84 protein-coding genes, 3 rRNA genes, 1 other RNA gene and 1 pseudogene (2 of these 89 only partly in view) are annotated in these 115,343 nt (G+C 72.0%); 59 read left to right on the forward strand and 30 right to left on the reverse strand.

Annotation, left to right across the window (positions count from 1 at the left end; genetic code table 11):
- The 4 genes from LRS74_RS20520 to rrf form a co-directional block, all read left to right on the forward strand.
- Nucleotides 1-136, forward strand: partial view of a hypothetical protein gene (locus tag LRS74_RS20520; protein WP_277742361.1) — the final stretch only. 479 nt of this gene lie to the left of the window's left edge; only the last 136 of its 615 coding nucleotides appear in the window; its start codon lies beyond the left edge, outside the window; the stop codon is at nt 134-136.
- A gap of 683 nt (nt 137-819) precedes the next feature.
- A 16S ribosomal RNA gene (locus LRS74_RS20525) occupies nt 820-2,347 on the forward strand.
- A 285-nt stretch (nt 2,348-2,632) separates the two neighbouring features.
- Nucleotides 2,633-5,754: ribosomal RNA gene (locus LRS74_RS20530) — 23S ribosomal RNA — on the forward strand.
- 71 nt (nt 5,755-5,825) lie between these two features.
- Nucleotides 5,826-5,942 (forward strand): 5S ribosomal RNA (gene rrf / locus LRS74_RS20535).
- Together the 16S, 23S and 5S rRNA genes form the textbook arrangement of a ribosomal RNA operon.
- A 78-nt stretch (nt 5,943-6,020) precedes the next feature.
- Here rrf and LRS74_RS20540 read toward each other — a convergent pair.
- Nucleotides 6,021-7,307 carry a glycerophosphoryl diester phosphodiesterase membrane domain-containing protein gene (locus LRS74_RS20540; protein ID WP_277742362.1) on the reverse strand — a complete coding sequence of 429 codons (1,287 nt, stop codon included), beginning with the start codon at nt 7,305-7,307 and terminating at the stop codon, nt 6,021-6,023.
- Between the two features lie 142 nt (nt 7,308-7,449).
- Here LRS74_RS20540 and mtnA point away from each other — a divergent pair, with 142 nt between their 5' ends.
- From mtnA to LRS74_RS20560, 4 genes are all read left to right on the forward strand, one after another.
- Nucleotides 7,450-8,607 carry an S-methyl-5-thioribose-1-phosphate isomerase gene (gene mtnA / locus LRS74_RS20545; RefSeq protein ID WP_277742363.1) on the forward strand — a complete coding sequence of 386 codons (1,158 nt, stop codon included), beginning with the start codon at nt 7,450-7,452 and terminating at the stop codon, nt 8,605-8,607.
- 190 nt (nt 8,608-8,797) lie between these two features.
- Complete coding sequence (gene mtrA / locus LRS74_RS20550; RefSeq protein WP_144386252.1) at nt 8,798-9,475, forward strand: two-component system response regulator MtrA; 678 nt, start codon at nt 8,798-8,800, stop codon at nt 9,473-9,475.
- Between the two features lie 119 nt (nt 9,476-9,594).
- On the forward strand, nt 9,595-11,865 hold the full coding sequence (mtrB, locus tag LRS74_RS20555) for an MtrAB system histidine kinase MtrB (protein ID WP_277744855.1): 2,271 nt from the start codon (nt 9,595-9,597) through the stop codon (nt 11,863-11,865).
- Entirely contained in the window at nt 11,855-13,774 is a 1,920-nt protein-coding gene (locus LRS74_RS20560; protein WP_277742364.1) for an LpqB family beta-propeller domain-containing protein, read from the forward strand. The genes mtrB and LRS74_RS20560 overlap by 11 nt, the downstream gene beginning before the upstream one ends.
- Nucleotides 13,775-13,845: 71 nt before the next feature.
- Here the strand turns inward: LRS74_RS20560 and LRS74_RS20565 are convergent, their stop codons facing one another.
- Nucleotides 13,846-14,766 carry an EamA family transporter gene (locus tag LRS74_RS20565; RefSeq protein ID WP_277742365.1) on the reverse strand — a complete coding sequence of 307 codons (921 nt, stop codon included), beginning with the start codon at nt 14,764-14,766 and terminating at the stop codon, nt 13,846-13,848.
- Between the two features lie 89 nt (nt 14,767-14,855).
- Here LRS74_RS20565 and LRS74_RS20570 point away from each other — a divergent pair, with 89 nt between their 5' ends.
- From LRS74_RS20570 to LRS74_RS20585, 4 genes are all read left to right on the forward strand, one after another.
- Nucleotides 14,856-15,794, forward strand: a complete 939-nt coding sequence (locus LRS74_RS20570; protein WP_277742366.1) for a LysR family transcriptional regulator — start codon at nt 14,856-14,858, stop codon at nt 15,792-15,794.
- A 4-nt stretch (nt 15,795-15,798) separates the two neighbouring features.
- Nucleotides 15,799-16,692 (forward strand): ComF family protein, encoded by an 894-nt coding sequence (locus tag LRS74_RS20575; RefSeq protein ID WP_277742367.1) that lies wholly within the window; start codon nt 15,799-15,801, stop codon nt 16,690-16,692.
- A 320-nt stretch (nt 16,693-17,012) separates the two neighbouring features.
- A complete protein-coding gene (gene raiA / locus LRS74_RS20580) occupies nt 17,013-17,699 on the forward strand; it encodes a ribosome-associated translation inhibitor RaiA (protein ID WP_277742368.1) in 687 nt (228 codons plus the stop codon).
- 279 nt (nt 17,700-17,978) lie between these two features.
- Nucleotides 17,979-18,722: a response regulator transcription factor gene (locus LRS74_RS20585; RefSeq protein ID WP_277742369.1), complete on the forward strand. Its 744-nt coding sequence runs from the start codon at nt 17,979-17,981 to the stop codon at nt 18,720-18,722.
- A gap of 379 nt (nt 18,723-19,101) precedes the next feature.
- On the opposite strand, the gene LRS74_RS20590 is transcribed toward LRS74_RS20585, so the two are convergent.
- Together LRS74_RS20590 and LRS74_RS20595 are read right to left on the reverse strand one after the other, a co-directional pair.
- Nucleotides 19,102-20,292 (reverse strand): crosslink repair DNA glycosylase YcaQ family protein, encoded by a 1,191-nt coding sequence (locus LRS74_RS20590; RefSeq protein WP_277742370.1) that lies wholly within the window; start codon nt 20,290-20,292, stop codon nt 19,102-19,104.
- Nucleotides 20,293-20,481: 189 nt separating this feature from the next.
- On the reverse strand, nt 20,482-21,066 hold the full coding sequence (locus tag LRS74_RS20595) for a GNAT family N-acetyltransferase (RefSeq protein ID WP_277742371.1): 585 nt from the start codon (nt 21,064-21,066) through the stop codon (nt 20,482-20,484).
- Between the two features lie 309 nt (nt 21,067-21,375).
- On the opposite strand from LRS74_RS20595, the gene secA reads away from it, so the two are divergent.
- A complete protein-coding gene (secA, locus tag LRS74_RS20600) occupies nt 21,376-24,210 on the forward strand; it encodes a preprotein translocase subunit SecA (protein ID WP_277742372.1) in 2,835 nt (944 codons plus the stop codon).
- Between the two features lie 118 nt (nt 24,211-24,328).
- Here secA and LRS74_RS20605 read toward each other — a convergent pair whose 3' ends face one another.
- Entirely contained in the window at nt 24,329-24,724 is a 396-nt protein-coding gene (locus LRS74_RS20605) for an Rv3235 family protein (RefSeq protein ID WP_277742373.1), read from the reverse strand.
- A gap of 892 nt (nt 24,725-25,616) precedes the next feature.
- Here LRS74_RS20605 and LRS74_RS20610 point away from each other — a divergent pair.
- Both LRS74_RS20610 and LRS74_RS20615 read left to right on the forward strand, forming a co-directional pair.
- Nucleotides 25,617-26,123 (forward strand): hypothetical protein, encoded by a 507-nt coding sequence (locus LRS74_RS20610; RefSeq protein ID WP_277742374.1) that lies wholly within the window; start codon nt 25,617-25,619, stop codon nt 26,121-26,123.
- A gap of 84 nt (nt 26,124-26,207) precedes the next feature.
- The gene (locus tag LRS74_RS20615) at nt 26,208-26,903 is read left to right on the forward strand and encodes an HAD family hydrolase (protein WP_277742375.1); all 696 of its coding nucleotides are present in this window, start codon (nt 26,208-26,210) and stop codon (nt 26,901-26,903) included.
- 174 nt (nt 26,904-27,077) lie between these two features.
- Here LRS74_RS20615 and LRS74_RS20620 read toward each other — a convergent pair whose 3' ends face one another.
- A complete protein-coding gene (locus LRS74_RS20620) occupies nt 27,078-27,668 on the reverse strand; it encodes a DJ-1/PfpI family protein (protein WP_144386263.1) in 591 nt (196 codons plus the stop codon).
- Between the two features lie 612 nt (nt 27,669-28,280).
- Here LRS74_RS20620 and LRS74_RS20625 point away from each other — a divergent pair.
- From LRS74_RS20625 to LRS74_RS20640, 4 genes are all read left to right on the forward strand, one after another.
- On the forward strand, nt 28,281-33,269 hold the full coding sequence (locus LRS74_RS20625; RefSeq protein ID WP_277742376.1) for an NAD-glutamate dehydrogenase: 4,989 nt from the start codon (nt 28,281-28,283) through the stop codon (nt 33,267-33,269).
- Between the two features lie 475 nt (nt 33,270-33,744).
- Nucleotides 33,745-34,260, forward strand: coding sequence for an N-acetyltransferase (locus LRS74_RS20630; protein WP_277742377.1), 516 nt, complete (start codon nt 33,745-33,747; stop codon nt 34,258-34,260).
- Nucleotides 34,261-34,365: 105 nt separating this feature from the next.
- Nucleotides 34,366-35,169, forward strand: coding sequence for an alpha/beta hydrolase (locus tag LRS74_RS20635; protein WP_277742378.1), 804 nt, complete (start codon nt 34,366-34,368; stop codon nt 35,167-35,169).
- Nucleotides 35,170-35,179: 10 nt separating this feature from the next.
- Nucleotides 35,180-36,051, forward strand: a protein-coding gene (locus LRS74_RS20640; RefSeq protein WP_277738995.1) for an IS5 family transposase whose coding sequence is annotated in 2 segments (ribosomal slippage) — nt 35,180-35,540 and nt 35,540-36,051 — 873 coding nt in all. Because the reading frame shifts where the segments join, the coding sequence is not laid out codon by codon here.
- 227 nt (nt 36,052-36,278) lie between these two features.
- On the opposite strand, the gene LRS74_RS20645 is transcribed toward LRS74_RS20640, so the two are convergent.
- Nucleotides 36,279-36,878, reverse strand: coding sequence for a short chain dehydrogenase (locus LRS74_RS20645; protein WP_277744856.1), 600 nt, complete (start codon nt 36,876-36,878; stop codon nt 36,279-36,281).
- A gap of 122 nt (nt 36,879-37,000) precedes the next feature.
- Here LRS74_RS20645 and LRS74_RS20650 point away from each other — a divergent pair, with 122 nt between their 5' ends.
- On the forward strand, nt 37,001-37,867 hold the full coding sequence (locus LRS74_RS20650; protein WP_277742379.1) for a LysR family transcriptional regulator: 867 nt from the start codon (nt 37,001-37,003) through the stop codon (nt 37,865-37,867).
- Nucleotides 37,868-38,016: 149 nt separating this feature from the next.
- On the opposite strand, the gene LRS74_RS20655 is transcribed toward LRS74_RS20650, so the two are convergent.
- A complete protein-coding gene (locus LRS74_RS20655; RefSeq protein ID WP_277742380.1) occupies nt 38,017-39,255 on the reverse strand; it encodes an MFS transporter in 1,239 nt (412 codons plus the stop codon).
- A gap of 69 nt (nt 39,256-39,324) precedes the next feature.
- Here LRS74_RS20655 and LRS74_RS20660 point away from each other — a divergent pair, with 69 nt between their 5' ends.
- From LRS74_RS20660 to LRS74_RS20675, 4 genes are all read left to right on the forward strand, one after another.
- A complete protein-coding gene (locus LRS74_RS20660) occupies nt 39,325-39,834 on the forward strand; it encodes a MarR family transcriptional regulator (protein ID WP_277742381.1) in 510 nt (169 codons plus the stop codon).
- 111 nt (nt 39,835-39,945) lie between these two features.
- Nucleotides 39,946-40,446 carry a GNAT family N-acetyltransferase gene (locus LRS74_RS20665; protein ID WP_277742382.1) on the forward strand — a complete coding sequence of 167 codons (501 nt, stop codon included), beginning with the start codon at nt 39,946-39,948 and terminating at the stop codon, nt 40,444-40,446.
- An 862-nt stretch (nt 40,447-41,308) separates the two neighbouring features.
- Nucleotides 41,309-42,772: a glycosyltransferase family 39 protein gene (locus LRS74_RS20670; RefSeq protein WP_277742383.1), complete on the forward strand. Its 1,464-nt coding sequence runs from the start codon at nt 41,309-41,311 to the stop codon at nt 42,770-42,772.
- Nucleotides 42,769-43,482: a hypothetical protein gene (locus LRS74_RS20675; RefSeq protein WP_277742384.1), complete on the forward strand. Its 714-nt coding sequence runs from the start codon at nt 42,769-42,771 to the stop codon at nt 43,480-43,482. Before LRS74_RS20670 ends, LRS74_RS20675 begins: the two co-directional genes overlap by 4 nt.
- A 29-nt stretch (nt 43,483-43,511) precedes the next feature.
- On the opposite strand, the gene LRS74_RS20680 is transcribed toward LRS74_RS20675, so the two are convergent.
- From LRS74_RS20680 to LRS74_RS20710, 7 genes are all read right to left on the reverse strand, one after another.
- Nucleotides 43,512-44,051, reverse strand: a complete 540-nt coding sequence (locus tag LRS74_RS20680; protein WP_277742385.1) for a hypothetical protein — start codon at nt 44,049-44,051, stop codon at nt 43,512-43,514.
- Nucleotides 44,052-44,414: 363 nt separating this feature from the next.
- Complete coding sequence (locus LRS74_RS20685; protein WP_277742386.1) at nt 44,415-46,580, reverse strand: bifunctional glycosyltransferase family 2 protein/CDP-glycerol:glycerophosphate glycerophosphotransferase; 2,166 nt, start codon at nt 46,578-46,580, stop codon at nt 44,415-44,417.
- A 78-nt stretch (nt 46,581-46,658) separates the two neighbouring features.
- Complete coding sequence (locus LRS74_RS20690) at nt 46,659-48,947, reverse strand: bifunctional glycosyltransferase family 2 protein/CDP-glycerol:glycerophosphate glycerophosphotransferase (RefSeq protein WP_277742387.1); 2,289 nt, start codon at nt 48,945-48,947, stop codon at nt 46,659-46,661.
- Nucleotides 48,948-49,188: 241 nt separating this feature from the next.
- Entirely contained in the window at nt 49,189-50,070 is an 882-nt protein-coding gene (locus tag LRS74_RS20695) for a carbohydrate ABC transporter permease (protein ID WP_277742388.1), read from the reverse strand.
- Nucleotides 50,067-51,425, reverse strand: a complete 1,359-nt coding sequence (locus LRS74_RS20700; protein ID WP_277742389.1) for a sugar ABC transporter permease — start codon at nt 51,423-51,425, stop codon at nt 50,067-50,069. The genes LRS74_RS20695 and LRS74_RS20700 overlap by 4 nt, the downstream gene beginning before the upstream one ends.
- Before the next feature lie 42 nt (nt 51,426-51,467).
- On the reverse strand, nt 51,468-52,856 hold the full coding sequence (locus LRS74_RS20705; protein WP_277742390.1) for an extracellular solute-binding protein: 1,389 nt from the start codon (nt 52,854-52,856) through the stop codon (nt 51,468-51,470).
- A gap of 232 nt (nt 52,857-53,088) precedes the next feature.
- Complete coding sequence (locus LRS74_RS20710) at nt 53,089-58,005, reverse strand: FHA domain-containing protein (RefSeq protein WP_277742391.1); 4,917 nt, start codon at nt 58,003-58,005, stop codon at nt 53,089-53,091.
- 540 nt (nt 58,006-58,545) lie between these two features.
- Between LRS74_RS20710 and LRS74_RS20715 the strand changes: the two genes are divergently transcribed.
- The 4 genes from LRS74_RS20715 to LRS74_RS20730 all read left to right on the forward strand — a co-directional run bounded on the left by LRS74_RS20715 (nt 58,546) and on the right by LRS74_RS20730 (nt 64,742).
- Nucleotides 58,546-60,363: a serine/threonine-protein kinase gene (locus tag LRS74_RS20715; protein ID WP_277742392.1), complete on the forward strand. Its 1,818-nt coding sequence runs from the start codon at nt 58,546-58,548 to the stop codon at nt 60,361-60,363.
- Between the two features lie 330 nt (nt 60,364-60,693).
- Nucleotides 60,694-62,067 carry a serine/threonine-protein kinase gene (locus LRS74_RS20720; protein ID WP_277742393.1) on the forward strand — a complete coding sequence of 458 codons (1,374 nt, stop codon included), beginning with the start codon at nt 60,694-60,696 and terminating at the stop codon, nt 62,065-62,067.
- Between the two features lie 445 nt (nt 62,068-62,512).
- The gene (gene prfB / locus LRS74_RS20725; protein WP_277742394.1) at nt 62,513-63,619 is read left to right on the forward strand and encodes a peptide chain release factor 2; all 1,107 of its coding nucleotides are present in this window, start codon (nt 62,513-62,515) and stop codon (nt 63,617-63,619) included.
- 286 nt (nt 63,620-63,905) lie between these two features.
- Nucleotides 63,906-64,742 carry a PT domain-containing protein gene (locus tag LRS74_RS20730; RefSeq protein WP_277742395.1) on the forward strand — a complete coding sequence of 279 codons (837 nt, stop codon included), beginning with the start codon at nt 63,906-63,908 and terminating at the stop codon, nt 64,740-64,742.
- A 152-nt stretch (nt 64,743-64,894) separates the two neighbouring features.
- Here the strand turns inward: LRS74_RS20730 and LRS74_RS20735 are convergent, their stop codons facing one another.
- A complete protein-coding gene (locus LRS74_RS20735; protein ID WP_277742396.1) occupies nt 64,895-65,083 on the reverse strand; it encodes a hypothetical protein in 189 nt (62 codons plus the stop codon).
- A gap of 355 nt (nt 65,084-65,438) precedes the next feature.
- Between LRS74_RS20735 and ftsE the strand changes: the two genes are divergently transcribed.
- The 6 genes from ftsE to dacB all read left to right on the forward strand — a co-directional run bounded on the left by ftsE (nt 65,439) and on the right by dacB (nt 71,549).
- Nucleotides 65,439-66,128 (forward strand): cell division ATP-binding protein FtsE, encoded by a 690-nt coding sequence (gene ftsE, locus LRS74_RS20740; protein WP_144386280.1) that lies wholly within the window; start codon nt 65,439-65,441, stop codon nt 66,126-66,128.
- Nucleotides 66,129-66,137: 9 nt separating this feature from the next.
- Nucleotides 66,138-67,049: a permease-like cell division protein FtsX gene (ftsX, locus tag LRS74_RS20745; RefSeq protein ID WP_277742397.1), complete on the forward strand. Its 912-nt coding sequence runs from the start codon at nt 66,138-66,140 to the stop codon at nt 67,047-67,049.
- 66 nt (nt 67,050-67,115) lie between these two features.
- The gene (locus LRS74_RS20750) at nt 67,116-68,426 is read left to right on the forward strand and encodes a S41 family peptidase (protein WP_277742398.1); all 1,311 of its coding nucleotides are present in this window, start codon (nt 67,116-67,118) and stop codon (nt 68,424-68,426) included.
- Between the two features lie 18 nt (nt 68,427-68,444).
- Nucleotides 68,445-68,924: an SsrA-binding protein SmpB gene (smpB, locus tag LRS74_RS20755; protein ID WP_277742399.1), complete on the forward strand. Its 480-nt coding sequence runs from the start codon at nt 68,445-68,447 to the stop codon at nt 68,922-68,924.
- Between the two features lie 133 nt (nt 68,925-69,057).
- Nucleotides 69,058-69,427: a transfer-messenger RNA gene (gene ssrA / locus LRS74_RS20760) on the forward strand.
- 427 nt (nt 69,428-69,854) lie between these two features.
- Nucleotides 69,855-71,549 (forward strand): D-alanyl-D-alanine carboxypeptidase/D-alanyl-D-alanine-endopeptidase, encoded by a 1,695-nt coding sequence (gene dacB / locus LRS74_RS20765; protein WP_277742400.1) that lies wholly within the window; start codon nt 69,855-69,857, stop codon nt 71,547-71,549.
- A gap of 6 nt (nt 71,550-71,555) precedes the next feature.
- On the opposite strand, the gene LRS74_RS20770 is transcribed toward dacB, so the two are convergent.
- On the reverse strand, nt 71,556-71,969 hold the full coding sequence (locus tag LRS74_RS20770) for a hypothetical protein (protein WP_277742401.1): 414 nt from the start codon (nt 71,967-71,969) through the stop codon (nt 71,556-71,558).
- Between the two features lie 103 nt (nt 71,970-72,072).
- Nucleotides 72,073-73,359, reverse strand: coding sequence for an MFS transporter (locus tag LRS74_RS20775; protein ID WP_277742402.1), 1,287 nt, complete (start codon nt 73,357-73,359; stop codon nt 72,073-72,075).
- Between the two features lie 83 nt (nt 73,360-73,442).
- Here LRS74_RS20775 and LRS74_RS20780 point away from each other — a divergent pair, with 83 nt between their 5' ends.
- Entirely contained in the window at nt 73,443-74,420 is a 978-nt protein-coding gene (locus tag LRS74_RS20780) for a LysR family transcriptional regulator (RefSeq protein ID WP_277742403.1), read from the forward strand.
- A 129-nt stretch (nt 74,421-74,549) separates the two neighbouring features.
- Here the strand turns inward: LRS74_RS20780 and LRS74_RS20785 are convergent, their stop codons facing one another.
- The 3 genes from LRS74_RS20785 to LRS74_RS20795 are packed head-to-tail and all read right to left on the reverse strand — an operon-like array spanning nt 74,550 to nt 75,498.
- Nucleotides 74,550-74,816: a hypothetical protein gene (locus LRS74_RS20785; RefSeq protein WP_277742404.1), complete on the reverse strand. Its 267-nt coding sequence runs from the start codon at nt 74,814-74,816 to the stop codon at nt 74,550-74,552.
- Nucleotides 74,813-75,184 carry a hypothetical protein gene (locus LRS74_RS20790; protein WP_277742405.1) on the reverse strand — a complete coding sequence of 124 codons (372 nt, stop codon included), beginning with the start codon at nt 75,182-75,184 and terminating at the stop codon, nt 74,813-74,815. The genes LRS74_RS20785 and LRS74_RS20790 overlap by 4 nt, the downstream gene beginning before the upstream one ends.
- Complete coding sequence (locus tag LRS74_RS20795) at nt 75,181-75,498, reverse strand: hypothetical protein (protein ID WP_277742406.1); 318 nt, start codon at nt 75,496-75,498, stop codon at nt 75,181-75,183. The genes LRS74_RS20790 and LRS74_RS20795 overlap by 4 nt, the downstream gene beginning before the upstream one ends.
- 161 nt (nt 75,499-75,659) lie before the next feature.
- On the opposite strand from LRS74_RS20795, the gene LRS74_RS20800 reads away from it, so the two are divergent.
- The 3 genes from LRS74_RS20800 (at nt 75,660) to LRS74_RS20810 (ending at nt 77,176) form a co-directional block, all read left to right on the forward strand.
- A complete protein-coding gene (locus tag LRS74_RS20800; RefSeq protein WP_277742407.1) occupies nt 75,660-75,914 on the forward strand; it encodes a winged helix-turn-helix domain-containing protein in 255 nt (84 codons plus the stop codon).
- Between the two features lie 609 nt (nt 75,915-76,523).
- Complete coding sequence (locus tag LRS74_RS20805; protein ID WP_277742408.1) at nt 76,524-76,868, forward strand: DUF6247 family protein; 345 nt, start codon at nt 76,524-76,526, stop codon at nt 76,866-76,868.
- Nucleotides 76,865-77,176, forward strand: a complete 312-nt coding sequence (locus tag LRS74_RS20810; protein WP_277742409.1) for a hypothetical protein — start codon at nt 76,865-76,867, stop codon at nt 77,174-77,176. Before LRS74_RS20805 ends, LRS74_RS20810 begins: the two co-directional genes overlap by 4 nt.
- Before the next feature lie 1,102 nt (nt 77,177-78,278).
- Here LRS74_RS20810 and LRS74_RS20815 read toward each other — a convergent pair.
- The 3 genes from LRS74_RS20815 to LRS74_RS20825 are packed head-to-tail and all read right to left on the reverse strand — an operon-like array spanning nt 78,279 to nt 84,006.
- Nucleotides 78,279-82,961 carry a putative T7SS-secreted protein gene (locus tag LRS74_RS20815; RefSeq protein WP_277742410.1) on the reverse strand — a complete coding sequence of 1,561 codons (4,683 nt, stop codon included), beginning with the start codon at nt 82,959-82,961 and terminating at the stop codon, nt 78,279-78,281.
- A complete protein-coding gene (locus tag LRS74_RS20820) occupies nt 82,961-83,530 on the reverse strand; it encodes a hypothetical protein (protein WP_277742411.1) in 570 nt (189 codons plus the stop codon). Before LRS74_RS20820 ends, LRS74_RS20815 begins: the two co-directional genes overlap by 1 nt.
- Nucleotides 83,527-84,006 (reverse strand): SseB family protein, encoded by a 480-nt coding sequence (locus tag LRS74_RS20825; protein ID WP_277742412.1) that lies wholly within the window; start codon nt 84,004-84,006, stop codon nt 83,527-83,529. Before LRS74_RS20825 ends, LRS74_RS20820 begins: the two co-directional genes overlap by 4 nt.
- A 288-nt stretch (nt 84,007-84,294) precedes the next feature.
- Between LRS74_RS20825 and LRS74_RS20830 the strand changes: the two genes are divergently transcribed.
- The 6 genes from LRS74_RS20830 (at nt 84,295) to LRS74_RS20855 (ending at nt 92,480) form a co-directional block, all read left to right on the forward strand.
- Nucleotides 84,295-85,746, forward strand: coding sequence for a nitrate/nitrite transporter (locus tag LRS74_RS20830; protein WP_277742413.1), 1,452 nt, complete (start codon nt 84,295-84,297; stop codon nt 85,744-85,746).
- A gap of 349 nt (nt 85,747-86,095) precedes the next feature.
- Complete coding sequence (locus LRS74_RS20835; RefSeq protein ID WP_277742414.1) at nt 86,096-87,361, forward strand: uroporphyrinogen-III synthase; 1,266 nt, start codon at nt 86,096-86,098, stop codon at nt 87,359-87,361.
- 174 nt (nt 87,362-87,535) lie between these two features.
- Nucleotides 87,536-88,144 carry an ABATE domain-containing protein gene (locus LRS74_RS20840; RefSeq protein ID WP_277742415.1) on the forward strand — a complete coding sequence of 203 codons (609 nt, stop codon included), beginning with the start codon at nt 87,536-87,538 and terminating at the stop codon, nt 88,142-88,144.
- A gap of 411 nt (nt 88,145-88,555) precedes the next feature.
- Nucleotides 88,556-89,044 (forward strand): sigma-70 family RNA polymerase sigma factor, encoded by a 489-nt coding sequence (locus LRS74_RS20845; RefSeq protein ID WP_277744857.1) that lies wholly within the window; start codon nt 88,556-88,558, stop codon nt 89,042-89,044.
- The gene (locus tag LRS74_RS20850) at nt 89,041-89,781 is read left to right on the forward strand and encodes a zf-HC2 domain-containing protein (protein WP_277742416.1); all 741 of its coding nucleotides are present in this window, start codon (nt 89,041-89,043) and stop codon (nt 89,779-89,781) included. Before LRS74_RS20845 ends, LRS74_RS20850 begins: the two co-directional genes overlap by 4 nt.
- 176 nt (nt 89,782-89,957) lie before the next feature.
- Nucleotides 89,958-92,480: a UvrD-helicase domain-containing protein gene (locus LRS74_RS20855; protein ID WP_277744858.1), complete on the forward strand. Its 2,523-nt coding sequence runs from the start codon at nt 89,958-89,960 to the stop codon at nt 92,478-92,480.
- Nucleotides 92,481-92,942: 462 nt separating this feature from the next.
- Here LRS74_RS20855 and LRS74_RS20860 read toward each other — a convergent pair whose 3' ends face one another.
- Nucleotides 92,943-93,149, reverse strand: a complete 207-nt coding sequence (locus LRS74_RS20860) for a cold-shock protein (RefSeq protein WP_277742417.1) — start codon at nt 93,147-93,149, stop codon at nt 92,943-92,945.
- Between the two features lie 353 nt (nt 93,150-93,502).
- Here LRS74_RS20860 and LRS74_RS20865 point away from each other — a divergent pair, with 353 nt between their 5' ends.
- Together LRS74_RS20865 and LRS74_RS20870 are read left to right on the forward strand one after the other, a co-directional pair.
- Entirely contained in the window at nt 93,503-94,942 is a 1,440-nt protein-coding gene (locus tag LRS74_RS20865; RefSeq protein WP_277742418.1) for an NAD-dependent malic enzyme, read from the forward strand.
- A 292-nt stretch (nt 94,943-95,234) separates the two neighbouring features.
- Entirely contained in the window at nt 95,235-95,516 is a 282-nt protein-coding gene (locus LRS74_RS20870) for an HU family DNA-binding protein (RefSeq protein ID WP_007382399.1), read from the forward strand.
- Nucleotides 95,517-95,748: 232 nt separating this feature from the next.
- Here the strand turns inward: LRS74_RS20870 and murA are convergent, their stop codons facing one another.
- Nucleotides 95,749-97,083 (reverse strand): UDP-N-acetylglucosamine 1-carboxyvinyltransferase, encoded by a 1,335-nt coding sequence (murA, locus tag LRS74_RS20875; protein WP_277742419.1) that lies wholly within the window; start codon nt 97,081-97,083, stop codon nt 95,749-95,751.
- A 353-nt stretch (nt 97,084-97,436) separates the two neighbouring features.
- Here murA and LRS74_RS20880 point away from each other — a divergent pair, with 353 nt between their 5' ends.
- The 3 genes from LRS74_RS20880 (at nt 97,437) to LRS74_RS20890 (ending at nt 100,341) form a co-directional block, all read left to right on the forward strand.
- Nucleotides 97,437-98,042, forward strand: a complete 606-nt coding sequence (locus LRS74_RS20880) for a YqgE/AlgH family protein (protein WP_144386302.1) — start codon at nt 97,437-97,439, stop codon at nt 98,040-98,042.
- 649 nt (nt 98,043-98,691) lie between these two features.
- Nucleotides 98,692-98,985 carry a DUF3039 domain-containing protein gene (locus LRS74_RS20885; RefSeq protein ID WP_277742420.1) on the forward strand — a complete coding sequence of 98 codons (294 nt, stop codon included), beginning with the start codon at nt 98,692-98,694 and terminating at the stop codon, nt 98,983-98,985.
- A gap of 273 nt (nt 98,986-99,258) precedes the next feature.
- Entirely contained in the window at nt 99,259-100,341 is a 1,083-nt protein-coding gene (locus tag LRS74_RS20890) for a Rieske 2Fe-2S domain-containing protein (RefSeq protein ID WP_277742421.1), read from the forward strand.
- 27 nt (nt 100,342-100,368) lie between these two features.
- Here LRS74_RS20890 and LRS74_RS20895 read toward each other — a convergent pair whose 3' ends face one another.
- The 4 genes from LRS74_RS20895 to LRS74_RS20910 form a co-directional block, all read right to left on the reverse strand.
- Nucleotides 100,369-101,160: an ABC transporter permease gene (locus LRS74_RS20895; RefSeq protein WP_277742422.1), complete on the reverse strand. Its 792-nt coding sequence runs from the start codon at nt 101,158-101,160 to the stop codon at nt 100,369-100,371.
- Entirely contained in the window at nt 101,157-102,182 is a 1,026-nt protein-coding gene (locus LRS74_RS20900; protein ID WP_277742424.1) for an ATP-binding cassette domain-containing protein, read from the reverse strand. The genes LRS74_RS20895 and LRS74_RS20900 overlap by 4 nt, the downstream gene beginning before the upstream one ends.
- 48 nt (nt 102,183-102,230) lie before the next feature.
- Nucleotides 102,231-103,064, reverse strand: a complete 834-nt coding sequence (locus LRS74_RS20905) for a DUF4097 family beta strand repeat-containing protein (protein WP_277742425.1) — start codon at nt 103,062-103,064, stop codon at nt 102,231-102,233.
- A gap of 94 nt (nt 103,065-103,158) precedes the next feature.
- A complete protein-coding gene (locus LRS74_RS20910; RefSeq protein ID WP_277742426.1) occupies nt 103,159-103,686 on the reverse strand; it encodes a hypothetical protein in 528 nt (175 codons plus the stop codon).
- A gap of 343 nt (nt 103,687-104,029) precedes the next feature.
- On the opposite strand from LRS74_RS20910, the gene LRS74_RS20915 reads away from it, so the two are divergent.
- The 10 genes and pseudogenes from LRS74_RS20915 to LRS74_RS20960 form a co-directional block, all read left to right on the forward strand.
- Nucleotides 104,030-104,257 (forward strand): hypothetical protein, encoded by a 228-nt coding sequence (locus LRS74_RS20915; RefSeq protein WP_277742427.1) that lies wholly within the window; start codon nt 104,030-104,032, stop codon nt 104,255-104,257.
- Nucleotides 104,258-104,495: 238 nt separating this feature from the next.
- The gene (locus tag LRS74_RS20920) at nt 104,496-105,737 is read left to right on the forward strand and encodes a hypothetical protein (protein WP_277742428.1); all 1,242 of its coding nucleotides are present in this window, start codon (nt 104,496-104,498) and stop codon (nt 105,735-105,737) included.
- A 64-nt stretch (nt 105,738-105,801) separates the two neighbouring features.
- Nucleotides 105,802-107,085, forward strand: a complete 1,284-nt coding sequence (locus LRS74_RS20925) for a NucA/NucB deoxyribonuclease domain-containing protein (protein WP_277742429.1) — start codon at nt 105,802-105,804, stop codon at nt 107,083-107,085.
- 23 nt (nt 107,086-107,108) lie between these two features.
- Complete coding sequence (locus LRS74_RS20930) at nt 107,109-107,609, forward strand: hypothetical protein (protein WP_277742430.1); 501 nt, start codon at nt 107,109-107,111, stop codon at nt 107,607-107,609.
- Between the two features lie 379 nt (nt 107,610-107,988).
- The gene (locus LRS74_RS20935; protein ID WP_277742431.1) at nt 107,989-108,837 is read left to right on the forward strand and encodes a helix-turn-helix transcriptional regulator; all 849 of its coding nucleotides are present in this window, start codon (nt 107,989-107,991) and stop codon (nt 108,835-108,837) included.
- Between the two features lie 53 nt (nt 108,838-108,890).
- The gene (locus LRS74_RS33640) at nt 108,891-109,013 is read left to right on the forward strand and encodes a DUF397 domain-containing protein (RefSeq protein ID WP_347178200.1); all 123 of its coding nucleotides are present in this window, start codon (nt 108,891-108,893) and stop codon (nt 109,011-109,013) included.
- A 127-nt stretch (nt 109,014-109,140) separates the two neighbouring features.
- Nucleotides 109,141-110,553: pseudogene (locus tag LRS74_RS20945) on the forward strand (beta-N-acetylhexosaminidase); the annotation flags it as partial.
- 275 nt (nt 110,554-110,828) lie between these two features.
- Complete coding sequence (locus LRS74_RS20950) at nt 110,829-111,746, forward strand: FAD binding domain-containing protein (RefSeq protein WP_277742433.1); 918 nt, start codon at nt 110,829-110,831, stop codon at nt 111,744-111,746.
- Complete coding sequence (locus LRS74_RS20955) at nt 111,743-114,199, forward strand: 2Fe-2S iron-sulfur cluster-binding protein (protein ID WP_277742434.1); 2,457 nt, start codon at nt 111,743-111,745, stop codon at nt 114,197-114,199. The genes LRS74_RS20950 and LRS74_RS20955 overlap by 4 nt, the downstream gene beginning before the upstream one ends.
- Nucleotides 114,196-115,343: the 5' portion of a molybdopterin cofactor-binding domain-containing protein gene (locus LRS74_RS20960; protein ID WP_277742435.1), read on the forward strand. The gene runs 1,198 nt beyond the window's last position; only the first 1,148 of its 2,346 coding nucleotides appear in the window; the start codon lies at nt 114,196-114,198; the stop codon falls past the right edge of the window. The genes LRS74_RS20955 and LRS74_RS20960 overlap by 4 nt, the downstream gene beginning before the upstream one ends.

A 115,343-nucleotide genomic window follows, 5' to 3' on the forward strand; every position in this document is an offset into this window, starting at 1 on the left:
GATGGTGGACGAGTACCAGGTCGGAGAGGTGGACACGGGCGAGGCGCACACCGTCCACATCGCGGGTGACGTGGTGCTCTCCGCCCCCGGCATCGAGCTGGAGGACCTGGACACCCCGCCCTCCACACTCCCCTGACCAGCTCGAACGTGCCCCCGGCCGCTCTCCACGTCGCCCCTCTCGGGCGGCACCGACGCACCCGCGCACGGATCCGCCGGGGGCACGCCGGCCGCGCGATGTGCGTGGACCCCCTCTGACCTGGTACTGTCCTCTTCGCCCCGCGATACCTGTTGACACAGGTGGAGCAGGGAGGTAGATTCAAGCAGTTGCCAGGAACTGGACACCGTCCAGGGGCGGCGGTTAGTATCTACGTCGCTCGGCTGGGAAATTGAATTCCGGCGAGCAGCTTCGAATTTCTTCGGAAGCGCAAGGCCGATTAGATCGGCAGGGCCGGTTCTGATAAAGTCGAAACAGCCGAAAGGCAAAGGCCACTCCAACGGCCACCGGAAACAAATTCGGACCGACTGCGACTTTCGAGAAGCAGGGGGAACGAAAAAGAATCTGGTAAGGTTGGAAACACCGAAGGGAAGCGCCCGGAGGGCCCGGTGAAACGGGACCAAAGGAAGCGTCCGTTCCTTGAGAACTCAACAGCGTGCCAAAAGTCAACGCCAGATATGTTGATACCCCGTCGAAGGGCCATCACGGCCCGATGACGAGGTTCCTTTGAAGAAAAAACACAGCGAGGACGCTGTGAACGGGTGGGACTATTCCTCCTACCTGTTCCGCTCAACGCGAGTGTGCACCCGATTAACGGGAAAACATTCACGGAGAGTTTGATCCTGGCTCAGGACGAACGCTGGCGGCGTGCTTAACACATGCAAGTCGAACGATGAACCCGCTTCGGTGGGGGATTAGTGGCGAACGGGTGAGTAACACGTGGGCAATCTGCCCTGCACTCTGGGACAAGCCCTGGAAACGGGGTCTAATACCGGATACGACCACTGACCGCATGGTTGGTGGTGGAAAGCTCCGGCGGTGCAGGATGAGCCCGCGGCCTATCAGCTTGTTGGTGGGGTGATGGCCTACCAAGGCGACGACGGGTAGCCGGCCTGAGAGGGCGACCGGCCACACTGGGACTGAGACACGGCCCAGACTCCTACGGGAGGCAGCAGTGGGGAATATTGCACAATGGGCGAAAGCCTGATGCAGCGACGCCGCGTGAGGGATGACGGCCTTCGGGTTGTAAACCTCTTTCAGCAGGGAAGAAGCGAAAGTGACGGTACCTGCAGAAGAAGCGCCGGCTAACTACGTGCCAGCAGCCGCGGTAATACGTAGGGCGCGAGCGTTGTCCGGAATTATTGGGCGTAAAGAGCTCGTAGGCGGCTTGTCACGTCGGATGTGAAAGCCCGGGGCTTAACCCCGGGTCTGCATTCGATACGGGCAGGCTAGAGTTCGGTAGGGGAGATCGGAATTCCTGGTGTAGCGGTGAAATGCGCAGATATCAGGAGGAACACCGGTGGCGAAGGCGGATCTCTGGGCCGATACTGACGCTGAGGAGCGAAAGCGTGGGGAGCGAACAGGATTAGATACCCTGGTAGTCCACGCCGTAAACGTTGGGAACTAGGTGTGGGCGACATTCCACGTTGTCCGTGCCGCAGCTAACGCATTAAGTTCCCCGCCTGGGGAGTACGGCCGCAAGGCTAAAACTCAAAGGAATTGACGGGGGCCCGCACAAGCGGCGGAGCATGTGGCTTAATTCGACGCAACGCGAAGAACCTTACCAAGGCTTGACATACACCGGAAAGCTGCAGAGATGTAGCCCCCCTTGTGGTCGGTGTACAGGTGGTGCATGGCTGTCGTCAGCTCGTGTCGTGAGATGTTGGGTTAAGTCCCGCAACGAGCGCAACCCTTGTTCTGTGTTGCCAGCATGCCCTTCGGGGTGATGGGGACTCACAGGAGACTGCCGGGGTCAACTCGGAGGAAGGTGGGGACGACGTCAAGTCATCATGCCCCTTATGTCTTGGGCTGCACACGTGCTACAATGGCCGGTACAATGAGCTGCGATACCGCGAGGTGGAGCGAATCTCAAAAAGCCGGTCTCAGTTCGGATTGGGGTCTGCAACTCGACCCCATGAAGTCGGAGTCGCTAGTAATCGCAGATCAGCATTGCTGCGGTGAATACGTTCCCGGGCCTTGTACACACCGCCCGTCACGTCACGAAAGTCGGTAACACCCGAAGCCGGTGGCCCAACCCCTTGTGGGAGGGAATCGTCGAAGGTGGGACTGGCGATTGGGACGAAGTCGTAACAAGGTAGCCGTACCGGAAGGTGCGGCTGGATCACCTCCTTTCTAAGGAGCACATGGCCGACTGCGAGCGAATGTCTCGCACGGTTAGCTCATGGGTGGAACGTTGACTACTCGGCACACTTGGTCTGCTGTGACTGTTAGTACTGCTTCGGCGTGGAACACGGTGCATGGTGGCTGGGAGTGTCGGGCACGCTGTTGGGTGTCTGAGGGTGCGAGCGTAGAGCTTGTTCCTTCGGGTGCCGGCCCCGGTGAAGCATCATCTTTGAGTGGTGTGTGACGGGTGGCTGGTTGTTGCTTGAGAACTGCACAGTGGACGCGAGCATCTGTGGCCAAGTTTTTAAGGGCGCACGGTGGATGCCTTGGCACCAGGAACCGATGAAGGACGTGGGAGGCCACGATAGGCCCCGGGGAGCTGTCAACCGAGCTTTGATCCGGGGGTGTCCGAATGGGGAAACCCGGCAGTCGTCATGGGCTGTCACCCATACCTGAACACATAGGGTATGTGGAGGGAACGCGGGGAAGTGAAACATCTCAGTACCCGCAGGAAGAGAAAACAACCGTGATTCCGGGAGTAGTGGCGAGCGAAACCGGATGAGGCTAAACCGTATGTGTGTGATACCCGGCAGGGGTTGCGCATGCGGGGTTGTGGGAGTGAGCTTCAGCAGTCTGCCGGCTGTTGGGCGAGTCAGAAACCGCATGGATAGGCGAAGGGCATGCGAAAGGCCCGGCGTAGAGGGTAAGACCCCCGTAGCTGAAATCTTTGCGGCTTGCTTGCTCATTTCCCAAGTAGCACGGGGCCCGAGAAATCCCGTGTGAATCTGGCGGGACCACCCGCTAAGCCTAAATATTCCCTGGTGACCGATAGCGGATAGTACCGTGAGGGAATGGTGAAAAGTACCGCGGGAGCGGAGTGAAATAGTACCTGAAACCGTGTGCCTACAAGCCGTGGGAGCGTCGCCGTGTTCTTCGGAGCACGGTCGTGACTGCGTGCCTTTTGAAGAATGAGCCTGCGAGTTTGCGGTGTGTTGCGAGGTTAACCCGTGTGGGGAAGCCGTAGCGAAAGCGAGTCCGAATAGGGCGATTGAGTAGCGCGCCCAAGACCCGAAGCGGAGTGATCTAGCCATGGGCAGGTTGAAGCGGAGGTAAGACTTCGTGGAGGACCGAACCCACCAGGGTTGAAAACCTGGGGGATGACCTGTGGTTAGGGGTGAAAGGCCAATCAAACTCCGTGATAGCTGGTTCTCCCCGAAATGCATTTAGGTGCAGCGTCGTGTGTTTCTTGCCGGAGGTAGAGCACTGGATAGGCGATGGGCCCTACCGGGTTACTGACCTTAGCCAAACTCCGAATGCCGGTAAGTGAGAGCGCGGCAGTGAGACTGTGGGGGATAAGCTCCATGGTCGAGAGGGAAACAGCCCAGAACATCGACTAAGGCCCCTAAGCGTGCGCTAAGTGGGAAAGGATGTGGAGTCGCAGAGACAACCAGGAGGTTGGCTTAGAAGCAGCCACCCTTGAAAGAGTGCGTAATAGCTCACTGGTCAAGTGATTCCGCGCCGACAATGTAGCGGGGCTCAAGCGTACCGCCGAAGTCATGTCATTCCAGCGTGAGGACCAACGTCTGCTGGGATGGGTAGGGGAGCGTCGTGTGCCGGGTGAAGCAGCCGTGGAAACGAGTTGTGGACGGTTCACGAGTGAGAATGCAGGCATGAGTAGCGATTCACACGTGGGAAACGTGTGCGCCGATTGACTAAGGGTTCCTGGGTCAAGCTGATCTGCCCAGGGTAAGTCGGGACCTAAGGCGAGGCCGACAGGCGTAGTCGATGGACAACCGGTTGATATTCCGGTACCCGCTTTGAAGCGCCAAACATCGAATCAGGCGATGCTAAGTCCGTGAAGCCGTCCTGGATCCTTCGGGTGAAGGGGAGTGGTGGAGCCGACGAACCAGACTTGTAGTAGGTGAGTGATGGGGTGACGCAGGAAGGTAGTCCAGCCCGGGCGGTGGTTGTCCCGGGGTAAGGGTGTAGGCCGTGCGGTAGGTAAATCCGTCGCACATGTAAGGCTGAGACCTGATGCCGAGCCGATTGTGGTGAAGTGGATGATCCTATGCTGTCGAGAAAAGCCTCTAGCGAGTTTCATGGCGGCCCGTACCCTAAACCGACTCAGGTGGTCAGGTAGAGAATACCGAGGCGTTCGGGTGAACTATGGTTAAGGAACTCGGCAAAATGCCCCCGTAACTTCGGGAGAAGGGGGGCCATTGCTGGTGAGGGAACTTGCTTCCTGAGCTGGTGGTGGCCGCAGAGACCAGCGAGAAGCGACTGTTTACTAAAAACACAGGTCCGTGCGAAGCCGTAAGGCGATGTATACGGACTGACGCCTGCCCGGTGCTGGAACGTTAAGGGGACCGGTTAGCTCTGTTTCGACGGGGCGAAGCTGAGAACTTAAGCGCCAGTAAACGGCGGTGGTAACTATAACCATCCTAAGGTAGCGAAATTCCTTGTCGGGTAAGTTCCGACCTGCACGAATGGCGTAACGACTTCTCGACTGTCTCAACCATAGGCCCGGTGAAATTGCATTACGAGTAAAGATGCTCGTTTCGCGCAGCAGGACGGAAAGACCCCGGGACCTTTACTATAGCTTGATATTGGTGTTCGGTTCGGCTTGTGTAGGATAGGTGGGAGACTGTGAAGCGGGCACGCCAGTGTTCGTGGAGTCATCGTTGAAATACCACTCTGGTCGTGCTGGATGTCTAACCTCGGTCCGTGATCCGGATCAGGGACAGTGTCTGGTGGGTAGTTTAACTGGGGCGGTTGCCTCCTAAAGAGTAACGGAGGCGCCCAAAGGTTCCCTCAGCCTGGTTGGCAATCAGGTGTTGAGTGTAAGTGCACAAGGGAGCTTGACTGTGAGACCGACGGGTCGAGCAGGGACGAAAGTCGGGACTAGTGATCCGGCGGTGGCTTGTGGAAGCGCCGTCGCTCAACGGATAAAAGGTACCCCGGGGATAACAGGCTGATCTTCCCCAAGAGTCCATATCGACGGGATGGTTTGGCACCTCGATGTCGGCTCGTCGCATCCTGGGGCTGGAGTCGGTCCCAAGGGTTGGGCTGTTCGCCCATTAAAGCGGTACGCGAGCTGGGTTTAGAACGTCGTGAGACAGTTCGGTCCCTATCCGCTGTGCGCGTAGGAGTCTTGAGAAGGGCTGTCCCTAGTACGAGAGGACCGGGACGGACGAACCTCTGGTGTGCCAGTTGTTCTGCCAAGGGCATGGCTGGTTGGCTACGTTCGGGAGGGATAACCGCTGAAAGCATCTAAGCGGGAAGCCTGCTTCGAGATGAGGACTCCCACCCACTTGATGGGGTAAGGCTCCCAGTAGACGACTGGGTTGATAGGCCGGATATGGAAGCCAGGTAACTGGTGGAGTTGACCGGTACTAATAGGCCGAGGGCTTGTCCTCAGTTGCTCGCGTCCACTGTGTTGGTTCTGAAGCCACAACCAGGTGTATCCGGTTGATGTGTTTCATAGTGTTTCGGTGGTTATAGCGTTAGGGAAACGCCCGGTTACATACCGAACCCGGAAGCTAAGCCTTTCAGCGCCGATGGTACTGCAGGGGGGACCCTGTGGGAGAGTAGGACGCCGCCGAACAAATTTTGAAAGTGGCTCGATCCCCAAGCATCGCTTGAGGATCGAGCCACTTTTTTTGTGTTTTCCCTCGGAGTCGCCTCAGAGTCGGACGCGGGCCGCTCGCGCCAGTTCCAGGTCGAGTGCCTCCCGGCGGATCCGCTGGTCCACATAGAGCAGTGTGGTCACCCCGGCCGTGATCGGAAGGGTCAGCGTCATGCTGAGGGTCCCGCCGATCCCGATGACGACGAGAAACGGCCAGCCGACGGCAACCGACTCGCCGGCGAGCCATTCCATGGCGCTGTCCCCGCCGAGCGTCATACCGACGGCGCTGGCCGGGATCTCGATGACCGCGTTGACGACGAAGACGAACGCGAGCGCCAGCAGTTGGATGCCGAAGACCCGCCACCAGGCGCCCCGTACCAGCTTGCTGGAACGCCGTAACGCGCTCCGCACGCTCTGCTTCTCCAGCACCAGCGCGGGGGCGGCGAGGCTGAGGCGTACCCAGAGCCACATCGCGGCACAGGAGCCCGGCAGGGCGCCCAGCAGGGCCAGGGTCGCCCCCGGCCGGGGGGCTCCGACGGCCACGACCAGCAGGCCCGGCGCCACCCATGCGGCGAAGGCCCCGACGATGAGCAGGGGCACCAGGACGACCAGCCCGCACAGTTGGGGGAGCCGCCCCCGGGTGGCGCGCCAGGTCTCCCGGGTGGACGTGGCCCGCCCCAGTACCGCCGCGCTGACCACGGGGGCCAGCAGCACGGCCCCAGCGAGGGTGCCGAGCATGCCGATGACCATGGTGGCCCCCGTGGTGCCCAGAGAGCCGCCGAAGGCGTCCAGGGTCTCCGCGGCCGTCGGCTCGGGGTCGTCCTCCAGGGCGTCCAGACCCGAGGTGTCCTGGAACCACAGTCCGGTGACGGTGGTGATCAGGGTCTGGCTGACGAGGGCGACGACGAGCGAGACGGTGAGCGCGGTCCGCCAGCGCAGACGCAGCGTCGCCAGCGCGCCGTCGATGATCTCGCCGACGCGGAGCGGCCGCAGCGGAATGGTGCCCGGCTTGGCCGCGGGCGGCGGCTGCGTCCATCCGGCGCCCCCACCCCCGTACCCGGCGGGGCCGGCGGAGCCGTTCCGGTCCGATGGACCGGACGGGTGATCCTCCGGGGTGCCCCAGGGCGCGGACCACTGTCCCCGGGGTGGCTGTCGCTCCGCCCATCTGGCGCCCGGCGCCGATCCGGGACCGGCCCCGGTGGACGGCTGGGTCGGGGGCCGGGAGCCATCGGGAGGTTCGGCGGTCTCCGCGCCCTCCGGAGCGTCGCCCTCGCCGGAAGGGCCCTGATCCGGCTGGTCGGCCGGGGAGGAACCAGACGGTTCCCGACCCGGGGAGTCGTTCATCGTCACTCCTTCCCGATGCCCCGTCGCTGAAGGTGACGGTGGCCGGTCGGCAGCATCGTGTCACGGTGCGCCGGTCCTCGCGCCGTGATCGCCGCCGAGGGCGGCCTTCAATAGTGGGTGCCTTTCCGGGCAGACTGGGCGGATGGCTGTTGAGCACGCAGTCTCTCCGGGCGGCGAAACCCCGCCCATCGCCCGTGCGTTGCGCTGGGAGGAACCACCCGAGGGGCCCGTCCTGGTGCTCCTGGACCAGACGCGGCTCCCCGCCGAAGAGGTCGAGCTGGTCTGCACGGACGTACCGGCGCTGGTGACCGCGATACGTACGCTCGCGGTGCGCGGCGCGCCGCTGTTGGGGGTCGCCGGCGCGTACGGCGTGGCCCTGGCGGCGGCGCGCGGCTTCGACGTGGACGAGGCGGCCGAGCGGCTGGCCTTCGCTCGCCCCCCGGCCGTCAGTCTGGCGCGCGGGGTGCGCCGTGCCCTGGTGGCCTATCGGAGGGCGGTGGGGCGCGGTGATGACGCCGCGCAGGCCGCCGCCGCGGCGCTCGCCGCGGCCCGCGCGCTGCACCGGGAGGACGTGCGGGCCGGCACGATGCTGGCCGCGCGGGGGCTGGCCCTGCTGCGGGAGCTGCTGCCGGGTGGCGGCTACCGCATCCTCACCCATGCCCACACCGGCGCGCTGGCCTCGGTGGGCGAGGGCACCGCGTTCGCGGTCATCGCGGCGGCGCACCGCGCGGGGCGGCTGCAGCGGCTGTGGGTGGACGAGAGCCGGCCGTCCTTCCAGGGGGCGCGGCTGACCGCGCACGAGGCGGCCCGCGCGGGGATGGCGTACACGCTGCTGCCGGACAGCGCGGCGGGCTCGCTGTTCGCCGCGGGCAAGGTCGACGCCGTACTGATCGGTGCCGACCGGATAGCGGCGGACGGGTCGGCGGCGGCCACTGTGGGCGGCTATCCGCTCGCCGTGCTGGCCCGCTACCACCATGTGCCGTTCATCGTCGTGGCCCCGGCCGGCACGGTGGATTCCGGTGCCGTCGACGCGGCGGCCATGGAGATAGAGCACCGGCCCGGACATGAGGTCACGGATCTGACCATTCCGTACGGAGCGACCGCCGGCGTCGAGGCGGGAACCGGTGTGCCGGTGGCCCCCTTAGGCACCCAGGCATATAATCCGGCCTTCGATGTCACGCCACCCGGGTTGCTGACCGCTATCGTCACGGAACACGGGGTGATTTCCCCGGTTTCCGCCGCCGGAATTCGTGATCTGTGCGCCAGTTCACGATCGGGCGAGGGGAAGCCGCCGGGCTGACGTCATGATGTGTGACCACGACCCGCACCGCCCTTGCGAAACCTGGGCGGGAGGGGCGTGACCGGCCTGCCGGAAATCAAGATCCAAATACCGTTACGGGTGCCTACGGGCATAAACACTCGTTGCCCCGTAGCGGTGAGCTGGGTCACCCTCGTCTATTGACCGGATGCGAAAATGGGATGATGTCGATATGAAGGGACGCGTCCTCGTCGTCGACGACGACACCGCACTGGCAGAGATGCTTGGCATCGTGCTGCGCGGAGAAGGCTTTGAACCGTCGTTCGTGTCGGACGGCGACAAGGCTCTCGCCGCCTTCCGCGATGCCAAACCCGACCTGGTGCTGCTCGACCTCATGCTCCCCGGACGGGACGGCATCGAGGTATGCCGGCTCATCCGGGCCGAGTCCGGGGTTCCGATCGTCATGCTGACCGCCAAGAGCGACACGGTCGACGTGGTCGTGGGCCTGGAATCCGGTGCCGACGACTACATCGTCAAGCCGTTCAAGCCCAAGGAACTGGTCGCCCGCATCCGGGCGCGGCTGCGCCGCTCCGAGGAGCCGGCGCCCGAGCAGCTCACCATCGGCGACCTCGTCATCGACGTGGCCGGCCACTCCGTGAAGCGCGACGGCCAGTCGATAGCGCTGACCCCGCTGGAGTTCGACCTGCTGGTCGCGCTGGCCCGTAAGCCCTGGCAGGTCTTCACCCGCGAGGTGCTCCTGGAGCAGGTGTGGGGCTACCGGCACGCGGCCGACACCCGCCTGGTCAACGTGCATGTGCAGCGGCTGCGCTCCAAGGTCGAGAGGGACCCGGAGCGGCCGGAGATCGTCGTGACCGTGCGCGGCGTCGGCTACAAGGCCGGGCCAAGCTGAGCACCCCCCCGCCGATCGGCGCTGCTCCGCAGCCCCGCGGGTCGGAAGGCGCCGCCCAGGACACCACCCGGGCCGGCCGCCCCGTCGACCCCGCGGGCGACATCCCGCTGTTCCGGCGGCTGTGGAGCGGCGGCCACCTGCTGCCCGACGGCGCCCGCAACGGGCCGGCGCACCCCCTGATCAGGCTCTTCGGCCGGTGGGTGCGCCGCCCCCTGCTGCCCGCGCTGCGCCTGTGGCGCCGCAACATCCAGCTCCGCGTCGTGGCCACCACGCTGCTGATGTCCCTCGGCGTGGTGCTGCTCCTCGGCCTGGTCGTCATCGGCCAGGTCCGCAACGGCCTGCTCGACGCCAAGCGGCACGCCGCACAGGGCCAGGCCGCGGGCGGCTTCGACGTCGCCGAGCAGCTCGCCGACGCCCGCGGCGACACCCGCGGCGAGCAGGACGGCGCCCCCGGCAACCGCGGCGCCCAGGACCCCGGCACCTGGCTGACGGCCCTCGTCAACCAGCTCGCCAGCGGCGGCAAGGGCTCGTACTTCGTGGTGGCGCTCAGCTCCGAGGCCGCCACCGCCGTCGAGGAGCCGCCGGTCACCAGCCGCGGCCCGCGCGCCTCCGGGGACATCAACCCCACCCAGAGCGTCCCCGCCGAGCTGCGCCGCAAGGTCGACCAGGGCGACGCCGTCTACGAGCAGTACACCAGGATCCGCCACCAGGGATCCGGCTCCGAGGAGCCCGGCCTGGTCATCGGCAAGCAGCTCATGGGCATCGACGACAAGCCCTACCAGCTGTACTACGTCTTCCCCTTCACCCAGGAGGAGAAGTCCCTCAGCCTGGTCAAGGGCACCCTGGCCACCGCCGGCGTGTTCGTCGTCGTCCTCCTCGGCGCCATCGCCTGGGTCGTGGTGCGCCAGGTCGTCACCCCCGTCCGCATGGCCGCCGGCATCTCCGAGCGGCTGGCCGCCGGCCGCCTCCAGGAGCGGATGAAGGTCACCGGCGAGGACGACATCGCCCGCCTCGGCGAGGCGTTCAACAAGATGGCGCAGAACCTCCAGGTCAAGATCCAGCAGCTGGAAGACCTCTCCCGGATGCAGCGCCGCTTCGTCTCCGACGTCTCCCACGAGCTGCGCACCCCGCTCACCACCGTGCGCATGGCCGCCGACGTCATCCACGACGCCCGCGAGGACTTCGACCCGGTCACCTCCCGCTCCGCCGAACTGCTCATCGGCCAGCTCGACCGCTTCGAGTCGCTCCTCGCCGACCTCCTGGAGATCAGCCGCTTCGACGCCGGCGCGGCCGCTCTGGAAGCCGACGCGATCGACCTGCGCGACGTCGTCCACCGCGTCGTCGACGGCGCCGAGCCGCTCGCCGAGCGCAAGGGCACCAGGATCATCGTCCGCGGCGACGAACGCCCCGTGATCGCCGAGGCCGACGCCCGACGCGTGGAGCGGGTGCTGCGCAACCTCGTCGTCAACGCCGTCGAACACGGCGAAGGCCGCGACGTGGTGGTGCGGCTCGCCGGCTCCCACAGCGCCGTCGCCGTCGCCGTCCGCGACTACGGCATCGGCCTCAAGCCTGGCGAGGCCACCCGCGTTTTCAACCGCTTCTGGCGGGCCGACCCGGCCCGCGCCCGCACCACCGGCGGCACCGGCCTCGGCCTCTCCATCGCGGAGGAGGACGCCCGGCTGCACGGCGGCTGGCTCCAGGCATGGGGCGAGCCCGGCGGCGGCTCCCAGTTCCGGCTGACGCTGCCGCGCGCCGCCGGCGACGCGCTGCGCACCTCGCCGATCCCGCTGGAGCCCGAGGACTCACGTCGTAACCGCGGCCTGGCCGGCGGCAAGGCGACCGGCGGCGCCGCCGGTCGTGCCGCCGCGCACGTGCCCGCCCAGCTGCGCGCCGCCCCACGGCGGCCCGCGCTGCCCGCGCCCGCGGGCCCGCCGCCGGTCGTGGACCCCGCCGCCCTGCCGGGCGACGGCAACCGCGTGGTGGCGCGCGACAGCGCCGCCACGCGCCCCGGCCCCACCGCCGCCACGCGACCGTCAGCCGCCACCACGCCCACGGTGCCGGCCCCCGCGAGGCCGACGACCGCCCCGACGACCGCCCCCGCGTCGGCGGCGACGCCGCCCTCGGCGCCGGCGACCGTCTCCGCGGCACCGGCTGCCCCCGCGGCGCCGGCGACCGTCTCCCCGCGCCGGGAGCCGGCCGAGGGGGCGGGGTCCGTACGACCCGGGCCCGCCCCCGCACCGCCGCCGTCCGCCGCCGTACCGCGGGACCCCGCGGCGGAGCCGGCCTCCGTCCGGCCGGGGACCGCGGCCGGACCGCGGGACGCCGCCGCGACCCCGACGTCCACACAGCCGACCCAGAGCGAACCGGAGGGCCGACCCCGTGGGCGCTGACCGCCGCCACCGCCCCAGCCAACCCGGCGACCCTCGAAGAGACGGCGACCCTCGAAGAGACGACGGCCCGCGCGCCCGACGCCGCACCCCGCTGGCGGCGTCGGCGCTCCTCGTCTGCGGCGCCCTCGTGCTGACGGGCTGTGCCTCCATGCCCGACAGCGGGGACGTCAGCAAGGTCGACTCCTCGCCGCGCGCCGAGATCGACTCGCAGGTGCGGGTCTACGGGGTGCCGCCGGGCAACGGCGAACAGCCCCCGGAGCTGGTCTCCGGCTTCCTGGAGGCCATCACCAGCGACGAACCCGACTTCGACACCGCCAAGCAGTACCTCGCCGACGAGGCCCAGGGTGCCTGGGACCCGTTCGCCTCGATCACCGTGCTCGCGCAGGCCCCCAAGGTCTCGGTCGACCCCACCGCCGGCAAGGACGGAAACGGCATCACCATCCTGCTGACCGGCACTCAGCTCGCCACGGTCGACGACCGGCACGCGTACGAGCCGCGGGAGCGGAAGTACGAGGAGCGCATCCACCTCGCCAAGTTCGGCGCCGAATGGCGGATCGACAGCCTGCCGCCGGGCCTGGTCATGGGCCAGCCCGACTTCCAGCGCATCTACCGCTCCGTCAACAAGTACTACTTCGCCGAACTGGGCCCGGACGCCGGCGCGTCACCCGTCGTCGGCGAGGACGTCCTGGTCGCCGACCCCGTCTACCTGCGCAAGCGCGTCGACTCCGTCACCGCGACGGTCAACGCCCTGCTGGACGGCCCGACCAACTGGCTCGACCCGGTCGTCAGCACCGCCTTCCCCACCGGCACCACCCTCGCGGCGGGCGAGAAGAAGCTCACCCTCGACGACTCCCACACGTTGAACGTCCGGCTCAACAACCGCGCGGCGCGCATCGACGAGGTGCGCTGCCACCGGATGGCGGCTCAGGTCTTCTTCACCGTCCAGGACCAGACCTCCACCGAGCTGAGCAGCATACGGCTGGAGCGCGCCAACGGCTCCGAACTGTGCAGCCTCTCCAGCGAATCCTCGCGCGGCTACGCACCCGACCGGCTCAACGGTCGCATGGACCGCAAGTACCGGCAGTACTTCGTCGACGACAAGCACCGGGTGGTGAGCCTCTCCGACGAGGAGGACGTCGCCAGCCCGGTCGCCGGAGCGTTCGGCCTGGAAGGCGCCCAACTGGGCTCGGTCGCGATCGCCCGCGACGAGCGGTTCGCCGCCGGCGTCTCCCGCGACGGCCGCCTGCTCTACACGAGCGTGCTGGAACCCGGCGCCCAGCGCGGCGTGGCCCGGCTCACCAGCCGCGCCGCCAGCCCCGACAACGGTCTCACCACGCCCAGTTGGGACGCGCTCGGCGGGCTCTGGGTCGCCGACCGCGACCCGCGCCGCCCCCGACTGCTGCGCCTCCAGAACGGCACCGGAACGCCCGAGGAGGTCCGCGTCCCCGGCCTCGGCGGCGGCCGGATCACCTCCCTGCGCATCTCCTCGGACGGTATGCGGCTCGCCCTCCTCGTCGAGCGCGACGGCCATACGACGCTGCAACTCGGCCGCGTCGAGCGCCGCGGCACCGCCAAGGCCCCGGAGATCACCGTCGAGGGGCTGCGCTCCATCGGACTCAAGCTGGAGGACGTCGACGCCGCCTCCTGGGCGGGCGACAGCCGGCTGGTGGTCGCCGGTCACGAGAGCCGCGGCGTACAGAAGTTGCTGATGTACGTGGAGACCGACGGTTCCCCCGCCGACATCCGCACCATTCTCGCCCCCGGCGGCATACAGACCCTCGCCGCCACCGAGGGCCAGAACCGGCCCCTCCTCGCCGGCGCCAAGGAGGACGGCATCGTCCGCCTCACCACCAACGGCGACTGGGAGAGCGTGGCCAAGGCGGGAGCGGGGCCGGTCTATCCGGGCTGACCCTCGCTGACGGGTCAACGGGTTGCGTCTGGTGGGCACCTGCCCGGCATCTGTCGGGCAGGTGCCGGGCGTCACCGCTGGGGGCGGGCGGGTGCGGGAAGCTGTCCCGCCACGATCGCGGCGAGTGCGAGCCCGAAACCCACGAGTTGGAGGGGTCCGAGCGTCTGGCCCAGCACGACGGCGCCGAGGACCGCGGCGACCAGGGGAGAGAGCAGCACGAGGACCGCGACCGAGGTGACGGGCAGCGTGGTGAGTCCGCGGAACCACAGGACGAAGGCGAGCAGACCGCCGAACAGACCCAACCAGAGGTAGCCGAGGACGGCGGGAAGGTCGATCGCGGGAGGCGCCCCCTCGACGAGGACGGTGAGTGGCAGCAGGAACAGGCCCCCTGCGGTGAGTTGCCACCCGGCGAAAGCGGTGGCACCGGCCTCGGCCGGACGTCCCCAGCGCTTGGTGAGCGTCACCCCGAGCGCCATGGACGCCGCGCTGCCGAGGCCCGCCGCGACCCCGACGGCGTCGAGTGCCGCCTTCGGCCCGATCACCACCAGGCCGACGCCGACCACGCCGACCAGTCCCCAGACGAGGCGCCAGACGGACAGGCGTTCATGGAGGACCGCCACGGCCAGGACGGCCACGACGAGCGGCTGGGCCGCCGCCAGGGTGGCGGCGACGCCTCCCGGCAGGCGTTCGGCCGCGATGGCCAGGAGCGGGAAGAGCAGCCCGATGTTCAGCACGCCGAGCACCGCGGCCTTCCCCCACCACCTTCCGCGCGGCAGCGTCCGGGAGATCGCCAGCGCGACCAGACCGGCGGGCAACGCGCGGAGGAGCGCCGCGAACAGGGGGTGCCCCGGCGGGAGCAGCTCGGTGGTGACGACATAGAACGTCCCCCACACCAGGGGAGCGAGCGCCGTCAGGGCGGCACGGGGCAGGCCCCGTGGGGGAACCCCACCGGCGGTTGCGTCGGCAGCCCTCAGCGCTGTTGGACTCGTCATGCCCGCAGTCTCAGATGGGGGAGATCAATGAGTCCAACACATGTTTGTCACTCCATTGATCTCGATTCTCGATGGATCACGATGGATCCATGGAGCTTCAGCAGATGCGTTACGTCGTCGCCGTCGCCGAGACCAACAGCTTCACCCGAGCGGCCGAACGATGTCTCGTCGTCCAGTCGGCCCTCAGCCATCAAATCGCGCGCCTGGAAAAGGAGCTGGGCGCCCGGCTCTTCGAGCGCACGAGCCGCCGGGTGCGGCTGACGCCGGCCGGTGCGGCGTTCCTCCCGGCGGCCCGTCAGTGTCTGGACGCCGCCGAGCGGGCGGCCGCCGAGGTCGCCGCGGCTGTCGGGGAGGTGCGCGGACGGCTCGCGGTGGGCCTGATCCCCAGCGTCGCCGCGGTCGACATCCCAGGCGCCCTCCGTGACTTCCACCGGCAGTACCCCGACGTGCGCATCAGCCTGCGCGTGGGGGCGAGCGAGGAGCTCGTCGAACAGGTCAGGGAAGGAGCCATCGAAGTGGCCTTCCTCGGGCTGCCGACCACAGCGCGGCCCCAGGGTGTCAACGCCCGTGAACTCGCCCGTGATCGACTCGTCGCCGTGGTCGCCCCAGACCACCCCCTCGCCGAAGAGCCGGCTGTCGACCTGCGCAGGCTCTCCTCCGAGGTGTTCGTGGACCTGCCGGCCAAGACAGCCGGACGTGTCCAGTCCGACCAGGCCTTCTCGGCCGCCGGCATCAGCCGCGACGTCGCCTTCGAGGTGACCAACGCCGACTACCTGGCTCGACTGGTCGGACAGGGCCTCGGCGTCGCCATGCTCCCCTCCGCCTACGTGCGTCAGCTCACCGGCGTGACCACCGTCGAGGTCACCGACGCTCCGGCCCGCGTCGAGTACGTCATCTGGAGCCGCGTCAGCCGCACGCCCGCGGCGACCGCCTTCCTCGCCGTTCTCGACATCCCCGCCACGCCCGACCCGGAAGAGGACCCGGTTATCCACAGCAGTGGCGGCCCCCGCCCCCGCCGGTCACAGTAGAGCCATGCGGGGGTGGTGGCCGGAGATCGTCGGCCTGGTGCTGCCGACCGGGTGCGCGGGCTGCGGGCGGCCACGTACCGGGCTGTGCGAGCGGTGCCGCGCGCTGCTGTGCGAGGCGCGGGCGCGGCGCGTCCGACCCCACCCCGCGCCTGCCGGCCTGCCCGCCGTCCATGCGGCGGTTCCGTACGAGGACGAGGCGCGGGCAGTCCTGCTCGCCCACAAGGAGCGCGGGGCCCGCTGGCTGGCCCGACCGCTGGGGGCTGCCCTGGCCGGGGCCGTGCGAGCCGCGCAGCAGGCATCGCGGGGGGTGGGAGGGGTGGGGGGGGGGGGAGGCCCCCGCAAAGGCGTAGAGCCCCTCCTTCTCGTCCCCGTCCCCTCGGCCCCTCGTGCCGTGGCCGCCCGGGGGCATGATCCGGTGCGGCGGATCGCGCTGGCGGCGGCGGGGGTGCTGCGGCGGGAGGGGGTGGCCGCGCGGGTGGTGTCGGTGCTGCGGCAGCGGCGGCCGGTCACGGATCAGTCGGGGCTGGGGGCCGACCAGCGGCGGTGGAATCTGGCGGGGGCGCTGGGGGTGCCCCCGGGCGCCGGGCGGCTGCTCACGGCCGGCCGGGTGGTGTTGGTGGACGACCTGATGACGACGGGGGCCTCGCTGGCCGAGGCGGCGCGTGCGGTCACGGCGGCCGTCGCGGCGGCAGACGACGGGGCGGGGGCCGGGGCGGCCGGGACCGGGAAGGCGAGGGCCGGCGAAGCCGTGGCGGCGGCCGGCGACGGGGGGACCAGGGCCGCCGAAGCCCTGTCGGGGGCCGGGGTGGCGGCGGGGTCGGGCGGGGCCGAACGGGTGGTGCTGGGGGCCGCGGTGATCGCCGCACCAGCGGTTGCGTTCGAAATCAACCGGAACTGAAATGGAACGTAGATCGTTGCAGGTAGTGAAGGAGGCCCAGCAGCCGACCGGAGGTACGGGCCGGTAAGGGGTGCCGACTTCGGCTCAAGAGAGCTATGTTCGGTTGTGAGGAATGGCAGGCGCTATGCCTCTTATCTCCGCTTGGCGTGCTTTGTGATCTTTTTGCGAACGGCGAAAAGGTTGGGGTTGGGATCTTGGTCATGGGGGAGGAGGAGGTGAAAGCCGCCAAGCTGGTGGCTCCGGAAATCTCCGGGGCCTAGTGCAGCAAGGGACGCGCTCCGCCGTTCCGACGTCGGAGCCACCCGGGAACGGAGTTCTGCGTGGACATCGTCGTCAAGGGCCGCAAGACAGAGGTGCCCGAGCGGTTCCGGAAGCACGTGGCCGAGAAGCTGAAGCTGGACAAGATCCAGAAGCTCGACGGCAAGGTGATCAGCCTGGACGTCGAGGTGTCCAAGGAACACAACCCCCGGCAGGCTGACCGCTCCGACCGAGTGGAGATCACCCTGCGCTCCCGTGGACCGGTGATCCGGGCGGAGGCTGCGGCCGCCGATCCGTACGTAGCGCTGGACCTGGCGGCGAGCAAGCTGGAGGCGCGCATGCGAAAGCAGCACGACAAGCGCCATACACGACGTGGCAACGGCCGGATTCCGGCGAGCGACGTGGCCGCCGCGGTTCCGGAAGCGGCCCGGATCAACGGCACCGGCGAGCTTGCCGCCGTCGCCGAGCAGACCGTGCCGACCACCAGGATGGGCCCCCTTGAGGTCAAGGGCGAAGGCCCCCTGGTCGTGCGGGAGAAGACGCACGCGGCGTCCCCGATGCCGCTCGACCAGGCTCTGTACGAGATGGAGTTGGTCGGGCACGACTTCTATCTCTTCGTCGACGCCGACACCAAGCAGCCCAGCGTCGTCTACCGGCGCCACGCCTACGACTACGGCGTGATTCACCTGGAAACCGAGGCGTTCGTCGGCGAGGAGGCCGGCGGAGCGGGCGGTTCGCTCGGCGGCTGACCGAAGGCGACCGGTGCGGCCGGACCGGTGATCCGGTCCGGCCTCGCCGTCCGCCGGTCGCACCGGCCGTCGCGCCGATGCACGAGGGTGGTGCCCCGGGGTGCGTGCGCGCCCCCGGGGCACCACTGCGCGCCGACGGAAGCACCACCCCGCGGCCCGGGCATGAAATCATGGCTGACGGTGGCAACCCGCGTACGGACCGGAAGGGTTGACACCACACGGCACGGTGCACAGCGCATCGTGCGGACCGAAGGGCCATGGCCTTCAGGGGGAGGAACGATGGCGGACAGCTTCGGGCCCGTGTCCCGTGACGACGGCGATCGCGGCGTCGGCACGGGAACGGACAGGGGCGCGTCGCGCAAGGAGCCGATCCGGGTGCTCGTGGTCGACGACCACGCGCTCTTCCGGCGTGGGCTGGAGATCGTGCTCGCCCAGGAGGAGGACATCCAGGTCGTCGGTGAGGCGGGAGACGGCGCGGAGGCGGTCGACAAGGCCGCCGATCTGCTGCCCGACATCGTGCTGATGGATGTCCGGATGCCCAAGCGCGGGGGCATCGAGGCCTGCACCTCCATCAAGGAGGTGGCACCCAGTGCGAAGATCATCATGTTGACGATCAGCGACGAGGAGGCCGACCTCTACGACGCGATCAAGGCCGGGGCTACGGGCTATCTGCTCAAGGAGATCTCCACCGACGAGGTCTCCACCGCGATCCGCGCGGTCGCCGACGGACAGTCGCAGATCAGCCCCTCCATGGCGTCCAAGCTCCTCACCGAGTTCAAGTCCATGATCCAGCGCACCGACGAGCGGCGGCTGGTCCCGGCGCCCCGGCTCACCGACCGTGAGCTGGAGGTCCTCAAGCTGGTGGCCACCGGCATGAACAACCGGGACATCGCCAAGGAGCTCTTCATCTCCGAGAACACGGTGAAGAACCACGTCCGCAACATCCTGGAGAAGCTCCAACTGCACTCCCGGATGGAGGCCGTGGTCTACGCGATGCGGGAGAAGATCCTCGAGATCCGCTGAGCCCGCGTCCACCGTCGGGCGCCCGCCGGACGGAGCACCGCGGCGGCGCGGCCCGGATGCCGACACGGGGATGTCCCCGGCGCGGGCTTTCGAGCCGCGGGCGGGGGTGAACCGCGGGAGCGACCGGGGGAGCGACCGCGGGGCGCGCTCCAGGAGTGAGGCCGGAGCGAACGGCCGGCCCGACCGACCCCTGGGCGCGGCGTCGCGGACCGCCCGTCGCGCAGCGCCGCGGGTCGGCAGCCCCGCTGCCCGTCGCCCGCCCCGGCGGGGGCCGTCGGGCCGCCCGGGCTGGGCGCCACGGGTCACCCGTCCCACGCGGTCTGACTGCCCCCTGCCGGAGTGCCGCTGCCCGAGCGACCCGCCGAGCCTCGGGGGTACGTCAGTTGAGCTCCGCCACGGCGGCGGTGAGGGCCGGAGCCAGACGGGCCTGGTCGACGCGCTCGATCCGCACGGCGTCACAGCCCACCCATTCGGCCGCCTCCCGCAGCGCCCGGGCCATGGGGCGTACGGCCTTCGCGGTCTCCAACGACACCTGACGAGCCACCAGCGTCCTGCCCTCGCGGGCCGGATCCACCCGGCCCAGCAGCCGCCCGCCGGACAGCAGCGGCATCGCGAAGTACCCGTAGACCCGCTTGGGCTTGGGCACATACGCCTCCAGCCGATGGCTGAAGCCGAAGATCCGCTCCGTGCGGGCCCGGTCCCATATGAGGGAGTCGAACGGCGACAGCAGCGTGGTGCGGTGCCTGCCGCCCGGCTTGGCCGACTCCGCCTCCAGCGCCTCCGGGTCCGCCCAGGCCGGCTTTCCCCACCCCTCGACCTCTACCGGGACGAGCCCGGTGGCCGGGAGCACCGCGTCCACCTGCTCGCCCTTGAGCCGGTGGTAGTCGGCCAGGTCCGCACGGGTGGCCACGCCGAGCGACTGCCCGGCCAGCCGCACCAGCCGCCGCAGGCACTCGGCGTCGTCGAGGTCGTCGTGCAGCAGCGCCTCCGGCACCGCGCGCTCGGCCAGGTCGTAGACGCGCTTCCAGCCGCGCCGCTCGACGCACACCACCTCGCCGTACATCAGGGCCCGTTCGACGGCGACCTTCGCCGCCGACCAGTCCCACCACGGGCCCCCGTTCTTCGCGCCGCCCAGCTCCGTCGCGGTCAGCGGCCCCTCCGCGTGAAGCTGCTTGATCACCGACTCGTACGCCCCGTCCGGCAGGTCGTGGCCCCAGTGCGGGTGGTCGCGGTAGGCGCGGCGGCGGAAGGCGAAGTGCGGCCACTCCTCGATGGGCAGCACACACGCCGCGTGCGACCAGTACTCGAAGCTGTGCGCCCCGGTCCAGTAGGCCGACTCCACGGCCCCGCGGCCGACGGCGCCCAGCCGCGCGTACGGCACCAGTTCGTGCGAGCGTGCCAGTACGGAGATCGTGTCGAGCTGGACGGCGCCGAGGTGCCGCAGCAGCCCGCGCACCCCGGCCCTGCGATCGGGGGCGCCCAGCAGGCCCTGGGAGCGCAGCGCGATGCGACGTGCCTCATCGGCCGGGAGAGTGACGACAACGGAGGCGCCGGCGGCAGTACTCGTCATGGAGCACACCGTAGAGCCCACCACTGACAACGCCCGGACGGTCGGTGATCGGCGCAGGTCAGCGGGGTGGGCGGCGCGGAGTGGCGGGCTGCTGGGAGTGCGGGGGATCGGCGGGGCGGCGTCCCGGCGGGCGGTATGCCGGCGGGGCGGTGTGTCGGTGTGGCGACGGGGGCGGTGTGCCGGCGTGCGTCAGGGCGCCGGCAGGTACGGGGTCACGGACGGCCGGCCCCAGTCGGACGGCAGCAGGGAGCCGATCCAGGAGTCCCGCCGGGTGCCCTGATAGGGGATGCGGGCGCGCAGTGTCCCCTCCATCTGGAATCCGAGCTTCCGGGCGACGGCCAGGGAGCCCTCGTTGCCGACCTCGGCGAGCCACTCCAGCCGCTCCACACCCAGCTCGGTGAAGGCCCAGTCCACCATCGTCCGACCGGCCTCGACGGTGTAGCCGCGACCGCGGTGCTCCCTGGCGGTCCAGTAGCCCAGCTCCGCTCGTCGCTCCTCGGCGCGCAGTCCCGTGAGCTGGAGCAGCCCCATCGCCCCGACCAGCGAGCCGGTGTCCTTGGTGACCACGGCGAGGTTGTAGCCGGAGTCCTCGCGCCAGCCCTCCGGGCAGGTCTGTCCGATGAACTTCTCAGCGTGAGCGGGCGTGTACGGAGAGGGGACCGCCGTCCAGCGGGGGATCTCCGGGTCCTGGCAGGCCGCGGTGAGCGCGTCCGCGTCGGAGGGGGCGAAGGGGCGCAGTATCAGCCGTTCGGTGGTGAGGGTGACAGGCTCCATGGGCCGAGTCTGGTCGCTCGCCGCGCGGGAAGCGAGCGCTTTTCCGTGGCAGGCGGCCGGGGGCGTGGGCGTGCTCCACCGAGGGTGAGGCGGTCCCCGCGCGGCCGGCGGAGAGGTAGGGGCGGGGCACCTTATCCGCGCCTCACGCGTTGTCCTGGACGGGTGACACTCGACCTTCGTCCTGGTGGACCTCCCGGCGTGGCGGGGTCCTGTCTTACGATGGCCGTTGCGGCGGGGCCAGCGCCGCCTGATAATGCCGCGCCACCGCACCCGACCGTGCCACGTCCGACCGGCAAGGAGCCAGCCTAAGTGTCCGTCCTCAACAAGCTCATGCGTGCAGGCGAAGGAAAGATCCTGCGCAAGCTGCACCGCATCGCGGACCAGGTCAATTCCATCGAAGAGGACTTCCTGAACCTCTCCGACGCCGAGCTGCGCGCCCTCACCGAGGAGTACAAGGAGCGGTACGCCGCGGGTGAGAGCCTCGACGACCTGATGCCCGAGGCCTTCGCGACCGTCCGCGAGGCCGCGAAGCGCGTGCTGGGCCAGCGCCACTACGACGTGCAGCTGATGGGTGGCGCGGCGCTCCACCTCGGTTACGTGGCCGAGATGCGCACCGGTGAGGGCAAGACCCTGGTCGGCACCCTGCCCGCTTATCTGAACGCGCTGTCCGGCAAGGGCGTCCACCTGATCACGGTCAACGACTACCTGGCCGAGCGTGACTCCGAGTGGATGGGCCGGGTGCACAAGTTCCTGGGCCTGTCGGTCGGCTGCATCCTCGCGAACATGACGCCGGCCCAGCGTCGCGAGATGTACGCGTGCGACATCACCTACGGCACCAACAACGAGTTCGGCTTCGACTACCTGCGCGACAACATGGCGTGGTCGCAGGACGAACTGGTGCAGCGGGGTCACAACTTCGCCGTCGTCGACGAGGTCGACTCGATCCTGGTCGACGAGGCGCGTACGCCGCTGATCATCTCCGGCCCGGCGGACCAGGCCACCAAGTGGTACGGCGACTTCGCCAAGCTGGTGGCGCGGCTGACCAAGGGCGAGGCCGCCAACCCGCAGAAGGGCATCGAGGAGTCCGGCGACTACGAGGTCGACGAGAAGAAGCGGACCGTCGGCATCCACGAGGCCGGCGTGTCCAAGGTCGAGGACTGGCTGGGCATCGACAACCTCTACGAGTCGGTCAACACCCCGCTGGTGGGCTACCTGAACAACGCCATCAAGGCCAAGGAGCTCTTCAAGAAGGACAAGGACTACGTCGTCATCGACGGCGAAGTCATGATCGTCGACGAGCACACCGGTCGTATCCTCGCCGGCCGCCGCTACAACGAGGGCATGCACCAGGCGATCGAGGCCAAGGAGGGGGTGGACATCAAGGACGAGAACCAGACCCTCGCCACGATCACCCTCCAGAACTTCTTCCGGCTGTACAGCAAGCTGTCCGGCATGACCGGTACGGCCATGACCGAGGCCGCCGAGTTCCACCAGATCTACAAGCTGGGCGTGGTGCCGATCCCGACCCACCGCCAGGTGCAGCGCCTCGACCAGTCCGACCTGATCTACCGGACCGAGGTGGCGAAGTTCGACGCGGTCGTCGAGGACATCGTCGAGAAGCACAAGAAGGGCCAGCCGGTCCTGGTCGGCACCACCTCCGTGGAGAAGTCCGAGTACCTCTCCCAGCAGCTCAACAAGCGTGGTGTGCCGCACGAGGTGCTCAACGCCAAGCAGCACGACCGTGAGGCGCAGATCGTCGCCCAGGCGGGCCGCAGGGGCGCCGTCACCGTCGCGACCAACATGGCCGGCCGTGGCACCGACATCAAGCTCGGCGGCAACCCCGACCACCTCGCCGAGGCGGAGCTGCGCCAGCGCGGCCTGGACCCGGTGGAGCACGCCGAGGAGTGGGCCGCGGCCCTGCCGGGCGCCCTGGAGAGCGCCGAGGCGGCGGTGAAGGCGGAGTTCGAGGAGGTCAAGGACCTCGGCGGGCTCTACGTGCTGGGCACCGAGCGTCACGAGTCGCGGCGTATCGACAACCAGCTGCGCGGCCGTTCCGGCCGTCAGGGCGACCCCGGCGAGTCCCGCTTCTACCTCTCCCTCGGCGACGACCTGATGCGTCTGTTCAAGGCCCAGATGGTCGAGCGCGTGATGGCGATGGCCAACGTTCCCGACGACGTGCCGATCGAGAACAAGATGGTCACCCGCGCGATCGCCTCCGCCCAGTCGCAGGTCGAGCAGCAGAACTTCGAGACCCGTAAGAACGTCCTGAAGTACGACGAGGTCCTCAACCGGCAGCGCGAGGTCATCTACGGCGAGCGCCGCCGCGTCCTGGAGGGCGAGGACCTGCACGAGCAGGTGCGCCACTTCATGGACGACACCATCGACGCCTACATCCAGGCGGAGACCGTCGAGGGCTTCGCGGAGGAGTGGGACCTGGACCGTCTGTGGGGCGCCTTCAAGCAGCTCTACCCGGTGCAGGTCACCATCGAGGAGCTGGAGGAGGCCGCCGGCGACCGCGCGGGGCTCACCGCCGAGTTCATCGCCGAGTCCGTCAAGGACGACATCCACGAGCAGTACGACGCCCGGGAGAAGCAGCTCGGCTCCGAGATCATGCGTGAGCTGGAGCGCCGCGTGGTGCTGTCGGTCCTGGACCGCAAGTGGCGCGAGCACCTCTACGAGATGGACTACCTCCAGGAGGGCATCGGCCTGCGCGCCATGGCCCAGAAGGACCCGCTGGTCGAGTACCAGCGCGAGGGCTTCGACATGTTCACGGCCATGATGGACGGGATCAAGGAGGAGTCCGTCGGCTACCTGTTCAACCTGGAGGTCCAGGTCGAGCAGCAGGTCGAGGAGGTCCCGGTGCAGGACGCGGCCGAGAAGGCCGCCGCCGCCCAGGGCGTGGAGGACGTGGTTCCGGCCGGCGCCGGGGCGCGTCCCGAGATCCGCGCCAAGGGCCTGGAGGCCCCGCAGCGCCCCGACCGGCTGCACTTCTCCGCCCCGACGGTCGACGGCGAGGGCGGTGTCGTGGAGGGCGACTTCACCACCGACCAGGCCACCGCGCCGGCGCAGCGTTCGGAGTCGGACGGGCTGACCCGCGCGGAGCGCCGCAAGGCCAGCAAGGGCGGCCGCCGCCGCAAGAAGTAGCGGGCCGCCAGCCGCGTCGACCGCCGCGCGGGCGGCGCGCACGGCAGCCGGGCGTACGGGCCGGGCCCGGGCACCTCACGGGGTGCCCGGGCCCGGCCCGTCGCTCGTGGTGGGGTGGTCATCCGCGTGGTTCGGCGCCGCCGGCCGAGGGGCCGAGGTCGACGGCGGCGCAGCGCCAGCGGGCGTCGGCGCCGAGCTCCAGTCGGAAGGCGAGCGCCACCAGCCGCCGGTTCCCGTAGGCGATCAGCGCGTACGCCTCGATGACGCCCTCGCGCGGCCGGTACTCCCCGCACCGTTGGACGAAGGGCGCCTCGCGGAGGGTCCCGGGCGGGCGCAGCGGGGTCCGCGGCGCCAGCTCGACGAGCTGGTCGTAGGCGTCCGGTAGGGCGTGCCCCAGCAGCGTGTGCACGGGGCGTTGCCCGCTGAGGGTGAGCAGCAGCTGGTGCGCGAACCAGTAGCGCGGCAGCCGTTCGCGTTGCCGCCGGCGCGCGGCGACGGCGGCGGAGCGCGCCACGGAGCTCCGGGTGGCGGGTGTGCGTGTCCGCGACACCGGCGCGGGTGCCGAGACGGGCGCCGGCGCGGCTGTGGTCGCTGTGATGGGTGGGGCGCCGGGTGGTCGTGGTGCCGACCGGGCGGATGTGGGGCGTCGTGAGTCGCGCCGACCGGGTGGCCCGCCACCGGGAGTGGGGCGTCCCGGCCCCTGGGCGGGCCCACGACGCGCCGCGGCCGATCCCCGGGGCATCCGCACGGGCCCGGCGCCGCGGCCCGCGGCCTCGGCCGTCTGCGCCCGATGCGCGACCCGGCCGTCGTCCGCCGCCGGGTCGCGGGGCGCGGCGGGGTTCCGGTCCGTTGTCCGGTCTCGGGGCGGGGCCTGTTCCGCGCGCGCCGCCGGACGCGGTGGGGCGTGGCCCGGGTCCGGCTCTGGGGCGTGCCCGGCGTGCCCGGCACGGCTGCCGTCCGCCGCCGAAGTCCGGTGCGCGGCCCGCTCCGGGGCGTCCCGGTCCTCGTCCGCCGCCACGCCCCGACGGGCCGCCGGGTTCCCGGGCGCGGGCATCGGCGTCGCCTCGTCGGCGTCGCGACGCGCGTTCGTCGTGGGGATTCCGGTCATGGTCATCGCTCCCGCACCTCGGCCGGACGCCCCCGGGCGATACCGGCTAGTAACTTCGGTCGGGGGATCTTCTACCGACGCGTTCGCGAGTGGGACAAGGACGACGGCCCCGTTCCGGAGGCGACGTGGAGGCTTCACCTATCAGGCGGTCCCACGGCCCGGATCGGGTGGTCGAGGCCGGTATCGACCTGTCCGGAAGCGGCTCCGGGGGCGGGGGCGCACTACCCCGAAGGGGGACGTGCGCCCGTATGCTGGCTGCGATCGTTAACTCCCCACAGCCTTGAGGAAAGCGGCAGCCATGCGCGTCTACGTCCCCCTGACCCTCCCCGGTCTCGCCGAGGCGTACAAGACGGGTGAGCTGGGCCCCGCCCCGTTGGACGCCTTCGCCGTGACGCCCGCGCTGCGTGAGTGGTACGTGTCCGACGACATCGAGGAGTTGGAGTACGCGGCGCTGGGTCGGGCGGCGCAGGCGTCGCTGCGGCTGCTGGCCGCCGACCCGGCCGCCGCCCGGCGCCGGGTCGTGGTGGCGGTGGACGTGGCCGACGGCGCCGCGGTGGCCAACCCCGAACGCGGGCTGGACCACGCCGCGCTCGGCGAGGTGCGCATCACCTCCGCCGTGCGGCTGGCCAAGGCCGCCGCCGTGCACGTCGACGCCGGCGACGCCGAGGCGGACATCGCCGCGGCCGCGGCGGCGCTGGGCGCGGCCGACCAGGGTGACGACGACGCGCGGTTCACCGTGGAGGGGGCCGAGGACCACGAGCTGCTCTGGTACGCCACCCAGGAGATCCCCAACCTGATCGGGTGAGCGGGTTATCCCCAAGCGGGCGGTTTTCCACAGGTGACGGTCGTCACGACGCGGCCGCGACCGGTGGTCGGTACGGTCAAGGGCATGGGGATGAAGCACGTGGCACACATCGTGTGGGACTGGAACGGGACCCTCCTGCACGACATCGACACGGTGATCGAGGCGACCAACGCGTCTTTCGCCGAGATAGGCATGGAGCCCATCACGCTGGAGCGCTACCGGGACCTGTACTGCGTACCGGTTCCGCGGTTCTACGAGCGGCTGATGGGACGGCTGCCCACCGACGCCGAATGGCGGGTCATGGACGACGCGTTCCACCGGCACTACTGGGCGCTGGCGGCCTCCGCCGGTCTGGCGACGGGCGCCAGGGAGCTGCTCGCCGACTGCCAGGCCGCCGGGCACACCCAGTCGCTGTGCTCACTGGCGCCGCATGACCGGCTGGTGCCCCTGCTGCGGACGTACGGGATCGAGGACCACTTCATCAGGGTGGACGGGCGGATCGGCGACAGCACCACCGGCAAGGCGGAGCAGATGGTGCGCCACCTGGCGGTGCTGCAAGGCGTGGCACCGGAGCACGTGGTGGTCATCGGGGACGCGCTGGACGACGCGGTCGCGGCCGCGCACGCGGGGGCGCACGCCGTGCTGTACACCGGCGGCTCGCACAGCCGGACCAGCCTCGCGAGCGCCGGGGTGCCGGTGGTGGACACGCTGGCGGAGGCCACGCAGGTCGCGGCGGAGCTGGTGTCGGGCCGGTCCGTGAACGGCTCGGCGGCCGGCTGAGCCACGCGGCGTCGCACGCCGGCTGAGACCTCGGGCGATGCTCGACCGGGTGACCGGGTGACCGGGTGACCGGGTGGCCGGGTGGCCGGTGACGGGCGATCGGTTGCCGGCCACGGGAGCGGGGCGGGTACTCGGTCGGTTGGCCCACCCTCGGGTGGGCCACCCCCGGCCGGGTCAGCCGGCGGCTGTCGTGTCCGAGGCGTCGACCGGGGCCTTCTCCCGCAACAGCTGGACGAAGGCGCGCATCCAGGCGGCGTTGTCGGACCAGGCCCGGGCGGAGACGAGCGTGCCGTCGACGACGACCTCGGCGTCCTGGTAGTTGGCCCCGGCGGACTGCATGTCCAGCTCCAGGGCCCGGTAGGCGGTGACGCGGCGGCCGGCCAGGCCGCCGACGGCGGCGGTGAGGAGGGGGCCGTGGCAGGTCTGGGCGACCGGCTTGTCGGCGTCGAAGAACGCCTTGAGGATCTTGCGAAGCTCGGGGTCGTTGCGCAGATACTCGGGGGCGCGGCCGCCGGGGATGACGAGGGCGGCGTACTGTCCGGGGTCGACCTCCGAGAAGCCGAGGTCGGCGAGCCAGGTGTAGCCGGGCTTCTCGGTGTAGGTGTCGTAGTCGTCGACGAAGTCGTGGACCACGAAGCTGAGCTTCTTGCGGCTCGGGGCGGCGATGTGCACCTCGTACCCCTCCTCGATCAGCCGCTGGTAGGGGTAGAGCACCTCCAGGGATTCGGCCGCGTCGCCGGTCACGATCAGGATCTTCGGAGCCATGCCGCCCACCTCTGACTCGTCGCATGCGTCCACTGACTCGTCGCGTACGTCCACGCTAGCCACGGTCCCCGCGTCGCGCCCGCCGTGCAGGCGTACGGCCCGCTGCCAAGGGGGCCGATTCGGCCGGTCACGCCGGGTGGCCGGCGTCCTACGGACTGAGAAGGGGCGTGTCACCCGCGAGGCACGGGGGCGCGAAAGTGGTCAAAGGGGGCATAAGTCGAGGCTTGGGAGGCAGGAGAGAGGTTGTGGGGAGGGTGTGAAGGCGGCAAAGAGTTCGGGGGCCACGCGTCGCTGTCCACATCGTCAAACTTCCCGCCCAGGTTTTGTACACAAACGGCCCATGACGGCGTCAGGGGGGAGAGCGATAGCCTTACTGCGTGATCAGCGCGATATCCACCAGGGGCGACGGCGCCCCGGAGGTGCGCCCGGAGAGCCACAGACTCCGGGGCGCGGCTGGTCGATCTTGCCAGGGACCTTGGCCGGTTTTGGCCAACCACACCCCTGGCTTCCCCCATTCCGGCATACCGTCGAGTGAGACCGGACATCCCGCGTCGCGACGTTATGTCACCGCCATCGATGTCACGCAACGGCGCGCGACAGGAGCCAGAGGACATGCAGACCAAGCTGGACGAAGCCAAGGCCGAGCTGCTCGCACGGGCCGCCCGGGTAGCTGAGGACGGCCCTGCCGGGGGGCAACAACCGGTACAGGGCCCCGGCCCGGAGTCCCTTTCCGCGTATCTCCAGCGCTACTACCTGCATACGGCCCCCGAGGACCTGGCCGACCGCGACCCCGTGGACGTCCTCGGTGCCGCGCTCTCGCACTACCGGCTGGGCGAGAACCGGCCGCAGGGCACCGCGAACGTGCGCGTCCACACCCCCTCCGTCGAGGAGAACGGCTGGACCTGCACCCACTCCGTCGTCGAGGTCGTCACCGACGACATGCCCTTCCTCGTCGACTCGGTGACCAACGAGCTCTCCCGCCAGGGCCGTGGCATCCACGTCGTGATCCACCCTCAGGTGATCGTCCGCCGTGACCTCACCGGCAAGCTGATCGAGATCCTCGACAGCAACGGCGACGCCCGACTCGCCGCCCAGGGCAAGACCCCCGAGCGCCCGCACGACGCGCTGGTCGAGTCCTGGATCCATGTGGAGATCGACCGCGAGACCGACCGCGGCGACCTCAAGCAGATCACCGCCGATCTGCTGCGCGTCCTCTCCGACGTCCGCGAGGCCGTCGAGGACTGGGAGAAGATGCGCGACGCCGCGCTGCGCATCGCCGAAGAGCTGCCGAGCGAGCCGACCGCGACCGACCTGCGCGACCAGGAGGTGGACGAGGCCCGCGAGCTGCTGCGCTGGCTGGCCGACGACCACTTCACCTTCCTCGGCTACCGCGAGTACGAGCTGACCCAGGCGCCCACCGAGTCCGGCGGCGAGGAGGACGTGCTCACCGCCGTCCCCGGCACCGGCCTGGGCATCCTGCGTTCCGACCCGCACCACCGCGACGGCGACGGCTCCGGCGTCGGCCACGCCCCCGGCTCGCCGTCCTTCAGCCGGCTGCCCGCCGACGCCCGCGCCAAGGCCCGCGAGCACAAGCTGCTGGTGCTGACCAAGGCGAACAGCCGCGCCACCGTGCACCGCCCGTCCTACCTCGACTACATCGGGGTGAAGAAGTTCGACGCCGCGGGCAACGTGATCGGCGAGCGGCGCTTCCTGGGTCTGTTCTCCTCCGCCGCGTACACCGAGTCGGTGCGCCGGGTGCCGGTCATCCGGCGCAAGGTCGAGGAGGTCCTGGAGGGCGCCGGCTTCGCGCCCAACAGCCACGACGGCCGCGACCTGCTCCAGATCCTGGAGACCTACCCGCGCGACGAGCTGTTCCAGACCCCGACCGACCAGCTGCGCTCCATCGTCACCTCGGTCCTCTACCTGCAGGAGCGCCGCCGGCTGCGGCTGTTCCTGCGCGAGGACGAGTACGGGCGCTTCTACTCCGCGCTGGTCTACCTGCCGCGTGACCGCTTCACCACCGACGTCCGGCTGCGGCTGACCGACATCCTGATCGAGGAGCTCAACGGTCGCCCCAAGGTCGACTTCACCGCGCTGCACACCGAGTCGGTCCTCTCCCGGCTGCACTTCGTCGTCCGCGTCAAGCCCGGCGCCACCCTGCCCGACCTGACCGACGCCGACATGGAGCGCATCGAGCACCGCCTGGTCGAGGCCGCCCGCTCCTGGGCCGACGGCTTCGCCGAGGCGCTGGGTGCCGAGGTCGGCGAGGAGCGCGCCGCCGAACTGCTGCGCCGCTACGGCTCCGCCTTCCCCGAGGGCTACAAGGCCGACCACTCGCCGCGTGCCGCCGTCGCCGACCTCCAGCACCTGGAACGGCTCACCGCGACCGGCGGCGAGCGCGAGTTCGCGCTGAGCCTGTACGAGCCGGTGGGCGCCGCCGTCGGCGAGCGCCGCTTCAAGATCTACCGCTATGGCACCCAGGTGTCCCTCTCCGCGGTGCTGCCGGTGCTCAACCGCCTCGGCGTCGAGGTCATCGACGAGCGCCCCCACGAGCTGCGCTGCTCGGACCGCACCTCCGCCTGGATCTACGACTTCGGTCTGCGACTGCCGGTCTCCAAGGGCGGCGACAGCCTCGCCGACGACGCCCGCGAGCGGTTCCAGAACGCGTTCGCGGCGGTGTGGACCGGCCAGGCCGAGAACGACAACTTCAACCAGCTGGTGCTGGGCGCCGGGCTCGACTGGCGCCAGGCGATGGTGCTCCGCGCCTACGCCAAGTACCTGCGCCAGGCCGGCTCGACCTTCAGCCAGGCGTACATGGAGGACACCCTCCGCAACAACGTGCACACCACCCGGCTGCTGGTCTCCCTCTTCGAGGCCCGCATGTCGCCGGAGCGGCAGCGCGCCGGCGTCGAGCTGACCGACGCCCTGCTGGAGGAGCTGGAGGCGGCGCTCGACCAGGTCGCCTCGCTGGACGAGGACCGCATCCTGCGTTCCTTCCTCACGGTCATCAAGGCCACCCTGCGCACCAACCACTTCCAGACCGACAGCGACGGCAAGCCGCACTCCTACCTGTCGATGAAGCTGGACCCGCAGGCCATGCCGGACCTCCCCGCGCCCCGCCCGGCGTACGAGATCTGGGTCTACTCCCCGCAGGTGGAGGGCGTGCACCTGCGCTTCGGCAAGGTCGCGCGCGGCGGTCTGCGCTGGTCCGACCGGCGTGAGGACTTCCGCACCGAGATCCTGGGCCTGGTCAAGGCGCAGATGGTGAAGAACACCGTCATCGTGCCGGTCGGCGCCAAGGGCGGCTTCGTCGGCAAGCGGCTGCCGGACCCGTCGGTGGACCGCGACGCCTGGCTGGCCGAGGGCATCGCCTGCTACCAGACCTTCATCTCCGGTCTGCTCGACATCACCGACAACATGGTCGGCGGCGAGGTCGAGCCGCCCCGTGACGTGGTGCGCCACGACGGCGACGACACCTACCTCGTCGTCGCCGCCGACAAGGGCACCGCCACCTTCTCCGACATCGCCAACGAGGTGGCCCAGTCCTACGGCTTCTGGCTCGGCGACGCCTTCGCCTCCGGCGGCTCGGCGGGCTACGACCACAAGGGCATGGGCATCACCGCCCGCGGCGCCTGGGAGTCGGTGAAGCGGCACTTCCGCGAGCTGGGTCACGACACCCAGACCCAGGACTTCACCGTGGTCGGCGTCGGCGACATGTCCGGCGACGTCTTCGGCAACGGCATGCTGCTCAGCGAGCACATCCGCCTGGTCGCCGCCTTCGACCACCGCCACATCTTCATCGACCCGGTGCCCGACGCCGCGGTCTCCTACGCCGAGCGGCGCCGCCTCTTCGAGCTGCCCCGCTCCTCGTGGGCCGACTACGACACCAGCCTGCTCTCGGCGGGCGGCGGCGTCTTCCCGCGCACCGCCAAGTCCATCGCCGTCACCCCGCAGATCCGCGCGGCCCTCGGTATCGAGGGCAAGGTCGGCAAGATGACCCCCGCCGAGCTGATGAAGGCGATCCTCCAGGCCCCGGTCGACCTGCTGTGGAACGGCGGCATCGGCACCTACGTCAAGGCGCACACCGAGAGCCACGCCGACGTCGGCGACAAGGCCAACGACGCCATCCGCGTCGACGGCCAGGACCTGCGGGTCAAGGTCGTCGGCGAGGGCGGCAACCTGGGCCTCACCCAGCTCGGCCGCATCGAGTTCGCTTCCGGCGGCGGCCGGATCAACACCGACGCCATCGACAACAGCGCCGGCGTGGACACCTCCGACCACGAGGTGAACATCAAGATCCTGCTGAACAAGGTGGTCGAGGACGGCGACCTCACCGTCAAGCAGCGCAACAAGCTGCTCGCCGAGATGACCGACGAGGTCGGCGCGCTGGTGCTGCGCAACAACTACGCCCAGAACGTCGCCCTCACCAACGCGGTCACCCAGGCCCCGAGCCTGCTCCACGCCCACCAGCGCACCATGCGACGCCTGGTGCGCGACGGCGCCCTCGACCGTGCGCTGGAGTTCCTGCCCAGCGACCGGGTGATCCGCGAGCGGCTCGCCTCCGGGCGCGGCCTGACCCAGCCCGAGCTGGCCGTCCTGCTCGCCTACACCAAGATCACCGTCGCCGAGGAGCTCATCGGCACCGGGCTGCCGGACGACGCGTACCTCCAGCGCCTGCTGAACGCCTACTTCCCGAAGGCGCTCAACGAGCGGTTCCCGGAGCACATCGACAACCACGCGCTGCGTCGCGAGATCATCACCACGGTGCTGGTCAACGACACCATCAACACCGGTGGCTCGACGTTCCTGCACCGCATGCGCGAGGAGACCGGCGCCTCCATCGAGGAGATCGTCCGCGCCCAGACCGCGGCCCGCGCGATCTTCGTCCTGGGTGAGGTCTGGGACGAGGTCGAGGCCCTGGACACCGTCGTCCCCGCCGACGTCCAGACCCGGATCCGGCTCCACTCCCGCCGCCTCGTCGAGCGCGGCACCCGCTGGCTGCTCAACAACCGCCCGCAGCCGCTGGAGCTCACCGAGACCATCGAGTTCTTCCGCGACGGCGTGGCGGCGGTCTGGTCCCAGCTCGCCAAGCTGCTGCGCGGCGCGGACCTGGAGTGGTACCAGCGGATCAACGAGGAGCTGACCGGAGCCGGCGTCCCCGAGGAGCTGGCCATGCGCGTCGCCGGCTTCTCCTCGGCCTTCCCCGCGCTCGACGTCGTCGCCATCGCCGACCGCATCGGCAAGGACCCGCTCGCCGTCGCCGAGGTCTACTACGACCTCGCCGACCGGCTGCGGATCACCGACCTCATGGACCGCATCATCGAGCTCCCCCGAGCCGACCGTTGGCAGTCCATGGCCCGCGCCTCCATCCGCGAGGACCTCTACGCCGCGCACGCCGCCCTCACCGCCGACATCCTGGCGGTCGGCAACGGCGCCTCCACCCCGGAGCAGCGGTTCACGTCCTGGGAGGAGAAGAACGCGGCCATCCTCCAGCGCGCCCGCACCACGCTGGAGGAGATCCAGGGCTCGGAGACCTTCGACCTGGCCAACCTGTCGGTGGCGATGCGGACGATGCGGACGCTGCTGCGGTCGCATGCGTGAGCGCTGCCGCTGAGCCGTCGCGCCGGCGCTGAGCCGGCGTGAAGGGGCGGTGCGGGTTCCGGATACCGGGACCCGCACCGCCCCTTCGTCGTGTCGGGGGACCGACCCGCTGGCCCGCTGCCCTGGAGGAAGCGGATGTGGGCCCGCTGTCCTGGGGGAAGGGGGTGCGGGCCCCTGTTCTGGGGGAAGCGGGTGTGGGCGGAGTCGCGGGTGTGGCCCGGAAATCGGCGGACGGGCGCGGCGGCCGCGTGTTACGTTGGCGAGGTTCGTGTGGACCGGATCGAGGACGAAAGGGAGGTGGGGTTGATGACCGCGCCCAAGGCCACTGCCGCGCGCAGCGCCCGGACCGCCCCCGCGTCCCGGGCGACGGCCTGACCCGTCACACCCCGCCTCGCCGAGAGCCCGCCTTTCGCGGAGCCACCCGCGAGGTGTCCGATCACTCGAACCTCACCATGAAACGGATCGTCATCCCGTCATGCGTACCCATCACACCTGGATCACCCGCGCCGAGACGCGCGCGGACATCTCCACCGTCCGCGAGATCACCCTCGCCGCGTTCGACACCCCGCTGGAGGCGGACCTGGTCGACGCGCTGCGCGCCGACCCCGCCTGGATCGACGGCCTGTCGCTCGTCGCGACCGACGCGGACGGCGCGCTCGTCGCCCACGCCCTGCTGACCCGCTGTCACATCGACGAGGCCCCGGCCCTGTGTCTGGGCCCCGTCTCGGTGCGGCCTGAGCACCAGCGGACGGGTGCCGGCTCGGCCGTCATCCGCGCCGCGCTGGCCGCGGCGAAGGAGCGCGGTGAGCACCATGTCACCGTCCTCGGGCACCCGGAGTACTACCCGCGCTTCGGGTTCACCCGGGCCTCGACCCACGGCATCAGCCTGACCATCGAGGTGCCGGACGAGGCCATGATGGCGCTCACCCTGGACGCGGCCCACCCGCTGCCGGCCGGCACCGTCCGCTACGCGGCGCCGTTCGGGATCTAGCGGCCCCGCCCGCCGCCGGGCGAGGGGGCGCCTCGCCTCCTCGCCCGGTGCGTCAGCCCTCCCGTACCCTCGTCCCTTCAGTGATCTTGAGCGGGGGAGTGGGCCGTGCACAGTGCCGTCGTCACGTCCGGGGGAGACCGGATCCGGTGGGTGGAGCTGCCGGGGGAGGGGCCCGCGCGGGTCTATGTGCACGGGCTCGGGGCCACCTCGCCCGCGTACTTCGCCGCCGTGGCGGTCCATCCGTCGCTGGCGGGGCGACGGTCGCTGCTGGTGGACCTGCTGGGACACGGCCACAGCGACCGGCCGACGGACTTCGACTACACCCTGGAGTCCCACGCCGACGCCCTCGCCGCCGCGCTGACCGCGGCCGGCGTCTTCGGCGCGGAGCTCGTCGCGCACAGCATGGGCGGCTCGGTCGCCATCGTGCTCGCCGCCCGCCACCCCGAGCTGGTCTCCCGGTTGGTCCTGGTCGACGCCAACCTCGATCCGATCCCGCGCCGGCCGGAGTCCTCCGGCAGCAGCGGCATCGCCTGGTACACGGAAGAGGAGTTCCTGGCGGGCGGCTGGGCGGAGGTACGGGACCGGGTCGGCGCGCACTGGTGGTCGACCATGCGGCTGGCCGGTCGGGAGGCGCTGCACCGCAGCGCCGTGCACCTCGCGCGGGGCACCACCCCCACCATGCGTGAACTCCTGCTGGAGCTGGACATCCCGCGCGCCTATCTGCTGCCGGAGGCCGACGGCCCACTGCCCGGCGCCGAGGCGCTCGCCGCGGCGGGGGTGGCCGTCGTGGCCATCCCCGACTGCGGGCACAACATCATGCTGGACAACCCGGAGGGCTTCGTCCGCGCCGCCGCGGCCGCGCTGGCCTCCGCGGTCACGCCCGGCGGCCCCGGCACGGTGGAGTCCTAGGCAGTTTCGTTTGGATCAGCCGGTCGTTGGTCTGGGTGTGCCGTTGACTGACGCGCAGTGGGCGCGGATCGAGCCGTTGCTCCCGGACCGGACGCCGAGGCGCGGTGGTCGGTGGCGGGACCATCGGGAGGTGATCGACGCGATCGCCTTCAAGTTCCAGACCGGAACCCAGTGGGTGCACCTTCCGGAGAAGTACGGCAACTGGCGAGGCGTCTACAACCGGCTGCGTATGTGGGCCGTCGACGGCACCTGGGAGCGAGTGTTCACCGCTCTCATAGCCCAGGCCGACGCGGACGAGGACCTGAACTGGGCCGTCTCTGTGGACTCCACGATCGTGCGAGCACACCAGCACGCTGCCGGGGCCCGCAAAAGGGGGCCCCGGCTGGAGAACCGGCCGACCACGCCATCGGCCGGTCCCGCGGCGGGCTGACCACGAAGATCCACCTCGCGGCCGACGGCGACTGCCGGCCCCTGGCCTTCGTCCTCACGGCCGGCCAGGCCGGCGATGCACCCGCCTTCGGCGAGGTCATGGCCCGTCTGCGCGTTCCCCGCCGACGTGGACGACCTCGCACCAGGCCGGACGTCGTCCTGGCCGACAAGGCGTACTCCTCACGTGCGATCCGCGAGCATCTACGCCAGCGCGGCATCCGGGCAGTGATCCCCACCCGGGCGGATCAGCGCGGCCACCGGCTGCGTCGCGGCAGACACGGTGGGAGGCCACCCGCTTTCGACCGTGACGCGTACAAGCAGCGCAATACCGTCGAGCGGTGCATCAACCGCCTGAAGCAGTGGCGAGGGATCGCCACCCGCTACGAGAAGACAGCGGTCATCTACCTGGCCGGACTCCACATCGCGGGCATCTTCCTCTGGTCCGCTCGGTGATCCAAACGAAACCGCCTAGGCGCCGCGGCGTCGTCGGCGCCGCGCGCCTGGGCCCGGGGCCTGGGCCAGGGATCTGGGGCGCTCGCCGCGGGGCGGTACGGCTGGGTGAGGCGGGTGCGGCGGAAGGTCGCCTGCCGGCGCCCTGCCGCCGCACCCGCGGCGGCACCTACTTCACGGCTGCCCCTTCGTCGGCGACGACCGACTGTGGGGCGTCAACCACCGCCGCGCTAGCGGACCCGGTAGACCTGACCCGTCTGCGCGCCCTCGACCGAGCGGACGTACGCGGTCGCCACCCGTGCCGCCGGAACGGCCTCCATACCGGCGAAGAAGGCACCGTAGGCGGGCAGGGACTCCTCGGCCACCGCCGGGCTCACCGCGTTGATCCGCTGGGGCGGCAGCTCGATCGCGGCGGCACGGACGAACGCCTCGACCGCGCCGTTCGCCGCGGACGCGGCCGCCCCGGCCACGATCGGCTCCTCGGTGAGGACGCCGCTGACGAGCGTGAACGAGCCGGTGGGCGCCACGTGCCGGGCGCCCTGGCGGACCAGCTCCAGCTGGCTCAGCGCCTTGCCGCGCAGGGTCGCCGCGAAGTCGTCGGCGGTCAGCTCGCCCAGCGGCCGGAACACGGCGTCGCCCGCGGCGACCGCCACCGCGTCCAGCGGGCCGGCCTCCGCGTACATCCGGGCCACCGCCTCGGGGTCGGTGACGTCGGCCACCAGGTCGCCGCCCGAGCGGCCCACGCCGATCACCTCGTGCCCGCGCGCCGCGAGCGCCTCGCGCACCGCGCCGCCGAGCGTGCCGCCCGCACCGACCAGAAGAATCCTCACCACACACCGTCCATCGCATTCCGGGATATCGAGCCCGGGGGACCACCCGGGCATCTCCGACGCTACGGACCCCTCCCCCGGGCGCGGAAATGCCGTCTGGACAGGGATTATGCTCCACAGGCATGGATGATGTGGAACTGCGCCACCTCAGGGCCCTGGACGCGGTGGCCGCGGCGGGCACCGTCACGGCCGCGGCGGCCCGACTGCACATGACCCAGCCCGCCCTGTCGCGCACGCTGGCCCAGTTGGAGGCGCGCGTCGGCGTCCGGCTCGTCGACCGCTCCCCCCGACACCTGGCGCTGACCGAGGCCGGGACGACCCTGCTCGGGCACGCGCGGGCGATCCTGTCCCACCTGGACGCGGCGCTGGCCGACACCCGGGCTGTCTCCCGGCCGTTGCGGCTCGGCTACACCTGTGCGGTGCTCGGGCGGCAGACCGTGCCGCTGCTGCGCTCGTGGCGCCGGACGCACCCGCACATCCCGCTCGAGGTGGTCCGGCGGGACAACAGCACGGCGGGCCTGGCCGCTGGGGACGCCGATGTGGCGGTGCTCCGCACGGTCCCCGCCGACCCGCGCATCCACACCGAGGCGCTGTACACGGAGGACCGGGTCGCCGCCCTGCCCGACGACCACCCGCTCGCGGGCCGGGACCAGGTGCTGCTGGCCGAGCTCACCGCCGGCCAAGGTCTTCCGCTGGCCCTGTGGCCGGAGACGGGAACCGCTTCGCCGGACCTGTGGCCGCCGGAGCAGCGTCCGGCGCGGACGGTCGAGGTGGGCAACGTGGACGAGTGGCTGAACCTCGTCGCCGCCGGGGGCGCGTTCGGCCTCGGCGCGGCGGGCACGGCGGAGAGCCACGGTCACCCGGGTGTCCGCTTCGTCCCCGTCTCGGACGCGCCTGCCGCCACGGTCTACCTCGCCCACCCCGCCCACCCCACACACCCGCGGACGGAGGAGTTCCGGGCGGCGGTCCGGGACGTGGTGAGCGGCTGAGCGGCCCTGGTGACGTCGGCTGCGGTTCCGCGGCGCCCTGAAGTGGCGCGGGGCCGTGTGAGAGGTGCGGCCGCCGCCGCGTGGGCGCGACCGGTGACAACGGGCCCGCGGACGGTCGACGACCCGTCGCGACACTTCCTGCGGTGGGCTTAGATGCTCGCCGCCGTGTCGCCCCGCGCCGTGTCGCCCCGCGCCGTGTCGGGTCGCGCCGCGGTGGGCCGTTCTCCGCGTACCTCCGGCAGCAGCAGGACGGCCAGGTTGGCGACGGCCACCAGGACCGCCGCCGTCAGCAACGGCGCGGTGGTGCCGACCGCCGCGGCGACGGGCGCGGCCACGGCCAGACCCACGGGGCGGGCGGCGAAGGAGATCAGCATGTCGAAGGAGCCGACCCGGCCGAGCGCCTCTCGGGGGATACGGTGCTGGAGGGTGGTCTCCCACAGCGGGCTCAGGACGCCGAGCCCGAACATGGCGGCGCAGTAGGCGACCGTGACGGCCGCCGTCGGCAGCCGCAGCGCGAAGGCCGCCAAGGGGAGCGCGTAGACGGCGGCCCCCAGGGCGATGGCGACCAGCGGGCGCCGGATGGGCAGTCGGGACGCGGCCCAGACGCCGGCCAGCATGCCCGCCGTGCCGACCTGCGCGATGATCACCCAGGCGGTCTCCCCGCCCAGATGGCGCACGGCGATCAGCGGGCCGAGCGTCAGCAGGAATCCCGCGGCCAGGTGCCACACCCCGTGCCCGAGGACGTTGACGACGAACCAGCGGTGGCGCCGGGACTCCGCCCAGCCCTCCCGGAGGTCCGCCAGGAAGTCGCCGCGTGCGGTCGGTCGGGCGAACGGCTCGGGCCGCAGCCGGCCGAGCGTGGTGGCGGACACCACGAACAGCGCGCCGGTCAGGAGCGAGGACCAGCCGGCTCCCACCAGCAGCATCAGCCCTCCGGCGGTGGCGGGCGCGGCGACCTGGGCGAGCCCCTGGGCCACGCCGAGCCGCGCGTTCACCCGCAGCCGCTCCGGCGCGGGCACCACGGCGGCGACCAGCGTTCGGACGGCCGGCGTCCCGAAGGCCACGGCAGCGCCGGTGATCGCGGACAGCACCGCCAGATCCACGATCCGGACCCGCCCGGTGAGGAGTTCGGCGCCGATCGCCAGCTGGGTGACGGCACGTACCAGGTCCGCGGCGAGCGTCACCCGCTGCGGTGGGAAGCGATCGGCCACCACGCCGGCGACCGGCAGCAGGAGCAGCAGGGGGAGCAGTTCGCAGGAGAGGACGAGCCCCAGGTCGGCGGCGGATCCGGTGCCGACGATCGCGAGGGTCAACGTGGTCGGGATGAGCGCGGTGCCCAGCGCCGCGAAGGTGCGTCCGATCAGCAGGCGAAGCGTCGGTGGCGTCATGACGGCGAATGTATTTCGCTGGCAGATCGTTCGTCAACGAAATACTTGCTGGCGTAGCATACTGGACGGATGGAGGACTCCGTCGATCGGCATATCGCCCGCTGGCGCGACAAGGCGCCCTTCGATGAGCGGGTGGAGGCGATCGTGACCCGCATTCAGATGCTGAGGAAGCACGTGGCCCAGGCCAAGGGTCGGGCGCTCGCCGAAGTCGGCCTGCAGGAGTTCGAGTTCGAGACCCTGCACCGGCTCGCGTCGCGCGGCGAGCCCTGGCGCGCCACCCCCTCGGAGCTGGCCGCCGAGCTGATGGTCTCGCCCGCGGGAATGACGGGTCGGCTCGACTCGCTGGAGAACGCCGGCCTGGTCCGCAGGCTCCGTGGCCTCACGAGCGACCGCCGCCGGGTCGATGTGGAGCTCACCGAGCTCGGCCACTCCCGCTGGTTCGCGGCGATGCGGCTGCGCGGCGCGGCCGAGGACGCCATGGTGGAGGTCCTGGGTCCGGACGACCAGGATGTGTTGAGCGACCTGCTCAAGCGCATGCTGGCGCGGGTGGAGGCCGGCGGCGCCGAATCCGTCGGATGACCGCGCGCGGGGGCCGCACGCCCGGCCCTCGCCGTTGCCTCGGGGCATGACGTCGGCCGCATGCGGCGAAACCGGCTGCGCCCCGCCCTGGCCACATGGTAGGCAACCGGCATGGATGATCTTGTGACGGAGCGACTGGTGCTGCATCCGCTCAGCGTGGCCGAGGCCGAGGCGCTGGTGGCCGGAGAGCCGGACGGAACGGTCCGCTGGGCGCCCGGGTATCCGACGGAGGGGGACGTGGGCGCGGTCCGGAGGTTCCTGGCCGTCGACGCGGACGACGACGGGCCGCCGCACGCGGGCGTCTACGAGATACGCACCCGCGAGGACGGGGTCGCCGTCGGCGGCATGGGCTTCCACGGGCCCGTGGCCGAGGACGGCAGCGTCACCGTCGGCTACGGCCTGGTGCCCGCGGCGCAGGGGAAGGGGTACGCCACCGAGGCGCTCCGCGCGGTGCTGGCGGCGGCGCGCGAGCGCGGTATCACGAAGGTGAAGGGCGACGCCGACCACGACAACATCGCCTCCCAGCGCGTCATGGCCGGCGCCGGGATGGAACTGGTCGGCGGCGACGAGAAGGTGAAGTACTACGAGACCGCCTGGCCGCTGGGCCGATAGCGCCGGGCCGACGCCGCCGGGCCCATGACCCTGGCCCGTCGACGCCGCCGGGCGGGTAGCGCGGGCCGATGCCGCCGGGCGGATGGCCCTGGTCCGATGCCGCCGCCAGGCCGACGGCGCCGGGCGGATATCGCGGGCCGAAGCCCCCGGGCCGATGGCCCTGGCCCGTCGACGACGCCGGGTCGGCGGTGCCGGGCGGACAGGCGGGCCGATGCCCGGGCCGATGGCCCTGGCCTGACGATGCCGCCGGGCCGACGGCGCTGGGCGGATGGCGCCGGCTCGATGCCGCCGGGCGGATGGCCCTGGCCCGATGCCGCCGCCAGGCCGACGGCGCCGGGCCGATAGCGCCGGGCCCCTTGGCCCTGGCCCGTCGACGCCGCCGGGCGGGTACCGCGGGCCGATGCCGCCAGGTCGATGACGCTGGCCTGACGATGCTGCCGGGCCGACGGCGTCTGGCGGATAGTGCTGACGCCGGGCCGATGATCCCGGCCCGTCGACGGCGCCGGGCCCGAAGGTGCCGGGCGGATGGCGCCGGGTCGACGCCGCCGGGCGGATAGCGCGGGCCGACGTCCTCGGCCGATGCCCCTGGCCCGTCGACGGCGCCGGGCCCGATGGTGCCAAGCGGATGACGCCGGGCGGATGAGGCCGCCGGGCCGATGACCCCCACCCGACGACGCCCCCCGGGCCGATGACCCCGACCCGACGCCGCCCCCGGGCCGATGGCCCTGACCCGACGACGCCCCCAGGCCGATGGCCCCTGGCCCGTCGATGCCCCCGGCCGATGACGCCGGGTGGGTGAAACCCGGCCGGGCCCGGCCTGCCGCGCCGGCCCGGGTACGGCCGCTCGGTCGAAGATCGGATCATGCGGTTTTCGGTCCGCGTCGCCGTCGGGGTCCTGGCACCCATGGGCGTCATGCTCGCCCTCGGCCTCTGGGGGCTCGACCGGGGCGCGATGTGGCGCGACGAGTCGGCGACCTATCTGGTGGCGCGGCGCACCCTGCCGGAGATCTGGCGGCTGCTCGGCACCGTCGACGCCGTCCACGGGCTCTACTACCTGCTGATGCACGGGGTGCTCGCCGCCGGCCGCGGCCTCGCCGCCCCCGTCGGCGACACCGAGACGCTGCTGCGGGCGCCCTCCCTGCTCGCCGCCGTCGGCACCGCCGGGCTGGTCGCCGCCCTCGGCCACCGGCTGACCGGGCGGGCCCGGGTGGGGCTGTGGGCGGGGCTGCTGTACGCGGCGACACCGATCGTCAGCCACTACGCGCAGGAGGGGCGGCCGTACGCCCTGGTGGCCACCGGCGCCGCCGCGGCGACCCTGCTGCTGGTGCGGGCCGCCGAACGGCACACCGCCGGCGGCTGGGCCGGGTACGGGGCCGTCGTCGCGGTCACCGTGCTGCTCAACGCCTGCGCCGCGCTGCTGCTCGTCGCGCACGCCGCCACCCTCGCCCTCGCCCACGCGCCGCGCCGCACCTGGCGGGGCTGGGCGGCGGCGGCCGTCGGGGTGGTCGCGGTGCTGGCGCCGCTGCTGCTGGTCTCCGCCGGCCAGGCGGACCAGGTGGCGTGGATCGCCGAGCCGCGCTATCCGCAGGCCAAGGCCCTGCTGTACGGGTTCGCCGGGCCCAGCGGGCTGGTCCTGGCGGTCAACCTGGCCCTGATGGGCGTCGCGCTGGCGCGACCGCTGCCGCCCGCCACCCCGCTGCCGCTGCCGGCGGTGGCGCTGCCGCTCGCCCTCGTGCCCCCGCTGCTGCTCTTCGCCGCCTCCCAGCAGGAGGCGCTCTTCCACCCGCGGTACGTGTTCTTCGCGCTGGCCGGGGTGCCGCTGCTGGCGGCGGCCGGTGCCGAGTGGCTCGCCTCCCGCATGGCCTGGCGGCGGCCGGTGGCGCTGGTGGGGGCGGCGGCTATCGGCCTGGCCTTCCTCTGGCAGTTCCCCCTCCACCAGCGGGAACGGGCCCTGTCCAGCCGGGCCGACAACCTCGCCGTGGCGGCCGCGGAGCTCGGCCGGGTCACCCGCCCGGGCGACGCGGTCCTCTACGCCCCCGCGTACGAGCGCCGTCTCGCGCTCGCCTACCCGCGGCCGGTCGCCCACCTCCGCGATGTGGCGCTCCAGGCCCCCGGCCCGCCCTCCGGAACCCTCTACGGGCGCGAGGTCGGCCGTCGAGAACTCGCCCGGCGGCTGGCCCCGCTGGACCGGGTGTGGCTGGTCTCCGAGCCCGGTCCACCCCACGGCCCCAAGCCCACCGCCCTGGCGGCGCGGGGGTTCCGGCCCGGCCCGTCGCTGTGTCTGGCGGACGGCAAGCTGACCCTGTACACGAAGGCCCCCAGATGATCAGCTTGCCGAGGCCGGGCGGCGAGCAACGGCCTCCCACACCCGAGGAGTTCCAGGCGGCGGTCGGCAAGCGGCTGGACGACGTGGCCAAGGTCCTGGCCGGGGCGCTGGTCACCGTCGCCGGGGTCATGACGGCGCTCGGCCTCACCAGCGACATCGTCTTCGTCGCGCTCAACAACGAGTCCTGGCCCATCTACGTGGCCTCGCTCTGCGCGATCGTCGCCATCGTCTGCAGCATCGTGGCGCTGCTCATCCGACCCACCCCGCGGGGCAACCTGTGGGAGACCATCGTCCTGATCCTCGGCGTCGTCTTCTACATGGTGGCGCTGAGCGTGGCGGTCGTCGGGGCCTCCCAGGCCGCCGGCGGCAACGGCCGGCCCACCATCACCGACGTCCGGCTCGACGGCCCCCGGTCCGACCTGCGGCTGAGCTTCGAGGTCCACGCGGACGGCGTCGACACCTGGGCGACCATCGAGGTCTACGCCAGCGCCGTGGACCGGAACGGCGACGCGCTCAGCAACGTCGACTTCTACTCCAGCGTCCTGCGGCCCGACGACAGGGGAGACGTGAGCCAGCGGATCAGCACCCCCGCGACCCTCCCCGCGAAGGCCTGGGGCATCCAGATCAGCGCGCTCGCCGCCGATGGCCCCGAGGAGTGCGAGAAGCTCACCCAGCACGGACCGGCCTGCGTGGAGGTGCAGGTGCCGTAGCGGGAGGCGGCCCGGCGCCTGCCGGACCGTCAGGCTCGGCGTCGGCGGATCAGGTACGCCACCGCGACGACGCCGAGCAGCGGGCCCCAGAGGAGCAGGGGGGCGTAGCAGAGGGTCATCACGGTGCGGCCCGCGCCGTGCGGGGAGTCCGGCGCGTCCATGTTCTCGTTCCAGCCGCCGGCGAGGGCCGTGAGGGACAGGGCGGTGAGGGCCGCCGCACCGGTGATCGCCGGGATGAAGGCCAGCAGCGGGGGGATGCGGCGGCCGCCGAGGCCGGGGACCCAGCGGGGGATCACCTCGCCCCAGCGGTGGATCAGGCCGAGGGTCAGCAGGCCGAGGGTCTCGGCGAAGAGCGAGAGGCCGATCAGGTAGAGGGACATGCCCCAGCCGATCTCGCTCTGGTGGAGGCCCGAGCCGGGGGCGAAGCCGAGCGGGACGCCGAACGCGCCGGCGACCCGCCACAGTCCCGACGCCAGCGGGGTCAGCGCGGCGATGTGGGCCGTGCGCCGGACCCACGGCGCGGGCTCGGTGCGAGCGGTGCCGGGCAGCGGGACGGAGGCGGTCGCCACGGTGGACTCCCTGGTGTGGTGGGCGAGTTCGATGTGTCGATCCTCGCTGTGGAGACCCTCGCGTCGCGTCCGGCCGTGGTCGTCATTCCGGCGGCCGGTGCTCGGCCCGTCGTCTGACGTCCGATGAGACGTGAGAGGGAGTCCGTACACCCGCCCGTCAGCCCTCGGCCGCACGCCGGTGTCAGACCGCGGCCGCACCCCGTGTCATAACTCCCCGTCAGACGTCCGTCTCCCCCCAGCAGCACCCGCCGCACCCCGTGTCATAGCTCCCGGTCAGGCCCCCGCCGCACCCGTGCCGTAGCTCCCGGTCAGACCCCCGTCTCCCCCAGCAGCACCCGCCGCACCCCGCGCCATAGCGCCCGGTCAGACCCCCGTCTCCCCCAGCAGCACCCGCCGCACCACCCGCTCCGCGGCCCGGCCGTCGTCGTAGCGGCAGAAGCGTTCCCGGAAGGCCGCCCGCAGCGCGGTGGCGGACGCGTCGTTCCAGCGACCCTCGCGGAAGACGGCGATGAGTTCGTCCTCGGTGCGGGCGACGGCGCCGGGGGTGTCGCCGGGGCGGCCGGAGAGCAGGTCGAAGTAGACGCCGCGGGTGGCGCGGTAGAGCTCCCAGTCGTCGGCGTAGACGACGATCGGCCGGTCGAGGTCGGCGTAGTCGAACATGATGGAGGAGTAGTCGGTCAGCAGCGCGTCGGCGGCCAGGCACAGGTCCTCCACCCGGGGGTGCGCGGAGACGTCGATGACCAGGCCCGCCTCGGCCAGCCCCGCCAGGTCCGCCTGCGCCCCGTAGGAATAGTGGGCCCGCACCAGCAGCACCGTGTCCGGCCCCAGCGCCCGGCTGACCCGCCCCAGGTCCAGGCGGGGGGTGAAGGAGTGCTGGTAGTCGCGGAGGGTGGGGGTGTAGAGGATCGCGGTGCGCTCGGCGGGGATGCCCAGTTCGGCGCGGAGGGCCGCGATCTCGGCCCGGCCGGCGCTGAAGTAGACGTCGTTGCGCGGATAGCCGTATTCGAGGATCTCGTACGAGGCCGGGTAGACCCGCTCCCAGACCTCGCTGGAGTGCTGGTTGGAGGAGAGCACGTAGTCCCAGCGGTCCACCCGGCGCAGCAGGCTGCGGAAGCTCATGCCGCGGGCCGCCGCCGGATAGTGCTGCTGGTCCAGGCCCATGCACTTCAGCGGGGTGCCGTGCAGGGTCTGCAGATGGATCTGTCCGGGCCGCTTGACCAGGTCGTTGGCGAAGTTGACGTTGTTGACGAGGTACTTGGCGCGGGCGATGGCCTGGTAGTACCCGCGGGTGCCGGGCAGCACGTAGTCGACGTCCCGCGGGACGGTCTCCAGCTGCGACGGGCGGACCACCCACACCCCGTGGATGTGCGGCGCCAGCTCCCGCGCCGCGTAGTAGACGGCGGCCGGATTGCACAGCACCCCGCGGTTCCAGTAGGCGGAGTAGACGGCCAGCCGGTCGTCCAGCGGCAGCCGCCGGTGCACCCGGTACAGCGCCCGCTTGGCCCGCGCGGCCAGCGGGTGGCGGACCTTCCGGCGCAGCCAGCGAGTCCCGGCGGAGGGCCGCGCGGACGCCTCCCGGGCCAGGTAGCGCGCGAAGGAACCGCGGGCCAGCGCCTCGAAGCGCTCGGCGTCCTCGGGCGGCGCGGTGAAGCCCGGCGGCACGTGCACGAGGTACCAGCCCGACGCCCGCTGGAAGAAGCGCAGCCGGTCGCGGGGGGCCACCCGCGAGGGGTTGTCCAGGCAGAACAGGAAGTGTGAGACGGCCCGTTCGAAGAGGGCGGGGCGCAGCGGTTCCAGCCGCGGGCGGTCGTCGAGGAAGTCGAAGAGGCGCGCGTACTGCTCGAAGATGACGAAGTGCTCCTCGCCGGGGCTGCGGGTGCTGGCCCCGGTGCGCCGCTGCCGGTACTCCAGCCCCACCAGGGGCACACAGGCGAGCCGCTCGGCCGTCAGCATGGTCTTGTACGACAGCAGGGCGTCCTCGTAGATACCCTCACTGAAGGCGAACCGGTGTTCGGTGTAGAACTCCCGGCGGTAGACGCGGTTGGAGGACATCGCGAACAGCCGCAGGAACTCGGGGCGTTCCAGGATGGAGAAGACGTCCGTGCCGGCGGACTCCAGCAGCGGCCCGAAGAGGCTGGACTCCCGCCGGTCCCACCAGTAGGTGCGCACATGGTCGAAGTAGAGGATGTCCGGGTCGGCGGTGCGGGCGAGCCGGTCGGCCAGGCCGCGCAGGGTGCCGGGGGCGAGGGTGTCGTCGCCGTCGAGGAAGAGCAGGTAGTCGCCGGTGGCCCGGGCCACGCCGGCGTTCCTGGCCCGGCCCGGGCCCTGGTTGACCTCCAGGTGCGCCGGGACCACCCGCTCGTCCCGCGCCGCGTACTCGTCGATGATGGCGCCGCAGTGGTCCGGCGACCGGTCGTCGACCGCCACCACCTCGATGTCGTGGAACGACTGGGTCAGGGCCGAGTCGAGGCACTCGCGCAGATAGCCCTGCACCCGGTAGGCGGCGACGATGATGCTGAAGCGGGGCATGACGCCCTCCTCCCGTAACGGACCGGGGTCACCGGGGTCTCGGCCGGCGACGGACCGGGATCACCGGGTTGTCGGCGCTCAACGGCGCGAGACCACGTCGAGGGTGACGGCGGGCGGGCCGTGGGGCCGCGCGGCCGGGGCCGGGGTGCGGTCCGCGAGCGGCACCACCGGCGGCCCGTCGTCGGTCTCGCCGAGGAAGACCCGCCGCACCACGCGCTCGGCGGCCCGCCCGTCGTCCCAGGGGCAGAAGCGTTCCCGGAAGGCGGTGCGCCGCCCGGCCGCGGTGGACTCGCGCCAGCCGCCCTCGCGGAACACCGCGATCAGCTCGTCCTCGGTGCGGCAGACCGGCCCCGGCGCGTCCTCGCCGGTGAGGTCGAGATAGACGCCGCGGGTGGCGCGGTAGGCGTCCCAGTCGTCGGCGTAGACGACGATCGGGCGGTCCAGGTTGGCGTAGTCGACCATGAGGGAGGAGTAGTCGGTGATCAGCGCGTCGGCGGCCAGGCACAGCTCCTCCACGCTGCCGTGCGCCGAGACGTCGATGACCCCCGCCGCCCCGGCCGCTCCCCCCTCCACGCCCGGCCCCTGACCGCCGTCGGCGAAGTAGTGCGCGCGGACCAGCAGGGTGAACTGCGGGCCCAGCGCGTGCGCGACCCGGCCCACGTCCAACCGGGGCGCGTGATCGCGCGCGTAGTCGCGGTGGGTGGGCGCGTACAGCACGGCGGTGGCGTGCGGCGCGATGCCGAGCGCCGCGCGGATGCGCCGGACGTCCTCGGCGGTGGCGCGCTGGTAGACGTCGTTGCGCGGATAGCCGTAGCCGAGCGTGGTGTAGCCGGAGGGGTAGACGCGCTCCCAGGTGAGGGTGGAGTGCCGGTTGGCGGAGAGGCTGTAGTCCCAGCGGTCGACCCGCTTCAGCAGCCGCTCGAAGTCCATGGCGTGCGCGGCCGCCGGATGGTCCTGGAGGTCCAGGCCCATGTGCTTGAGCGGGGTGCCGTGGTGGGTCTGGAGGTGGATCTGGCCGGGCCGCTTGCGCAGCCGGTCGGTGAAGTTGACGTTGTTGACCAGGAAGCGGGCGCGGGCCAGGGCGGTCCAGTACGCGGCCGAGCCGGGCTGGATCCGCCGCACGCCCGGCGGCAGGGTGTGCGCGTACGCCTCGCCGGTGATCCACGCGGTGCGCAGGTGCGGCGCCAGCCGTCGCACCTCGGCCTCGATGGCCGCCGGGTTGCAGGCGTAGCCGCGGTGCCAGTAGGCGGCGAAGACGGCCAGCCGCGGATCGAGGCGCCGGTGGCGCTGGAGCAGGTAGTGCGCGCGCAGCACCCCGGTCCGCAGCGCCCGGTAGCAGCCGCCGGCCAGTCGCCGGCCGCCGCGCCACAGCCGCCGCGCCGCGCTCAGGAACCCGTACGCCCGGCAGGCGCCGAGCCGCAGCAGCGTGGAGCGCAGCCGGATGCGGCGCCGGGCGGCCCGGCCGAGCGCGCCGTGGGTGTGGTGGCGGCGGTGGTGGGCGCGGGTGCGGCGGGCGAAGTCGGCGCGGGTGCCCGGCGGCAGCCGGCCCGGCGCGGCGTAGATCGCGGAGAGGTGCTCCAGCATCCGCTGGAAGAGCACGGGGCGCCAGTGGGCCAGTTCGGGCCGGCTGTCGACGAACGCGAAGACGCGGTCGTACTGGTCGAAGACGTCGAAGTGGGCATGGCTGGTGGTGCGCAGGATCGAGCCGCGCCGGCGCTGCCGGTAGTGCACGCAGACCCGGTCCAGGGTGGCGACCGAGCGGGCGCACAGCAGCACCGGGTAGGTCCAGGGGGTGTCCTCGTAGATGCCGGGCGGGAAGGCGAAGCCCTCGCGCTGGATGAAGTCCCGGCGGTACGCCTTGTTCCACGCCACCATCAGCAGCCGCAGCAGCTCGGGGCGGTCGGCGAGCCGGAAGACCTCGGGCACGTCGGTGCCGGCCGGGCCGCGCTGGGCGAGCAGCCCGGCGCGCACGTTGCGCACCGTCACGCCGGTCCAGTACACCCGCGCGTAGTCGAAGAGCAGCACCTCCGGGTCGGCGATGGCGCGCAGCCGCTCGTCGATCGCGCGCAGCGCGCCGGGCGCCAGGGTGTCGTCGCCGTCGAGGAAGAGCAGGTAGTCGCCGGTGGCCTGGCGCAGCCCGGCATTGCGGGCCGGGCCCAGGCCCGTGTTCTCGGGGAGATGGACGGGGCGCACCCGCGGGTCCTGGGCGGCCAACTCGTCGATGATGGCGCCGCAGGCGTCCGGGGAGGCGTCGTCGACCGCGATCAGCTCCAGGTCGGTGTGGTCCTGCGTCAGCACGGAGCGCAGGCAGTCGTGGAGGTACGCCTGGACCTTGTACGCGGGGACGATGACGCTGAACCGGGGCACGGCGGATCCCAGGGGTCGGGGACGCGGGCGAGAAAGGTTGTCCCACTATCACGTAAACAGAGGGGAGTGAACCGTTTTTGCGGCGCTGGGCGGGGAGAGCCGCCCCGTTTGGCGCACAAGCCCGCCGCCGTGCCCGCACCGTCCCCGTAGCGCTCTGGCCCCGCTGTGCCCCGCTGTGCCCCCGTCGCGCCCCGCCCCGCCGTGTCCGTACGCCCCCGTACCCCTGGCGCTACGGCCCCGGCTACTTCACCGCGCCCGCCATCACGCCCGACACGAACTGCCGTTGGAAGGCGAAGAAGACGGCCAGCGGCACCACCATCGAGATGAAGGCGCCGGGACCGAGCACGTCGATGTTGTTGCCGAACTGCCGGACCTGCTGCTGGAGCGCGACCGTGATCGGCGGGTTGCCGCTGTCCGCGAAGATCAGCGCGACCAGCATGTCGTTCCACACCCACAGGAACTGGAAGATGCCCAGCGAGGCGATGGCCGGGCCGCCCAGCGGCAGCACCACCCGGAAGAACAGCCGCAGCTCGCCCGCCCCGTCCAGCCGCGCCGCCTCCAGCAGCTCGCGCGGGATCTCGGCGAAGAAGTTGCGCAGCAGGAAGATCGCGAAGGGCAGGCCGAAGGCGGTGTGGAAGAGCACCACGCCGGTGGTGGTCTCGAAGATGCCGATCTCGCCGAAGAGCTTGGCCACCGGGATCAGCGCCACCTGCACGGGGACCACGAGCAGGCCGACGACCAGCAGGAACCACCAGTCGCGGCCGGGGAAGTCCATCCAGGCGAAGGCGTACCCGGCGAGCGCGCCGATCAGCACCACCAGCACCGTGGCCGGGACGGTGATCGCGGCCGTGGTCCACAGCGAGTCGGTGATCCGCTCGTTGTTCAGCAGGTCCTCGTAGGCGCCGAAGGTGAGCTGGCCCGGGTCGTCGAAGACCTTCCACCAGCCGGAGACGTCCACGTCGGCCGGGTCGCGCAGCGAGGAGAGCAGCAGCCCGACGGTGGGCAGCAGCCAGAAGAGCCCCACCAGGATCAGAAAGATCCGGGTCGCCCCGCCGCCGGCCCGGGCCGCGATCCGCGCGGGCAGCGACTGTTTGCCTCGTACGACCGTGTCCGCACTGGTCATCGGCGGCGCTCCCTACGAATCCGGCGGATATTGAAGAACATCACGGGCACCACGAGCAGCAGCAGGAACACGGCGATCGCGCTGCCGACGCCCTGGTTGACGTCCGTCCCGAAGGACGACTTGTAGAGCTGGAGCGCGAGCACGTTGGCGTCGTCCTGGGAGGTGCCCGGCGCGATGATGTAGACGAGGTCGAAGATCTTCAAGACGTTGATCATGAGGGTGACGGTGACGACGGCGAGCACCGGAGCCAGCAGCGGCACCGTCACCCGGCGGAAGACCTGCCACTCGTTGGCGCCGTCCACCCGCGCGGCCTCCAGCAGCTCGCGTGGCACGCCGGCGAGCCCGGCCGCGATCAGCACCATCGCGAAGCCCGCCCACATCCAGACGTAGGAGCCGATGATGGCCGGGGTGACCAGGTTCGGTCCGAGCCAGTCCACGCCGTTGTAGGGCTCCTTGAAGTTCGATCCGGGCAGCCGCAGCAGGGCGCCCTCCGCCTCGGCGGGCAGGGTGTAGGTGCCGTCGGCGCGGGTGGTGGCGGTGGCGACGACCTTCCCGTCCCGCACCGCCTCGACCTCGACGTCCGCCAGCCCCTTCTCGCCCCGCTCCAGCACGTTGTGCCGGCCGCCGCCGCGGGTGAAGTCGAACCAGACGGTGCCGGTGATCTTCCCGGGCTCGGCCTTGGCCGCCTTGGCGTCCGCCGCCCCGCGGATGTCGTCGCGCTTGGCCGCGACCAGCGGTACGGCGGTGGGCGCGCCGACCCGCAGCGGCTCGGGAGCGGTGAACGAGCCGCCCCCGGAGTCGGTCAGCCCGGCGTCGGGGCGCGGGTGTGCGCCGGGGAAGGGCGGCGAGTCGGCGAAGGTGTCGTGCACCGTCACCCACATGGCGTTGGCCACGCCCCGGTCCGGGTCCTGCTCGTACACCAGCCGGAAGATGATGCCCGCCGCCAGCATGGAGATCGCCATCGGCATGAAGACGACCAGCTTGAAGGCGGTGCCCCAGCGCACCCGCTCGGTGAGCACCGCGAAGATCAGCCCGAGCGCGGTGGCCACCGAGGGGGCGACGACCACCCAGATGATGTTGTTCTTGACCGCCGTGAGGATGGCGTCGTCGGTGAACACCGTCTCGTAGTTGTCCAGCCCGACGAAGCCGTCACCCGGGGCGTCGAAGAAGCTGCGCCACAGGGAGTAGCCGATCGGATAGACGACGAGGGCGCCGAGCAGCGCCAGCGCGGGCAGCAGGAACAGCGCCACCACCCACGGCCGGGTGCCCATGAGGGTCCGGCGCCTGGCGGTGCGCTTCGTGGCGGACGGGGTGGGGCCGGAGGCGGCCGCGCCGCCCGCTGTCGCGGTCGACATGATGGAGGTCTCCCGGTCGCTCGGGTCGGGTCGGTCGCGTCGTCAGTTCTGGTACGCCTTGGCGGCGTCGGACTCCAGCCGCCGCTGGATGCCGGCCACGTCCTTCGGGTTCTTCAGGAAGTCCTGGAGCGCCTTCCACTCCCCCTGGGCCGGCTTGCCGCCGAAGGCCGCCGGGGCCTGGTCGGACATGTCGAAGCGGAAGTCGTCGCCGGCCTCGATGAGCGAGCCGGCGATCGCGCGGAGTGGGGCGTTGGGGTACGCGTCCAGGTCGAGGTTCTTGTTGGCCGAGACGAAGCCCCCGGCCTCGGCCCAGATGTGGGCGGCGTCCGGCGAGGCGAGGAAGGTCAGCAGCGCCTGCGACGCCTTGGTGTCCTTCAGCGCCACCGCCACATCCCCGCCGGTGACCACGGGCGCCTTGCCGCCGTCCACCGCCGGGAACGGGAAGACCTTCGCCTGGCTGCCCAGGTCCGCGCCGGCGTCGGCGATGTTGGCGGCCACGAAGTCGCCCTCGAAGACCATGCCGGCCTCCGGCTCGGCGGCGTTGGCGAAGGTCCGGGTGACCGACTCCGGGAACTCCGTCTGGAGCGCGCCCTCGCCACCGCCCGCGACCAGGCCCCGGGTGCCCCACAGCTCGGCGAGGGTGGTGAGCGCCCGGGTCACCGTGGGATCGGTCCACTTGATCTCGTGCCGGGCCAGCTGGTCGTACTTCTCCGGCCCCGCCTGGGAGAGGTAGACGTTCTCGAACCAGTCGGTGAGCGTCCAGCCGTCCGCCCCGCCGACCGAGACGGCGTCCACCCCGGAGTCCGAGACCAGCTGGGCGGTGTCCAGGAACTCCCGCCAGGTCTTGGGCGGCTCGGCGCCCGCGTACGCGAAGGCGGCGGTGTTGTACCAGACCAGCGACTTGTTGCTGACCTTGAAGTAGACCCCGTACTGCTTGCCCCGGTGGGCGCCCAGCTCCCGCCAGCCCGGGGAGAAGTTCCTGGCCAGCTGCTCCCGGGTGGCGGCGTCGACCGGCTTGGCCCAGCCCTTCTCGGCGAACTCTCGTAACACGCCGACCTGCTGGAGCATCGCGACGTCCGGTGGGTCGCCACCGGCCATCTTCGAGCCGACGAAGGCCGACATGTCGTCGCCGCTGGGCACGAACGAGACCGAGGCCCCGGTGCGCTTCTCGAACTCCTTGAGGACCTTGCCGAAGCTCTCCTGCTCGGTCCCCGTCCACACGGCGGTCACCTGGAGCTTCTGCCCCTTCAGCTGAGGCAGCCGCACGGTGGTCGGCGCCGGGCTGCCCCCGGCGTCCGCCGCGTCCTCGCCGCCGCAGCCGGTGGTGGCCAGCGCGAGGGCGCCGGCGGCCAGCAGGCCCAGCGCGGCCGTGCGGTGCGGGCGCCTCCGGCGTTGCGGCGAGCCCGGCCGTGTTCGAAGCGGTGTGCGCATCCCCGTCGTCCCTCCACTGTCGGCCGTGCGCGCGTACGACCGCGTCCCGTGCGGACAGTCCTACGCTCCACCTGGGACGCCCGCAATACCGCGATCAAAGTCAACTCACCTATCGTGACCGGCCCGTGATGAAGAGTGACCCTTTTCGGTGAAGGTGTCGAATGGGTTGGCGCGAAAGGGGCTGGAGGGGTGCCGAGGATTTGTGAGGTATGGGGTGACGGCGGGTCTGGTGTTACGTGAGTGGCGGTACGGGAGGCGCCTCGGCGGACTGCGCGGCCCGCTGGAGGGCGCTGGCCAGCAGGGCCAGATCGGTGGGGCCGTTGCCCAGCTCGCGCAGCGGCCGGCGGGTCGGCGGGTCGCCCATCCGCTCCCAGTCCAGCGGCACCACCGTCGGCCGCTGGGTGGCGGTGCGCGGGATGCGCCCGGTCACCCGGCCCGCCTGGAACGGGGTCGCCACGTCGTCGTCCGGGCGGCTCAGCCGGCCCCGGCCGGGGGAGGGCGCGGGGGCGGCCTCCCCGCCGGCGGGCGCCGCCGCCTCGGCGGTCCCGTCGGCGGTCTCCGCACCGGCTGGCGACTCCAGCCCGATCCACAGCCCGGCGCGCTCGACCGCCGCCGTCTCGGCGGTGCGGTCCGGGCGGCCGGACGCGGCTATGAGGTGCACCCCGAGCCGCGCCCCGTCCCGCGCCACGGCCTCCAGCGCCCGGACGACCGAGCCGGCGGCCGGGCGGCCGGGGCTGCCGAGCGCGGGGGCCACCAGCGCGTCGTAGTCGTCGACGAGGACGACGAGCCGGGCCAGCCCGGCGACCGGCGCGGGCATGCGCAGCTGGAGCGTCCGCACGGAGCCGGTGGAGGTGAGGTCGGCGGCGCCGCGGCCGTGGCCGCCGCCGGAGGCGTCGCGGGCGGTGGCCTGTGCGGGCACCCGGTCCGGCGCGCCCGCGGGGGCCGAGGCCGGTGCCGGAGCCGTGGTGGGCGCCGTGGTGGGTGCCGGGGCGGCGGCAGCGGCCCGGTCGGCGTCGGCGGGCTGCCGCTGCGCGACCACCCGTTCGCCGCCGGCCTGCCGCTCGTTCCAGGCGAGGAAGTCCAGCGGGCCCAGCAACTCGGCCCGACGCTTCAACTCCGTGCCCAGCGCCTGCGCGAACTCCCGCATCCGCACCGGGTCGGAGGCCGCCAGATAGGTGGAGACATGTGGCAGGTCCAGGCACATCCGCAGTCCCTCGCCGCGCTCCGCCCCGCCGCCGTCGACCAGCACCAGGCCCAGCCGGTCCGGCCGCTCCGCCGCTGCCAGCGAGGCCGCCAGCGAACGCAGCAGCTCGGTCTTCCCGGTGCCCGCCGCGCCGTTGACCAGCAGATGCGGTCCGTCGGCGGCCAGGTCCACGGAGAGCGGGCCGTCCGGCCCGGCGCCGACCACGGCCACCGCGCGCCCACCCACCGGCACCTCGTCCGCGGCGGCGGCCCAGCGGGCCAACAGCGAGGCGGGGGTCGCCCGCGCCAGCCCCAGCTCGTCCAGCAGCCGCGCCGAGCTCGGCAGCGCGGCCGCCGCCTGCTCCTCGGACCACCCCGCGCCCGCCTCGCCCCGGCCGCCGGCGCCGGCCGGCCGCAAGGGCGCCAGCGCCCGGGCGAACCGCTCGGCCCAGGCCGCCGAGACGGCATCCACGGTCGCCTCCTCGCCGACGTCGAGGAAGGACGCGCCGGCGGCGCCTGCGAACGGTGAGCCGGTGGCGCTTGCGAACGCCGAGCTGGTGGCGTTTCCGAGCGTCGAGCCGGTGGCGCCTGTGAACGTCGAACCGGCGCCGCCTGTGAGCGTCGAGCCGGTGGCGTTTCCGAACGCCGAGCCGGGGCCGCCTGTGAACGCCGAACCGGCGCCGGCCGCGTACGTCGAGCCGCCGGCGTGCGGCGGGGCCGCCCGCTGCGCGTCCGGCCCGGACCGGTCGTGCCCGTACCCGGCGGCCGGGCCCGTCGCGCCGGATCGGTCGAACGCGGCCTGTCGGCCGGGGACGTCGTGCGCGCCGGTCCCGCCGGGCTGCTCGTACGCGCCGCGCGGGACCGGGGCGCCGCCGGCCATCCCGGGCTGCTCGGAGGGACCGGCGGCGCCGGTCCGATGCCGCGTGCCGGCCGTGCCGGGCGTGCCGTGGGCGCCGGGGGTGCTGTGGGCGCCGACGGTGCCGGGCCGGTGGCCCGCGCCGGGCGTGCCCTGCGGCTCGTGGCCACCCGTCCGACCAGGCTGTCCGGAGGCGTTGGGGCGTTCGGGGGCGCCGGCCTCACCCGGGCGGCCTTGCGCACCGGTCGGCTCGGGCCGACCGGGCCCGCCGGCCGTGCCGGTGGTGCCGAACCGGTCGTGAGGACTGATCCGGTCGTCCTGGCCGTGAGCGCCGGTCGCGCCGTGCCGGTAGCCCGTGCCGGGCGGGCCCTGTGGCTCGTCGGCGCCGCTCCGGCCGGGCTGTCCCGGGCCGTCGGGCTCGTAGGGGGCGGCTGCGCCCGGTCGGCCCTGCGCGGCGGCGGTGCCGCGGTGGTCGTAGGCGCCGCCGGTGGTGCCGGACCGGTCGTGCGCACCGGTCTGATCGTTCTGGCCGTGGGCGCCGGCCGCGCCGGGACGCTCGTACGTGCCGGGCTGACCAGGTGCGCCAGGCTGAGGGTGCGCCCCGACGGTGCCGGGGCGTTCGTACGCGTTCGGTCGGCCGTGGGCGCCGGTCGCGCCGTGCCGGTAGCCCGTGCCGGGCGGGCCCTGTGGCTCGTCGGCGCCGGCCGGGCCGGACTGTCGCGAGCCGTCGGGCTCGTAGGGGGCGGCTGCGCCCGGTCGGCCCTGCGCGGCGGCGGTGCCGCGGTGGTCGTAGGCGCCGCCGGTGGTGCCGGACCGGTCGTGCGCACCGGTCTGATCGTTCTGGCCGTGGGCGCCGGCCGCGCCGGGACGCTCGTACGCACCGGGCTGGCCCTGCGCGTCGGCTGCCCGCTGCGGGTCGGGGAGGTCGTGCGTGCCGCGCGGGTTGTAGGCGCCGTGTCGGCCGGTGGCGTCGGCCGGGCCGGGCTGGTCGTAGGCGCCGGCCGCGCCGGGGCCGCCGCGCGGGCCGGGTGTGCCCGACCGCGGGTGCAGCGCCCCGGTGCCGTGCGCGGTGGGGCCGCTCGGGGCGCCGGTGCCGCCCGGGGTGCCGGGGGGCGGGTGCGGGACGGCGCGCTCGGGCCGGCGGGGGCGTACGACGTGGACGGAGGTCGCCACATCGCCCGTGATCAGGGCGACGAGGTCGCAGGCGGCGAAGACGGGGGAGGCCGCGCACGCGTCCGCGTAGCCGGCCGCGTGGGCCGCGGCGGCGGAGCCCGCGGCGGACGAGGCGGGTGCGGCGAGGGGCGCCAGCGTCTCGGCGAGGCAGATCAGGTGCACCCCGGCGGCGGGGCCGCCCGCCGCCAGCCGGGCGAGGTCCTCGCGCAGTTCGGGGGAGTCGGGGTCGCCGTCGACGATCACCACCGTGTACGGGCCGGAGTACTCGGCCGCCGCGGTCGCCACCGCCGCGGCCGGGGCCGTCACCCAGCCCGGACCCAGCCGGCTGTCGTCCAGCCGCCGTACGAGCTCGGCGGTGCGCGCGGCGGCCTGCTCCCGGTCGTAGGCCAGCAGCAGCCTGCAGTCCTGGCCCTGCGCCGGGCGCAGCTGGGGCAGCCAGCCCAGCCAGGACCACTCCGCCAGCCGATCCTCGCCGGGGCGGGTGCGGTCGGTGCTGATCAGGACGAGGTGCAGGGCGCCGGGGGCGTGCAGCGCCGCCAGCTGCGCGATGACGGACCGGGCCAGGCCGGCCAGCCGGGCGCGCGGCCCGGCCAGGCCCAACGCCCCGGACCGCCGCAGGTCGACGGTGACGGGCACCCCGGGCAGGGTGCCGCCGCCGGTCGCCGGACGGTCGGCGGTGCCCAGGCGCACGGTCAGCGCGTCCGGGTGGTCCGGCCCTCGCTCCCACAGCCGGGGGCCGGGGCCGAGCGCCGTCATGAGGATGTCGGAGGCGTCCGGCCAGCGCCGGTGGAGGGCCGCCGCCTCGGCCGCCGCCCGCGCCCGCGCGGCCTCCCGCTCCGCTTCCGTCGTCTCGTCCCGCGGTCCGGAGGCGGGGTGCTCCGCGCCCGCCCGTCCGCCGGTGAGCCGCCGCGCCCAGGCGCTTATGCCACGGCGACGGGGGGTCGGGAGCGGCGCGCCCCGGCCGTGGTCGACGCGCTCCCATCGGCCCGCCGACGCGTCCCCGTAGCCCGACATCCCCCGCTCCGCGGCCTCCTGATCGGCGATCAGCCCACTGTCCCAGTGGTCGGCGTGGCCGCTCCCGTCCGGGGTCGGCAGCCCGCGCGGGGGTGTGCGGTGGGCGTCCACCGGATACGGGCCGCCGTGCGGCACGTACGGGACCGCGCCCTGCCCGCCGGGCGCCCCGGGCGCCCCGGGCGGGGCGGCCAGAGCGGCGGACGGGCCGGCCGCCGCCGACGCGTCCCCGCGCGGGCTCACCCGCAGCCGTCCTTCACCGTCCGGCACGGGCGCGGCGGGGGTGGCGGAAGCGTCAGGGGCGTCGGCGGAGGGAAGCCGCAGCCGCAGGGCCGACTCGCCGATGCGCAGCAGGGCGTCGGGGGCCAGCGGGACGGGCCCGGGGCCGACCGGGCGGCCGTCGAGCGAGGTGCCGTTGGTGGAGTTCAGATCGGCGATGGTGACGCGGCCGTCGTCGGTGACGCTCACCGCGCAGTGCAGCCGCGAGACGTCGGGGTCGTCGAGCGGCACGTCCGCGTCGGCGGAGCGGCCGACGCGGACCTGGCCGCCGTGCAGCAGATGGACCCCGCCCGCGTCCGGTCCGGCGACGACGTGCAGCCGCAGCGCGGCGTCGGCGGACGGCTCGTCCGGGGCGTGGTGCGGCGTGTCGGCCGGGGCGTTGACGGAGAGGATGGCGCCGTCCACCAGCGGCGGTTCGCCGAGCACCCGGCGCTGCGCGTCCAACCGCTCCGCCCCCGCGTAGAGGACGGGTGTCCCGCTGCCGACATCGGCGCCCGCCGCCGCGACCGCCGTCGCCAGCCCGCTGGCCACCGAGGCCAGCGGGGTGCCGGCCGGGGCGGTCACCAGCACGTCGACGGCGCAGGTGGGGGCGGGGGCGGGGGCGGTCTGGCCCGGGCGCGGCCCGAGGACGGTCAGCCGAATCCGCATAGCCGTCAACGGTCCCTTCTGCCCGCGGACCCGGCAGGGGCGGCGATGTCCCCCCGCCGACCCCGGGCGCGTCGGCATGTCCAGCACGTGCGTGTCCACAGCCCGCGCACGTCACAACCACACGGCACGAGCGCGGTCCCGTGTGCGCTTCCCCGCGTCCGTGCTGGGTGCATCCTCGCACCTGCCACGGACACTTCGCCCGGCGACCGTCGCTACATGATCTTGATTGGTCGCCCCACTGGTCAAAACTGGCCACTTGAAGCGCGGGTGGTGACACCTCCTGGCATCTCATGACTCTCGGCTGCCCAAGGTGACGCAACCGTTGGCAACCATCTGTTCGGATCGCGCGTCTTCCCTCGGAGCCGTGCCGGCTCCCCGGGCAGAACCGCAGAACAGCTGCCCGCGCCGGTGGGGACGGGCGACGGGCGACCCACGGGCCAGCCGCGGGCCGCCCATGATCCCGTACGGCGGCACTAGAGTGGGGCGGACGGTCCGAGACCGCGCAACACCGAACTTGACCACGATCAGGGAGCGCATGACGTGCGGCCGGTAGGCAGCAAGTACCTCCTGGAGGAGCCGCTCGGACGCGGCGCCACGGGCACCGTCTGGCGAGGCCACCAACGTGAGGTGGCGGGCGCCGAGGCCGCCGTGCCCGGACAGCCCGGTGAGACCGTCGCGATCAAGGTCCTCAAGGAGGAGCTCGCGAACGACCCCGAGATCGTGATGCGCTTCCTGCGCGAGCGGTCCGTGCTCCTCCGGCTCACCCACCCCAACATCGTCCGCACCCGCGACCTGGTGGTCGAGGGTGATCTGCTCGCCCTCGTCATGGACCTGGTCGACGGCCCCGACCTGCACCGGTACCTGCGCGAGAACGGGCCCTTCACCCCGGTCGCGGCCGCGCTGCTGACCGCGCAGATCGCCGACGCGCTGGCCGCCAGCCACGCCGACGGCGTGGTGCACCGCGACCTGAAGCCCGCCAACGTCCTGCTGTCCGGCACCGGCGCCGGTGAGCAGATGCACCCTATGCTCACCGACTTCGGCATCGCACGGCTGGCCGACTCCCCGGGGCTCACCCGCACCCACGAGTTCGTCGGCACCCCGGCGTACGTCGCGCCGGAGTCCGCCGAAGGCCGCCCGCAGACCTCCGCCGTCGACGTCTACGGCGCCGGCATCCTGCTCTACGAGCTGGTCACCGGCCGCCCGCCGTTCGCCGGCAACACCGCGCTGGAGGTGCTGCACCGGCACCTGAGCGAGGAGCCGCGGCGCCCCACCACCGTGCCCGAGCCGCTGTGGACGGTCATCGAGCGCTGCCTGCGCAAGCGCCCCGAGGAGCGGCCCAGCGCGGAGAACCTGGCCCGCGCGCTGCGGGTGGTCGCCGAGGGCGTCGGCGTGCACGCCACCCCCGCGCAGGCCGAGGCCGCCCTCGGCGTCGCCGCGCTGCTCGCCCCCGACCCCTCGCCCGCCCCGGTGCCGGACACCGAGCCGGCGGGGGCCGCCGACGCCACCCAGGTGCTGCCCACCAACGCGCCCGGCGGCTTCGACCCGGGCGCGGCCACCAGCGTGCTGCCGCAGACCGGTGGGCCGGGTGGCCCGGGCGGCGACGCCGACCCCACCCGCGCCATGCCCGCCGGCTCGGGCCCGGCCGGCGCCGGGGAGCCGACCCGGGCGATGCCGCCCGTGCCGCCGGGGCCCGACCAGGGCCCGGGCGACGACCCGCACCCCTGGCAGAGCCAGATGCGCGCGGCGCGCGACCGCAACGACCAGACCCAGGTGCAGTACCTCGACCCGAGCGAGGACCCGCTGCGCCGCCGCCCGCAGCGCCGCCCGGCGCCGCAGCCGCACCAGCCGCAGCCGCACCAGCCGCAGCCCCAGCAGTACGGGCGGCAGCCCGGGCCGGCCCAGCAGCCGCCGCGCCGCCAACAGCCCCCGCAGCAGCCGCAGCAGTCGTACGCGCCGCCGCAGCCGCCCGAGTACCGGCACCCGCCGCAGGCCCCGCAGCGCCGGCAGCCGCAGCCGCCGCCGTACGCCCAGCAGCGCCCGGCCCCGGCTCCGGCTCCGGCGCCGTACGCGCCGCAACAGCCGCAGCCGTACGCGCCGCCGCAGCAGCCCCAGCCGCCGCAGCCCGCGCCGCGCCGGGAGCCGCGCCGCAGCGCCAACCCGATGCGGATTCCGGGCCTGGGCTGCCTCAAGGGCTGCCTGTTCGTGATCGTGATCTTCATTGTGGGCGCCTGGCTGGTCTGGGAGCTCACGCCGCTGCAGGACTGGATCGCCGACGGCAAGAGCTTCTGGGACGCGACCACGGACCTGATCTCGAAGGTCTCGGACTGGGTCTCCGAACTCAGCGGCTCCGGCAAGTAGCCCTGCGGACCGAGCTGTGAGAACGCCCCCGGGGGTCGCCTTGAGCGATCCCCGGGGGCGTTTTCTCGTCTGCCCCGGTCGTCTGCCCGGTCGTCTGCCCAGTTGTCTGTTCGGTCGTCTGGTCGGTTGTCTGCTCGGTCGTCTGACCCGGTCGCCTCGGGGGCTCCTCGGATCTCGTCTCCCAAGGGCCATGACCTAGGGGATTTGTCGACAACCGAAGGGTGTTTTCCGGCGCAGAAGTGACACTTGGCGTCGACTGGGGCCCCTGACGGGGTCACAGCCGCGTAGTTTTGTCGCCAACGTGCCCCTGTCGGAGGAGTCGGAGCAGTCTTGTCACGGAAGATCGGCAGCCGGTACACCGCCAACCAGGTCCTGGGTCGGGGCAGCGCCGGCACGGTGTGGCTGGGCGAGGGTCCCGAGGGCCCGGTCGCCATCAAGTTGCTGCGCGAGGACCTCGCCTCGGACCAGGAACTGGTCGGTCGGTTCGTGCAGGAGCGCGCCGCGCTCCTGAGCCTGGACCATCCGCGCGTCGTCGGCGTGCGGGACCTGGTCGTCGACGGCAACGACCTCGCGCTCGTCATGGACCTGGTGCGCGGCACGGACCTGCGCACCCGGCTGGACCGCGAGCGTCGGCTCGCCCCCGAGGCGGCCGTCGCGATCGTCGCCGACGTCGCCGACGGCCTGGCCGCGGCGCACGCCGCCGGGATCGTCCACCGCGACGTGAAGCCGGAGAACGTCCTGCTGGACATGCAGGGCCCGCTCGGCCCGGGCGGCTCCCACCCCGCCCTCCTCACCGACTTCGGCATCGCGCGCCTCGTCGACGCGCCGCGCCACGCCCGCGTCCAGCAGGCCGCCGCCGGGTCGGGTGGCGGCCAGGGCCGCTCCGCCGCGCACCGCGACGGCGCCGGCCATCACCATCGGGTCATCGGCACCCCCGACTACCTCGCTCCGGAGATCGTCGAGGGGCTCCCGCCGCGCGCCAGCGTGGACGTGTACGCGCTGGCCACCGTGTTGTACGAGCTGCTGGCCGGCTTCACCCCGTTCGGCGGCGGGCACCCCGGGGCGGTGCTGCGGCGGCATGTCACCGAGACCGTCGCGCCGCTGCCCGGCATCTCCGACGAGCTGTGGCAGCTGCTCGTGCAGTGCCTCGCCAAGGCCCCCGCCTCCCGGCTGCGCGCCTCCGAGCTCGCGACCCGGCTGCGCGAGCTGCTGCCCAGCCTGGCCGGCTATCCGCCGCTGGACATAGACGAGCCGGAGGAGGAGGCACCCGCGGCGGAGGGCGGCTACGACCCGTACGAGGGCGCGACCGTGCCCCGCCAGGCCGGCGACCCGGACGGCGGGCCGGCGCGGCGACGGGGGGCGGTGCCACTGGTCCCGGGGGCGGCCCCCGACTCCAATCGCGAGACGCACACCAGCATGCGGGTGCCGGGGCCCGAGGAACTGGCCGGTGGCGCGCACGGGACCGCCCGCGCGCCCCGGGTCGCCGGTCACCCGCGCGCCGGCTCGGCCCGCAACCGCGCCCTCTCCGAGGCGGTGCGCCGCCGCCGTATCCGGCTCGGCATCGCCGCGACCGCCGTCGCCGCTGTCGCCGGCATCGGCACCTGGCTCGCCCTCGGCGACGACGGCGACGATGCCGAGACGCCGCAGAAGCGCACCACCGAGCACTCGGCCCCGGAGGAACCGGGAGGCGTGCCCCGGCCGTGACCTGGGGCCTCGGGCCTGCGGGTGTGGGGTGCGGGTGGGGTGCGGGTGGGGGGTGGGGGCTGGTCGGTGATGGGTCGGTCCCGGTCCGGGGTGCCTCCGGGGCGGCATGATTTACGGGCGACGACTCCGAACCGTGATGGTGCTCCCTCCTTGCCCACACATCACGCGTCAGTGCCCCGGAGGCGCCCCTCCCCGTCCCCTCCCGCCGTCGCGCCCCCGCCCCGCCGCGGCAGCCCCCCCCGCTGAAGCCCGGCAGCCCCCCGCTGAAGCCCGGCGGTGCCCTGCGCGGCTAGCCGAGACGGCGACGCCGGTGGGGGCGGGGAGAGAAACGTCGCAGGCCACGGCGGGGATGGCGGGGGCGACCCCGGTCGTGGGCAGGGGCGGGGCGGGTGGGACGGCCGCAGGGGCGGGACAGGTACTCGGCCGCAGCCGTTACGCTGGTGGCGTGGCAGTCGTCGATGTATCCGAAGAGCTGAAGTCCCTCTCCTCCACCATGGGGTCGATCGAGGCGGTCCTCGATCTGGACAAGATGAGGGCCGACATCGCCGTGCTCGAGGAGCAGGCGGCGGCCCCGTCCCTGTGGGATGACCCGGAGAACGCGCAGAAGATCACCAGCAAGCTCTCCTACCTCCAGGGGCACCTGCGCCGGACCGAGGAGCTGCGCGCCCGGATCGACGACCTCGAGGTGCTCTTCGAGCTCGCCGACGCCGAGGACGACGCGGACACCCGCGCCGAGGCCGCCGCCGAGCTGGAGGCGGTGCGCAAGGCCGTGGACGAGATGGAGGTGCGCACCCTCCTCTCGGGCGAGTACGACGCGCGTGAGGCGCTGGTGAACATCCGCGCCGAGGCCGGTGGCGTCGACGCCGCCGACTTCGCCGAGCAGCTCCAGCGGATGTATCTGCGCTGGGCCGAGCGCCACGGCTACAAGACCGAGGTCTACGAGACCTCGTACGCGGAGGAGGCCGGCATCAAGTCGACCACCTTCGCCGTGCAGTCCCCGTACGCCTACGGCACGCTCTCCGTGGAGCAGGGCACCCACCGCCTGGTGCGCATCTCGCCGTTCGACAACCAGGGCCGCCGCCAGACGTCCTTCGCCGGCGTCGAGGTGCTGCCCGTGGTCGAGCAGACCGACCACGTCGACATCGACGAGTCCGACCTGCGCGTCGACGTCTACCGCTCCTCGGGCCCCGGCGGCCAGGGCGTCAACACGACGGACTCCGCGGTCCGTCTGACGCACATCCCCACCGGCATCGTCGTCTCCTGCCAGAACGAGCGGTCGCAGATCCAGAACAAGGCCACGGCCATGAACGTGCTGCAGGCCAAGCTCCTCGAGCGCCAGCGCCAGGAGGAGCGGGCCAAGATGGACGCCCTCAAGGGCGACGGCGGCAGCTCCTGGGGCAACCAGATGCGTTCCTACGTGCTGCACCCCTACCAGATGGTGAAGGACCTGCGCACCGAGCACGAGGTCGGCAACCCGCAGGCCGTGCTCGACGGCGAGATCGACGGCTTCCTCGAGGCCGGCATCCGTTGGCGCAAGCAGCAGGAGAAGTAGCCGTCGCGACGGGGCTGCTGACGGTCGCTCAATTGAGTTTCGTTACAGTCCCGTACCCGACTAAGTGGTGAAACGCCTGTATAGCGGACATATCGTACGCAATGCCCTTGACGGCCCTGGGGAAACTGGGAAAGCTGGCGCCGGCATGCGTATGACTGGGGCGCATGTGAACCGGGGGCTCACGGACCGCCTCATCAGGCCGGGTCCGTAACTCAGCACCCCGTGGCGTCCGCGCCCCGTGCATAGCTGCTCCGTATACGTGTACAGCTACTGGGGGTAGCAGGCAATGACGAAGAAGACGCGGCTGCGCGTCGCACGGATCGCCGCCGGGGCGGTGATCGCGGCCGGTGCGTCGCTGACCGCCGCCGGCGCCGCCTCCGCCGCAGGCATGGACGTCAACGTCGCCGGCGTCGAGGTGAAGGGGAGCGCCGACGACAAGAGTGTCGAGATCGGGGCCAAGACCGCGAAGGTCGACCCCACCGACGACCCGACGGTGATCCCGACCGGTGAGCCGGAGCCCACCGACGAGCCCACGGTTGACCCCGAGCCCACCGATGAGCCGACGACTCCGGTTCCGACCGAGCCGACGACCATCCCGACCGCGCCGACGGGCCAGCCCACCGGGCAGCCCACGGGTCAGCCGACCGGGCAGCCCACCGGGCAGCCGACGGGTCAGCCGACCGGGCAGCCCACCGGGCAGCCGACGGGTCAGCCCACGGGTCAGCCGACCGGGCAGCCCACGGGTCAGCCCACGGGGCAGCCGACGGGTCAGCCCACCGGCCAGCCGACCGGGCAGCCCACGGGGCAGCCGAGCGGCCAGCCCACCGGTGACCCGAGCACCAACCCCGGCGGTGGCGGCGGCAACGGCAACGGCAACGGCAACGGCGACGACGACGCCAACACCTGCACCGTGGACCTCGACGGCGCGGACTGCGCGGACAACACCAGCACCGACACCGTGGCCAGCAAGCCGGTGCAGCAGGGCAAGGCCAAGGAGGAGCTCGCCGAGACCGGTGCCTCCGGAACCATGTTCCTGCTGGTCGGCTCCGCGACGATGATCGCGGGCGGCGTCGGCTTCCGGCTCATGCCGCGGCTGATGAACCGCGCCGGCGCGGCCGCCTGAGCCACGCTGGACGGCTAGCCGGCGGTAGACCGGCAAGCGGAGGGGCCCGGAGCGCATGGGCGCTCGCGGGCCCCTTCGGGTGTGCGCACGGGCGTGAAACGGGTGACGTCGGTGTCCGGTCGGAGTGAACGGTGCGTAGAAGCGCGCTCGCGCTACGCGACCTCGTGCGCCAGCAGCGCCACGGTGATCAGCGCCAGCATCAGCGCTATCAGGGTCGCCGGGGTCAGACCGGCGAACGGCCCCTCGTGCTGCATTCGCTCCCTGCTGGCCCGGCAGACCGGGCAGCGCCCCTCACTGACGGGGCTCGCGCAGTTGGCGCAGACGAGCCTGTCATACGTCATGCGCTCTCCTCCTCCCGCGCGGCGGAGCCGCTGGTTCGACAGGGTCAACGCCCACGGTCTGGTGTTGGTTCCCCCATCCACTGTGCCAGCTCCCGCCCGGTTCGGCGCGCCCCGCACGATTCCGTGCCCGCTCCGTACTGGGTCTGTACCGTGTCTGTGGCATTCCCGGGGGCCTACAGGACGGTCGCCAGCCACATTGTCCCCGGTTTGTCCCCCGATGTGCCGTGAATAAACGCACCAAGGCGGAGCGACGACTGCGCGCTCGCTCGCGGTTCGCGTATGGTCACGCACACCGGCGGGCGCCGCCGCGGCGGCGCTCGTTTACTCCCTGTCCAGGTCGACCGTGGTGCGTTAAGTGATCCGATTCGACAACGTCTCCAAGTCCTACCCCAAGCAGAACCGCCCCGCCCTGAGAGACGTCTCGCTTGAGATCGAAAAAGGCGAGTTCGTCTTCCTGGTGGGATCTTCGGGTTCGGGCAAGTCCACCTTCCTGCGGCTGATCCTCCGCGAGGAGCGCGCCAGCCATGGGGCGGTCCATGTGCTGGGTAAGGACCTCGCGCGGCTGTCCAACTGGAAGGTGCCCCAGATGCGCCGCCAGTTGGGCACCGTCTTCCAGGACTTCCGGCTGCTCCCCAACAAGACCGTCGGCGAGAACGTCGCCTTCGCGCTGGAGGTGATCGGCAAGCCGCGCGCCGCGATCCGCAAGACCGTGCCCGAGGTGCTCGAACTCGTCGGCCTCGGCGGCAAGCAGGACCGGATGCCGGGTGAGCTGTCCGGTGGTGAGCAGCAGCGTGTCGCCATCGCGCGGGCGTTCGTCAACCGGCCGATGTTGCTCATCGCCGACGAACCGACGGGCAACCTCGACCCGCACACCTCGGTCGGCATCATGAAGCTCCTGGACCGGATCAACCGGACCGGGACCACGGTCGTCATGGCCACCCACGACCAGCAGATCGTGGACCAGATGCGCAAGCGCGTGATCGAACTTGAGAAGGGCCGACTCGTACGCGACCAGTCCCGCGGCGTCTACGGCTACCAGCACTGAAAGGACGCCATGCGCGCCCAGTTCGTCCTGTCGGAGATCGGCGTCGGTCTCCGTCGCAATCTCACGATGACCTTCGCGGTGATCGTCTCCGTCGCCCTCTCGCTGGCCCTCTTCGGTGGGTCGCTGCTCATGCGCGAGCAGGTCAGCACCATGAAGGGCTACTGGTACGACAAGGTCAACGTCTCGATCTTCCTCTGCAACAAGAACGACAAGGAGACCACGCCCAACTGCGCGAAGGGCGCGGTCACCGACGAGCAGAAGAAGGAGATCCGCTCGGAGCTGGAGCGGATGAAGATCGTCGAATCCGTCCAGTTCGAGACGAGTGAAGAGGCGTACAAGCACTACAAGGAGCAGTTCGGCGACTCCCCGCTGGCCAGTTCGCTCACCCCGGACCAGATGCAGGAGTCGTTCCGGATCAAGCTGGAGGACCCCGAGCGCTACCGGGTGATCTCCAGCGCCTTCGCCTCCCGCGCGGGAGTCCAGGAGGTCACCGACCAACGGCAGACCGTGGACAACCTGTTCAACCTCCTCAACGGCATGAACTTCGCCGCGCTCGGCGTGATGGGGCTGATGCTCATCGTCGCCCTGATGCTGATCGTCAACACCGTGCGGGTGTCGGCGTTCAGCCGTCGACGGGAGACCGGGATCATGCGGCTGGTCGGCGCCTCCAGCTTCTACATCCAGATGCCGTTCATCATGGAGGCCGCCATCGCGGGCCTCATGGGTGCCGTCTTCGCCTGTGTCCTGCTCGTCTGCGGCCAGCAGTTCCTCGTCGACGGTTGGCTGGCCGGGCGGATAGAGGTCATCAACTTCATCGGCTGGGACGCGGTGCTGGCGAAGCTTCCGCTGGTGCTCGCCGTGGGTCTGCTGATGCCCGCGCTCGCGGCCTTCTTCGCCCTGCGCAAGTACCTCAAGGTGTGAGATTCGCCCAGGGCGCCCTGGGTCAACCTCCCTTGTGGCGCCCGTCGGTGGCCTAGACTCACCGGCATGTCGGGCCCGTGGTTGTTCGTCCGGCCCCGCCGCATTCGCCGCGGGGCCGCCCTGACATTGGTCTTCGCGGGCGTCCTGGCGACCGGTGCCGCCACCGGCACCTTAACCGGCCCCGCGCAGAACGGCCGGAAGCCGTCCGCGGGTCCGGCGGCCGAGCGGCCCGCCGCGCACGCCGGCCGGTCCGCGGGCACCGGCCGGCCCGGCTCCGGGCTCAGCCCCCGGGGCGTCTCCGCCCCGCTGGACGCGTACGAGGTGGCGGCCGCCGCCGCGGCGGCCGAGCAGGACGGCAAGTCCGGCCCCGCCGCCGCGCGGGAGTACGTCAGCCGCAGCGGCGACCGCTGGGGCTCGGTCTACACCGCCCGCGAGTACCAGGGGCTCCTCCAGCACCTGGACGGGCGTTACGTGGGCGTGGGGCTGGCCGCGCGGCGCGGTGCCGACGGCCGGATCGAGGTCGATCGGGTCCAGCCCGGTTCCCCGGCGGCCCGGGCCGGCCTGCGCGCCGGCGACCGGATCCGCACCGTCGACGGCACCCGGGCCACCGGCCGCCCGGTCACCGAGGTGGTCGCCCGGCTGCGCGGCGACGGCGACCGTGCCGCCGGCCGGCCGGACCGGGGAGCCGGTACCCCGGTCGTGCTCGGCCTGGAGCGCGGCGAGCGTCGCTGGTCGCAGACGCTGCGCCGGGCGCGGCTGAGCACCGAGTCGGTGACCGTCGACCGCCTCACCGGCCAGCGCCCCGGCACCACCCGGGTGCGCGTGGAGTCCTTCACCAAAGGCGCCGGCGCGGAGGTGCGCCGCGCGGTGCGCGACACCCCGCGCGGCGACGGCATCCTGCTCGACCTGCGCGGCAACTCCGGCGGCCTGGTCACCGAGGCCGTCGACGCCGCCTCCGCCTTCCTGGACGGCGGCCTGGTCGCCACATACGACGTCCGGGGCGCCCAGCACGCGCTCAACGCCGAGCCCGGCGGCGACACCCGCACCCCCGTCGTGGTGCTGGTCGACGGCGGCACCATGAGCGCCGCCGAGCTGCTCGCCGGGGCGCTCCAGGACCGCCGCCGCGCGGTCGTCGTCGGCAGCCGGACCTTCGGCAAGGGCTCGGTCCAGATGCCCAGCGAACTGCCCGACGGCTCGGTCGCGGAGCTGACCGTCGGCCACTACACGACGCCCTCCGGGCGCAGCGTGGACGGCACCGGCATCACCCCGGACCTGAAGGTCGGCGGCCGGGGCGCGGGCGGGGACGGGTCCACCGGGGCGGACGAGGCGGAGCGGCGGGCGCGCACGGTATTGAGTGGCCTCGGTACCCGGTCCTAGTGCGAGAATGACCGTGCTATGGCTAAAGAGACGGGTCGCAAACTGATCGCGCAGAACAAGAAGGCGCGGCACGACTACCACATCCTCGACACCTACGAGTGCGGGCTGGTGCTCACCGGCACCGAGGTGAAGTCGCTGCGCCAGGGCCGCGCCTCGCTGGTCGACGGCTTCGCGCAGCTCGACGGCGGAGAGGCGTGGCTGCACAACGTGCACATCCCCGAGTACAGCCAGGGGACGTGGACCAACCACAGCGCCCGGCGGAAGCGGAAGATGCTTCTCCACCGGGCCGAGATCGACAAGTTGCTGGTCAAGACCCAGGAGACCGGCCACACGCTGGTCCCCCTGGCGCTGTACTTCAAGGACGGCCGGGCCAAGGTCGAGATCGCGCTGGCCAAGGGTAAGAAGGAGTTCGACAAGCGGCAGACGCTGCGCGAGAAGCAGGACCGCCGCGAGGCGGACCGGGCGATCTCGGCCGCGCGCCGCCGGCAGCGGGCGTAACGGACCGTGACCGGGCACGGGTCGGGATCCCGCCGACCCGGCGGAATAATGTGGCCGCCTCGTACGCTGATCCCGTACGATGGCAAGTGCACCAGGGGGTAAGACCCGGGTGCGCACCTTGAAAAATCAACATGGGGATGATCGGTTTCGACAGCGGCTGTCGAAGCAGGGGAAGCGAGCCGAGGAAGCGGCAATGATCTCGTAAACCATATGTCGCAACCAATAATCGCCAACACCAAGCGCGATTCCTTCGCCCTCGCTGCCTAAGTAGCGACTTGCGAAGTGTCAGCCCGGGGCTGTTCCCGACCCGGATCCTGGCATCAGCTAGGGAACTAAACCTCTAGACCCGGTCACGGGGTGTAGAGGGAAATCAAACAGTGACTGAGCCCGTCGGAGACTTGTCCGCGTGATCTCCGGGGCCGAGAAAATCGCAGCGGACTGCGCTCGGAGAAGCCCTGGTTCCGCACCGTTGGACGCGGGTTCGATTCCCGCCATCTCCACGGACGGATGGGCGGCGCTGCTCGCAGAAAGCGCGAGCTGCGTCCGACCGTCGTATCTCTGGGGGCATGCCCCCAGAGCCCGTCATCCCATGTGAGGCGAAGGCCCCGCATGTCCTGTCCGCAGGATGCGCGGGGCCTTCGTCGTGTCGCGCGCCTTTCGTGGGTGCGCCTTCATACCCCTTCATACGTGCGCGTTCATACGTGCGCCTTCGTACATGTGCCTTCGTACGTGCGCCGTCGTGCGCCGCCGGCGCCGCGGCCGTCTGTCGGCGTGACTCGCGCGCCGTCGTGCGCCGCGGCCGCCTGTTGGCGGGAGGCCCCGTGCGGGATCCTCACGGCCATGACGAGTTCCGTGACGCGACGAGTGGCACGACCCGTGAGCGGCCCTGGGACACGAGCGACGCGGGTGCCACCCGCGCGGGTGGCGCGGGTGGCGCGCCCCGGGCGGGCCTGGATCTGGCCGGTGGTGCTGGGCCTGGGCGCCACGCTCACCTGGAGCGCCCCGGCGACCGCCGGGGCGGACGCGGGTCCGCCCCAGCCCGCCGGTCTGAATGTGGCCCCCGCCGGTCTGAACGGGGCCCCCGCTGGTCTGAATGGGGCCCACGCCGGCCTCAAGGGGGCCCCTGTCGGTCTGCATGAGGCCCCCGCCGGCCTCAAGGAGGCCATCGACGAGATCCTCACCGACCCGCGGCTGGCGGGCGGGGCCGCGAGCGTGGTGGTGGCCGATGCCGCGGGAGGCGAGGTGCTGTACGAGCACCGGCCCACGGACCGGCTGCTGCCGGCCTCCAACACCAAGCTGATCACCTCGGCCGCGGCCATGGAGCTGCTGGGGCCCGGCTACCGCTTCCGCACCGACGTCCTCACCGAGGGCCGGCAGACCGGCCCGGTCCTCGACGGCGACCTCTATCTGCGCGGCGGCGGCGATCCGACGATGCTCGCCAAGGACTACGACGCGCTGGCGAAGAAGATCGCCGACACGGGCGTCCGGAAGGTCACCGGGCGGCTGGTCGCCGACGACACCCGGTTCGACGCCGAACGCCTCGGCCGGTCCTGGGCGGCCGACGACGAGTCCGCGTACTACGCGGCGCAGATCTCACCGCTGAGCGTCGCGCCCGACACCGACTACGACGCCGGCAGCCTCATCGTCGAGACCCGCCCGGGCGCGTCGGCGGGCGACCGGGTCACGGTGACCCCGGTGCCCGGCACCGGCTACGTACGGATCGACAACCGCGCCACCACGGCGGCCCGTGGCGCCCCGACCACGCTCTCCGTCCAGCGGCGACACGGCGGCAACACCCTCACGGTGACCGGGGCCGTCCCGGTCGGCGCCGCGCCCGTACGGCAGTGGATCAGCGTCTGGGAGCCCACCGGCCACGCCGCCGCGGTCTTCGCCGACGCGCTCAAGCGGCACGGCGTGCACCTCGCCGGCCCCACCCGGCTGGGCCTGCCCACCCCGTCCGGGGCGAGGCCGCTGGCCGTGCACCGCTCCATGCCGCTGAAGAAGCTGCTGGTGCCCTTCATGAAGCTCTCCAACAACATCCACGCCGAGGTCCTGACGAAGACCCTCGGCTACGAGGCGCCGGCGTCGGCGGGCCGCGGCACCTGGAGCGCGGGCCTCACCGCCATCCGCGGCTTCCTGGAGAAGGAGGGCGTGGACACCGCCACGCTGCGCCAGGCCGACGGCTCGGGCCTGTCGCGGCTGAACGCCCTCCCCGCCCGGCAGTTGGCCCGGCTCCTGGTCTCCGTACGGGACGCCGACTGGTACCCGGACTGGCACGCCTCCCTGCCCGTCGCCTGCGCCCCGGACCGCATGGTCGGCGGCACCCTCCGCACCCGCATGTGCCGCACGCCCGCGGCGGGCAACGCCCACGCCAAGACCGGCTCCCTGACCGGCGCCTCGGCTCTCTCCGGCTATGTGAAGGACGCCCGCGGCCGCGAGCTGGCGTTCAGCATCGTCCTGGGCGGATATCTCGCCCCGTCGGTGAAGAGCGTCGAGGACGCCATCGTGGTGACCCTGGCTTCGTCGGGCCGGGGACGGGTGACGGCGGTCCGGCCGAAGGCCATGACGGGCGGGGAGGAGTCGACGGACGTGGAGTGCTCGTGGGTGAAGGCCGGTCGGTGCTGAGAAGCGTCACTTCCGCGGCGTCACTTCCGCGCCACCGACCTCGCTGAACGCGTCGTCGAGCATCCGCTCTATGGGGGCCACCACCACGCGCACGCCCTCACGGGCCTCGTTGACGACAGCGACGATCTCCTCCATGGAGGCGCGCCAGGCGGGGCTGTCCTTGTCGAGCGTGTTGACCGTGTGGACGGCTTCGCCGCGCCGGGCGGCCAGGTCGGGGCGTCGTTCGATCTCGACCTCGGCCGCCCAGATCGTCAGCCATTGGCGGATGGGGGCTACGTCGTTGTGCTCGGCGGCCAGGGAGAATGCTTCGCTCTTCTGTCGCTCCATCTCGACCACCCGGTGCGGTGCGACGCGAGCGAGCGCGGTGAACAAGCCGTGGGGCGTGTATGCCGGCTGTGGCTCGGCAGGCTGCGTGCTCACGAACGGCTACTCCCTGGGGTTGGGAACGGCTCCTTGGGGCTGGAAGGCGTCCGCTTGCACCGTACTGATCCACACTGGCCGCGTCCGCCGAACCTGGACTCGGTCACCCCCGCAGCCGCCGGGCCCCCGCCACGGCCGCCGCCAGGGCGAGGGCGGCGGCGATGGCGGGGGTCGCGTAGCCGTTGGTCGGGCCGAAGTGCTCGACGCTCCAGCCGCCGGCGGCGGCGCCCGCGGAGATGCCGATGAGGAGGCCGGTGTAGGTGGTCGTGATGGACTCGGTGAGCCGGGCGGCGGGGGTGAGGCGCTGGACGAGGGTCATGCCGTTGATCATCGTGGGGGCGGTGGCCATGCCGGCGAGGACGAGGCATACGGCAAGGCTGCCGAGGCCGTCCGCCGCCAGCAGCGGGAGCATGGCCACCGCCATGGCCGCCACGCCCGCGATGAAGCGGGCTGTCGCCGAGCCCCGGACCGGCAGGGCGCCGAAGACGAGGCCCGCGAGGCAGGAGCCGCCGGCCTGGAGGGCGAGGATCGCGCCGCTGGCGGAGCCGTCACCGTAGGACTCGACGGCGGCGACCGTGGCCACCTCCATGGAGCCGAAGACCGCGCCGGTCGCCAGGAAGGTTACGGCCACCGTGCGCAGGCCGGGGTGGCGGAGCGGCGAGCGGTCTTTGTCATCCGTACGGGGCTCACGGGGGTGGGGCGCCGGCTCGGTGGCGCGCTGGGTAGCGAAGAGCAGAGTGCCGAGGACGAGCAGCGCGGTCGCCGTGAGCAACCCCGCCTCGGGGAACGCCGCCGTGCACAGCACCATCGCCAACGCCGGCCCCAGCATGAAGCAGAGCTCGTCCACGACCTGCTCGAAGGAGGTGGCGGTGTGCCGGGCCGCCGCGTCGTCCGCGTAGATCGCCGCCCACCGCGCGCGGGTCATCGCTCCGAGACCGGGCATCCCCGAGGACCCGGCCGCGCACACGAACAGCGTCCACGCGGGGGCTTCGTAGTGCACGCACAGCAGCATCGCCGTCGCCCCGGCCGCGAAGACGGCCACGGCCGGCACCGCCACCTTCGCCTGCCCGTGCCGGTCGACCAGCCGTCCGAGGAGGGGCTGGGCCGCCGCCGTGACCGCGATGCCGGCCGCGGAGACGGCCCCCGCGAGGGCGTACGAGTCGCGAGTCAGGGCGATCATCAGCACCATGCTGACCCCGAGCATCGACCCCGGCAGCCGGCCGAGGAGCCCCGCGAGGGTGAAGGCGAGGGAGCCCGGGGCGGTGAAGAGCCGGCGGTAGGGGGCGAGGAAGGCGACACGGGCCTGGCGCGGGCTGCGGACCGTGGGGCGGGGACGGCGGGAAGGACGGGGACGGGGGACGACGGGTCGGGAGGCCAGGAAGAGGATCACCCGTCTACGGTGGCGGCGGGGCCGATCGCCGGTCCAACACCTGATCGTTGGGCATTCACGCGCTCTGGTTGTAGATATATGCGGTGACCCGAGCCCGAGACATAGATCCCCGCCTGCTGCGCGCGTTCACCGCCGTCGCCGAGGAACTCCACTTCACCCGCGCGGCGGCCCGGCTCTTCGTCGCCCAGCAGGCGCTGAGCCGCGACATCCGCCGCTTGGAGCGCGAGTTGGGCGCGGACCTCTTCGTCCGCAGCACCCGCCAGGTCACCCTCACCGAGGACGGCCACCGGCTGCTCCCCCACGCCCGCCGCGTCCTGGCCTCCCACGACGAACTGGCCGCCGCCTTCGTCCGCGACGAACGCCCGCTGATCGTCGACGCGGGCGGCGCCAAGGTCGGCACGTCGTACCGACTCCTCCAGGAGACCCGCCGCCGCTTCCCCGACCTGGAGTTCGTGGCCCGCTTCCACACCGGCCTCACCGGCGCCGCCCCCGACATCCTCTCCGGCCGCCTGGACGTCTCCTTCGGCCGCGTGGCCGGTCTCGCGCCGGAGATCCTCTCCCGCCTGGACCACTGCCCGGTCCGTTACGAGCCCATGGCCGTCCTGCTCCCGGAGGACCACCCCCTGGCAGCCCGGACGGAAATCCCCCTGTCGTCCCTGGCCGGCGAAACCCTCTACGCGGCAGCAGGAAACCCGTCCACGGAGGAGTGGACCGACCTCGCACGGCGTCTGTTCGAGGGCCGCGGCATCCGCATGGCCGAGCCCTTTCCGGAGATCGAGGGCGAGGAGGAGTTCGTGCGGGTGGTCCGCAAGCGGGGCTGGTCGGTGCTGGCGAGCGTGGAGTTCATCGAGATGGACGGGATGGCGCTGCGCCCCATCGTCGACCCGGTGCCGCTTTCCCCGATCTCGATGGTGTGGCGGCGGGGGTTGCGGCACCGGGGGTTGGACGCGTTGCGGGGTACGGCGGGGGAGATGGGGGTGGGGGAGGGGTGGTTGAGGCGGCCTCCCGGGTCCTGGCTGCCGGAGCCGGACGAGGCGGTTGCGGCGTCTTCACGGCCGTGAGTCAGGCTCCTGCGGGCACCGCACCGGCTGCTCCGCCCCCAACGGGATGCGAGCGACGCCGGGATCATGATCGCACCATGGAGCCGCCCGCCTCTGGGGGGTGAGAGGCGGGCGGCGGTCTGTCGGGGCTTACGGCCAGCGGACCACCGGTCCTTGGCTCGGTTGACGACAGTCGGGCGCGTCCCACGGCGGTCGCCGCCCGGCCAGAGCGTGACACAGGCCGGCGTGCAGGTGCTCGGCTTCTGTGACGGTCAACCGCAGCGAGGCGACGGCGATGTGCTGGCCGCTCCTGCTGATCTGAAGCGAGAGCGCGAGTTCCCCATCGGCCGTCCAGCTATAACGCCGCTCGGGTACGGGGCTGATCAGCCACGGTGTGATGGCGCGTGCCGGGGTCATTGCCACGCCCCCGGTTCGAAGCGGTACGGGCGCGTGATGATCTCCCGGTAGGCGACGTGGCTCGTGTTGGCCTTCAGATGCGTCACCGCCCACGCCGTACCGTCCTCACCGCTGGAGAACGGTCCGCTGAAGTCTCCGCACTCCGCGCACTGCATCGTGAACGAGTGCGGCTCCGCGTCCGGCCGCCGATCCGGCTGGATGGTGTAGTCCCGGAACCGGTAGACAGAGCGCCGCACCGGCCCCCGCGCTCCCAGATGCGCACGGATCTGCGCGGCCAGGTCATCCCCGCGCCGCCCCAACTCCGCCAGCGTCGGGTCATCCTTGCCGCCGCGCCCCAGATCGGGCGCTGAAGGTGTCTGCTCGCTCACCGGGCCACCTCCACCCCGCGCAGGACACGGGCGCCCAGATCGATACTGAAGTTCGCCGCCAGCACGAGCGTGCGGCGCCGCCGCCTCTGACGCACCCGTTCCTGCCGCCGCTCGTGCGCGATCAGGTACGGGCGGACCAGGGCGATCGTGTCGCCGTCGAACACCTCACGCAGCCCGTACGGGGACCGGTGAGCCGGAAGCCACCGCGCGGCGGGGGCCGCCCCGGCCGGGCAGGCACCCGCCCGCCGACGGCCGGAACCGGGTCCGAACACGCCCCGCAGCCACGCAAGCAGCGCAGCGATAAGGTTTCGCATAGCCGAAGCTCCATTCTTCGGTGAGCCCCTGAGCGATCCCTTGACCGGATCTCTCAGGGGCGTTCTCGTTTGCGCAGCACCTAGCTTACGCACAGTGCGCACACTGTGCACAGTGTGCTCCCCAAAGTGCAGCGCGCGCAGCGTGCACAGAGCATGGAGAGGTGATCTACGAATGGCAGCGGGTAGCAGACGACCTTGAACGCCGCATCCGTGCTGGGGAGATCCCGCCGGGCGGGCGGCTTGAGAACGAGCGGGAGTTGGCAGACGTCTACAGCGTCAGCGCGGGAACGGTGCGCCGCGCCGTCCGAGAACTGCGCGAGCGCGGTTTGGTCGTGACCTTGCCCGCGAAGGGGTCCTACGTCGTTGATCCACTGCCGCCCGCTGCCAGCCCCGAGGGCGGCGAGCCGGCCGGCTGACGTGCGGTGGTCGGCCCCGCGCCCTGGTGACTCGGTGGGCGTTCACGGTCGCTCCACGAAGCCCTTCGGGCGCCTTGGGTACCGGATCGGCGCCGCCGACGTGACCGCGCTCGCGGGCCGCGTGCACGGGCTACGGCTTGCCGACGATGTGCTGACTGGGGCGACCTCATCGGGCCCGCGCTGCGCGAACCGTTCCGCCGTGCGCCTGCACCACGAGCACCCGCGCGCGGGAGCCGCCGGGTGCGCGCTCCTGGTGCAGATCGGCGAACTCGCCCACCCGCCACCATCTCCGATGTGGCGAGGCCCGGTCGGTCTCGCTGGTAGATCACCTCTGTGTCTGGGTCGCTCGTCGAGATCATGTGGCCCGCCGCGTCCTGGCCGCCCATGAGGAACTGGCGGCGGCCCGCCGCCGTGTAGAGGGTCTCGCCCGGATGTTCCCGTGAGTGGCTGGGTGGCTTCGTCGCGCGGGACTCGTCGGCTGGTGGGACGGACCGGTCGGGGAGCGACCAGTGCGCCCATCTGTGCCCGCGCACTACTGGTGCGGCGATACGCTGCGAGGGAGGCGCCGCGGATGAGCGGGCCGGCTGGCCGCACAGAGGAGAAGCTCCTATGACCACTGCCGCCGCGGGCAAGCCGGACATTCCGCCGATGCCCGAGAGAACCCCGAAGGCCCTGCGTGAGGCTATCGCCCAGCACGCGCCCCAGCTACTTCGTGACTTCGATGCGCACTGGAGGCGCGATATCGCGGACGCCTATGACCTGGCACCGGTCCCCGCGTTCATGGCCCGCTGGTGGGGTGAGTACGCGATCGCCCGTGACCCGCAGCTGGAACAGAGGGTGCACCGCCTGGAGGACGAGGCGGCGGACTCGACCGACTTCGATCGAGCTAAGGCTCTTCTCGAAGAGGCCGGCCACATCCGCCGTCTCGCTCGTCAGGTGGAGCCCGGTCAGTGACAGACGACTTCATGGGGCCGCCCTGGCAAGCCGACTGGGTCGAGGCGGCACGCACATATCGCGACGCCCTGCCCGAAGGTGTGCGCCAGCAGATCAGGCTCGGCGTGGTCGAGTTGATCACGACCAGGAACCCGTACGTCCCCAAGGATGAGCTTCCGGACGGCTACTACCTCGAACCCGCCAGATCCACTCGTCCGAGAGGGACTCATATCCTCTACTTCGACCACGGACGGGGCTGGCTGCGCTTCAACTTCGCCCGTCGAGTTGAAGATCCGCAGATCGTCGTGGAGGAGATCTTCTGGCAGTGATCAGACTGTCTCTGTATATCGGTTCGGGAACATGGCCAGAGCATGGTCGCCCCGGTGCCGCTTTCGTCGATCTCGATAGCGTGAGGCGGGGTTGCGGCGCCGGGGTATGCGTTGAGGGGGGCGGCGGGGGAGGAGTGGTTGGAGGGGGGCAGTGGGGGCCTGGCTGCCGGATCCGGATTTTCAGTGATCCTTCCGGAAATCACTGCGGTCGCTCACGACCCCGGTATGCCTCCCAAGCCATCCAGTGAAGCAATTGGTCTCGCGTTCTGCGTTTGGCTGAGCGCAACGACCTGAGGTCATCGACGGAGATGTCCAGTCTGGAGAATGTGCACTTCGGCTTCTCTCCGATCCGCAGGTCTGCGGAATTTGGAAAGCTGGCGATCAGGCACATCCAGCTGGGAACGGGGGAGGATTCCGGAAGGTAGGGCATTACGGCGAATGAGTCCGCCGAATCCAGGTTAAGGTCGGGGGCCTTTCTGCTGAATCCGCCTTTGTGTGCGGATTCTATAAGCTCGCGCATCCTTTCTCGCGAAGCGAGCATCACGGCGGCCTGGGTGGGTATGCCCATCCAGGACCGGACTTGCCTGGACTCTCTGAATTGTTTCCTCATCATGGCATTCGTGGTGATTAGTCTCCCTTAGGTCGGCTACGTCTGCATAGTTGCCCACCAGGTGGATCCTGGCCAGCGAGCTCCGATTTTCGAGTGTCGAGTCACTCGAAAATCGAGTGGTTTACGCGGACTCATGGATGACCTGATCCCTGTAGCGCGCGTATTCTGCGCGTGCCCATGGTTCGTCGTCGAAGTAAGATTCCCAAAAACCTTCTGCTGCCCAGGCGGAGGGGGTGAGGTGCAGGGAGCCCTCGTTGGTGACATTCGCGGTCCAGCAGCCAGGGATCGTGTGCGACACGATGTCGAAATGGCGAGAGTCGAAGAGTGCTGGAGCCGCCCCTCCTCCTGGGGCGATGCGGAAGTATGTGGGTCCTTCGAATTTCGCGTAAACCTCAAGTACGATGTGGGTCGCGTCGCTTCGCAGGGGTGGGGGGTGTTGCGCGGTGCTGATGTTTCGATTTCTGCAGATTTTTACGAGCACGGTATCTACCTTCACCTTCTGTTTAGGACTACCTTGTAGTCGGAGTCGTAGGCCACTTCGCCGGTTTTGGGATTGTAGTAATAGTGAACTTGGAAATCGCCGTACGGGCTTTGATGGGTTCCCGTAGTGTACTTTGCCCAATCGGCCAGCTGGCTGCCGTCGGCTGTGAGTCGCTTAATTACGTGTGGATTTTTCAGGAGGTCACCCTGGATGATCGGATCTGACTCTCTGATGGCCTGATCTGTTAGCCTTCCGTCGGGGGTGAACATTGATTCCGCCGATTCCCTCCGCAGCTTCTCTGCGAGGTCCTGCCCGCTCTTGCTTCCGGATATGAAGTTTTCGCTGGTGTCTTTTCCGGATTTTCCGAGTTCATTCAAGCACTTCGGTGCCAACCCCAGTGGGTCTGCCCCAGTCTGTGGGTTGTAGACGTACGTCGCAGGGTTGGGGGCAGGGGTGAGGCCGAAGGGGTCAGGGCAGAAATAGCGGGCTGTTTGTGGATCGTAGTATCGGAAGTAGTTATAGTGCAGGGCCGTCTCCGGGTCGAAGTACTGCCCCGGGAACCGCAGCGGCGTATAAGCCGTACTCTCCGTCGCCCAAGTCGTCGTCCCCCACAGTGTCGCCCGCGTATGCCACGCGATGCCGCCCGCCTCGTCGACCAGCTCCGTCGGCGTGCCGACCAGGTCCGTGACGATGGCGAAGAAGCGGGAGTCGAATTCCTGTTGGGTGGTGTCGTCGGTGATGCGTTCGGTCTGGGAGATGGGGCGGAGGCCGTCGTGGTCCCAGGTGAGCGTGACCGGGTGGGGGAGATCGGGTGCCGTGGTCGTCTGTTCGACCAGGGTGGGGCCGTCCCAGGTGAAGTTGACCTGCTCGGCCACCGTTGCGCCGTCTGAGTCCAGGCGCTGTTTCGCCACGCGGCGGCCGAAGGGGTCGTACAGGTAGCGCCAGGCCGTGCCGTCCGGGGTGGTGACCTGGCGTAGGCGGTCCTCCGCGTCCCATTCGTAGTGCCAGGTGTCCGGCTTCTTTGAGAGGCGGGACTTTTGGCGCAGGACCAGGCGGCCCGCTCCGTCGTGTTCGTAGCGGATCTTGCCTGCGCGGGTGATGCGGGTGCCCTCGTACGCACGGGAGCCCGTGGCCTCCTGGGCGGGGTGGTCGGTGGGCCAGGTCGCCTGGGTCTGGTTGCCCGCCTCGTCGTAGGCGTAGGTCTCCTGCCAGGCGTGCGCCTGGACAGCCGTTACCCGGCCAGCCGCGTCCAGGGTGAAGCTTTGCGGGCCGCGCAGGTGGTCATCCACGGCGGTGAGGTGGCCGTCCTGGCGGTAGGTGTAGGCCCTGTGCTGGATCCTGCCGCCGTCTCCACCCGTCAGGGATTGCGCCGTCAGGCGACCCAGCTCGTCCCACGTGCTGGTGAGGCTGAGCGCCTCGCCTATTCGGCGTTCCGTTTCGCGGCCCGCCGCGTCGTGTGCGAAGTCCAGGGTGTGGCCCGAGGCCACGAGCCCGGTGCGGTTACCCGCCGCGTCATACGAGTACTCGCTCACCGCGCCCGTCGGGGTCGTCCGGCGGGTGCGGCGGCCCAGCGCGTCGTACGCGTGGGTCAGCACCCGGCCCGCCACCATCTCCGACTTGACCCGGCCCAGCCGGTCCCGCTGGTACACGACCTCCGTGTCCGGGCCGGTCGCCGAGAGCAGGCGGCCCACCGGGTCGTACACGTAGGTCGTTTCCCGGCCCGCGGCCTCCTTCCGGAGCGTGCGGCCCAGCGCGTCGCGCTCGTAGGAGACCGTCTCGCCCAGCGGGTTCGTCCGCGAGACCAGCCGCCCCGCCGCGTCGTACGCGTACGACACCCTCCGGTCGTCGAAGTCCGTCTCGGCGACCAGACGGCCCGCCGGGTCGTACTCGTAGCCCCACGTCAGGCCCTGCGGGTTCGCCACCTCCGTCAGGCGCAGCGACGCGTCGTGCGTGAACTCGTAGCGCACGCCGTCCGGACCGGTCCTCGCCGTCAGCAGGTCGAAGTGGGTGTACTCGTATGTCGTGACGCCGCCGACCGCGTCGGTGTGCGTCGTGCAGTTGCCCTCGCCGTCGTATGTCCAGGTCTCCGACGAGCCGTCGGGGTTCTCCCGGCGGGACAGTTTGCCTTCCACCGTCCACCGCAAGAGCGTCGTCGCGCCCACCGCGTCGGTGATGCGCACCGGGCGGCCGAAGCCGTCGCGCTCGTAGCGCGTCACCGCCCCCAGCGGGTCCGTGACCTCCAACGGCAGGCCCGCCGCGTCGCAGCGGACGTGCGTCGTCTCGCCCAGGGCGTTGGTCACCGCCGCCAGGTGGCCGCGGTCGTCGTACGCGTAGTGGGTGGAGTGCCCTGCCGGGTCCGTGACCGACGTGCGGCGGCCTGCCTCGTCGTAGGTCTGCTGCCAGACGGCGCCGTCCGGGCCGGTGGTGGTCAGCGGCAGGCCCAGGTCGTTGTACGTGGCTGTGGAGCGTGCGCCGTCGGGGCGGGTGATCTCCGTCAGGCGGCCGGATTCGTCGTAGGCCAGCTCCGTGGTGTTGCCCAGCGCGTCCGTACGGGACAGCACCCGGTCGTGGCGGTCATACGTCGTCCGGGTCGTGTTTCCCAGCGGGTCGATCTCCGCCACGACCTGGCGGCGTTCGTTGACCACGTGGCGGTGGACCGCGCCCTCCGCCGTGGTGACCGTCGTGATCCGGTGGCCGGTCGCCTCGTCGCGGCCGTCGTAGTCGATACGGATCGCGATATGGCCGGCCTCGCCGCCCTCCCCGATGCAGCGATCGCGGTCGTCGTAGGCGTAGTCGTAGCGGCGGGCGTTGGTGTCGGTCCAGGAGACGACCCGGCGCCTGTCGTCATAGGCGAACCGCAGCGGGAGGCCGCTGGAGTTGACGACCTCGGTGAGGTTGCCGTCGGCGTAGCCGTAGCGGACCAGCTCCTGGTGGGTGCCGTCGTCCGCCGCGCCCGCCAGGTACAGGGCGGTGACGCGGCCGTCGGCCGTGTCGAGCTTCAGGGTGTAGCCGGCGCTGTGGACGATCCCCGTCGGCGCGCCCTCGATGTCGTACTCGAAGGTGATCCAGTGGCCGTCCCGATCGGATATCTGCTCCAGCCGGGCCTCGCCGTCGCCGCCGTTCTCGACGCCCGCCGGGCCGGTGAAGTGGCGGACCCAGCCCGTCGCCGGGTCGGTGAGGGTGTAGTCGCCGTGCGCGTCCCGCTCCAGCGGCCAGCGCGGGCCGGCCTCGGGGAGGGTGGGGACGCCGGGGGCCGGGTGCGGGTAGGCGAGGACCAGGCCGTCCTCGCTGAGGAAGACCACGCCCTCGGCGTCGATCTCCAGCCGCTGGTCCACCGTGCTCGACCAGGACGGGCCGAACCACCGGCCCGCCGCGTAGCCCGATTCGACGCGGCGCTTGAACACCAGCGGGAGCACGCCCGGCAGCGAGACGTCCGTCTGCGGCAGGAACATCCTTCCCGTCGCGAGGTCCACCGGGTCGGTGTTGCCGGTCGACCTCTCGCCGTCGGGCGTCGTCCGCTCGTGCGGCCCGTCGCTCGACGCCTTCCGCCCCGGACCCTTGTCCGGCACATGCCGGGTCGACTTGGCCGCGTTCACCCCCGTCTTCGCCGCCCCCAGCCCCTTCCCGCCCAGGATCTCGGGCAGGGCTCGGCCGAAGCCCTCGGCGGGGTCCTGGGCGAAGGCGTTGGCGACGTTCTTGATCGTGCCGACGGGGTCGTTGGCTGCCGTCACCAGGCCGGCGGCGGTGGTGTTGAGGTTGGTGTAGTACTCCGCCGGGTGCGTGAGGTTGTACGGGTCGAGCGGGTTCAGGCCGCGGACGGTGCTGACGATGCCGGCCGTGCCCTTGACGGCGCCGACGACGACGTGTTCGGCGTCCAGGCTCACGCGGGTGCCCGCGTCGCCGAGCTGTTCGTCGTAGGCGGGCTTGGGCGGGGCCAGGGCGTGGGCCTCCTCGATCGCCGTGCGGGCGGTCTCGGCGGCGGTGTTGCGCTGCGTGCGGGCGTGGTCCAGCTTGTCCTGGGCCGCCTCGGCCGCGGCGGGGCCCGGGTCGTGGAAGACGGGCTTCGGGCCGGGGTCCTCGCCCTTCTTGGCGACGGCGTTGTACGCCTTCGCCTTGACGTTGTACGCGGTGCGGGCGGCGGCGGACGCCTCCTTCGCCTTGTTGTACGCCGCCAGCGCCAGCTTGGCCTCGCCCTGGGCCCAGCTCACGGTCACGGCGTAGGCCTCCAGCGCCTTGGCCGCCTTCTCGCAGGCGTCGGCCGCCCTGAACCAGTCCTTCGGCTTGACCGACACCTCCTCCCGGAAGGCGTCCGCGGTCTTGCCGCGCCAGCGGTCGGAGTCCAGGCCCTTGAGGCCGTTGCCGACCTTGTCGAACGCCTTCTGGAAGTCCTTGAGGTGGCGCACCGTGGAGCGGATCTTCGACACGCTGCCGTAGACCAGCTTCTTGGGGTCGTCGGTCTGCCCCAGCTCCAGCTCCGAGACGTCCGCGCCCAGGTAGTTGGCGACCGACTTGGACTTGTCGCGGACCCAGTCGGCCTGGTCCTCCAGGCCGACCGCGTCGAGGACGTCGGCGCCCTTTTCGCCGACGTACTCGACGCCCTCACCGACCAGCTCCACGCCGTCCTCGACGGCGTCCTCGATCACGTCCGGCGTCGCGTCCTTGATCGCGCCGCCGACCTTGTCGATGATGCCCATCAGCGCTCACCCCCCGACTCGGACGCCGACTGCGCCTGAGTGATCACGTCGGAGACGCCGTTCTTGTCACGGATCTGGTCCGCCGTGTCCGACCACGTCTGCTTGGTCTGCTCGTGCGCCTGCTTGAAGGACTCCGCGCTGTAGTCGGGGGCGTAGACGTCCTCGGAGAACAGCTCGCTCACGGACTTCTTCTGCACCTCCTCCTCGCTCAGGTGCGGGTTGCCGGCGACCGCGTTCGCCGCGACCTTGAAGCCGCCCTTGATGTACTGCTCTTCCTCGAAGTGCGCGCCGGCCGCGAGGCCGACCTTCCGTGCCAGCACGTTGGCGTCCTGGACCAGCCCCCGTACGCCCCACTCCCACAGCTCGACGAAGTCCTCGAAGTCCTTGGCGAGCTCGTTGTGCCCCGTCTCCATCGAGGTGAGCGACAACTGGTCGAAGCCGGCGCCGATGAGTGAGCCGGTGTTGGTCCCGATCTCCTGCAGTTCGCTGATCGCCGCCCGCAGCCCCTTGGTGATCTGCTCCAGCGACTCCTTGTCGATCGCGAGGTCCGGCCCGCCTCCGCCGCTCATCGCGCGCCCTCCCCGAGGTCCTGGGCGAAGCCCGCCCCGCTCGCCGCCTTGTCTGTCGCCTTCGCCGTCCGGTCCGCCCCGTTCGGCGCGTAGTCCACCGCCACCGCGTCCGGCACGATCCCGCGCGCCGGGGGCAGCAGCATCGAGCCGTCCTCGTCGGCGACGTTCACGGCCACCCCGGCCGGGACGCCCAGGCTCGGGATCACGATGTCCAGGAGCCGGGCGCCGAGGACGCTCAGGTACTCCCACTCCTCGTCGGGCGCCGCCCCGCGGGCGCGGGCGAAGCGGGACAGGGCCTCCTCGTCGGTGAAGGCGTAGATCCAGCGGATGCCGTCGCGCGCGGCCGACATCATGCCCCCGTCGGCGAGCGGGACCAGGACCGCCGCGCGCCGGAACTCTCCTATCAGCGCGCCCGGTTCACCCTCCCCGGACCGCATTGCGGCTATCTCGTCCGACACGTCCGAGCCGGAGTCCATCCCCGCCCCCTGTAACAAATCGAAATCACGGACTCCGCACGACCGTACGACATGGAGTCATCGACGCATGACGCAGGGTGGCGGGTGGTTTGCGCCAGCTTTCCAGCCACATGCCGCACGCCGCACCCGCCGGGGGCCGCTCACCACCGACCGCCCCCACCCGTGAGTGCAAGGTTTCGTCCGCGTCACCTGCCGCCACAGTGCGGTAATCCGGTGCCCCTACGGTCGGTCAGCACACCACCCCCGCGCACAGCAAGCGAACGCGAGCGCAAGCCCTGTGGAGGCGTGATGCCCAGCCCGACGCCCACCCCGACCCCCACCCCGACGTCCCCGCCCGGCCGACCCCCCACCCCCGGCGACGACGGCTCCGTCGCACGTGCCCGGGGCCGCTGGATCCAGGAGTGGGATCCGGAGGACGAGACCTTCTGGCGTACGAAGGGCGAGCGGATCGCCACCCGCAACCTGGTGTTCTCCATCCTCTCCGAGCACATCGGCTTCTCGATCTGGAGCCTGTGGTCGGTGATGGTGCTGTTCATGGGGCCGGAGTACGGGGTCGACCCGGCCGGGAAGTTCTTCCTGGTGGCGCTGCCCACCCTGGTCGGAGCCGTGCTCCGGGTGCCGTACACCTTCGCCGTGGCGCGCTTCGGCGGCCGGAACTGGACGGTGTTCAGCGCCGTGCTGCTGCTGGTCCCGGCGACAGCGGCCGCCATGGTGATGGAGCCGGGCACCTCGTACGGGACCTTCCTGCTGGTCGGCGCGCTCGCCGGCGTCGGCGGCGGCAACTTCGCCTCCTCCATGACCAACATCAACGCCTTCTACCCACTGCGGAAGAAGGGCTGGGCCCTGGGCCTCAACGCGGGCGGCGGGAACATCGGCGTGCCCGTGATCCAACTCGTCGGGCTGCTCGTCATCGGCACCGCGGGCGCCGCCCACCCGCGCGTCGTGCTCGCCGTCTACATCCCGCTCATCGTGCTCGCCGCCGTGCTCGCCGCGCTGTGCATGGACAACCTCGCGCCGGTGCGGAACGACGGCGGTGCCGTCCGGGAGGCGGCGCGCGACCCGCACACCTGGATCATGTCCTTCCTCTACGTCGGCACCTTCGGCTCGTTCATCGGCTACAGCTTCGCCTTCGGGCTGGTGCTGCAGAACCAGTTCGACCGCACCCCGCTCCAGGCCGCCTCGCTCACCTTCATCGGGCCGCTGCTGGGCTCGCTCATCCGGCCCGTCGGCGGCCGCCTCGCCGACAGCCTGGGCGGGGCGCGGGTCACGCTGTGGAACTTCGCCGCCATGGCCGCGGCGGCGCTGGTGGTCGTCTACGCCTCCGCCGAGCGCTCGCTCCCCGTCTTCCTCGTCGGCTTCATCGCCCTCTTCGTCTTCAGCGGGCTCGGCAACGGCTCCACCTACAAGATGATCCCCGCCATCTTCCGCGCCAAGGCGCTCGCCCGCGGGCTCACCGGGGAGGCCGCGGAGACCTACGGGCGGCGGCTCTCGGGCGCGGCCATGGGACTGATCGGCGCGGTCGGCGGCCTGGGCGGCCTCGCCATCAACCTCGCCTTCCGGCAGTCCTTCCTGACCGGCCACTCCGGCACCCCCGCCTTCGTCTCCTTCCTCGCCTTCTACGCCCTGTGCGCCGCGCTGACCTGGGCCGTATACCTGCGCCGGGCCCGCTCGGCGGAGGGGGCCGCGCAGCCCGTGGCCGATACCGCGCGGTCCCGGCCCGCCGTCTACGCGGACGTGTAAGTCTCCGTAACACCAGGGAAATCCGTCCGAACCGCGCCCGTCACGGGGCGCGAGGAGGATACGGAGACCGCAGGCGTACGCCGCCGTCTCGGCGGTGCACGTGAACGACAGCGGATCGGGGCGAGAAGCGATGCACGGAAACCCCCCCACGGGTCAGCACTCCCAGGGGCAACCCCCCACACGCGCGGGGCGGTACCTCCGGGATCGGGACCGGGACCGGCACCCCACGAGCCGGTCCCGGCACCGTCACGGACCGCCGCCGGACGACGGTGCCGGTGCCAGTCCCGGTGCTGATGCGGGAGCCGGTCCCGGTACCGGTGCTGATGCCGGTGTCGGCGGTGCGGTGCCCGTGGACGGCGCGGCGCCCGTGGAGGGCGCGGGCCCCGCCGCCGGCGCGCCGGGCCCCGCCACCGCCACCGCCCCGGCCTCCGGCCCCGCCCGTGCCGTCGCCGAGAGTCCCGGCGACGCCGCCGTCGGGCCGCTCGCCGGATTCACCGTCGGTGTCACCGCGGCCCGTCGGGCCGAGGAGTTGGCCGCCCTGCTGCGGCGGCGCGGGGCCGCGGTGCTGCACGCGCCCGCGCTGCGCATCGTGCCGCTGCCCGACGACACCGAACTGCTCGACTCCACCAAGCGGTTGATCGCCGACGCGCCCGACGTCGTCGTGGCCACCACGGCCATCGGCTTCCGCGGCTGGATCGAGGCCGCGGACGGCTGGGGGGTGGGCGAGGAGCTGCTGGAGCGGCTGCGCGGTGTCACGCTGCTCGCCCGCGGGCCCAAGGTGCGCGGCGCGATCCGGGCCGCCGGACTCACCGAACACTGGTCGCCCGCCTCCGAGTCGATGGCCGAGCTGCTGGACCACCTGCTGGCGCAGGGCGTCTCCGGCCGCCGGATCGCGGTGCAGCTGCACGGCGAACCGCTGCCCGGCTTCGTCGAGTCGCTGCGGGCCGGCGGCGCCGAGGTCATCGGGGTGCCCGTCTACCGCTGGATGCCGCCGGCGGACCTCGCCCCGCTGGACCGGCTGCTGGACTCGGCGGTCGGCCGCTCGGTGGACGCCATCACCTTCACCAGCGCCCCCGCCGCCGCCGGCCTGCTGGACCGGGCCCGGGAGCGCGGGATGTTCGACGCGCTCCTCGACGCGCTCCGCCACGACGTGCTGCCGGCCTGCGTGGGGCCGGTGACCGCGCTGCCGCTCCAGGCCCTCGACGTGCCCACCCGACAGCCCGAGCGGTTCCGGCTCGGCCCGCTGGTGCAGCTGCTGACCGGTGAACTCCCCGGCCGGGCGGGCCCACTCCCGGTCGCCGGCCGGCGACTGGAGATCCGCGGCCACGCGGTCCTCGTCGACGGCGAGCTCCGCGCGATCCCCCCGGCCGGGATGGCCCTGCTGCGCGCCCTCGCCCGCCGCCCCGGCTGGGTCGTCGCCCGCGCCGACCTGCTGCGCGTCCTCCCGGGCTCCGGCCGCGACGAGCACGCCGTGGAGACCGCGATGGCGCGGCTCCGCAGCGCCCTCGGCACCCCGAAGCTGATCCAGACCGTGGTCAAGCGCGGCTACCGGCTGGCGCTGGACCCGGTCGTGGAGACGAAGTACGGGGAGCCGGAGGGCGCGAGCGAGGGCTGAGGGCGGAGCGGGGGCGCGCGCCCCGGGCCGGGGGCGCAACCGCCGGCCTTCTGCGGGCTTTTCGCGGAGAGTGGCTCCAGGCACTCTGGGGAGAGCGGTATCCCCCAGCGGAGGCGCCGGACCCCCAGCGGGGGCGCCGGACCGTGCCTCGCGTACCGAAGGAGTGACCAGAGCATGGCGGCGTCGGCCTCCTACGACCTGCGGTTCGACTCCGGGAGGGTCTGTCTGGACCTGGTGGCCACGGTCGGCGGGCGGCTCAGCGAGGAGCCGGTGGAGCGGCTCGACGGGCCGGAGCGGCTGCGCGCCTGGCTGATGGGGGCGGAGCTGGTGCCGCTCGGGACGTGCCTGGAGGCGGTGGACGCCGCCTGGCTCACGCGCTTCCAGGCCGCGCGCGACCTGCTGCACCGGGTGGTCCACGCGGAGTTGGACGTCGATCCCGGTCAGGCCACCGCCGCCGACCTGGAGCGGCTGAACGCGCTGGCCTCGACCGCCCCGCCCGCCGTACGGGCGGTACGGAACTCCGATGGCACCCTGGTCCGCGTCATCGCCGTCACGCCCGACTGCGGGGCGCTGCTGGCGCAGATCGCGCGGGACGCCGTCGAGTTGCTCACCGACCCGGTGGCCCGGGGGCAGCTGCGGCAGTGCGAGGGAGAGACCTGCTCGCTGGTCTATCTGGACACCTCGCGCGGGCGCCGCCGCCGCTGGTGCTCCAGCGAGGTGTGCGGCAACCGGGAGCGGGTCGCCCGCCACCGCCGCCGCGCGGTCGCCGCCGCCCGGCCGTGACCACCCCGGCGCTGCCGTACGCGTCCGCCCTGCCCTGCCGCCCTGACACGGCACCCGTCCGCCCAGCCTGACTGTCCGGCCCCGACCCCGTCCGCCTGACCTGGCCGTCCGGCGCCGACGACTCCCGTCCGCCCGGCCGTGAATCTTCCTCGCGCGTCGTTGAGTCGATCCGCGCTCCCGTCCGTAGTCACCAGTACGGGGCCGGACGTAGGTCCCGGGCACGCGGCCCACGAAACCCGGGGGAGAAGGAACCATGCGCGACCCGCACCGGGCCCGGTGGTGGCGATGACGACGACGCTGTCGATGACGACACACGCCGTGCCAGGTGTTCACACCGCAGTATCGACCCGGGGGGTTTGGGTGCGCGAGGATGCCGCCGTGACCGAGAGGACGACGCCGGAAGACGAGCTCATGCGGGCTCTCTACCAGGATCACGCGGGGCCGCTCCTGGCCTTCGTCCTGCGGCTGGTGGCGGGCGACCGCCACCGGGCGGAGGACGTGGTGCAGGAGACGCTGCTGCGCGCCTGGCGCAACGCCGACCAGCTGAAGAACGCGACCGGATCGGTGCGGCCCTGGCTGGTGACGGTCGCCCGGCGCATCGTCATCGACGGTCACCGCAGCCGTCAGTCGCGCCCGCAGGAGGTCGATCCGACCCCGTTGGAGGCCATACCGGCCGCGGACGAGATCGATCGGGCGCTGCGTCTGATGACCATCTCCGACGCGCTGGGCGACCTCACCGACGCCCACCGGGAGGCGCTTGTCGAGACCTACTTCAAGGGCCGTACGGTGAACGAGGCGGCCGAGGTGCTGCGGGTGCCGGCCGGGACGGTCAGGTCCCGGGTCTTCTACGCGCTGCGCTCGATGAGGCTCTCGCTCGAGGAACGGGGAGTGACGGCATGACCCCGCCGGCACAGCACAGCGATGTCGGCGCCTACGCGCTGGGCATCCTCGACGACGCGGACGCCACCCGGTTCGAGGAACACCTCGTGGAGTGCGACCGCTGCGCCGCCGAGCTGGAGGAGCTCATGGGGCTGACTCCGGCGCTGGCCGAGTTCGCCCAGACCGCGCCCACCCCCGAGACGATCACCGCCACCCCCGGTCCTGAGCTGCTCGACCGGCTGCTGGCGGAGGTCGGCGCCACCCGCGCCAAGCGGCGGCGCGGCCGGCTGTACCTGGTCGCCGCGGCGGCCGCGCTGATCGTCGCGGCGCCCCTGGTCACCGCCGTCGCGGTGCGCGAGGACTCCGGCGCGGGGGAGCCGCGCACCTTCGCCGCCGCCGCCCGCCAGGTCTACGAGGCCGGCGACCGGCTCCCCGGCACCGTCGACCCCGTCACCAAGGTCTCCGCCGAGGTCTCGCTGGAGTCCCAGGGCTGGCGCGGCACCTATGTCGCCCTCAAGCTCGGCAACGTCAAGGGACAGCGGGAGTGCCAGCTGATCGCGGTCGGCAAGAGCGGCACCGAGGAGGTCGTGAGCACCTGGGCGGTCCCCGAGGGCGGCTACGGGGTGCCGGGCGACGGCTCGAAGTGGAACAAGGAGCCCCTCTACACCCTCGGTGGCGCCGCCATGAACCGGGACGAGATCGACCGTTTCGAGGTCCGCACCCTGAAGGGGGAGCGCCTGGCGACGGTGAAGGTCTGAGGCCGGGCGCCCCCGCCTGACCCCCCGCCCGGTTCGGGTGCGGATTTCCGTGTTCCGGCAGGTGCGCGGATGCCCCGGTTCGCGTACGGTTGACGGCTGCCCTACGCACATCAGAAGGGGGCCTGGTGGCCGCGCACAACGCCACGCACGCCGCACCGACGACGGCACCGCGAGAGGTGGACCCGACCGGCGACGGTGCCGACGGAGTCCGTGACCGGGAGATCCGGATCGAGCAGACGCATCTCGACCGGGTCTACCGGCGCCTTGAGGAGAAGATCCACGAGGCGGAGTTCCTGATGGACGACGCCGCCAAGCGTGCCCAGGTCGGCACGCCCGGCGCGCTCGCCGAGCGGGACGCCCAGGTGTTCCGCGCCGGGGTGCACCTCAACCGGCTCAACAGCGAGTTCGAGGACTTCCTCTTCGGCCGGATCGACCTGCTGCTCGGCAAGGACGGCGAGCGCGGGCCGGACGGCGCGTACACCTCCGTGGAGCCGGCCGAGGACGCCGTGCGCACCGACGACGCCGGCCGCCCGCACGCCGAGATCGCCGAGACGCTGCACATCGGGCGGCTCGGCGTGCTCGACGCCGACTACTCCCCGCTGGTGATCGACTGGCGCGCCCCCGCCGCCGCCCCCTTCTACCGCTCCACCCCGGTCGCGCCCGGCCGCGTGGTGCGCCGCCGCGTCATCCGCTCCAAGGGACGCCGGGTGCTCGGCGTCGAGGACGACCTGATGCGCCCGGAGCTGACCGCGACCCTCGACGGCGCCGAGCTGCCGGCTGTCGGCGACGGCGCGCTGATGGCGGCGCTGGGCCAGGCCCGGAGCCACACCATGCGCGACATCGTCGCCTCCATCCAGGCCGAGCAGGACATGGTGATCCGGGCCCCCGCCGCCTCCATCACCGAGGTCGAGGGCGGCCCGGGCACCGGCAAGACCGCGGTGGCGCTGCACCGAGCCGCCTACCTGCTCTACCAGGACCGGCGGCGGTACGCGGGCGGCATCCTGATCGTCAGCCCCACCCCGCTGCTGGTCGCCTACACCGAGGGCGTGCTGCCCTCGCTGGGCGAGGAGGGACAGGTCGCCATCCGCGCGGTCGGCTCCCTCGTGGACGGCGCGGAGGCCACCGCGTACGACGAGCCCGCCGTGGCCCGGATCAAGGGCTCCTCGCGGATGGTCAGGCTGCTGCGCCGGGCGGCGCGTGGCGCGCTGGAGTCGGGTCCGGCCCCCGCGCGGGGCGGCGACCCCGGCCGGCGGCGGCGCCCCGGGGGCCGTCCTGTGGAGGACGGCCAGCTGGCGCTGGACGGCCTCGACGGCACCGGGGCCGCGGCATCGCGCGGCTCCGAGGCGGCCGGCGGGACCCCGGACCGGCTGCGGGTGGTGGCCTTCGGGCGCCGCGTCGAGCTGGAGGCGGCCGAGCTCCAGCGCATCCGGCAGGTGGCGCTGGGCGGCACCGCTCCGGTCAACCTGCTGCGCCCGCGGGCCCGGCGGCTGATCCTGGACGCCCTGTGGCAGCGCTCCGGCGGCACCCAGCGCTACACGGACCCCGAGCTGGCCGCCGAGGCGCGCTCCGCCTTCGACGAGGACATCTCCACCGAACCGGACTTCATCGGCTTCCTCGACGCCTGGTGGCCGGAGCTGACCCCGCGCGGCGTGCTGGCCGCGATGGCGGACGAGAAGCGGCTGGGGCGCTGGGCGCGGCGCATCCTCAACCCCCGCGAGGCGCGGCTGCTGGCCCGCTCCCTGAAGCGGCTGGGCGGCGACGGGCGGGGGCCGCTGTCGGTGCACGACGTGGCGCTGCTGGACGAGCTGCACTCGGTGCTGGGCGCCCCGGCCCGCCCCCGCAAGCGGGAGCTCGATCCGCTGGACCAGCTCACCGGTCTCGAGGAGCTGAGCACCTACGCCGACCGGATGGGCGGTGGCCGGTCCCGCGCGGAGCGGCTGGAGCGGCTTCGGGAGGAGGCGCGCACCGACTACACCCATGTCATCGTCGACGAGGCGCAGGACCTGACGCCCATGCAGTGGCGGATGGTGGGGCGGCGCGGCCGCCACGCCACCTGGACCGTCGTCGGCGACCCGGCGCAGAGCTCGTGGTCCGACCCGGACGAGGCGGCCGAGGCCCGCGCCGAGGCGCTGGGCAGCCGCCCGCGCCGTCGCTTCACGCTGACCGTGAACTACCGCAACCCGGCGGAGATCGCCGAGCTGGCGGCCAGGGTGCTCGCCCTGGCCATGCCCGGCATGCGCTCCCCGGAGGCGGTCCGCTCCACCGGCATAGAGCCCCGCTTCGCCGTCCTCGACGGACACCGGGCGGACCGGCGCGGGGTCGAGGCGAGCGCCTACGGCACGGCCGGTGACGACGAGACCGAGGCGCTCGCCGCCTGTGTGCGGGAGGAGACGCGGCGGCTGCTGGCGGAGGTGGACGGCACGGTCGGCGTGGTCGTCGCCATGGCCCGGCGGGAGCAGGCCCGCGAGTGGCTGGCCGGGCTCGGCGACCGCGCGGTGGCGCTGGGCAGCCTGGAGGCGAAGGGCCTGGAGTACGACGCCACGGTCGTGGTCGCGCCCGCCGAGATCGCGGACGAGTCCCCGGCGGGCCTGCGGGTCCTCTACGTGGCGCTGACCCGGGCCACCCAGCAGCTGACGGTGGTCTCGGGCGGGCGGGACGAGCCGGACGCGGCGGGGGTGCCTGACCTGCTGCGGGACTGAGCCGCGCCGACGGCCGCGGGGCCGGGCCGGGGGCGCGGTGAGCCCGGAGGGGGCCGGAGGGGCGAGAAGCGGCCGGAGGGGGTGTCCGGGAGGCTGCCCGGCCCCGGTGTCGTCGTCGGGGCTCGGCGCCCCCGCCAGGGGCGTCGTCGGGCTCGGCGCGGCCGGAGGGCCGTCGTCGGATTCCGCCCTCCGGAGCGGACCTGGCCGGGGTTCCTCCGGGGCTCCGTCCGCGGAACGGCGGGGGAAACGCCCCGCGAATGCCCGGGATCGGCGCGTCGTCGGGAATGAACCGGATGGACCACTGAGACGGGAATCGCATCCGGCGATCGTTTGTTAGCCTTGCAGTGGCACCGGCTCGATCCAAGCCCCCGGGCCCAACCTTCGTCGCTTCGAGCGACCACTTGCCGCGAGGCGAGCATGGCGGGTCGGTGCCACCTCAGCATTCAGCCGAACAGGTCCGCGTCAGCTCATGACGCGGACCTGTTCGGCTTGCGGGCCCTTGCGGCCCTGCACGATTTCGAACTCGACCTGCTGTGCATCGGTGAGGCTGCGGTATCCGGTGCCGTTGATCGAGCTGTAGTGGACGAAGACGTCCGGTCCGCCGCCGTCCTGGGCGATGAACCCGTAGCCCTTCTCGGCGTTGAACCACTTGACGGTGCCCTGGGCCATGCCCGTGCTCCCTGCTGCTTTGCCGTGATCTCGAAAATGACCTCCGCGCGCGGTGCGGCAGTCGCGCTGCGCGGGCTCCGCACACCGCGTGTACCTGCGTTTTCGCGCACGTGGTCGCGCCAGATCCTAGGGACTTCGGTGCCGCGCGCCGCCCCGCCTCGCCCGGCTGTTCCCGCGAAGGAGTGGGGGCTTCCACCCGGCTGACCCCATCTCGTATTGCAGAACAATATTTCCGAAACTCGGGGTTGGTTACCTCGTACCGACAGGTAGGTGCGACGATCTGATGGCGTGGGCCCAGGGGCTCCCTGGTCCGCGGTTACACGTGAAACAAGGGAAAGCAGAGGAACACGGCCATGGCAACGGCGCCTAGCGTCTCGTACTCGATGACGGTCCGACTGGAGGTGCCGGCCGGTGGCAGCGCCGTGAGCCAGCTGACCACGGCCGTGGAGTCCTCCGGCGGGTCGGTCATCGGCCTCGACGTGACCGCCTCCGGTCACGAGAAGCTCCGGATCGACGTCACCATCGCCGCGACCTCCACCGCGCACGCCGACGAGATCGTCGAGAAGCTGCGCGGCATCGAGGGCGTCTCGCTGGGCAAGGTCTCCGACCGCACCTTCCTGATGCACCTCGGCGGCAAGATCGAGATGTCCTCCAAGCACCCGATCCGCAACCGTGACGACCTCTCCATGGTCTACACCCCCGGTGTCGCCCGGGTCTGCCAGGCCATCGCGGAGAACCCCGAGGACGCCCGCCGCCTGACCATCAAGCGCAACAGCGTCGCCGTGGTCACCGACGGCTCCGCCGTGCTGGGCCTGGGCAACATCGGCCCCATGGCCGCCCTGCCGGTCATGGAGGGCAAGGCCGCCCTCTTCAAGCGCTTCGCCGGCATCGACGCCTGGCCGATCTGCCTGGACACCCAGGACTCTGATGAAATCGTCGCCATCGTCAAGGCGATCGCCCCCGGCTTCGCCGGCATCAACCTGGAGGACATCTCCGCCCCGCGCTGCTTCGAGATCGAGGCCCGACTGCGCGAGGCCCTGGACATCCCCGTCTTCCACGACGACCAGCACGGCACCGCCATCGTGGTCCTCGCCGCGCTCACCAACGCGCTGCGGGTGGTCGGCAAGGCCATCGAGGACGTGCGGGTGGTCATGTCCGGTGCCGGCGCGGCGGGCACCGCCATCCTCAAGCTGCTGATCGCCGCCGGCGTCAAGCACGCCGTGGTCGCCGACATCGAGGGCGTGGTGCACGCCGGCCGGGCCGACCTGGTCGACGCCGACACGAGTTCTGACATGGCATCGCTGCGTTGGATCGCGGACAACACCAACCCCGAGGGTGTCACCGGCACGCTGAAGCAGGCGGTGCGGGAGGCCGACGTGTTCATCGGCGTCTCGGCGCCCAACGTGCTGGGCGGCGAGGACGTCGCCGCGATGGCCGAGAACGCGATCGTCTTCGCACTGGCCAACCCCGACCCCGAGGTGGAGCCGGCCCTCGCCCGGCAGACCGCCGCGGTGGTGGCCACCGGCCGCTCCGACTTCCCCAACCAGATCAACAACGTGCTGGTCTTCCCGGGCGTCTTCCGCGGCCTGCTGGACGCCCAGTCGCGCACCGTGAACACCGAGATGATGCTCGCCGCCGCCCGGGCGCTGGCCGACGTGGTGCACGACGAGGAGCTCAACGCGAACTACATCATCCCGTCGGTCTTCAACGACAAGGTCGCGGGGGCCGTCGCGGGGGCCGTCCGGGACGCCGCCCGAGCCGTGACCGCGACGGTCGACGTGAACGGCGTCTGAGGCCGGTAGAACCGCTTGTCGCGCGACGCGCCGCCCTGCTGGGACGGCGCGTCGCGCGGTGTGCCACTTGGCCCCTCGCCATAGGGTGACGGGCAGAAAACCGGCCGCCACGGTGCTCTTCGTGTGACCTTCGAGGGCGCCGGATTGGCTTTCCCGCCACAGGTGCGGGCAGGATGCGTTCCGGGCGCGAGGGTCTGAACCAGTGGACCCGGGTCCGGGGACTGTCCGAGGGCCCTGGCAGCATCGGCTTCGATCTCACGCCTCATTGGCAAGAAGAACACGGGAGTACAACATGAACCGCAGTGAGCTGGTGGCCGCCCTGGCCGACCGCGCCGAGGTGACGCGCAAGGACGCCGACGCCGTCCTGGCCGCCTTCGCCGAGACCGTCGGCGAGATCGTCGCCAAGGGCGACGAGAAGGTCACCATCCCCGGCTTCCTGACCTTCGAGCGCACCCACCGTGCCGCTCGCACCGCGCGTAACCCGCAGACCGGCGACCCGATCCAGATCCCGGCCGGCTACAGCGTGAAGGTCTCCGCGGGCTCCAAGCTCAAGGAAGCCGCCAAGGGCAAGTAAGGCCACCGCGCCCGTCGCGCGGGCGTGAGAAGAGGGCGGCCACCCGGGGAAGGGTGGCCGCCCTCGGGCGTTCCATGGGGCCTGTGCGGCCGCCTACGGGCCTGTGCGGCCCCGCGGCGGGCCGCCGGGCCCCGTACGTCGTGTACGGCCTGTACGGGCCGTACAGGCCCGTACAGGCCGTACGGGGCTGACGGTGTGACCAGGGTGGGGCCGGCTGTGAGCCGGCGCCGCGTCAGGAACCGCTGGGGAGCTCGACCTTGGCGCCGAGGCTCTGGAGCTTCTGCATGAAGTTCTCGTAGCCGCGGTTGATCAGGTCGATGCCGTGCACCCGGGAGGTGCCCTGCGCCGCCAGCGCCGCGATCAGGTAGGAGAAGCCGCCGCGCAGGTCGGGGATGACCAGGTCGGCGCCCTGCAGCTTGGTCGGGCCGGAGACGACCGCCGAGTGCAGGAAGTTGCGCTGGCCGAAGCGGCAGGCCGAGCCGCCCAGGCAGTCGCGGTAGAGCTGGATGTGGGCGCCCATCTGGTTCAGCGCCGAGGTGAAGCCCAGCCGGGACTCGTAGACCGTCTCGTGCACGATCGACAGGCCGGACGCCTGGGTCAGGGCGACCACCAGCGGCTGCTGCCAGTCGGTCTGGAAGCCGGGGTGGACGTCGGTCTCCAGGGCGATGGCGTTCAGCGAGCCGCCCGGGTGCCAGAAGCGGATGCCCTCGTCGTCGACCTCGAAGGCGCCGCCGACCTTCCGGAAGGTGTTGAGGAAGGTCATCATCGAGCGCTGCTGGGCGCCGCGCACGTAGATGTTGCCCTCGGTGGCCAGCGCGGCCGACGCCCAGGAGGCCGCCTCCAGGCGGTCCGACAGGGCGCGGTGGTTGTAGCCGCCGAGCTTGTCGACACCGGTGATCCGGATGGTCCGGTCGGTGTCCATCGCGATGATCGCGCCCATCTTCTGCAGCACGCAGATGAGGTCCTCGATCTCCGGCTCGACCGCCGCGTTGGACAGCTCGGTCACGCCCTCGGCCAGCACGGCCGTCAGCAGGACCTGCTCGGTGGCGCCGACCGAGGGGTAGGGCAGGCGGATCTTGGTGCCGCGCAGCCGCTGCGGGGCCTCCAGGTACTGGCCGTCCGCGCGCTTCTCGATCGTCGCGCCGAACTGCCGCAGCACCTCGAAGTGGAAGTCGATGGGCCGGCCGCCGATGTCGCAGCCGCCCAGGCCCGGGATGAAGGCGTGGCCGAGGCGGTGCAGCAGCGGGCCGCAGAAGAGGATCGGGATGCGCGAGGAGCCCGCGTGCGCGTCGATGTCCGCGACGTTGGCGCTCTCCACGCGGGTCGGGTCCAGGACCAGCTCACCGGTCTCGTCGCCGGCGCGCACGGTCACGCCGTGCAGCTGGAGCAGGCCGCGCACCACGCGGACATCGCGGATGTCGGGCACATTGCGCAGCCGGCTCGGCTCACTGCCGAGCAGCGCGGCGACCATGGCCTTGGGCACGAGATTCTTCGCGCCGCGGACACGGATCTCGCCTTCCAGCGGGGTGCCGCCGTGGACGAGCAGTACATCATCGATGCCGGTCATCTGGTCTCGCGTTCCTGGGATGGGCAGGGGCAGAGCAAAAGAGTAAACGCCGCGCGAAGCGCCTCCGTCAGGCCGAGGGGGTCGTTTCGGCAACCGGAGCGCGGTATTCACACGCTGCGTGCGGGCATGGGGACGGGCGGTTACGGAAGCGGGTGTTCCGGGTGACGTCCGTGCCGCCGGCCGGGTCGCCGCCCGCCGCCGCGAGGGCGCGCCCCACGCTCCGTGCGGCCCCGACGACCCAAGGTGGCCCCCGGCGGCGTGCGCCGCGCCTGCGTTCGTACGCCCCGACCTGCGCTCGGACGGGACTCGTCTTCCACTCCCCCTCCGGGCCCGAAATGGGGGATCATGTGGCCATGACCGAGGTGTCCTCGCTCACAGGGCGACTACTTGTCGCGACACCCGCGCTGGCCGACCCGAACTTCGACCGCGCGGTGGTGCTTCTCCTCGACCACGACGAGGAGGGCTCGCTGGGGGTTGTGCTCAACCGTCCGACGCCGGTGGGGGTCGGGGACATCCTGGAGTCCTGGGCGGCGCTGGCGGGGGAGCCGGGGGTGGTCTTCCAGGGCGGCCCCGTCTCCATGGACTCCGCGCTGGGCGTGGCCGTGGTGCCCGGCGAGGCGGACCGGGAGGAGCGGGCGGGCCTGCCCTCCTCGGTGGCCGGCGACGGGCCGTTGGGCTGGCGCCGGGTGCACGGCGCGATCGGCCTGGTCGACCTGGAGGCGCCCCCCGAGCTGCTGGCCGCCGCCCTCGGCTCGCTGCGGATCTTCGCGGGGTACGCCGGCTGGGGCCCGGGCCAGTTGGAACAGGAGCTGTCCGAAGGCGCCTGGTACGTGGTCGAGTCGGAGCCCGGCGACGTGTCCTCGCCCGACCCGCAGCGGCTGTGGCGCTCGGTGCTGCGGCGCCAGCGCAGCGAACTGGCGATGGTGGCCACGTATCCGGACGATCCGTCGCTCAACTGACGCCCCCACCCGCCGATTCGACCCGACCGACCGGACCCCGACCGGCGGGGCGTTTTCCAGCCGGGCGAAGCGGGCCCCCGGGATCTTCGAAGTTCCCCACGGAGTACGCGGGTTGGGGGCGTCGACCGGTCACGGCTCGGGTCGGCTGGTGTCGCTGACCAGGTCGGCGGCGTTCGGCTCGGCCGGCTGCGGCTTTCGTCCCGCGCCTTCGGCGCACAGCGAGCGGCTACGGGGAGGAAGGGGGTGTGGGCCTGCCCCGTCGCCGTCTGCCGGCCGGTGGGCCGGAGCCGATGAACGAGGAGCGCGTATCGCCGGGATCCAGAGACCCTTGCAGAGTCGTTTGATCTGGTGCTTGATACGCATCAAGCGATTCTGCGAGGACATGCCGGCTCTCGTCGGGAGCCGATCATGCCCATCGCCCGCCGAGCGTCAGAGTCGCGCCGCCGGGCGCTGGTCTGGGCGGGGCGGCGCTCGCCGGGGGCATGGCCGGATACGCCCTTCCCGGGCGGCGGCCGGGGTGGCAGCGCTGGGGCTGGCGTGGCGCCCGGGGACAGCGTGCCCGGCGCCGGCCGCCCCGGCCGCCACGGGTGCGGAGGGCCTCGGCCCGGCCGCTCCCCGCACCCCACGGGCGTGAGTACCCTTGGTCCGTATGAGCACTCTTGAGCCCGAGCGCGGGGCAGGTACGGGGACCCTCGTTGAGCCGACACCGCAGGTGTCGCACGGTGACGGCGACCACGAGCGCTACGCCCATTACGTACAGAAGGACAAGATCATGGAGAGCGCGCTCTCCGGATCTCCGGTGGTCGCCCTGTGCGGCAAGGTCTGGGTGCCGGGTCGTGACCCGAAGAAGTACCCGGTCTGCCCGATGTGCAAGGAGATCTTCGACGGCATGGGCGCCGGCGACGACAAGGGCAAGGACGGCAAGGGCGGCGGCAAGAAGTAGCCAGTCGCCCCGGCCGCGCCCGGCGGCTCGGCTGTCCGCCCACGGCGCGCCCGGTCGACACCCCCGCGAGACGGGGGGCTGACCGGGCGCGCCGCGTTGTTCCCGTCCGGCGACGGCCGTCGCGCTTCGTGAACATCGCGCCGGGAGGCGAGCGCCCGGACCGCGGAAGCCCGCGCCCGACCGGGGCTCCACCCGGGGTCGAGCGTCGCGGGGCAGGGGAACAGCGGGTGGCGGCCGACGCCCCGGCCCGCCGATCGCCACGAGGGGTGCGCCATGCGGCTGTGGGGACTCGACCGCTCCGACCGACGCCTCGTGGACCCCGGACCGCCACAGGCGGCGCGGCTCCCCTACCCCGACGGCTGGTTCGCCCTGGCCACCGGTGCGGAGCTGAAGCCCGGCACGGTGCTGAACCGGCGGCTCACGGGTGAGGACGTGGTCCTCTACCGGACCGCGAGCGGGCGGCCTCGCGCGGTCCGGCCCTACTGCCCGCACCTGGGGGCGCACCTCGGCCACGGCGCCACGGTCCGGGGCGAGAACATCCGCTGCCCTTTCCACCACTTCCGGTTCGGCCCGGACGGGGTGTGCGTCGCGACCGGCTACGGCACCCCGCCGCCCAAGGCCCGGCTGGCCACCCTGCCGTGCCGGGAGCTGGACGGCCTCGTCTTCGTCTGGCGCCACGCGCGACACGAGCCCCCGTCCTGGGAGATCGAGGCGCTGCCGCCCGAGGGCTTCCCGGAGCCGTACTGCGTGCTTCTCACCCGGGGGGACCACCCGCAGGACGTCATGGAGAACCTCGTGGACTACGGGCACTTCCTCCCGGTCCACGGCTACCGGCTGGAGGTCGTCAGCCCTCCCCGGTTCGAGGGCACGCGGCTGGAGACGGCCAACCGGATCCGCACCGGCCGGGCCGCCGCGGCCTGGAAGATCTCCGCGGCCTCGCCCGTGTCCCGGGTGGTCATGCAGGGGCTCGGTGTGGTCCGGGTCCAGGTCGACAGCCCCCAGTTCCGGTTCCGGGCGCGCGGCTGGTTCTGCGTCACGCCCACGGAACCCTGCCGGGTCGAGATCCGCATGGCGGTCGCCCTGCGCCCGGCCGGCACCGGTCACGGTCGCCTCGTCCGGTCGCTGGTGGCGCTGGCGGCCCGCCCGTACACCTGGCTGGCCGCGCGCGACAACGCCGAGGACGTCCCCATCTGGGAGAACAAGACCCATCTGGCGCACCCGCGGCTCGCCAAGGGGGACGGCCCCATCGGGACGTTCCGCCGCTGGGCGGAGCAGTTCTACAGCGAGCCCCTCGGGAGCGGGGCGAAGCCGCGGCCCGACGAAGGCCCGCCCGCGGGCCGCGGACGAGGCGGCTGAGCGGGCGGGCGGGTGGAGCGGGTGGGGCTACCGCCGGGTCGCGCGGGCGAAGGCCTTACGGGACCACAGGTAGCCGGCCAGGGTGAGGCCCGCGCACCAGGCGAGGGAGATGACCGCGCTGTCGCCGATCTCGGTGCCGACCAGCAGCCCGCGCAGGGTCTCGATCATCGGGGTGAAGGGCTGGTACTCGGCGAAGTAGCGCAGCCCGGTGGGCATGGAGTCGGTGGGCACGATGGCGCTGCCGAGGAAGGGCAGGAACGTCAGCGGCATGGGCATGTTGCTGGCGGTCTCGACGGACTTGGCCACCAGGCCCATGGCGACGGAGAGCCAGGTGAGGGCGAGGGCGAGCAGGGTGAGCAGCCCGGCGGCGGCCAGCCACTCCACGGGCGTGGCGTCGGGCCGGAAGCCGACGAGGAGCGCCACGCCGACGACGAGCGCGAGGCCCACCAGCGTCTGGATCACGCTGCCGACGACATGGCCGGTCAGGAAGGAGGACCGGGAGATCGACATGGTGCGGAAGCGGTTGACGATGCCCTCGGTCTTGTCGGTGCAGACGCTGATGGCGGCGGACAGGGCGCCGGAGGTCGCGGCCATCAGGAGGATGCCGGGGGCGACGTAGTCGATGTACTCGTCGCCGCCGGTCGGCATGGTGCTGATGCCGTCGCCCAGGGCGTTGCCGAAGGCGTAGTTGAACAGCAGGAGCATCATGACGGGCATCGCGGCGACCATGAGCGTCAGCGAGGGGTAGCGCAGGGCGTGCTTCAGGTTGCGCCGCAGCATCGTCATGGAGTCGCGGGCGGCGTACGAGGCGGTGCTCATCGGGCGTGCTCCTCGGGGGCTGCGGTCGGCTGGGCGGCGGCGGGGTCGGTGGGCCGGGGGCGTCCGGTGAGGGTGAGGAAGACGTCGTCGAGGTCCGGGGTGTGCACGGTCAGCTCCTCGGCCCTGACCCCGGCGTTGTCGATGACGTCGAGCACCGCGCGGAGGGTGGGCACGCTGCCGTCGCTGGGGATCCGTAGGGTGAGCCCCTCGCTGTCGCGCGAGATGGCGACGGAGCCGAACAGGGCGGCGGCCGTGTCGAGCGCGGGGGCGTCGGCGAACCGCAGCCGGATGTGACCGCCGGGGATGAGCCGCTTGAGCTCCTCCGCGGTGCCCTCGGCGACCAGCTTCCCGTGGTCCAGGACGGCGATGCGGTCGGCGAGTTGGTCGGCCTCCTCCAGGTACTGCGTGGTGAGGAAGATGGTGACGCCCTCGTCCGCGACCAGGCCGCGGATGATCTCCCACATGGTGCGGCGGCTGCGCGGGTCGAGGCCGGTGGTGGGCTCGTCGAGGAAGATGATCCGCGGGTCGCCGACCAGGGTCATCGCCAGATCCAGCTTGCGCCGCATCCCACCGGAGAGGGTGACGGCGGGCTTGCCGGCGGCCGCGGTCAGCTCGAAGCGGTGCAGCAGCTCGGCGGCGCGGCGCCGCCCCTCGCGGCGGTCCAGGTGGTTCAGGTCCGCCATCAGCAGCAGGTTCTCCCGCGTGGTCAGCAGGTTGTCCACCGCGGAGAACTGGCCGGTGACGCCGATCGCGGAGCGTACGCCCTCCGGTTCGCGGGCCAGGTCGTGGCCGGCGACGCGCACCTCGCCGCCGTCGGCGGGGATGAGCGTGGAGAGGATCTCCACGGTGGTGGTCTTGCCGGCGCCGTTGGGGCCGAGCAGGGCGAAGACCGTGCCCTCGGGGATGTGCAGGTCCAGTCCGTCGAGGACGACCTGGGCGCCGTAGGACTTGGACAGTCCGGTGGCGGAGATGGCGGTGGCTGCGGTGCGGGTGTTCCGGGTGCTGAGCGTTCCTGTGGTCATGCCTGCCTCTTCGATGGTGAGCTGGCGGGTGACGGAGGGGCTGATCGGTCAGGCGCGACGGATCACGATGTCGCCGTAGCTGGTGCGGGCGTGCACCTCGACGGTCCGGTGGGTGCCGGGCCCTTGGGCGGGGCCGAGGGAGTTGCGCACCTGACCCAGCTGGGTGTGCACGTCGAGCCAGGCGGCGGTGGACTCGGGGATGCCGATCTCCAGGTCGCCGATCGCGGTCCGCAGCGCGATCCGGCCGCTCGCCACCTCGTCGACACGGATGGCGCCGTTGGCGGACCGGGCGTCGACCCCGGCGTGCGCGACGTTCACGGAGACGCGGCCGTTGGCGGACTTGGCCCGCAGATCACCGACGGCCTCGCCGACCTGGATGTCGCCGTTGGCGTTCTCCACCGTGGTGGCGCCGGCGACCTCGCCGATCTCGATCCGGCCCGAGCCGGCGACATCCGCGTCCCCCGAGGCGCGGTCCAGCCGGACGTCGCCGTGGCTGGTCTTCAGCCGGACCTGGGCGGCGTCCTCGACGTGGAGGTCACCGAGCGAGGTCTTCAGCCGGCAGTCGCCCAGCAGCCCCACACAGGTGAAGTCCCCCAGGGCGGTGACGCCGTCGATCTTCGAACCGGCCGGCAGCTCGACGCGGACCTCCAGCATTCCGGGCTTGCCGAACAGCGAGCGCTTCTTCGGCCCCTTGACCGTCAGCCGGCCGTCCGCGTAGCCGACCTTCGTCTGCTCGACGGCCTGGACGTCGGCGTCCCGGCTGGTGTTCTGCGGCAGCACCTCGACCACGGTCTCCGCACGCTTGCCGGCGGTGATCTGGACCGACGCGACCTCGAACTCGAGGGTGGCGGTGATGGGCGCAGGAGTGGCGAAAGTAGGCATGGCTGTCCCGTCCTCTTGGCTCAGGTGTGCGTTTCCGCTGGTGGAAGCGGTGAAGTGAAAGTGGGGGTACGGGCGTTCGCGGCCCGTTACCGGGCTAGTGGACCCAGCCCGTGTAGCTCTGCTGGCCCCAGTGGCCACGCCCGGAGGTTCGGGGGCGCTGCTCGACGGGCTCCAGGGCTGCGGCGGCGGCCCGCACCAGCCAGGCGTTGACCGAAAGGCCCTCCTGCCCGGCGGCCTCCTCGATCCGCGTCTTCAGGTTGGCCGGCAGCCGGAAGTTGATCCGCGCGGTGCCGCCGTCCTCGAGGTCCACGGGCGCCGCCGCCCGCGCCCCGGCGGGCGCCGCCTCCGGCTCCTCGACCGCCCCGCCCGGCTCCTGCCCCGGCGCCGGCGTCACGACGAACTCGGGGTCGAGCCCCCGCAGCCGTACGTCGACCGACCCCGGCGCCAGCTCGCGGGTGATCTCACCCATGGCGGAGGACAGCGCGTTCAGCAGGGTGAGCCGGGTGGCCGACTCCAGGGGGGCGGTGAGCCGCTCGGCCAGCGCCCGAGCCTCCTCCCCACCGGCTGCCGCGGCGACCGCGAGCTCGTGGCGGAGGTTCTCGACGTAGGGAGTGAGGTCCATGACGCCAGTATGGCGCCATCGTGGCGCCATTGCAAGCGGGAGTGGCGCCGGGTGGCGCCGGGTGGCGCCGCTTGGCGCCGACGGTTGGTGCGGAGCGGCCTGGCGCCGTGTGCCGTACGGGGTGTGCGGGCCTGGGGTGGCCCGAGATCCAGCACGCTTGTGCGCCAGACATGGCGCCCAGGTGGCACCTTGTGGCGCCGTGTGGCACCGCGTGGTGTCGCCTGGCGTCACGTGGCGCCGTACGGCATCGCGTGGCGTCGTATGGCGCTCCCTCGCTCCCGGGGCGGCCCGGCCCCGGGAAAACCACTACCGGCCCCGGAGGTCCGGCCCTACGATCCCGCCCGTGCCCAGACCCCATGGCTTCACCTACACCCACCACGCCGACGGCACGGTGGACATCACCCACCACGGGCGCCCCGCCGCAACCCTCCGCGGCCCGCGCGCACAGAAGTTCCTCGGCGAGGTCGAATCCGGCGACGAGCAACTGGTGATGGCGCGCTGGACGGGCGCGTACAAGTTCGGCAACGAGCGGGTGGCGCGGAACCATCCGCGCAATCAAGGCCGGCGCTGACCGGCGGTACACGATGGCCGTCAGGGCTTGCGGGGGCGCCCGTCGCCGAACTCCGCGGAGTTGCCGGCCGGCGTCGTGCCGAAGGGTCGCAGAATTCAAGACATTCAATCCGAATGTCGGCTTATCGCGATGTTGCGGTGTTAGCTTGTGCGCGCTCATTACTGATCACTTCCAGGGGGTCACTTTGCGTATACGCACAAGACTTGCGGCACTCACGTCGACGGCAGTGGTTGCAACCTTGCTTCCGCTGGCGGGGATCGCGCCGGCTCACGCGGATGCGCCCAAGAAGCAGTGCGACATTGTCTACGGCGCACAGAAGGTCTTCTGGGCGATGACGTGTAGCGAGCCGGGGGAGTCGATGATCGGCGGCTTCGCTACCTGGCGGAATGTGCCCATCACCTTTGACCGGGTGGCCACACCTCACGAGACGGTACAGGCGTCCAACTACCTGAGGGTCACGCCGAACAACGAGAAGTCGCCGTTCGCACCCAACATCGAGATCGGTCTGTACGCGGAGAAGACAGGCAAGACCACCTCCTCCTACGGCCCCCGCTGGACCGAACTGGGCAAGCACGGCGGACGGACGAAGGCCATCACCGCCGGGGTGAACCCGAACAAGGCGGACCGGCGCAACCACACTTACCTGACCATCCGCAAGGACAAGGGTCACCAGTGGGACGTGCTGTACGACTTCAACCAGGTCGGCAGCACCACCGATCAGCTCAAAGTAGTCCTCGGCCTCAACCGGATCGATACCGGACTGGAAGTCATGGGCCCGCAGTACGTGAACGTGCCGGACATCGGCGATCGCATGCAGTTCCTGGACCTCAACCGGACCTGGCACAGGATCAAGACGAAGAACACGGCCAAGGTCATCTCACTTCCCGGGTGCGGCAAGCAGAAGAAGCCCCCGTACTGTTTCAAGACGCGGCTCACCGGCGGGCAGTCCTTCACTCAGTGGACGGTGGGCAAGCCGCGTAAGCAGCAGGCCGTTCCGGCCGCTCAGGAGACCGCACCACCGGCCCCGACGGTCAGTGGCTCCGTACCCCGCGTGTTCAACGGCGTGGACCAGAGGGCGCTGCAACAGTGCTTGGCGAAGGACCCTGACGCCTGCCTGAATACGGTTCCCGGCTTGTCTCGATGCGTGCGCACCGCGCGGGTGTGCAACGCCACCGCCCTGCATGCCGTTCCCTCCTCGGCGGACCCCGTCGCACCCGCCGGCGTCAGCGCATCCGCGGTCCGGGCCCGCGCCGCCGCCTCCTTCGCCGTGGCCCCGGAGGGCGTCAGCGTCACCAGCGCACGGACACCAGCCGGATTCCCCATCGCGTCCGTCGGCCCCCGCGTGTGGACGGTGAAGTCGTCGCACACCACTCCCGGCCTGGAGAAGCGCGGCCTTCGCTTCACCGGCTTCCGTGCCACGTACTCCGCGCAGACCGGCCAGCTTCTGGAGGCGTGCTGGGGTCAGATGTGCCGCTCATAGGCGGCCGTGGCTCATGTTGCACATCCCACCGACACGCCCACTTCCCATCGTCAAGGAGCACACCTTGCCCCAGCGACTCCAGCTGACCCGACAGTGGAAGCGCGGTGCGGTCACCGCCTGCGCCCTTACCCTGCTCGCCGCAACCGGAGCTGCAGCAGCCCCTGACGAAGGTCCTGCTGCACCCAAGCAGAAGAGGTACGAATGGGTGGACGCCTCTACGGTTCCCGCTGAAGAACTGAGCGATCTGCCCAAGCCGGTCCCGTTTAGCCAGTATCAGCGCAGCCGCGGCAAGAACACCGCATCGAGGCCCTCTCCGAACCCCAAGTCGGCTGACGAAGCCTTACGCAAGGAGTGCGCCAAGCACGAGAAGGAAGCCAAAACCGTCAAAGGGTGGATCAAAAGCCGCTGGCAAAGCTGCCAGAAGCGCCCCTACGACCTGGTGCTTCGGTCCCTGGACGGCACCCGGGACATAGGTCGCCTCAAGTTCGACGTCTGGATACTCGGCCGCGCCCACGACGGCAGCAGACGGGCGGACTACACCGCCAGCGTCGAGGACATCATCGTGCAGGCTGTCCACGGCGAGGACGCGAAGAAGTGGCGCATCGGGCAGTCCTTCGACCTCGGTATCGACCTCAACGACAGCGACCCGGACCCCAAGGTCACCGAGCCTGGGGTGATCAGGCGGGATGAGCTGCTCGGAGTGTGGGACAAGAATCCGTCGTGGAGCCTGACCTACACCTCACCTGACAAGGGCCCGCAGTACAACAAGGGGAACCTCCAGCGTGTCGCGGCCATGCTGTTCATGGACCTCAATGCCGGCTCGCCGAACGCCTTGCCCTACTCCCTCGCCAGCTCCTACCGCTCCCTCGCGCGTTTTGACTATGCGGGCCCCGTCGTCGGCAAGCACATGGGAACCGTCTTCACCGAGGCTCGGGTGGCGCTCAGGTTGAGCATGAAGGACCCGGCCGTGAACGAGAGCGCTCTGCACATCTATGACGCTCTGAAGCGCCCTGAGCGCACCTTCCCCTCCTGGCTGGGCAAGTCGGTCCCTGGAAGCAAGGAACCGCTTCACCGACTCATCGACAAGGACGAACAGGAGGAAAACCGGGACAAGTCCATCGCGACCTGCAAGGAAGTGTGGGGCGACTACAAGCGCAGTGGCCTCGACTGCGACGAGTACCCCTTCGCCTCCACCAAGGAAGGTTCCAACGCGGGCAACAATAAGTTCTCTGTTCGCCTGCTCAGCAGCGACGACAACCAGACCGTCGGCCGTGACCGGCTTAACGGCATGTACAGAGCCAACCGCATCCTTGACGGTGACCCGTTCTACGTGAACATCGTCGCCTGAGCCTCAGCGCCGGAGGAACCCTCATGGCCCTCATCACCGAGTACCGCACACCGGCAACGCCGGACTACGGTGCCGTAGAGATCGCGGACGCCAACACCGGCATCACGGACGATGACGCCCTGAAGACCGCTCGTTCCCAGGTCGTCGCAGGTGGTAGCCAACACCTGTACCTCTACAGCCTGCAGCGGGAGATCGACGTCGAGGTCGTCATCCGCATCTGGGACGCCCCTCAGCCTTGCCCCGCAGATGCGGAAGGGGTCGTCTCGGTGACGCTGCGCTCGGACGCCGGAGCCCTGGAGATCAATCAGTTCACGTACGGACCCGCTGGTGAGATGACCCTCCCGCGTCCTGGCGTATACGAGGGGCGTGCTTCGTGGAACGGGCGGCAGGAGACGGCCGACTACTGCGACATGTGCCATGAGCGCAGCGTGGAAGAGGAGTGGGATCTTCCGCGGCTCCGCCAGGCGAGGCGCCAGTGCCCGGTTCAGGAGCAGTACGTCATCGACCTGTGGTTCCGGGACTGATCACGGATGTCGCAGCGGTGCTCCGGCCGATGGTCGGAGCACCGCTCAGGCTTATCGACCCCCTCCGGTGGACGACCACCTGTTCAGCCTCCGGAGGTTCTTGGCGAGGGCTTCGCGTTTGGCGGTCTGCGTCTGCTTCTCGGGGGGCTTCGGCTGGTCCGCCATCAGTATCCCCACCGCTCCCGCCGCCGCTGCCGCGCCCGCTCCTCCAATCGACCTGCCTCTTTCCAGGTTGACCACGCCCCCGGACCGGTGCCACGGTCGCGGGGGTCTTCTCGTGGGTGGGAAATGACGCTATGTGCCCCAAGGGTTACCGAGCGGGGCTAGCCTCCGTAAGGGGGAGCGGTTTTCGGAATGCGAGAGCGAAAACGGAGCAACGATGCCTGCGCCGAAGGAGCTTGACCCGTCGAAGTCCCTGGAGGCCCTGTTCGGTCTGAAGCTCCGCAAGCTGCGCATGCGCACGGGCTGGACGCAGCGGGAGTTGGGGGCGAAGGTCTGCACCGCGCACAGCCGGATCGCCCAGTTCGAACTGGGCAAGGAGACGCCTCCGGAGGAGGTGTGCGTGGCGCTGGACGCCGTCCTCGGGGCGGACGGTGACCTCATCGAGCTGTGGACGCACGTCAAGCGGACGCCGTTTCCTGACTGGGCGCAGCGGTTCATCGAGCTGGAGGCCAGGGCGTGCGCCATGCACAAGTACACCGCGCATACAGTCCCCGGCCTGTTGCAGACGGAGACCTACGCCCGCGAGGTGCTGCGCGTCGGGCTGCCGTGGCTGGCCCCGGACGCGATCGAGGAGAAGACCCAGGCGCGACTCGCTCGACAGAGCCTGCTCTCGGGCCCCGAACCGCCACTGCTGTGGGCCGTGTTGGACGAGGCGGTGATCCGGCGGCCGGTCGCCGGGGCCGCCGCCATGCGGGAGCAGTTGGCGTACGTCATCGAATGTGCGCAGGCCCCGAACGTCGAGATCCAGGTGTTGCCCTACTCGGCCGGGGCACATTCGGCCATGGATGGAACGTTGACGCTGCTGTCCTTCGAAAGCATGCCCGATGTGGCCTACCTTGAAGGCGGACACCACGGCGAACTGGTGGAAGACAGGGCGGCCGTGGCGCGGCACTCGCACCGATACGATCTTGTGCAGGCCATGGCGCTTCCCCCGGCTGCGTCAACTGCCTTGATCCGCGAGGCGATGGAGGGCTTCAGCGCATGCGCACCCGAGGGTTCCACCTGAGAGGCGTCACGTGGCGTAAATCCACCTATAGCGGTGGGGGCGGTGGCGACTGCGTGGAAGTGGGCCACCGGCCTACCGGCTACGTCCCCGTCCGCGACAGTAAGAACCCCGACGGCCCCGTCCTCGTCTTCCCGGCCCCCGCCTGGGCCGCCTTCATCGACGCCGTCAAGCGCTGACCGGCGGCCAACGGCATGGACTTCATCCCGGCCCCCCCGTCACCTCGCCCACGACCCCGCCCGCGGTCCGTACCCCTTCCGGGAGGACGCCGTCCGGACCCGGGTCGATCCGGGTGTCGCCGCGCGCCTCGGGCCGGAGGGCTATCGGTTGACCACGAGCCCCGGCGGAGTCGAGATCGTCGGAGGAGGCGAGGGGGGGTGTTCTGGGGGCGGCAGACCCTACGGCAGCTCCTCGGGTCGGACGCGTTCCGGAAGGCGCGGATCCACCCCGACCGCCCCCTGACCGTCCCGCACGTCGTCGTCGAGGACGCGCCCCGGTTCGGCTGGCGCGGGTTCATGCTCGACGCGGCGCGGCACTTCATGCCCAAGGACGGGGTGCTGCGCTATCTCGACCTGCTGGCGGCGCACAAACTGAACGTGTTCCATTTCCATCTGACCGACGACCAGGGCTGGCGGATCGAGATCGAGCGGTATCCGCGGCTGGCCGAGGTGGGCGCGTGGCGGGCCCGGTCCCGGCTGGGGTCCGGGGCCTCGCCGCTGTGGGACGAGCGGCCGCACGGGGGCTACTACACGCGGGACGACCTGCGCGAGATCGTGGCGTACGCGGCCGAGCGGCATATCACCGTGGTGCCGGAGATCGACGTCCCCGGGCACTCGCAGGCCGCGATCGCCGCGTATCCGGAGCTCGGCAACGCCGACGTCGTCGACACGGCCGCGCTGACCGTCTGGACCGACTGGGGCATCTCCCCGAACGTGCTCGCGCCGACCGAGGCGACCTTGCGCTTCTACGAAGGGGTGCTGGAGGAGGTGCTGGAGCTCTTTCCCTCCACCTTCGTCCACATCGGGGGCGACGAGTGCCCCAAGGAGCAGTGGCGGGCGTCGGCGGCCGCCCGGGCGCAGCGGGAGCGGCTCGGGCTGGCCGACGAGGACGCGCTTCAGGGGTGGTTCGTCCGGCACTTCGGCGCATGGCTGGCCGAGCGCGGGCGACGGCTGATCGGGTGGGACGAGATCCTGGAGGGCGGTGGGCTGTCGCCGGGGGCCGCCGTGGCCTCGTGGCGGGGGTGCGCGGGAGGCATCGCAGCGGCGCGATCCGGCCATGATGTCGTCATGTGCCCGGAGCCACACGTGTACCTGGACCACCGGCAGGCGGAGGGGCCGGACGAGCCGGTGCCCATCGGGTGCGTGCGCGCGCTGGAGGGCGTCTACCGCTTCGAGTCGGTGCCCTCGGAGCTGGCCGCCGCGGAGGCGGCTCGGGTGCTCGGGGCGCAGGCCAACGCGTGGACCGAGGTGATGGAGACCCCGCGGCGGGTGGACTGTCAGACCTTCCCCCGGCTCGCCGCGTTCGCCGGGGTGGTGTGGTCCGATCCGTCCGCCCCCGCCGCTCGGGATGTGGACGGCTTCCTGAGGCGCATGGGGGGCGCACTGCGCACGGCTGGACGCCCTCGGGGTCGACTACCGGCCACCCGGCGGACCGCGGTCGTGGCGGCGCGGACCCGGACCGCCGGGGCGCCCACGTGACAGGGCACCCCCGATCGTGTGAGCCGGGTCGGAAGGCGCTTACCCACCTGGTCGGCCCCTGGGACGGTGGTCCCTCATCCGAAGTCGTAAGTCGTACAAGGGTCCCTGAAACGTGGCATTCCGTGCGCACCGGTGTGGTTAGGTCAAACCGGACCAACGCCCTGGTCAGGGACGGATCGCCGCTTCCTGGACCCTCGCGACGACCGACTCGGAAGATGTGCCAAAGTTGCGTCGTCCGGGCTGTCAGCACGTACCGTACGGCGGAAACAGCCGGGACACCCGGGGAAGGGGCAGCGGTTGACCACGCACGCACCGCAGGCGGCGCACACGGTGAACACGGTGACGTTGCCGGGCTCGCTCGACGAGGCCGTGGCAGCGCTCGCCGCCATGCCCGCCGCCGTGCCCGTGGCGGGTGGCACCGATCTCATGGCGGCCGTCAACTCCGGTCTGCTGCGGCCCGCCGGACTGGTCGGCCTGGGCCGGATCAGCGAGATCCGCAGCTGGCAGTACCAGGACGGGCACGCCCTGCTCGGCGCCGGCCTCACCCATGCGCGCATGGGCCGCCCCGACTTCGCCGCGCTCATCCCGGCGCTGGCCGCCGCCGCGCGCGCCGCGGGACCGCCGCAGATCCGCAACGCGGGCACCCTCGGCGGCAACATCGTCACCGCCGCGCCGACCGGCGACTCGCTCCCCGTGCTGGCCGCGCTCGGCGCCGTGCTGGTCGTCTTCGGCACCGCGGACGGCGGCGGCACCGCGCACCGCGAGATCCCGATCGGGGACCTGCTCGCCGGCGTCCAGATGCTGCGTCCGGGCGAACTCATCGGCTTCGTACGCGTCCCGCTGCTGCACGCCCCGCAGATCTTCCTGAAGGCCACCGGCCGCACCGGCCCCGGCCGCGCCACCGCCTCGGTCGCCGTCGTCCTCGACCCGGCCAGGCGCCATGTGCGCTGCGCCGTCGGCGCGGTGGCGCCGATGCCGCTGCGGCCGCTGGACGCCGAGGCGTGGGTGGCCTCGCTCATCGACTGGGACGGCGACCGCGGGCTCGACCCCGAGGTGTGCCGGGCCTTCGGCGACTACGTCGCCGCGGCCTGTATCCCCGACCCGGCACCGCCGCAGGACGGCACGGAGCCGATGACCCTGCCGCCAGCAGCGCTCCACCTGAGGCGTACGGTGGCAGCCTTGGCCCGCCGAGCACTGGGGAGGGCACTCGCGTGAGTGACGAACAGCAGCCACAGCAGCCCGAGCACACGGGCGGGTGGCAGCCGATTCCGCGCGGTCCCGAGTACGACGCCGAAGGCACCGCCTTCGTGCAGCTGCCGCCCGGCCTCATGGACGGCTCCGACCTGCCCGGAGGCTGGGACCCGCTCGCGGCGCCCGGCACGGGGTACACGCCCCCGCCGGTGACCTCGGCGCCCGCGCACGGCGCACCCGCCCCGCACGGCGCACAGCCCGCGCACGGCGGCCAGTGGGGGCATACGCCCTCTCCTGCGGCCGCGACCACCGCCGACCCCGGCGCGACCGGGCACTGGACCCTGCCCGTGGACCAGATGGGCGCCGACGTGCCGTGGCCCGCCCCGGGCGCGGCCGACACGCCCGGCGGCTCCCCCGCGGGCGCGAGCTCCGGCGACACCGCCGAGTACGCCTTCGGAGGGGGGCACGCCCCCGGCGCGACGGGGCAGTGGCCCACGCCCCCCGACGGGGGGGCCCCGCAGACCGGCCAGTGGACCGTCCCTGTCGCCGGCGACGAGGGCGTGGACGAGACCGGTGACTACCCCGTCGGCGACGCCGCGGCCGCCGTGCGCTGGCCCGCCGCCACCCCAGGCGACACCTCCGGCCACCCGCACGCCCACGGCCAGCCGCACGGACACGGCCCCGAGCACGGACACGGCCCCGAGCACGGACACGGTCATGAGCACGGACCCGGCCCCGCGGCCGGCGCCGGCGACACCGGGCCCGGGCACACCGGCCAGTGGTCCTTCCAGGGCGTCGCCGAGGGCGCGGCCGGCGGCCACCCCGACACCGGCCACGCCGAGTCCGCCGGGTTCGCACTCGGCGACCAGCTGACGCGCGGGCGCGCGCGGAGGTCCGCCGCGGCGCGCGCGGAGGCGCGGCAGACGGGGCAGGCGGGGCAGTCGGGGCAGGACCCGAGCGACACCATGCAGTTCCCGATGCCCTTCCGGGAACAGCCGGCTGACGCCTCGGCGGGCGGTTCCCCGCAGACGGGCCAGTGGTCGATCCCGGTCGCCGGCGACGAGGGCGTGGACGAGTCCGGGGAGTACTCGGTCACCGAGCACCCCGGCCCTGCCCCGGCCCCCCAGGGCTTCGCGCCGGAGGACCCGTACGGGGAGCGGCACGGCGGCCTGGCCGGCTATCCGGGCAGCCCCGGGGAGCCCGCCGACCCGCGCCCGCACCCCGGCGCCGAACCCGAGCCCGCCGGACACATCGCTACCGTCCCGCGGCAGCAGCCCCACGAGCCGTTCCCGGTCGCCGAGGCCCCGCAGCCCGTCGAGGCCCCGCAGCCCGTCGAAGCCCCGCAGCCCGTCGAGGCTCCGGCCGCCGCGGCGGAGGCACCGGCCGCGGTGCGCGAGGCGCCCCCGGTGCCCGCCGCCGTGGACGCGCCCGCCGCCCCCGCGACGGAGCCGGTCGAGCCGGTCGAGCCCGTCGTGGTGCCCGCGCCCGCCGAGCCGCCCGCGGCCGAGCAGGCGCCCGCGGCACCGCGACCGGACATCGCGCACGCCCCGGACGAGACCGGACCCGCCGACCCCGCCGGCACCGATCAGGCGGCCGCAGCCGCGGCCGACACCGCCGCCCCGGCGGAGCCCGTCGTCCCCGAGCCCGCCGCCGCGGGCGACGACGCGGCGCCCGCGCCCGCCGAGGAGCCCGCGGCGCTCGAGGAGCCCCCGGCCGAGGCCCCGGACGCCCCCGCGGCGAAGCGGGTCGAGGCCGTGGAGACCGCCGAGACCGTGCCCGAGCCGCCGCACGACGAGCACCCGTACGCTTCGTACGTGCTGCGCGTCAACGGCGCCGACCGGCCCGTCACCGGCGCCTGGATCGGCGAGTCGCTGCTCTACGTGCTGCGCGAGCGGCTGGGGCTGGCCGGGGCCAAGGACGGCTGCTCGCAGGGCGAGTGCGGGGCCTGCTCGGTGCAGGTCGACGGGCGGCTGGTGGCCTCCTGTCTGGTGCCCGCCGCGACCGCCGCGGGCAGCGAGGTGCGCACCGTGGAGGGGCTGTCGGCCGACGGCCGGCTGTCCGACGTGCAGGCCGCGCTCGCCGCCTCCGGCGCCGTGCAGTGCGGGTTCTGCGTGCCCGGCCTCGCGATGACCGTGCACGACCTGCTGGCCGGCAACCACGCCCCCACCGAGCTGGAGACCCGGCAGGCGATCTGCGGCAACCTGTGCCGCTGCTCGGGCTACCGGGGTGTGCTCGACGCGGTCCGCGAGGTCATCGAGGGCCGAGAGGCGGCCGCCGAGGCGGCGGAGGCGGAGAGCGCCGCGGCGGACGCCGCCCGCATCCCGCACCAGGCCGGCCCGCCCGCAGGCACCCAGGGTGCCGGGCTGCCCCACCAGGCCGGCCCGCACCAGGTCGCGCCGCCCGGCGATCCGTACGGCGCCGGGCCCGGCGGCCCGTACGGCGGCGGCAGCAACGGCACCGGAGGGACCACGGCATGACCGGAATCGCAGACGGCATCGGCGCCGCCACCGCCACCGCCGCCGCCCTCGCGGCCTCCGCCGGCCCCCAACCCGCCCCGCCGCCGCAGCAGCACGGCATCGGCATCTCGCTGGCCCCCGCCGACTCCGCCGCGAAGGTCTCCGGCACCTTCCCGTACGCGGCCGACCTGTGGGCCGAGGGGCTGCTGTGGGCCGCCGTGCTGCGCTCGCCGCACCCGCACGCCCGCATCCTGTCCATCGACACCACCCAGGCCGCCGAGATGCCCGGCGTGCAGGCCGTGGTGACCCACGCCGACGTGCCCGGCGACGCCGCCCACGGCCGCCGCGTCGCCGACCGGCCGGTCTTCGCCCACGACCTGGTGCGCCACCACGGCGAGCCGATCGCCGCCGTCGCCGCCGACCACCCCGACACCGCCCGGCTGGCCGCCGCGGCGATCGCCGTCGAGTACGAGGTGCTGGAGCCGGTCACCGACCCCGAGCAGGCGTTCTCCGCCGAACCGCTGCACCCCGACGGCAATCTGATCCGGCACATCCCGCTGCGCTTCGGCGACCCCGCGGTCACCGGCGACGTCATCGTGGAGGGGCTCTACCGCATCGGCCGCCAGGACCCGGCGCCCATCGGCGCCGAGGCCGGCCTCGCGGTGCCGCGCCCGGACGGCGGCGTGGAGATCTACACCGCCTCCACCGACCCGCACGGCGACCGCGATCTGGCCGCCGCCTGCTTCGCACTGCCGCCCGAGCTGGTCAAGGTGGTGGTGACCGGCGTCCCCGGCGCCATGGGGGAGCGCGAGGACCCCGGGATGCAGCTCGCGCTGGGGCTGTTGGCGCTGCGCACCGGCCGACCGGTCAAGCTCGCCGCGACCCGCGAGGAGTCCTTCCTCGGCCACCCGCACCGCCACCCCACCCTGCTGCGCTACCGCCACCACGCGGACTCCGAGGGCAAGCTGGTGAAGGTCGAGGCGCAGATCCTGCTGGACGCGGGCGCCTACGCCGACTCCTCCTCGGACGCCCTCGCCGCCGCGGTCTCCTTCGCCTGCGGCCCCTACGTCGTCCCGCACGCCTTCGTCGAGGGCTGGGCGGTGCGCACCAACAACCCGCCGTCGGGCCATGTGCGCGGCGAGGGCGCGATGCAGGTGTGCGCCGC

The organism is Streptomyces sp. LX-29 (assembly GCF_029541745.1).
Taxonomy (GTDB): domain Bacteria; phylum Actinomycetota; class Actinomycetes; order Streptomycetales; family Streptomycetaceae; genus Streptomyces.

What these genes read in the sequence shown, in the direction of transcription:
- LRS74_RS20735 (WP_277742396.1), bottom strand. Translation starts at nt 65,083, where the DNA reads ATGACGTATGACAGGCTCGTCTGCGCCAACTGCGCGAGCCCCGTCAGT.
- LRS74_RS20655 (WP_277742380.1), bottom strand. Translation starts at nt 39,255, where the DNA reads ATGACGCCACCGACGCTTCGCCTGCTGATCGGACGCACCTTCGCGGCG.
- LRS74_RS20660 (WP_277742381.1), top strand. Translation starts at nt 39,325, where the DNA reads ATGGAGGACTCCGTCGATCGGCATATCGCCCGCTGGCGCGACAAGGCG.
- LRS74_RS20825 (WP_277742412.1), bottom strand. Translation starts at nt 84,006, where the DNA reads ATGGACTCCGGCTCGGACGTGTCGGACGAGATAGCCGCAATGCGGTCC.
- LRS74_RS20865 (WP_277742418.1), top strand. Translation starts at nt 93,503, where the DNA reads ATGGCAACGGCGCCTAGCGTCTCGTACTCGATGACGGTCCGACTGGAG.
- LRS74_RS20805 (WP_277742408.1), top strand. Translation starts at nt 76,524, where the DNA reads ATGACCACTGCCGCCGCGGGCAAGCCGGACATTCCGCCGATGCCCGAG.
- murA (WP_277742419.1), bottom strand. Translation starts at nt 97,083, where the DNA reads ATGACCGGCATCGATGATGTACTGCTCGTCCACGGCGGCACCCCGCTG.
- LRS74_RS20565 (WP_277742365.1), bottom strand. Translation starts at nt 14,766, where the DNA reads ATGACGAGTCCAACAGCGCTGAGGGCTGCCGACGCAACCGCCGGTGGG.
- LRS74_RS20890 (WP_277742421.1), top strand. Translation starts at nt 99,259, where the DNA reads ATGCGGCTGTGGGGACTCGACCGCTCCGACCGACGCCTCGTGGACCCC.
- LRS74_RS20675 (WP_277742384.1), top strand. Translation starts at nt 42,769, where the DNA reads ATGATCAGCTTGCCGAGGCCGGGCGGCGAGCAACGGCCTCCCACACCC.
- LRS74_RS20885 (WP_277742420.1), top strand. Translation starts at nt 98,692, where the DNA reads ATGAGCACTCTTGAGCCCGAGCGCGGGGCAGGTACGGGGACCCTCGTT.
- mtrA (WP_144386252.1), top strand. Translation starts at nt 8,798, where the DNA reads ATGAAGGGACGCGTCCTCGTCGTCGACGACGACACCGCACTGGCAGAG.
- LRS74_RS20665 (WP_277742382.1), top strand. Translation starts at nt 39,946, where the DNA reads ATGGATGATCTTGTGACGGAGCGACTGGTGCTGCATCCGCTCAGCGTG.
- LRS74_RS20905 (WP_277742425.1), bottom strand. Translation starts at nt 103,064, where the DNA reads ATGCCTACTTTCGCCACTCCTGCGCCCATCACCGCCACCCTCGAGTTC.
- mtnA (WP_277742363.1), top strand. Translation starts at nt 7,450, where the DNA reads ATGGCTGTTGAGCACGCAGTCTCTCCGGGCGGCGAAACCCCGCCCATC.
- LRS74_RS20815 (WP_277742410.1), bottom strand. Translation starts at nt 82,961, where the DNA reads ATGGGCATCATCGACAAGGTCGGCGGCGCGATCAAGGACGCGACGCCG.
- LRS74_RS20710 (WP_277742391.1), bottom strand. Translation starts at nt 58,005, where the DNA reads ATGCGGATTCGGCTGACCGTCCTCGGGCCGCGCCCGGGCCAGACCGCC.
- LRS74_RS20840 (WP_277742415.1), top strand. Translation starts at nt 87,536, where the DNA reads ATGGCGGCGTCGGCCTCCTACGACCTGCGGTTCGACTCCGGGAGGGTC.
- LRS74_RS20585 (WP_277742369.1), top strand. Translation starts at nt 17,979, where the DNA reads ATGGCGGACAGCTTCGGGCCCGTGTCCCGTGACGACGGCGATCGCGGC.
- LRS74_RS20670 (WP_277742383.1), top strand. Translation starts at nt 41,309, where the DNA reads ATGCGGTTTTCGGTCCGCGTCGCCGTCGGGGTCCTGGCACCCATGGGC.
- LRS74_RS20650 (WP_277742379.1), top strand. Translation starts at nt 37,001, where the DNA reads ATGGATGATGTGGAACTGCGCCACCTCAGGGCCCTGGACGCGGTGGCC.
- LRS74_RS20630 (WP_277742377.1), top strand. Translation starts at nt 33,745, where the DNA reads ATGCGTACCCATCACACCTGGATCACCCGCGCCGAGACGCGCGCGGAC.
- LRS74_RS20870 (WP_007382399.1), top strand. Translation starts at nt 95,235, where the DNA reads ATGAACCGCAGTGAGCTGGTGGCCGCCCTGGCCGACCGCGCCGAGGTG.
- LRS74_RS20830 (WP_277742413.1), top strand. Translation starts at nt 84,295, where the DNA reads ATGCCCAGCCCGACGCCCACCCCGACCCCCACCCCGACGTCCCCGCCC.
- LRS74_RS20750 (WP_277742398.1), top strand. Translation starts at nt 67,116, where the DNA reads ATGTCGGGCCCGTGGTTGTTCGTCCGGCCCCGCCGCATTCGCCGCGGG.
- LRS74_RS20850 (WP_277742416.1), top strand. Translation starts at nt 89,041, where the DNA reads ATGACCCCGCCGGCACAGCACAGCGATGTCGGCGCCTACGCGCTGGGC.
- LRS74_RS20730 (WP_277742395.1), top strand. Translation starts at nt 63,906, where the DNA reads ATGACGAAGAAGACGCGGCTGCGCGTCGCACGGATCGCCGCCGGGGCG.
- LRS74_RS20695 (WP_277742388.1), bottom strand. Translation starts at nt 50,070, where the DNA reads ATGACCAGTGCGGACACGGTCGTACGAGGCAAACAGTCGCTGCCCGCG.
- LRS74_RS20700 (WP_277742389.1), bottom strand. Translation starts at nt 51,425, where the DNA reads ATGTCGACCGCGACAGCGGGCGGCGCGGCCGCCTCCGGCCCCACCCCG.
- LRS74_RS20540 (WP_277742362.1), bottom strand. Translation starts at nt 7,307, where the DNA reads ATGAACGACTCCCCGGGTCGGGAACCGTCTGGTTCCTCCCCGGCCGAC.
- LRS74_RS20860 (WP_277742417.1), bottom strand. Translation starts at nt 93,149, where the DNA reads ATGGCCCAGGGCACCGTCAAGTGGTTCAACGCCGAGAAGGGCTACGGG.
- LRS74_RS20900 (WP_277742424.1), bottom strand. Translation starts at nt 102,182, where the DNA reads ATGACCACAGGAACGCTCAGCACCCGGAACACCCGCACCGCAGCCACC.
- ftsX (WP_277742397.1), top strand. Translation starts at nt 66,138, where the DNA reads ATGCGCGCCCAGTTCGTCCTGTCGGAGATCGGCGTCGGTCTCCGTCGC.
- LRS74_RS20595 (WP_277742371.1), bottom strand. Translation starts at nt 21,066, where the DNA reads ATGGAGCCTGTCACCCTCACCACCGAACGGCTGATACTGCGCCCCTTC.
- LRS74_RS20935 (WP_277742431.1), top strand. Translation starts at nt 107,989, where the DNA reads ATGCCTGCGCCGAAGGAGCTTGACCCGTCGAAGTCCCTGGAGGCCCTG.
- LRS74_RS20620 (WP_144386263.1), bottom strand. Translation starts at nt 27,668, where the DNA reads ATGGCTCCGAAGATCCTGATCGTGACCGGCGACGCGGCCGAATCCCTG.
- LRS74_RS20615 (WP_277742375.1), top strand. Translation starts at nt 26,208, where the DNA reads ATGGGGATGAAGCACGTGGCACACATCGTGTGGGACTGGAACGGGACC.
- LRS74_RS20930 (WP_277742430.1), top strand. Translation starts at nt 107,109, where the DNA reads ATGGCCCTCATCACCGAGTACCGCACACCGGCAACGCCGGACTACGGT.
- LRS74_RS20590 (WP_277742370.1), bottom strand. Translation starts at nt 20,292, where the DNA reads ATGACGAGTACTGCCGCCGGCGCCTCCGTTGTCGTCACTCTCCCGGCC.
- LRS74_RS20785 (WP_277742404.1), bottom strand. Translation starts at nt 74,816, where the DNA reads ATGACCCCGGCACGCGCCATCACACCGTGGCTGATCAGCCCCGTACCC.
- LRS74_RS20625 (WP_277742376.1), top strand. Translation starts at nt 28,281, where the DNA reads ATGCAGACCAAGCTGGACGAAGCCAAGGCCGAGCTGCTCGCACGGGCC.
- LRS74_RS20880 (WP_144386302.1), top strand. Translation starts at nt 97,437, where the DNA reads ATGACCGAGGTGTCCTCGCTCACAGGGCGACTACTTGTCGCGACACCC.
- LRS74_RS20705 (WP_277742390.1), bottom strand. Translation starts at nt 52,856, where the DNA reads ATGCGCACACCGCTTCGAACACGGCCGGGCTCGCCGCAACGCCGGAGG.
- LRS74_RS20910 (WP_277742426.1), bottom strand. Translation starts at nt 103,686, where the DNA reads ATGGACCTCACTCCCTACGTCGAGAACCTCCGCCACGAGCTCGCGGTC.
- smpB (WP_277742399.1), top strand. Translation starts at nt 68,445, where the DNA reads ATGGCTAAAGAGACGGGTCGCAAACTGATCGCGCAGAACAAGAAGGCG.
- LRS74_RS20575 (WP_277742367.1), top strand. Translation starts at nt 15,799, where the DNA reads ATGCGGGGGTGGTGGCCGGAGATCGTCGGCCTGGTGCTGCCGACCGGG.
- LRS74_RS20795 (WP_277742406.1), bottom strand. Translation starts at nt 75,498, where the DNA reads ATGCGAAACCTTATCGCTGCGCTGCTTGCGTGGCTGCGGGGCGTGTTC.
- LRS74_RS20845 (WP_277744857.1), top strand. Translation starts at nt 88,556, where the DNA reads ATGCGGGCTCTCTACCAGGATCACGCGGGGCCGCTCCTGGCCTTCGTC.
- LRS74_RS20685 (WP_277742386.1), bottom strand. Translation starts at nt 46,580, where the DNA reads ATGCCCCGCTTCAGCATCATCGTCGCCGCCTACCGGGTGCAGGGCTAT.
- LRS74_RS20895 (WP_277742422.1), bottom strand. Translation starts at nt 101,160, where the DNA reads ATGAGCACCGCCTCGTACGCCGCCCGCGACTCCATGACGATGCTGCGG.
- LRS74_RS20610 (WP_277742374.1), top strand. Translation starts at nt 25,617, where the DNA reads ATGCGCGTCTACGTCCCCCTGACCCTCCCCGGTCTCGCCGAGGCGTAC.
- LRS74_RS20820 (WP_277742411.1), bottom strand. Translation starts at nt 83,530, where the DNA reads ATGAGCGGCGGAGGCGGGCCGGACCTCGCGATCGACAAGGAGTCGCTG.
- LRS74_RS20570 (WP_277742366.1), top strand. Translation starts at nt 14,856, where the DNA reads ATGGAGCTTCAGCAGATGCGTTACGTCGTCGCCGTCGCCGAGACCAAC.